Genomic DNA, 93,242 nt, shown 5'->3' on the forward strand with positions numbered 1-93,242 from the left:
AGGGTTTCGTCTGGCCCAACATGCTGGGCGTCGTGTTCTCGACCCAGGTCGTGCTCTACGTTTTGTTCGGCGGCTCCGGCACCTTGATCGGCGCCGTGATCGGCACTGTGATCATTGAGGGCGTCAGCTTCTGGCTGTCGGACAATTACCGCGACGTCTGGCCGATCATCCTTGGCGTGCTGCTGCTGCTCGTCATCATGTTCCGCCCGCTCGGGCTGATCTCCTTCGTGCTCGGCGAGCGCGAGCGGGTCGGCAGTTTCGGCAAAGCCCCGAAGGAGACCGGCAATGCCGCTCCTTGAGGCGCAAGGCATCAGCAAGGTGTTCGGCAAGCTAACTGCGCTCGACGGTGCGGCGCTGACCGTCGGCGAGAACGAGTTCCACGGCCTGATCGGTCCCAACGGCTCGGGGAAGAGCACGCTGATGAAATGCGTCGCCGGCGCCGAGGTGCCGACCACGGGCAAGGTCTCCTTCGTCAACACCGACATCACGGCGTTCACGCCGACCGAGCGCGCCCGCGCCGGCATGAGCCTGAAGTTCCAGATCACCTCGGTGCTGCCGACGCTGACGCTGTACGACAACATCCTGCTGGCGCTGCAGGCGCACTGCTCGCTGTTCGACCTGGTGTTCTCGCGTACCCGCAAGAGCCTGCACGATCAGGTGATGACGATGCTGACCCAGTTCCGGCTCGCCGATCGCGCGCATGATGCCGCCGCGGCGCTGTCGCACGGCCAGCAGCAATGGCTCGAGATCGCGATGGCGCTCGCCGGCAAGCCGCGGCTGTTGCTGCTGGACGAGCCGACCGGCGGCATGAGCCTCGAGGAGCGCCGCGTCACCGGCGAGCTGTTGCAGCCGATCAAGCAGCATTGCTCGCTCGTCATCGTCGAACACGACCTCGATTTCATCCGCGACATCTGCGACCGCCTCACCGTGCTCGACCAGGGCAAGGTGCTGGCCTCGGGAACAGTCGCGGAAATCCAGGCCAACAAAAGCGTCCAGGAGATCTATCTTCGCCGTGCCTGAGCAAACCTTCCTCGATATCCGGCATCTCGATGCCGGTTATGGCCGCAGCCAGGTTCTGTTCGATGTCAACATCGGCATTCCCTGGCGCGGCGGCGTCGCCGTGCTCGGCCGCAACGGCGCCGGCAAGACCACGCTGATGAAGACCATCGTCGGCGAGCTGGCAAGCTCGCAAGGCGAGTTGTTCTTCGACGGCCGCGACATCACGCGGCGCCGCACCGAGGAGCGGGTGCGCTCCGGCATCGGCTATGTGCCGCAGGAGCATTCGGTGTTCGCCCGCCTGTCGGTGCGCGACAACCTCGCGGTTGGCTCGCTGTTCAATCCGGATGCCAGCGCGGTCGATCGCGTGCTGGCGATCTTCCCGAAACTCGGCCAGCGGCTCGACCAGCCGGCCGGCACGCTGTCCGGCGGCGAGCGCAAGATGCTGGCGATCGGCCGCGCCATGCTCGGCAATCCAAAACTGCTGCTGCTGGACGAGCCGACCGAAGGCGTCTGGATCGGCGTGATCGAGGAGATCACCGAGCGGCTGATCGAGCTCGCGAAGAGCATCTCGGTCGTGATCGTCGAGCAGCATCTCGACCTCGCGCTGCGCGTTGCCGACTATGCCTATGTGCTGGACCGCGGCCGCGTCGCGCTGCAGGGCGGCGCGAGCGAGGTGCGGAGCGATCCGGAACTGCTGCGCTATCTGGCGCCGTAGCAGGCTTCAATGCGGCAGGCGGTCGGCCTTCCGCCCGCTCACCCCGTCTCCCGGCGTCCGCGTCTGCCGTGCCGATCGCATCTCGCGACGCACATACCAGGCCGCGACCGAGCAGATCAGCCAGGCCAGCGATGCGGCGATGAAGGCGGCCGCGACGCTGCGATCCACCGTCAGCGAGAAGACGACGGCAAATGCCAGCATGCCGACCGCGCCCAGCGCTGCGCCCGCTGCATCGAGCGCCGCGGCCTGCTGCCCGCGCCATGTGCCATCGAGGCCGGCGTTCCGCTTGCGGCGGATTTCATGCTTCTCGATCAAGGTCGCGCTGGCGCAGAAGATGGCAGGGAGCGCCAGAAAGGCGCCGCCGACATAAGCGCCGCAAGTGCTGCTGATCAGGCCGGTCGCGACGGTGACACCGCCACCGAGCACGAAGCGGATCGGATATTCAGTCCAGCGGCTTTCCCTGAGCGAGGACAGTGAGATGCGGACCGGTGTCATGCCTGCCCTCCGGCAATCCCCAGCAAGCCGAACACGATCGCGAGCCAGACGATCAGCGCCAGCAATGTGGCGGGGGCGGCGCGGAGTCTCACGCGAATCAGCAGTTGGCAGACCACGAAGCTGTAGATGGCCAGCGCAACGGCGCCGGCCATCATCGCGCGGCTCTGCAGGCCGGCGTAGTCGGCGCCGTGCTGGTACACGGCAATGCCGAGGGTGGCGAGCGCAACCGACGGCGCCGCGCCGAACAGGCCGGCAAAGCTCTTCGGACGCAGAATGTCGCCCAGCATCGCGAAGGCCGACACCACGGCTCCGCCCACGAGAAAGCGGATGACATATTCGCTCATCGCGCCTTGCTCCGCGGCGGATCGTCGCCGGGATAGCCGGTCCATAATCGCAGCAGCCGCTCGAGAACCGCGCCGAGCCCAAATCCCGCGACCACGTCGCTCGTCCAGTGTGCGAGGACCACAATGCGCGTCAGCGAGAGGCCGACCGCAACCGCCTGGATCGCGCGGCGCGCGCCGGCGGGCAATGTCGCGGCCGCCGACGCCAGCGCGCCCATATGCAGCGCGTGGCCGGATGGAAAGGCGTCGTCGCGCTTGCCCGAGATCGGGATGCCGTTGGCGTGGCCGACCACGGTCAAGCGATCCGGGCGGGTCTGATTGAACAGCAATTTCAGGCCATGCGGCAGCAGCGATGCTGCGACCGTCACCAGCAGCGCGTGATTGCCGGCGCGCTCGAGCGAGGCGCCGCGCCCGCGAGAGGCGAGCCAGCCGGCGGCGGCGAGTGCAAGCAGGACCTTTTCGTCAGCGCCCCAAGTCAGTCCGCGGGCGATCTCTTCCGGCGCAGGCGCGGTGTTGCGGGCGATCGCACGCGCAATCATGGCGTCCGCCGCGGTCGGGCGAATGGTGATGGGGAAGGGGGCGCCGCGCTGGCGGCGAACTCGGGCTGTCGTAAGCATGGTCAGGTTCCCATCCAACGCACCAGCCGCGGCATGGGTCCTAACGGGCGTGCAGGGCGTCGCCCGGAGGAACCAAATGCAGATCGGTGGTCTTGAACTTCTGCCCGTCTCGACCTGATCCCAAGGTTTCATCCCGAGGCTTCGCGCGCCAACCGGGATGCAGGGCGGGCGATGGACTGTAGTCAGGGAGAGGTGTCGATGACGGAGCCGGACGTTCGCAAGGGGATGCCGCCGGTCAAGCTCTCCCGCGATGAATTCGAACGGCGCTACCGGAAGCGGTTTGCCGATCCGGTCTTTCAATCCATGCAGACGGAGCTTGCGACGATCATCGCCGGCGCCTGGGACGCCTACCGTCATTCGCGCAAGGCGCCGGTCACCCGCAAGGCCGGCCCCGGCTTTGCCGATCCCGACTATGATCTCGCGGTCGATTGGCTTTCCGCGCGCGATGCCATCGATGAAGCGCAGCGCAGGCACGACGATCCAAACGAAGCGCCGCATATCCTGCTGATCAACGGCTCCTCGCGCAGCGAACATACTTGTCCCGGCGAGATGTCGAAAAGCTGGCGCATGGTCGAGATCGCCGAGTCCGCCTTCCGCGAGACGGGCCTCGCGGTCGATGTGCTCGATCTGTCGCGGCTGACGTCAGAGTTCGGCAGGGAGATTCATCCCTGCAAGTCCTGCGTCTCCACCTCGATGGCGCTCTGCCACTGGCCGTGCAGCTGCTATCCGAACTACTCGCTCGGGCAAACCGACGACTGGATGAACGAGATCTATCCGCTGTGGGTGCGCGCGCACGGCATCATGATCATCTCGCCGGTCAACTGGTACCAGACGCCGACCGGGCTTAAGGCGATGATCGATCGCTTGGTCTGCGCCGATGGCGGCAATCCCGATCCGACCTCAACCCATGGCAAGATCGCGAGCAAGGCCAAGGCGCTCGAACTCAAGGGCTGGCCATACCCCAAGCATTTGCGCGGCCGGCATTTCGGCATCGTGGTCCACGGCGACAGCGTCGGCGCGGAGACGTGCCGCCGCTTTCTTGCTGACTGGCTCACCGGCATGGAGTTGATCTCGGCCGGCGGCAGGGCCGAGATCGATGGCTATGTCGGCTACATGAAGTCCTATGCGACGTCGCATCGCGAACTCGACGAAGACAAGGCCTTTCAGGAACAGGTGCGTAATGTCGCGCTGGCGCTCGGCGCCGCCGTCGACCTCGCACGCACCGGACATCTGGAAGATCCCGGCAAGGGGCTCGAGGACCCGCAGCCGAAGTAGGCTGGAATCCGGGTTCCCAAAGGAACGAAGCGCCCCGGCTGTCCGTTAGGCCGCGGGAGGAAGTCACAATGCGCAATGTTTCGATTGCAGCTCTTCTTGCCGCTGCCGTCATGAGCAGCGGCGTCGCGCTGGCGCAGCATTCCGGTACGCCAGCGGAACAGAGCGCGTGTACGCGCGATGCACAGCGCTTCTGCCGGAAGGACCTCGGCAATGACGGTGCCGTGCAGAACTGTCTTCAGATGAAGCGGGCCAGCCTGAGCCGGAGCTGCAAGAAGGTTTTCGAAAGCCACGGAATGTAACGGTCGTCTGCCAGCGCGCATGTGACGCGACGGCGTGGCGGCGACGAGGCGTCTGCGGGCGGTGGACGGCGAAATCGTGCCGGCTTGACGCCTTGGGTACGATCGGCATCCGCCTTTCCCTGCGCCCTCTGCCAACCGAGAGGGCGGAGTGAAGAGCAAAGCTCGGGCACATCATGTCACGAGAATGCGGATGTGTAACTCACAGGTCGCGCAATGCCGTCAATGTCGTCCTGGCGGAAAGGCAGGACCCATTACCCCAAATCTCAATTGTTGCGCGACGCTGGGGCTCCGATCCCGTTCACGATCAAGTTCGGTGGTTATCGGCCCTGGCTTTCCGCCAGGACGACGACAGCCGGGAGAAGCGGCGGCCTCTCGGCTCAGGCACTGGCGTCTCTGGAATACTGATCACCCGCATGCGCGGGTGATGACACCGCGCGTTTGTCACCATGAATCGAGGACCATCCACCGCCGTCTTCCTGGCGAAGGCCAGGACGACAGGGGAGAGCGCTGCGCCTACTTGACCGCCGAGAAGCGGGTGTCGAACGAGTTGGTCTGCACCACCGGCGCGGAGCCGGCGAGTTGGGTCGACGATGTCGGGGCCGGTGCGGCGGCTGCGGCGGTGGTCACTGCCGGCTTCGGTGCGGGCTTGGCGGCCTGCTTCGGCTCAGCCTTGGGGGCGATGCGAACCACCGATTGCGGCTTGGCCTCGGCGACCTTCGGCTTGGCCGGTGCGGCAGCGACCGGAGCCGGTGGCGCGGTCGTCTTGCTGGCGTCGGCGGTGCCGCCGATGCCGACCTTGCGGGCAAAGCTGGAGAAGAAGCCTTCGGATTTGTCAGAGGTGGATTTGTCAGAGGCGGATTTGTCGGACGCGTTCGCCGAGGCAACGCGGGTGCCGGCCGACGATGCGGCCGACGACGTCGCGGCCGGGGTCGACGACGTCGTCGCCACGATCGGCTCTTCCTGCTGGACCGCGAGATTGGGCTTCGGCGGATTGACCGTACCGGGGATCGTGCCCGGCGCGCGCGCCAGCGACATCGACGCCAGCGCCTGGCTGTCGCCGCCTTCGGAGAGGCCGGTGCTTCCTTCCGGAATCTTCGAGGCGAAGATCGCATTCATGCCGCCGTCGATGCCGGTGTTGAGGCGCGCAACGGGCGTGCCCTTGGACACCAGCTTGGCGGTCTCGGCGGCGTCCTTCTGCTCTTTCTCGTGCACGGCGCTTGCGATCTCCTCGGGGATCACATAGGCCGGGCACTTCGCGGAGGCGTCGAACACCGGATCGCGTGTCGCGCCCGGCGCCTTCACCGCGTCGAACACATACTTCTTCTCGCAGAAATCGACCTTCGGCTCCTGCTTCGTCACCTCGAAATGATCATAGCCTTCCTTGATCATTTTCCAGAACGGCATGTTCGGATTGTTGCGGTGCTTGGCCATGTTCACCGGCGTCATCCGGAACGGATAGGCCTGCAGCTGGAACGCCTTCTGACCGCCGAAGAAGGACTCGCGGCCAAGCGAATAGATTTCCGCGATCTGCTCGTCGGTCATCGCGTAGCAGCCGCGCGAGGAGCAGTCGCCATGCACCATCAGCTGCGAGCCGGTGCGGCCGAGCGCCTTGTCGAAGGCGTTGGGATAGCCGGTGTTGAACGACAGGTAATAGGCCGATTGCGGGTTCATCTGGCTCGGGTTGATCGAGTAGAACCCCTCGGGCGCCTGGCGGTCACCCTCGCGGACTTTCGGACCGAGATCGCCCGACCAGCGGCAGATCGGATAGGTCTTGAGCAGCGCGAACTGGCCGGAGCGGTTCTGCTTCCAGACCTCGAGCTCGGCCTCCTGCTTGAACAGCCGCACCAGGATCGGCGACTGCATGTCCATGTCCTTTTCGGTCATGGCAGCGACGAGCTTTGGCGGGACCGGCTGGTTGGCCTTGGCGTTTTGCGCGAGCGAGATCTGGTCGCTGTCACAACCGGCGAGCATGACGCCTGCGGCGAGGACCGCCGAGGTCAGAAGCGCGCGTACGAGCGTGCGATGAGTCAAGTCCGAGCTCCACACCCACCGGGCGATTTTCGCGACCCCAACACGGCGAATATGCCCTGAAGCCATTGTGTAAAATATTAGCCTTCGACGACCCCTGCTCGCAACCTGAACCGGGGCGGACAGCCCTCACGGTAGCAGGCATGGTTCAAGGAATGTTAAAGACCCGGCTCGGGGCCCAATTAGGGCAAAATTGGTCGATTTGGGCGAAAAATCGGGCGGTTTGGGCGCCTCAGCCGAGCTTGCGGCCGATATCGAGAAACTTCTGGCGCCGCTGTTTGCGAATCGCGTCCGGATCAAGATTTCGTAGATCGTTGAGCGCCTGGGCGATGGCGTCGCCGGTGGTCGCGATCATCGCGGCGGGGTCGCGATGAGCGCCGCCCGAGGGCTCCTTCAGGATCTGGTCGATCACGCCGAAGCGCAGCATGTCCTGGGCGGTGATCTTCATGCTGTTGGCGGCTTCCTGCGCCTTGGTGCCGTCGCGCCACAGGATCGAGGATGCCGCCTCCGGCGAGATCACGCTGTAGATCGCGTGCTCCATCATCAGGACGCGGTTCGCCGTGGTGATGGCGATGGCGCCGCCCGACATGCCTTCGCCGGTGACGATCGCGACATTGGGCACGCCGAGCGACAGGCAGGCGTCGGTCGAGCGGGCGATCGCCTCGGCCTGGCCGCGCTCTTCGGCGCCGATGCCGGGATAGGCGCCGGCGGAATCGACGATCGACAGCACCGGGATGCCGAACCGGTCGGCCATTTCCATCAGGCGCACCGCCTTGCGGTAGCCTTCGGGGCGCGCCATGCCGAAATTGTGCTTGATGCGGCTCTCGGTGGTGGCGCCCTTCTCCTGGCCGACCACGCAGATGCTTTCGCCGCGGAAGCGGCCGAAGCCGCCGACCAGGGCCTCGTCGTCGGCGAATTTGCGGTCGCCGGCCATCGGCGTGAATTCGGTGATCAGGCCGCCGATGAAATCGGTGAAGTGCGGCCGCTGCGGATGCCGCGCCACCAGCGTCTTCTGCCACGGCGTCAGATTGGAATAGAGCTCGGTGAGTGCCTGCGCCGCCTTGTCCTCGATCCGCGCGACCTCGTCGCCGATGTCGCTGCCGCTCGCGGCAAGCGCACGCAACTCGTCGATCTTGGATTCAAGCTCGGCGACGGGTTTTTCGAAGTCGAGATAGCTGCGCATTGGGTCGGGCATCAACTCAATATAGGGAGGAACGGTGCGAGGGGCGAAGCGGTTTCGGCGTCGGAAAGAGAAGCTTTGTAACTTCAAATGGTTAACGCGCATCCGGGTGGAATGCACGCTTCGGGATCGCAAGCAGGTGACGCTCTTTCTGCGGAGACGAAGCGGAAGTCAAGGCGGATTGCTCGTAGCCCGGATGGAGCGAAGCGCAATCCGGCAAGCTATATCGGCGGAAATACCAATCCCGGATTTCGCTGCGCTTCATCCAGGTTACGGATCCTAGGACTTCTCCGCCAACGGGTGCAGGTCGCGGACCAGGCTCTTCAGCCGCTCCTCGACCACATGGGTGTAGATCTGGGTGGTCGAGATGTCGGTGTGGCCGAGCAGGGTCTGCACGATGCGCAGGTCCGCGCCATTGTGCAGCAGATGGCTGGCAAACGCATGACGCAGCACGTGCGGGGAGACCAGCCGCGGCGCAAGGCCGGAGGCGCCCGCGAGCTCCTTCAGGTCGCGGGCGAAATGCTGCCGGGTCAGATGACCGCTCTCGCCGGAGGAGGGAAACAGCCATTTCGACGGCGCGGCCTTCTTCGCCTTCGGCTGCATCACCTCCAGCGCGGCGAGATAGTCCGCCATCGCTTGGCGCGAGGCGTCGTTCAGCGGCACCAGCCGTTCCTTGTTGCCCTTGCCGCGCACCACGATCATCCGCGCATCGCGCCGCGCCGCGGAGACCGGCAGCGACACCAGCTCGGAGACGCGCAGGCCGGTGGCGTAGAGCACCTCGAGCAGGCAGTAGAGCCGCAGCGCGCGCAGCCGCTGCGCCGGAGAGACGTCGGTCTGGGTCAGCTCCTTGGCCCGGGTCAGCATGCGGTCGACGTCGGCGATCGACAGCACCTTGGGCAGGCCGCGGCCGCGCTTCGGGCCGGACAGGATCGCGGCCGGATCGTCGCTGCGGATCCGCTCGTTGAGCAGGAAACGGTAGAGATGTCGCATCGCCGACAGCCGCCGCGCCACGCTGGTCGACTTGAAGCCGCGGGTATCGAGGTCGGCGAGGTAGCCGCGCAGCGTCTCGGTGTCGGCGCTGCTGAAATCGGCGCCGGCACGAGCGAGGTAGTCGGAGAAATCGGTGAGGTCGCGCCGGTAGGCGTCGAGCGTGTTGGCGCCTGCGCCCTGTTCCGCGGCGAGCATGTCGAGGAACAACGCGGTCAGCTTGGCGTCGGAGGACTTGGCGAGGGTCCTGGTTTCGGTCTTGGCGGGATGTTTGGCAGCAGCGGGCATGCCAGAATCATAGCGCTTATTTCTTGAGGAACTTATCCGGTGGGATGGTCACCGTCATTTCCCGCGGTTTCGGGTGCACGAAATTCGCCAGCGCGAAGACGATGCCGTAGCCGATCCCGAAAATCACGGCGACGACCGTCAGGAAGCGGAACAGGCTGGGCATGGAGGCGACTCGGGCGGCGAATTAACCAATGAAATCATCCAACATGTTCCCCGCGCGGTTGCAAGAGTCGCTGGTAAGGGTGTCGCCGGGGGTAGTATAGGTGGCTCGAATTCTGAACAATTCGTCCCAATATCCGAGCTTTTTGATGTCCGACGCAGCCGTACCGGCGCCCACCCACCCGACCCTGGAGGCCGACATCGCGGCCGTGCTGGGGACGCGGTCGATCGTGCTGGTCGGCATGATGGGGGCCGGCAAGTCGACCATCGGCCGGCGGGTGGCGGCGCGGCTCAAGCTGCCGTTCGCCGATGCCGACACCGAGATCGAGGCAGCGGCTCGGATGACGATCCCGGAGATCTTCGAGACCCATGGCGAGCCGTATTTCCGCGACGGCGAGGCGCGGGTGATCGCCCGCATCCTCGATAACGGCCCGATCGTGCTGGCGACCGGCGGCGGCGCCTTCATGCGCGAGGAGACCCGCAACCGGATCCGCGACCGCGCGATCTCGATCTGGCTCAAGGCCGACAGTGATATCATCATGCGCCGGGTGCGCCGCCGCGCCGACCGTCCGCTGTTGCACACCCCCGACCCCGAAGCGACCGTCAACCGCCTGCTCAGCGAGCGCGAGCCGGTCTACCGGAATGCCGATCTGACGATTGCCTCGCGCGACGTGCCGCACGACCGCATCGTCGACGAATGCCTCGAGGCCCTGCATGCGCATCTGTGCGGTGCGCGTCCGGCCGACGAGCCACCAGCTGATGGATTGAACGCGACCTGATGACTGCGCCCTTGAAACATTCTGCCTCCGTTACCGTCGACGTCGCGCTCGGCGACCGCGCCTACGACATCGTCATCGGCCGCGACGTGCTGCAGTCACTCGGCGAGCGTGTCGCGGCGCTGCGGCCCGGCGTGCGTACCGCCATCGTCACCGACCGTACCGTCGCGAAGCACTGGCTGGAGCCGACCGAGGCGTCGCTCGCCGCGGCAGGCGTGCCGACGTCGCGAATCGTGGTCGAGGAGGGCGAGGGCTCGAAGAGCTACGCCACGCTGACCGAGGTCAGCGAAGCCCTGATCGCAGCGAAGATCGAGCGCAACGACCTCGTCATCGCGCTCGGCGGCGGCGTGGTCGGCGATCTCGCCGGCTTCGCGGCCGCGATCCTGCGCCGCGGCGTCGATTTCGTGCAGGTGCCGACCTCGCTGCTCGCACAGGTCGATTCCTCCGTCGGCGGCAAGACCGGCATCAACTCGCCGCAGGGCAAGAACCTGATCGGCGCGTTCCACCAGCCTGTGCTGGTCGTCGCCGACACCTCGGTGCTCGACACGCTGTCGCCGCGCCAGTTCCGCGCCGGCTACGCCGAGGTCGCGAAATACGGCATCCTCGGTGACGAGGCCTTCTTCGCCTGGCTCGAGAAGAACCATGCCGACATCTTCGCTGGCGGCGCGGGGCGCGAGCACGCGATCGCGACTTCGTGCCGTGCCAAGGCCGGCGTTGTGTCCCGTGACGAGCGCGAGACCGGCGAGCGGGCGCTGCTCAATCTCGGCCACACCTTCGGCCATGCGCTGGAAGCCGCGACCGGCTTTTCGGACCGACTGTTCCACGGCGAGGGCGTCGCGGTCGGCATGGTGCTCGCGGCGGAATTCTCGGCGCAGCTCGGCATGATCTCGTCCGACGATGCGGGGCGCATCGCGCGTCATCTGTCCGCGGTCGGATTGCCGACGCGCCTGCAGGATATCGCAGGTTTCGCGCAGGAAGGTCTTGCCGACGCCGACGCGCTCCTGGCGCTGATGGCGCAGGACAAGAAGGTCAAGCGCGGCAAGCTCACCTTCATCCTGCTGGAGGCCGTCGGCCGCGCCGTGATCGCCAACAATGTCGAGCCGCAGCCGGTGCGCGACTTCCTGCAAGCCAAGCTGAAGGCCTAGAACGGGATGAACTCTTCTTCGGATCGTCATCCCACTCTATTCTTTTTGATTTGAGCATGATCTTTTCGGAAAACCGCTGCACACGTTTCCGGATCATGCTCTAACCACGGATCAATTCAGTGGGATGGTTCACCTTCTCGATCGTGCTGCTCTGTCTGTTCATCTCGGCGTTTTTCGCGGCGAGTGAGACGGCGCTGACCGGCGCCTCGCGCGCCAGCATGCTGCGGCTGTCGAAGCAGGGCAACACCGATGCCAGTGTGGTGTCGAAGCTGTTCAACATGCGCGAGCGCATGATCGGCGCGCTGCTGCTCGGTAACAACATCGCCAATATCGGCGCCTCGGCGCTGGCGACCGGCGTGTTCACCGCCTGGTTCGGCGATGTCGGCGTGCTCTACGCCACCGCGGTCATGACCGTGATGGTCGTGGTGTTCGCCGAGGTGCTGCCCAAGACCATCGCAATCAACGCGCCCGACCGAATCTCGCTTCTGGTCGCGCGGCCGATGCGGCTGACGATCTTCGTGCTGGGGCCGCTGCTCACCATCATCGAGGTAATCGTGCTGGCGCTGATGAAGCTGCTCGGCATCAAGGTCGGGGCCCATCAGGCGGTGCTGTCGCCGACCGAGCGTCTGCGCGGCGCGGTCGATCTCTTGCATCACGAAGGCAAGGTCGAGAAGCAGGATCGCGACATGCTCGGCGGGTTGCTGGATCTCAGCGAGCTGCAGGTCTCCGACGTCATGGTCCATCGCACCGAGATGACCATGGTCAACGCCGACCTGCCGCCCGAGGAACTGGTGCGCGAGGTGCTGGCGAGCGAATACACCCGCATTCCGTTGTGGCGCGAGAAGCCGGAGAACATCGTCGGCGTGCTCCACGCCAAGGATCTGCTGCGCGCGATGCGTGCCAACGAGGGCGACATGTCCGCGATCGATGCCACCGCGATCGCGCTGCCGCCCTGGTTCGTGCCGGAGATGCGTCCGGTCTCCGAACAGCTGAAGGCGTTCCGCCGCCGCAAGACCCACTTCGCCCTCGTGGTCGACGAGTATGGCGAGGTCGAAGGCATGGTGACGCTGGAGGACATCCTGGAGGAGATCGTCGGCGACATCTCCGACGAGCACGACGTCGTCGTTGCCGGCGTGCGTGCGCAGCCGGATGGCTCGGTCGTGGTGGACGGCTCGGTGCCGATCCGCGATCTCAACCGCGCGATGGACTGGCGCCTGCCTGACGAGGAGGCGACCACGGTCGCCGGCCTCGTGATCCACGAGGCGCGCTCGATCCCGGAGCGCGGCCAGAGCTTCACGTTCTACGGCTTCCGCTTCCGCGTGCTCCGCCGCGAGCGCAACCGCATCACCGCGCTGCGCATCGTCGCCGTCCCGCGCGAGACAGAACTGGACGAGAAGAAGCCGAAGCGGGCGGGGACGGCGTTCTAGGGCTGGGCGGCAAGCGCAAATCCGCCACCGTCACCCTGAGGTGCGAGCGGAGCGAGCCTCGAAGGGTCGACGGCCACCAGCCGGGCCGTGCATCCTTCGAGACGGCCGCGCTGCGGCCTCCTCAACGATAAAGGCGAAGCCTTTGCGCGGGGATGACGGATCTGGCAGATGTTCCGAATGCTACTCGATATCGATCGAGATACCCGACAGCTTCCACGCGCCGTCGGAGGGGATGAAGCCGAGCTGAAACTTCACCTGCTTGGGCGTGGTGTCGAAATGGCCTTTCAGCCGCAGTACGCCCTTGTCGTCGACCTTGGCGTCCTCATCGAGCACGATGGGCTTGGCCACCACGGCGTCGAACACCGCATGCTTGTCGACCAGATCCTTGAAGATGGTCTTGAGCTTGTCGGGCGGAAACTGGTCGCGGAACGGCTTTGAGATCTTGGCATGGAACACGGTGAAATTGTTGGCGGCCACCGCATCATTGAGCGACACCAGGATGCTCTTGATCAGCACCTCCTGGACGAACGGGCTCGGCATGTCCAGCGCCGAGGCCGGGCGCATCGCGCTGATCAGGAGCAGGCCGGCGGCGGTGACGATCGACCGGAAACGTGGCCAGCAAGGGATCATCAATGGCCCCATATCATGCGTCGCGGTGCAATCCGTGGTTTCACCTGCTCGCCTATGGAGCAGGTCCATCCTGTTCTCATAAAGGAAAACCACCGCTTCGTCTTGAGGCAAGCGCGAACTAGCGCGGCTTTTCCCCGGGGCCGTGGGCGTGGATCGCCAGCGCATGCACCGAGCCGGCGAGTTCCTGCGCCAGCGTCGCATTTATCATGCGATGGCATTCGATCCGGCTCTTCCCTTCGAAGGCCGGAGACACAATATACACCCGGAAATGCGTCTCCCCGCCTGGCCTGTGGCCGGCGTGGCCCTCATGCAGATGTGACTCATCGACCACGTCGAGGCTTTCCGGCAAGAAAGCTTCACGCAACTTGTTTATGATAGCGTCTTTGGTGCTCATGGCGGCGGAGTTAGGTTGGCGACAGCTTTTCGTCAATGGTGCAAGCGGGAAACGAGGTCTGCGCAATGTCAAGACTTGAAGATTTGTGCATTGCGTAGTCAAAGAGAACATGCCGATCGATTCATCAAAATTCTTCGACTCCATTCGCATCAAGCCGACCAAGGTGAGTGCGAAGCGCCAGGCGCAGGCCGGCGAGCAGGCTGTGACCTGCGAGTGGGCGGGTTGCCAGAACAAGGGCGCGCATCGCGCCCCGAAAGGCCGCGAGAATTCGCGCGAGTATTGGCACTTCTGTCTCGATCACGTCCGCGAATACAACCAGTCCTACAATTTCTTCCAGGGCATGAATCCTGACGATGTCGCGCGCTACCAGAAGGACGCGCTGACCGGCCACCGTCCAACCTGGAAGATGGGTGCCAACAACGGCAAGAAGGGCGACAGCGGTCTCGATGCCGCCTCCGATCCGTTCCACGTGTTCTCCGAGCTTAACGGCCGTGGCCGCTGGCGCCCCGGACCGGGCGGCGCGGAGCCCAAGCCCGAGACCCGCAAGGTCATGAACGCTGAGCGCAAGGCGCTGCAGGTGATGGGGTTAGGGGCCGAGGCGACGCTCGAAGACGTCAAGTCGAAATACAAGGCGCTGGTCAAGCAGCACCATCCCGACGCCAATGGCGGCGACCGTTCCACCGAGGATCGCCTGATCGAGATCATCAAGGCGTACAATTATCTGAAGACCGTGGTGCGCGAGGCCTGAGCTCTCTCGTCCCGGTCACCGCTGCGAGAGCAGGGGTCCATAACCATCGGCGGTCATTGTTCACGCGAGATGTTTGCCAGCTGCCCCATTGTTGGCCGCAGCGTATGGGTCCCTGCTCCCGCGCGCAATTGCGCACCAGGCATGGACGACGGCGGAGTTTTGTGGCTCCGCCGCCGTTCAACGGTGCAGTTTTGTAGCTCGGATGAAGCGCAGCGCAATCCGGGGCTCTTCCATCCGCGGCTACACCGTTTCCCGGATTTCGCGGAGCCCGTCATCGGGCGCGCGTTCGCGCGACCCGTTGGCTCCATCCGGGCTTCTGTCACGGGCCTGGGTTAGTCAATCCCTTTTTGCGTCATCCGCTTGCCGGGCACTTGCTTCTGTACGGGATCGGCGCGCGATGGCCGTCGCCTGATGGGGTGCATGAGAGGAGCCGGCCGGCCAATCTACGGAAGCGTGGTTGTGAGCCAACTTCCCGGATGGCGGCCTGACCGGATCCGTCGTCCCGGCAAGGGACTTCGCTCAGGGAAGGCCTGGTGTTGTGGCCCGCCCGGATTCGGCTGATGCTTCTTGCTTAGATGACGGCACCCTTGGCCATCGGATTGAACGGTTTTGCGTCGGTGAGCATGCGATGCAGGATCACGGCAAGCTTGCGCGCCAGGGCCACCTTGGCCTTGCTCATGCCTGCGCGCCTGGCGATCCGCATCGCCCAGCTCTTCAGAGCCGAGCAGCCCTTGAGCGGTTTGGTCAGCATGACATGAGCGGCCTGGTATAGCGCTTCGCGGACCGAAGCATCGCCGATCTTGCTGATGCGACCGCTGTAGTCAGTTTGTCCTGATTGGTACTTCTTCGGGGTCAGCCCAAAATGCGCGCCGGTTGCCTTCGATGAGCGGAACCTGGTCGGATCATCGATCGCCGCGGCATAGGTGAGAGCCACGATCGGGCCGACTGCCGGCGTGGTCATGAGAAGTCGGGCTGGAGGATGCGATCTGGCGAGCTTCTGGGTGTGTTTATCCAGACCATTGAACTCGCGCAGCACCACGGCATGGGCCTCGAGCAGCGCCTTCGCCACCAGTTCAAGCCCGGGATGGCCGGCGACGAGCTCCCTGATGCGGCCGGCGAAGCTGCGCTCGGTGGTCTTGCCTACCTTCAGGCCAAAGCCTCGCAGCACGCCGCGCACGCTGTTCTCGACATCGCGCAGTTTCGACTGCAGCAGCTTGCGCGCCGTCAGGATCGCGCGGGTCTCCTGTGCTTCGATCGACTTGCAGTGCACCGGCCGGAACCAGCCCAGCCGCATCAGCTGGGCGATGCCGCGGGCATCATTGCGGTCCGACTTCACCGGCATCGCCTTGAAGGCGTCGCGGACATGCCGCGTCTCCAACAATTCCACCGCAAGGCCCGCATCACGCAGCGCCCCATAGAGCCATTGCGACAGCGGTCCTGCTTCCAGCCCGATCCGCTCGAGGCTCACGCCCAGCGATCGGAACCAGGCGATCAGGGCCGCCGGCTCGCTGGCAACCTTCGCCTCCCGCAAAATCTTGCCCGCGCCATCAACAACGCAAATCGTAGAGCATTCCAAAGACACGTCGATTCCTGCATAGTGATACATGGTCGTCCCTTAATGATGCTTGGAGCGGGTCTTGCCCGACTCCGTTGACACCATCAGTTTGAGGGACGACCGCCTCTCGGCCAAGCCGGTCGCAAGCGCGCTGTCCAATTGCGCCGTAGCGGCGACCGGCTCCATCCGTCGGCCCGTGACCCCATCTACGGTCGCGGTTGGCTCTCACCCCTTCGGCATCGCCCCGACATAGGACGAGCTCGGCCGGATCAGCCGCCCGGTGCGCCGCTGCTCGAGCGCGTGCGCGGTCCAGCCGGCGGCGCGGGCCACCGCGAAGATTGGCGTGAACGCCTGCCGCGGGATTTCCAGCCCATCGAGCAGGATCGCGGTGAAGAACTCGACATTGGTCTCGAGCGGCCGCTCCGGATTCTTCTTCCGCAGCGCCTCGCGGATATAGGCCTCGACCTCGGCGGCAAATGGCAGGTCGGCTCCACCGGCCTCGAGGCGCTCGATCGCGACCTTCAGCACGTCGGCGCGCGGGTCGCGCACGCGATAGACGCGGTGACCAAACCCCATCAGCCGTTCGCCGTGCGCCAGCGCGCCGTCGACCCAGGGCTTGATGCGCTCGCGTGTGCCGATCGCGTCCAGCATCTCGAGCACCGGCTCAGGTGCGCCGCCATGCAGCGGGCCGGTCAGCGCGCAGTAGCCGCCGGTGATCGCCGCGAACAGATCGGCCTGCGTCGAGGCGATCACCCGCGTGGTGAAGGTCGACGCATTCATGCCGTGGTCGCATACGGTGACGAGATAGGCGTCGAGCGCGGCGACCTCGCGCGGCTCGGGCTTGCGGTTCAGCAGCATGCGCAACGTGTCGGCGGCGTGGCCGGCATTCGGCTCCGGAGCGATCGGGTCATGTCCCCTGGCGTGCTGGACCAGGGCTCCCGCGATCACCGGGAAGGCGCCGACGATGGTCGCCTCGTGCTCCAGCCCGTTCTCGCCGCGGAGGCCCGCGATCGCCGCGCGGAAGCCATCGACGATGGACATGCCGCGCGTCGCCGGCAGCAGGTCCGGCAGCCGGGCGAAGGCGCGTTCGCGGGCGGCGCCAAGGCTGGCGCGGACATTGGCTTCGCTCAGCGCCTTGCCGGTGGCGCCGTTCCACAGCCGCGCCGTGGCGCCCTCGAAGCTCGACTTGCCCGCGAGGTCGGCGACGTGCTCGCCGGCGATGATCAACTTGCCGCGCTCGCCGTCGACATGGCTCAACACGGTCTCGGCGGCGGGAACGCCGTCCAGACCGATCTGGCTCTTGGTGAGATGCATATTCATGGCCTGATCTCCTTGCTTCACCCCTTCAAGGTCAGGCATCTCGACGAGTTGATCAATCTTGATTATATAAATCAATATGAAAAAATCCGCCGAGCTTTACCTCTCCGCCCGCGAAGCCGCGGCCGAACTCGCGATCTCGCCGGCGACCCTCTACGCCTATGTCAGCCGCGGGCTGATCCGCTCCGAGCCGTCGCCGGATTCGCGCAGCCACCGCTACCGCGCCGAGGACATCAGGGGGTTGAAGGAGCGCCGCGTGCCGTCGCCGGAGCCGCGCGGCTTCCGCAATTTCGATGCCGACCTGCCGGTGATGGATTCGGCGATCGCAACCATCACCGAGCAGGGTCCGATCTATCGCGGCGTCAACTGCGTCGAGCTCGCCGAGCGCGACACCTTGGAGCACACCGCGACGCTGCTGTGGGACGTCACCGGCGTCGATCCGTTCGCGCCGGACAATTGTCCGCAGGTCTCGGACGAAATGCGCGCCATCGCTGAGGCCGCGCGCCGCGCCCAGCCGATCGACCGGACGGTGGCGGTGCTGGCGCTGGCGGCAAGTGCCGATCCCGGCGCCTTCACGCGCGCGCCGGACGGCCGCGCGATGGTCGGCGGCCGCATCTTGCGGCTGCTGGTCGCGACCATGCTGAACGCTGCGCCATCGAACGAGCCGCTGCACGAGCAGGTGGCGCGGCTCTGGACGCCTGACAACAAGCACGCGCCCGACCTGATCCGCCGCGCGCTGGTGCTGCTCGCCGATCACGAATTGAACGCCTCGACCTTCACCGCGCGCTGCGCGGCATCGACCGGACTCAATCTGTACGACGCCGTGATCGCGGGTCTCGTCGCGTTGAAGGGACCGATGCATGGCGGTGCCGGCGTGCTCGCCTCGCGCCTCGTCAAGACGATGCTCGACAATGACGTTACGCCGGTGGTTCGCGAGCGCGTTGCGCTTGGCGAGCGTTTCGCCGGCTTCGGGCATGGCGTCTACAAGAAGGGCGATCCGCGTGCGATCTCGCTGCTCGAGGCGCTGACGCGGGCCGGCGCGCCGCGCAAATTCACCAGGGAAGTCCCGGAGCGGATCGCGGAGGCGACCGGCGAATTCGTCAACATCGATTACGCGCTGGCGGTGCTGGTGCATGCACTGCGGATGCCCGCGGGCAGCGAGCTGGCGCTGTTTGCGATGGCCCGCAGCGTCGGCTGGATCGCGCATGCCAGCGAGCAGCTTCAGCTCGGCAAGCTGATTCGGCCGCGTGCCCGCTATGTCGGCCCGGCACCCGGGCGGGCGGGAACGACCAACAGCATCTAGCTATTTCGCCAGCTGGCTGGTTCGATCAGGCTGCCGCCATGGCGGCGGCGGATGGTCCAGACGGCCAGCGCCAGGATCACGGCGCCGCCCGCGACCGCAAACATCCAGAGATGCTTGCCGACATGGCCATGGTGCGGCAGGCCGGCATAGTCGTGCAGCGCGGTGACGGCGAGCACACCGGGCAGCACATGCGCCGGCGCCCAGAGTAGGATCGCGGGAATGTTGACCGCGTAGAAGCGCGCCGGCGGCATGTCGAGCGCGCCGGCCGTGATCGGCACGAAGGCGCGGATCGGCGGCACGAAGCGGGCGAAGAACACCGCGAGCACGCCCCAGCGGTTGAAGAACGCCTCGCTCTGCGCCACCACGCGCGGATAGTTGGAGAGCGGCCAGGTCGACAGGATCTCGCGCTGGCTGCGGTAGCCGATGAGATAGGCGGTGCCGTCGCCGAGCATCGCGCCGGCGGCCGCCGCGGCGAGCACCGGGAGCAGCTTCAGTTCCCCACCCGGCACCAGCGCGCTCAACGCCAGGATGATGGTCGAACCCGGCACCAGGGAGCCGATCACCGGAACCGCTTCCAGCAGCGCGGCCAGAAACAGCGTCAGATAGGCAAGCCAGGCATGGGTCGAAACGAACGCGATGAACGGGTCAAGGAATGAAGTCACAAAATTCCCATGCAGCGGTGATATCGATTTAGAGCTAACAACTCTCTGCCGGGGTGAAAAGTGCCCTGGAAAGGCAGGGCGCCCACGCGCTGCGGCGAAAGTACGGCGTGATTCGCAGGGCAGCCTTTCAAAAACCGGCGTCCGGACCTATCTTCATGATAGGACAACGGAACTTTGATTGGCCCGCGGGCTTCTGCCGGCCGTTGCTCTCTGCTAGGCTTGTGCTTAGCACCCCATCCGCAGCCAAACGATCAATCTGGTTTCGGGAATGCCCGGGACCTCGGAGGATGAATGACGACCGCCGTCCAGACCAAAGCACAAGAACCCGTCGTCGGCCTGCCCGACATGAAGGTGTCGGTCCGGCAGGTCTTCGGGATCGATAGCGATCTGGAAGTTCCCGCCTATTCGGAAGTCGATCCGCATGTGCCGGAAACCGATCCGGACTATCGCTTCGATCGCGCGACCACGCTCGCGATCCTCGCCGGCTTTGCCAAGAATCGCCGCGTGATGGTCACCGGCTATCACGGCACCGGCAAGTCGACTCACATCGAGCAGGTTGCGGCCCGGCTCAACTGGCCCTGCGTGCGCGTCAACCTCGACAGCCACATCAGCCGTATCGATCTCGTCGGCAAGGACGCCATCGTGGTCAAGGACGGCAAGCAGGTCACCGAATTCCGCGACGGCATCCTGCCCTGGGCGCTGCAGCACAATATCGCGCTGGTGTTCGACGAATACGACGCCGGCCGCCCGGACGTGATGTTCGTGATTCAGCGCGTGCTGGAAGTCTCCGGCCGCCTGACGCTGCTCGACCAGAACAAGGTGATCAAGCCGCATCCGGCGTTCCGCCTGTTCTCGACCGCCAACACGGTCGGCCTCGGCGATACCTCGGGCCTCTATCACGGCACCCAGCAGATCAACCAGGGCCAGATGGACCGCTGGTCGATCGTCACCACGCTGAACTACCTCGCCCATGACGAGGAAGTGGAGATCGTGCTGGCCAAGGCGCGCCACTACCGTACACAGGAAGGCCGCGACATCGTCAACAAGATGGTGCGGCTTGCGGACCTCACCCGCAACGCCTTCGCCAACGGCGACCTGTCGACGGTGATGAGCCCGCGCACGGTGATCACCTGGGCCGAGAACTCGGACATCTTCAACGACATCGGCTTTGCGTTCCGCGTCACCTTCCTCAACAAGTGTGACGAATTGGAGCGGCCGCTGGTCGCCGAGTTCTACCAGCGCTGCTTCAACGTCGAGCTGCCTGAATCGTCGGTCAACGTGGCGCTCAGCTAGTCCATGCCGAAAATCTCCGTCGAGCGCACAGTCACACAGACGAAGAAAGCGGTGCTCGGCGGATTGCTCCGCTACAACAACGAGAAGATGGGGAAGCAGAAGTACAAGCGCTTCGCCATCTCGCTGCGGCAAGATGACAAGATTGTCGGCGGCATCGTCGGCGAGGTCTGGACCGCGGTGTTGTTCATCCAGTTGTTCTGGATGGAGCGGAAGTTTCGCAACAAGGGCTTTGGCGCGAAGCTGATCAAGGCGATCGAGGACGAGGCGCGGCGCTTCGGAGCGACGCGATCCTATCTGGATACGATGAGCTTCCAGGCGCCGGGCTTCTACCGCGCCAACGGATATAAAGAGTTCGGTTCGATTGAGGGGTATCCCGGCGGCGTCACGCGCCATTGGTTTACGAAATCGCTATGACAACCTCCAACATCAAATTCCGTCCCGGATCCAAGGAAGCGCCGACCGAGCCGTTCAAGCGCTCGGTGTCGGCGTGCCTGAAGGCGATCGCCAAGAAGCCGGAGCTCGAGGTCTCCTTCGCCGCCGAGCGCCCCGGGCTCGCGCCCGGCAAGGCGCGGCTACCGGAGCCGGCGCGCAAGATGACCAAGCGCGATGCGGCGATCGTGCGCGGCCACGCCGATTCGATCGCGCTCAAGATCGCCTGTCACGATCCCAAGGTGCATCGCAAGCTGATGCCGGGCAATCCGCAGGCGCGCGGCGTGTTCGAGGCGGTCGAGCAGGCGCGCGTCGAGGCGATTGGCTCGCGGCGGATGGCGGGTGTCGCGAAGAACCTCACTGCGATGCTCGACGATCATTTCCACCGCGGCAAGTATGACGAGATCACCGATCGCGCCGACGCGCCGCTGTCGGATGCGCTGGCGATGCTGGTGCGCGAACGTCTCACCGGCATGGCGCCGCCCGCGGCCGCCAAGAAGATGGTCGATCTCTGGCGCCCGACGCTGGAGGACAAGATCGGCTCGCGGCTCGACAAGCTCAGCCGTTTCACCGAGGACCAGGCGAGGTTCGGCGACCTCGTTCATGATCTGCTGTCGGCGCTCGATCTCGGCGACGACCGCAACATGGATTCCGACGATGACGACGACCAGGACGAGAACCAGGACGGCGAAAGCGATCAGTCCGGCGCCGAGGGCTCGCCCGACTCCGATGCCGCGCAGGAGATGAGCGCCGACCAGGCGCAGACGTCAGCGGAAGAGATGAGCGAAAGCGCGATGGAGAGCGCGCAGGCTTCCACGTCGGACACCTTCGACGACGGCGAGCTCGGCGACGACGAGACGCCGGGCGAGGCGACGCGGCCGAATGCGCGCGGCCAGAACGAGCCGCGCGGTCCGGAATATCATGCCTTCGCGCCGAAGTTCGACGAGGTGATCGCCGCCGAGGACCTCTGCGATCACGACGAGCTCGAGCGGTTGCGCTCCTATCTCGACAAGCAGCTCGCGCATCTGCAGGGCATCGTGGCGCGGCTCGCGAACCGCCTGCAGCGCCGGCTGATGGCGCAGCAGAACCGCGCCTGGGAGTTCGATCTCGAGGAGGGCATCCTCGATCCGGCGCGGCTGTCGCGCGTCGTCACCGATCCCTATCATCCGCTGTCCTTCATGCATGAGAAGGAGGCGACCTTCCGCGACACCGTGGTGACGCTGCTGCTTGATAACTCCGGCTCGATGCGCGGCCGCCCGATCACGGTCGCCGCCACCTGCGCCGACATCCTGGCGCGCACGCTGGAGCGATGCGGCGTCAAGGTCGAGATCCTCGGCTTCACCACGCGCGCCTGGAAGGGCGGGCAGTCGCGCGAAGCGTGGCTCGCCGCCGGCAAGCCGGCCAATCCGGGCCGCCTCAACGATCTCAGGCACATCATCTACAAGTCGGCCGACGCACCCTGGCGTCGTGCGCGAAAAAATCTCGGGCTGATGATGCGCGAGGGCCTGCTCAAGGAGAACATCGACGGCGAGGCGCTCGACTGGGCGCACAAGCGCCTGCTCGCGCGTCCCGAGCAGCGCCGCATCCTGATGATGATCTCCGACGGTGCGCCGGTCGACGACTCCACGCTGTCTGTCAATCCCGGCAATTATCTCGAGCGGCATCTGCGTCACATCATCGACGAGATCGAAACCCGCTCGCCGGTCGAGCTGATCGCGATCGGCATCGGTCACGACGTGACGCGCTACTATCGCCGCGCCGTGACCATCGTGGACGCCGAAGAGCTCGGCGGCGCCATCACCGAAAAGCTCGCCGAGCTGTTCAGCGAGACTCACGGCTCGGCGCCCGCGCCGGGCGTCCGGCGCCGCCTCCACTCGTGAGACATGCGCTCACCCCCTAGCCGCCGCCGTTTCCTCCAGGGTATGGCGGCGGGGCTGTCGGCCGCCGCATTGCCGCGTCTTGCGCGGGCGCAGAGCGCGACCCAGCCGCCGGCAACGCCGAAGCCGGCTGCGAAGCCGAGCCCCTATCGGGTCAACGAACCGGTTTCGATCGACGTCAATGCACGGCCGCTGCCGTCGTTCGACATCCGCGATCGCGCGCGCACGCGGTTCGGCGCGCTGGAATATCGCGGCGGCCTGATCCTGACCTCGTCGTTCTCCGGCTTCGGCGGCCTCTCCGCGCTACGGCTCGATCCCAAGGGCGAACGCTTCATCGCGGTCAGCGACCAGGGCAGCTGGTTCACCGGCCGCATCGTTTATCGTGGCCGGGAGATGGTCGGGCTCGACGACGTCGAGGCGGCACCGCTGCTCGGCGCCGACGGCAGACCGATCACCGTGACCCGCGGCTGGTACGATTCGGAATCGCTCGCGCTCGACGGCTCGTTCGCCTATGTCGGGCTCGAGCGGGTCAACCAGGTGCTGCGCTTCGATTTCGCCAAGGGCTTTACCCGCGCGCGCGGCGAGGTGGTGCCGCTGCCGGCGGCGGCCCGCAAACTTCCGAACAACAAGGGGCTGGAGGGTCTCGTCTTCGTGCCCAAGGCCACGGGCCAGCCGCTTGCCGGCACGCTGATCGCGTTCTCGGAACGCGGGCTCGATGCGAACGGCCATTTGGTCGCCTTCCTGGTCGGCGGCAAGACGCCGGGCCAGTTCAGCGTCCGCCGCAGCGAGAATTTCGACATCAGCGACGCGGTCCTGCTGCCGTCGGGCGGCCTGTTGATCCTGGAGCGGAAATTCTCCTGGTTCGGCGGCGTCGGCATCCGCATCCGCCGTCTGGCGCTGTCCGAGATCGCGCCCGGTGCCGTGGTCGATGGCCCCGCGATCTTCAATGCCGATCTCGGCAACGAGATCGACAACATGGAAGGCATCGACGCCCATGTCACGGAGGAGGGCGAGACCGTGCTGACCATGGTCTCCGACGACAATTTCTCCCTGATCCAGCGCAATCTGCTGCTGCAGTTCACGCTGGTGGGCTGAGGCGCCGGCCCGGAGGGACCCTGTCAGGACATTGCTGATCTGCGCCCCGGCCTGCGCGGCCTTCCGGACGGTTGGTGATCGGCCGTGGTACCTCTATCTTAACCGGGCCCTCTCCCCGATCCCGGATATCCGCCGCATGAGCACCCTGTTTTCCCCGATCGAACTGCGCGACCTGAAACTCTCCAATCGCATCATGGTCTCGCCGATGTGCCAGTATTCGGCCATCGACGGCTCCGCCAACGACTGGCACTTCACCCACATCAACATGCTGGCCCTGTCCGGCGCGGCGATGTTCTGCATCGAGGCTACCCATGTCGAGGATATCGGGCGGATTACGCCGGGCTGCCTCGGCCTCTACAGCGACGCCAACGAGGCGGCGCTGAAGCCGATCCTGGCCTCGGTGCGCAAGCATTCGAAAGCGGCGGTCGCGATGCAACTCGCCCATGCCGGCCGCAAGGCGTCGAGCCAGCGCCCCTGGGAGGGCGGGCAGTTGATCCCGATTGCCGAAGGCGGTTGGCAGACGGTCGGACCATCCGATGTCCCGCACAAGGAAGGCGAGGCTGCGCCGATGGCGCTCGACGACGCCGGCCTGACGCGCATCCGCGAGGCCTTCGTCGCGGCGGCGAAGCGCGCCGACCGGCTCGGCATCGATGCGCTCGAGCTGCACGGCGCGCACGGCTATCTGCTGCACCAGTTCCTGTCGCCGATCGCCAACAAGCGGACCGACCGCTATGGCGGCTCGCTCGAAAACCGCATGCGCTTCCCGCTGGAAGTGTTCGACGCCGTGCGCGCCGTATTCCCGGATCACAAGCCGATCGGCATGCGGGTGTCGGCGACCGACTGGGTCGAGGGCGCCTGGGATCTTGCGCAGACCATCGAGTTTGCCAGGGAGCTGAAGAAGCGCGGCGTCGACTGGATGGATGTCTCCTCCGGCGGCGTCTCGCCGTTGCAGAAGATCCCGCTCGGGCCGGGCTACCAGGTGCCGGCGGCGCAGGCGGTCAAGGAGGCGACCGGCGTCACCACAATGGCGGTCGGCCTGATCACGGAGGCGAAGCAGGCGGAGGAGATCGTCTCGTCCGGCAAGGCCGACATGGTCGCGCTCGCCCGCGGCATGCTCTACGACCCGCGCTGGGGCTGGCACGCTGCCGCCGAGCTCGGCGGCGAGGTCAGCGCGCCGCCGCAATACTGGCGCTCGCAGCCCTCGACGCAGAAGGCGCTGTTCGGCAAGACCACGTTCGGGACGCGCTGACAGCGCACCTCGCTTGCGAGGTCACTGCATGGCGGGCCCGAACCAGCGCGTCAGCGCCGCGTCAAGGCCCGTCGTGTCGGCGTCGTCGGCCGCCCAGGCGATGCAGACATCCGGACGGATCAGCAGCGAAGGGCCGCTGCGTCGCGGCACGCATCGCACAAAGATGTCCCAGCGCGCCGCGATCGCTGACGCCGCGCCATCAGTCGCATCGACCAGCACCGCCCTGCCGTCCTCCATCTGATCGAACAGCGTCGTTTGCGCGCCGTCGTCGCCGAGTGCGAAATTGCCGGAGAGCCGACCGACCAAGGGATGGTCGTTGCCGAGATCGTAACGGATCCTGATGCCGCTGATCATTTCGCCGAAGTAGCGGGTGCCCTCGTCGAGGCTCATCAGGTCAGCGACGATCTCGCGCAAGGCGTCCGTCATGACATCAGGCCGCATCAAGGCGACCTGGGCGCGGGTGTTGGCCAGCACCCTTGCCGCGATCGGATGCCGCTCTTCCGTGTAGCTGTCGAGCAGGCTTTCGGGCATGCGATCGCACACGACCGCCGCAAGCTTCCAACCGAGATTGACCGCATCGAGCAGGCCGAGATTGAGGCCTTGTCCGCCGAACGGCGAGTGCACATGCGCCGCATCGCCCGCCAAGAGGACGCGCCCCCTGCGATAGCTGTCGGCCTGCCGCGCATTGTCGGTGAAGCGCGTCGCGGTCTTGACGGCGGTGACCCGAACGTCGGCCCCGCTGATCCGGCGCAGGGTGGTCTCGATCTCCTCGCGCGTGACCGGCGCGCTGCGATCGGCCGGCGGTCCATCGAATTCGGCCAGGAACACCCGGCCGGGAATCGGTCCATAGGCCATCATGCCGACCGGCGTTCGCCGCCAGCCGACCGGCAGAAGTCGGTCCGGATGATCGAGGTCGACGATGGCCTGGTGTCCGGTGAGGGTCGGTTCAGTGCCGGGGAACGCGAAGCCCGCGCGCTTGCGAACGGCGCTGCGTCCGCCGTCGCAGCCGACCAGATAGGCAGCGTGCAGCTCGCCATCGCCGGACGCGTCCCTGGTCCGCGCCACGATGCTATCGCCACGATCCTCGAAATCGATCAGCTCGCAGCCGCGCCTGATTGTGATGCCGAGCGCGCGGGCCCGCTCGCCGAGCATGGTTTCCAGGGCTTGCTGATTCACCCCGCGCAATCGCCGGTCCGGCTCGCGCTGACGCGTCTGATCGATCAGGAAAATGCCCGAGAAGTGACCGCCGAATTTCTTGAATGGCAGTTCGCTCCCGCCGCCCGCGCCCTTCATGAGCCTGGACATGCTGTCCGCCATGCTGCCTTCGACCGCGTTCATCGCGTCGCCGAGGCCGCGGCGCTCCAGTGCCTCGCCTGCCAGCGCGCCGATCGCGCCGGCCTTGATGGTCTGGTCGGGCTCGGTCAGCCGCTCGATCACGATCACGTCGGCGCCGCCCAGGGTCAACTCGATCGCCAGCAGCAGTCCGGTCGGCCCGGCACCGACCACAACCACGTCGGTTCGTTCATGCGTCACGCCGTCACCAAAAAATTATACTCAGTATAATATTTAGTATGGTACAAATTCCCGCATGTCAAATCAGGGCGGATTGCGCGAGCGCAAAAAGGAGGCGACGCGCCAAGCGATCTCGGACGTCGCCACCGAGCTGTTCCTGGAACGCGGCTTCGACAACGTTTCGGTGGCCGAAGTTGCCGAGGCCGCCGAGGTCTCCCGGATGACGGTGTTCAACTACTTTCCACGCAAAGAAGACTTGTTCTTCGACCGTGAAGAGGAAAGCCGGCAGATGTTGCAGACCGCCTTTGCCGAGCGTCCGGCCGGCGAGGCGCCGATCGCGACCCTCCGCAAGCTGGTGCACAGCTTGGCGGATCGCGTGCATCCGTTTGCGAAATTCACCGACGCGACGGCGAAATTCTGGCGCACTGTCGCCGAGAGCCCGGCGCTTTCGGCGCGGGCGCGCGAGATGCGTGACGAACTGGTCGATGATCTCGCGAGCGTGCTCGCGGCAGCCATCAAGCGCCCGCTCGCCGATGCCGATGCCCGGCTCGCCGCGTCGATGGTGGTCACGGCGCTGACGGTCGCCTATGCGGAAGGGCTTCGCGAACACAAGGCCCGCAGGTCGGCTGCATCGTCACGCGAGACCTTCCTGCGGATCATGGAGCGAAGCTTTTCCGGTATCGCGATCATGCTGAAGGATACGCCCTACGCATAAATTCGGGCCGAGCTGATGCGACAAGGCCATTGTTCTGCCGCAGCCCGGGCAGGTACTCTCGAAGCGCGTGCGGAAGACACGCATCGAACAAAGAGAGGAAACCATGGAACTCGGATACTTCGCGATGCCGTCGCATCCGCCGGAGTGCGGATTGAAGGAGGGCCACGACTGGGACCTTCAGGTGCTGCGCTGGCTCGACGAGCTCGGCTATCAGGAAGCCTGGATCGGCGAGCACCACACCGCGCCCTGGGAGCCGCATCCGTCGCCCGATCTCCTGATCGCGCAGGCGCTGCTGCAGACCAGGAACATCCGCATCGGGCCCGGCGGCTTCCTGCTGCCGTATCATCATCCCGCCGAACTCGCGAACCGCGTCGCGATGCTCGATCACCTCTCGAACGGGCGGCTCAACTTCGGCGTCGCGGCCTCCGGCCTGCCGAGCGACTGGGCGATGTTCAACGTCGACGGCATGTCGGGCCAGAACCGCGACATGACCCGCGAGGCGCTCGAGATCATCCTGAAGATGTGGACCGAGCCGGCTCCCTGGACCCACAAGGGCAAGTTCTGGACCGTGACCAAGCCGGACACGATGTTCGATTTCCTCAAACCGCACATCAAGCCTCAGCAAGCACCGCATCCGCCGATCGGCGTCGCAGGGCTCTCCAAGAATTCGGACACGCTGAAGCTCGCCGGCGAGCGCGGCTTCATTCCGATGAGCCTCAACCTCAACCCCGCCTATGTCGGCAGCCACTGGGACTCGGTGGAGGCGGGCGCGGCCAAGACCGGCCGCACGCCGAGCCGCAAAGATTGGCGAATGGTGCGCGAGGTATTCGTCGCGGACACCGACGAGGAGGCGTGGAAGCTGTCGACCGGCGACATGATGGGCCGGATGATGGGCGAATACTTCCTGCCGCTGCTCGGCCACTTTGGTTTCAAGGATTACCTGAAGGCCTCGCCCGATGTGCCGGACGGCGACGTCACGGTCGAATATTGCGCGCGCAACAACTGGATCGTCGGCTCGCCCGCGACGGTCACCGAGAAGATCGAGAAGATCTACCAGGAGGTCGGCGGCTTCGGCGTGCTGCTGGTGTTCGGCTTCGACTACAAGCACAAGCCGGAAGCCTGGCACAATTCGCTGCGGCTGCTGAAGCAGGAGGTGCTGCCGCGGCTGAAGCATCTCGACGCCTCGGTCGGCCGCGCGGCGTAGGACTCGGGACGATGAAGAGAACGCGGGGCAGCGGCAACGCTGCCCCGTAGTCATGACGGATCGCCGGCGTTAGGTGGTGCCGAGCCAGAACCGCGTTTCGGTCTCCGCCCAGCCCTTGCCGATGCGGTTGCTCAGCCAGGCGTCGCTGCGCTTCAGACCCTTGTCCTTCTGGCCCTCGGGCGTGTTGCGCCAGGCCTGCCAGCGATACTGCCCGTAGATGCTGACGATGCGCGCCGCATAGGTCAGCGCGAGCTGCGAATCGCCCCTGATGATGACGAGGTTGTCGTCGTTCTTGGTGCTGGCGCGGTCGGAGAAATTGTGCGAGCCGGTCATGACCACCGGGTTCTTGCCGGCCGGATCCAGCACGATCACCTTGCTGTGCACGGCGATCATGAATTTGCCAGTGTTCTTGATTTCGTGCTCCCACCAGTCCGCGGTCTTGTCGATGCCGGCAGGCCGGATCACGTCGGCGATCTGCTTGCCCTTGAAGACCTGCTGCTGTCCGTCGCCGGCCAAGAGCTGCAGCTGATCCTTCGGACTGTCCTTGCCCTGCGCCGGGAAATTGTTGAGCACCCCGCGCACATAGAGCTTCTTGTCCTGCGCCTTCTCCAGAATCGGGCCGAGCAGGCCCTTGTTGCCGGGATTGAGCATCAGGCACACCGCGCCATGCTCGGTGTCCTCGATCATCTTGGTGGCTTCCTTGAGGTCGCCGCTCCTGGTGGTGGGCGTGAACCAGACGCTGGCCTTCGACTCGCCGATGGTGAACGGCCATTCGTGATCGCCGGCCACAGCCAGCGCCTTCGGCGATTTGCTGCCGTCTGTGTAGATCGCTTTCCAATGGTCGTGATAGGCCGCCGCGACCTTGTCGTCGGTGATCTCGAGCCCGTTGTTGTTCTGGGTGCACAGTCCGGTCCGGGTCCAGTTGGTGCTGCCGGTCCAGACCACCTTTGGCTTCTGCGCGCCGTCGCAGAACACCGCGAACTTGTTGTGGGCGTAGCGGCTCGGTGCAATCTTGCGGCGGACGATGTCGACGCCGGCCTTCTTCAGCACGCCGGCATTCTTCTCGGTGTCCTTGGCGGTGGCATCGGACTTGCCGGTGCTGTTCCCAAGCACGACGTGGGCCTTGCCCTTCATCGCGGTCAGCGCGGCGATCAGCTCGGGGTCGTTGAGCTCGTAGAGCGCGAGATAGACGTCGCGCTTGCCCTTCCTGGCATCGGCCAACAGCGCCAGCAGGCGGGCGCCGAGCTGGCCCTTGAGGAAGTCGCGGATCTTGTTGCCCTTGGTCGAGATCGCCTTCTCCAGGGTTTGCGCCGGCTTCTTGTCCTTGCCGATCGCGCGCGACAGCCATTGCGCCGAGATCGTGCCGCGGTTGAACCACGGCTTCAGCGAGCCCGACGGCATGGCGGAGACGTATTCGGTCCATTGCGCCGGCGCGCTGTAGGCGGGCTTCACCTTGGTGGCGCTGTCCTTGAGAACCGGAACGACGCCATAGCGGACCGGCGCGTCGATTGGCGCCAGGAAATCGGTCCAGTTCGTCTTTTGCACCGGCCATTCGGTGCTCGGCCGATGTTCGCCCGCCTTGTGGCCTTGCGCCTGGTCCTCGAACCCGACCCAGGTGTCGACCACGGTTGCACTTTTGCCCTGCTGCTGACGATACAGCGCAAAGCCGAGACAGTCCGGGATCATTGCCGCGACCTCCCAGACCACGAAGATGCCGTCGGTGGTCGGGAACGCCTGAATCCTGGAAATCATGGTGATGCCTCCAAATCGCTGGTGAGAAATATCCGGTCGATATGAACCTGGCGCGTCGGCGCCGCAGGAGATCGGAGATGTCGCCTCGGATCGTTCGGGCGTCGGGCGGCTGATCTAGCAAGGAGAGTATGACAGGCAATCTACAACCGGGTCTGTCGACTGGATCACAGATCGATCACGCCGTACGGACCGGTTGGGCCGCGATGCAGTGAGCCCGGTCGGGGCGTTCTACAGCAACCGCACCGTGACCTTCGCCTTGCCCTTATGATCGCCGTAGAACCATCGGTAGACCCAGGGGAGGCCGATGACGGCCTCGTTGACATAGAGGAAGATCTCGCCGCTGCGATCGGCGGTGAACCTCGCCTTGTAGACCTGCGGGTCGGTGTTCGACACCGGCAGGGGGTCGAGGAAATACTCGTCGACGCCGGTCTCTCCGACCCGGGCGATCAGCCTGAACCATGGCCGGAACAGGATCCGCCGCAGAAAGATCGTGGCGTATCCACGCCAGCGCTTTGTGCTCTCGATGGTCGAGGTCCGATATCCGATCGGTGTCACCGCGCGGCCGGCGTCTTCCCATGGCTCCGACATCGTGATCGCGATCTCGTACTTGAACCCCGTGCGCACCTTGAGGCCGGTCGGCGCGCAGATCGCGCTGGTGTCGAAGTCGGCCGCATCCTGCGGGATGCCCTTGTCGACGGCGACCAGCTTGTCGGCGGCGGTCCCCGTGCAGAAGGCGCCCATGGAATCGAAGGCATTGAACAGGAAATGGCTGAGCAGCGTTGCGCCGAACCAGACCAGCAAGGCTGTCAGTGCAAACGGAACGACATGTCGCTTTCCGGCATTGAGGACCCACTGATAGATCACACTCGTGCGGAATCGATAGATCGCATTGTGCATGAACCCGGACAGCGGTGCCGGGCTCGCGCGATTGCGCCAGATGATCCGCATCCGGTCGCTGATCGTTGCGCTGAGCGAACTGCCCACCGCCATCAGCGCGACAACGGCGATGATGCCGCCGGTGAACCATTCCGGATTGCCGGCGTACCAATCGGTCCACCAATGAAAGGAATCGGGCAGGAACGATTGAACGAAGCGCACCAGCTCCGAAATCATCCGGACATAGGAGCTGAATTCGTGCTCCTTGTGCTGGTTGTGGAACAGCCAGAACGCCGCCAGGTGAAGCGACGCCGCCAGCGTGGCGAAGTAGGCGATCCGGCGCATCCAGACGTAATTCCACAGCTTCTCCTGCGCGGCATAGCGCCCCGGTGCGCCCGCGGGCGTCTCAAACGTATTGGCGCCGAGCGGGATGACCTCGCCGCTGCGCGAGACGACCACGTAGTTCGGCGGAAGTCCGATCGGGGCATAGGCATTGGCGCCGCTGTCGATCCGCTCGAACACGCTCTCGTGGATCTTCGGCATCGGCACGCTGACGCCGGCATAGGGATCGTTGCAGAGGTCGGCGACCTTGCGCGGACCGTACCGGTAATACGCGCCGAGGCCCGCCCGCGAATCGTAGAGGCGGCCATCCTTGTCCTCGGAGGACTTGATTGATTTGATCGCGTCGGGGTCGGCGACCGGTGCGCTCTTGAATGCGAGGCCGCGCTTGACGGCTTCGTCGACCAGCCAGGCCAGCGGCACGAACGCGACGGCGTCGTCCGGATACCCGCCGCCGACATTGGCATGCATTCCGACGAACCAGACCTGGACGAGGCGCTCGCCATCGATGCTGGCCGGCACCGCCGGCGCGGGCTGTCCCGGCTCTTGCTCGGTCCAGAGCACCGGATGAAAGGTCGTGCGCTCGTCGTCGAGCGCCAGCGCGTGTCGCGCGCACTTGACCTTCGGGCTGAGAATCCGGTTCGGCAGTTCAAGCGGCCACACCCAGTTGGAGATGCCGCGCGTCATCTCGTCGATCGGCAGGCCATAGGCCGCGACGGTATCCCAGATGCCGATGAATTCGATCGCAGGCACCGGTTTGCGGGCGATCCTTGCATACGGCCTGTTGCCTCGAAGGCGATCCCACGGCGGCACAAGAACATAATCGCGCAATGCGCGGAACAGCACCTCGATGCGCCAGATCGAGTGGTAGCCCTCGGCCCGGTATGCGCGATAGGCCTTCACCGCGCCGTCGTGCAACTCGGATTCGGTGTCCGCGACGATCAGGCCCTGATCGAGGATGAGTGCGGCGAGCGTGCGCACGGTGAATGCGCCGCGGCTGAATCCGAACAGGTAGATCTTCGAATCATTCTCGTGATCGTAGTTCCGGCAGATGAACTTGTAGGCATCGAGGATGTTGCGCTTGAGGCCGTAGCCGAAGGCGCCGCCGAGGATGGCCAGCGGAATGAATTTCGACGTGCCGACGCCGTCGTCATACTTGGCGGCCTGCGTATTGCCCTGCAAATCGAGCGACTGGAATATCCGCCAGACATTGGTGCGCCAGACGCTGGAAGCGGCGTTGCCGGTGCCGTCGGACAGAATAATGATCTTCGGACTCGGCATTGAAAGACGCTCGCTGAAACGAATGAAGCGGATGGCGCAGCGTAGCAGGGACCGGATCGATTGCTACCTTTGATCGCTCTTTAATCATTCCATGCCGCGATAGGTGTGAACTGGCACACAAAGCGTCACGTGGTCGCGGCCATGTGAGAGGTGACGGCTTTCGCGTTGCTGCAAAAAGGCCTAGCCTGATAGCGGCGCAATTCATTGATGAGGCACAGCAATGCGCAGCCGCGTCAGAAAATTTGCCCACGTCCTGGAGCGCTTCGGTCTTGCCATGGCAGGTGCTGCAAGCGGTCTGTTCGTCGCCATCCATGTCGGCTCGAGCGTGTCGGCGCTGACCTCGCAGGCATTCCTGCTGATCATGATGCTGGGCGGCGCGATCGGTTTCTATCTCGGCATCGATACGCCGCCAAAGCTCTTCCATCCGAAGGACGCCACCTCGACGCGCAAGATCGACGCGGCGGAGCTGCTGAGCGCGATCGGCACCTTCCTCGCGACCATGGTCGCGTTCTTCTCGGTCGGCGTCGTCGTGCTGCGCAGTGAGCCTGACATCGCCTGGACCGCCACCATCATGGTGGGCTGGGTGCTCGGTGTCGCCATGCAGATTGTCGCCGGCACAATCGCGCGGGCACGTGTATGAGGATCAGCGCCGCAGTACACCCAATCCCGCCAGATGCGTGTCGACGAACTGCGCGAGCCGCTCGCGCAGCATCTCGGGCGGCACCGCGACCATGCGCTCCTCGAGGCCGAGCGAGATGATGCCGTGGACCGCGGAGAACATCATCCGCGACAGTAGCGCGATGTCGTCGGGATCGCGATCGGGCAGCAGCCGCACCAGCGGCGAATGCATCAGCGCGAACGCGTCCATCACCATCGTGAGGATATCTTCCGGAAACGGCCGGTCGTCCTCCATCCGGTGCTCGAACAGCGAACGCAGCAGATTGGCGTGCTCGGTGGCGAAGCCGAGATAGGCGTCGGCAAGCCCGTGCAGCTGGCGCAGCGGATCGTCGGCCGGGACCGCCTTGAGTCGCGTGGTCAGGGCGTGAACGGTCTCCCGGTTCACGGTCAGGATCAGGCCGTCGAAGTCGCCGAACTCATTATAGACACTGCCGATGGAGCAGCCGGCGGCCTCGGCGACATCACGAACCTTGAGTGATTTCAATCCCTTAGTTGCGATTGACCGGCGCGCGATCTCGATCAGCAGGGCCCGCCGCTGAAGTTTTTTTCGATCCCGTCGCGATTCTTCTTGAACAATGTTCATTTTCATATTACTAATTTGAGCGTTGCTCAAGTTGGCATAGGAGGCCACTCAGATGCAGACCCTAGCACTTCAATTGACCGGCACCCTTGTCGATGACGCGATCGAGCTCGTGAAGGGCTTTGGCCGCGCCGTCCTCAATCTGGCGACCGCGCCGATCGAGCGGATCGCCCATGCCTGCGACGTCGCCGGCATCCTGGAGCAGCGGCGCGCGGATCGGCGCGCGCCGCGCCCGGCGGCTGCGAGCGGAGGCCGCTGCAAGTCGCGCAACTGCCGATGGTCGCCGTTCCGCGGCTTGAGTGAACTGACCTGAAGCGGGCCCCCGGCAATTGTCGGCGAAACCTCAACAAAGTGCTCACCATGCCCTCTGCGAGCCCGGTCCGGCATCGATCAACCCCTGGTCTGGATAAGGTCTCGTACATCTCTGGCGGGCAATGTCGCGATGTCCCGGTGCGACCGATTTTGCGCCGGTTCGAACCGATACGTTGCGCAAAAGACTAAAGGCTGCGGCATCTCCGTCATTTTCTCCACGCTCACCATTCTCTGCCACCCGAATTCGCAGACCTGCCAGCGCCGTGCGCGCAACCCAAGGAACCGGTCATGATCAAGGAATTGATGACGTCCCGCCGCTTCGCGCCGCTGTTCTGGTCGCAGTTCTGCTCGGCGTTGAACGACAACGTACTGAAGAACGCGCTCGTCATCATGCTGCTGTATGGTGTCGCCAACGAGCAGGGGCCGGCGCTGGTCCAGCTCGCGGGGGCGGTGTTCATCGCTCCGTTCTTCGTGTTGTCGGCGCTCGGCGGCGAGCTCGCCGACCGCTACATCAAGTCCGTCGTCGCCCGCCGGCTGAAGTTCTTCGAGATATTCGCCGCGGCCTTCGCCGCCGCCGGCTTCTTCACCCATTCGATCCCGCTGCTGTTCATCGCGCTGGCGCTGTTCGGCATCGTCGCCGCGCTGTTCGGTCCGGTGAAATATGCCGTTCTGCCCGACCAGCTGTCGGTGTCCGAACTCGCGACCGGCAACGCGCTGGTCGAGGGCGCAACCTTCATGGCGATCCTGATCGGCACCATAGCGGGTGGCATGTTCGTCGCCGGCGCCAGCCACATGGGCTGGATCTGTGCCGTCGTGGCCGGCCTGTCGGTGCTGTCCTGGGGCTTTGCGTCGCGGATCCCGGTGACGCAGCCGTCCGCGCCCGATCTGCCGATCACCAAAAATCCCTGGACCTCGACCGTGCGCCTGTTGAAGTCGCTCTATGCCGAGCCGCGGCTGTGGGACGGCATGGTGATCGTGTCGTGGTTCTGGATGGTCGGCGCGATCGTGCTGTCGCTGCTGCCCGCGCTGATCAAGGAAGGCGTCGGCGGTACCGAGGGCGTGGTCACGCTGTGCCTCGCCGTGTTCGCGATCGGCATTGCCGCCGGCTCGCTGTTCGCGGCGCAGCTGAGCCACGTTCGCCCGAACCTCGCGCTGGTGCCGATCGGCGCCATCGTGATGGGCGTGGTCGGCCTCGACCTCGCCTGGGCGATCGCCACCACCTCGCTCGGCAAGGACATCACCGCGGCCGCGTTTGCGACCTCGTTTGGTGGCTTCCGCATGCTGGTCGACTTCTTCCTGTTCGCGTTTGGCGGCGGCCTGTTCGTGGTGCCGTCGTTTGCCGCCGTGCAGGCCTGGACCGCGCCGTCCGAGCGCGCCCGCATCATCGCCGCCGGCAATATCCTGCAGGCCGGCTTCATGGTCGCCGGCGCGGTGTTCGTCGGCGCGCTGCAATATATCGGCCTGCCGATCGCCTGGATCTTCTTCGGCCTTGCGATCGCGAGCTTTGGCACCGTCTGGTTCGTGCTGACCAAGTGGGGCAAGGAGGGCGTGCGCGATTTCGGCGCGCTGCTGTTCCGGGCGCTGTTCCGGCTCGAGGTGCGCGGCATGGAGAACCTGCCGCCCGCGGGCACGCGGATGCTGATCGCGCCCAACCATGTCAGCCTGGTCGACGGCCCGCTGCTGCACGCCATGCTGCCGATCGACGCGAGCTTCGCGGTCGACACCGGCATCGCCAGGGCGTGGTGGGCCAAGCCGTTCCTGAGGATGATCAAGCACTACACGATGGATCCGTCCAAGCCGCTGGCGGCGCGCGACCTGATCAAGCTGGTCGCCGCCGGCGAGCCGGTGGTGATCTTCCCGGAAGGGCGCATCACGGTCTCGGGTTCGTTGATGAAGGTCTATGACGGCACCGCGATGATCGCCGACAAGGCCGATGCGGTCGTCGTCCCGGTCCGCATCGAGGGCGCGCAGCGTTCGCATCTCAGCTATCTCAAGAATGGCGAGATCAAGCGCTCCTGGTTGCCCAAGGTGACGATCTCGATCCTGCCGCCGGTGAAGCTGCCGGTCGATCAGTCGCTGAGGGGCAAGGCGCGCCGCAATGCCGCCGGCGCCGCGCTGCAGGACGTGATGATCAACGCCATGGTCCAGAACGCGATGCTCGATCATACGCTGTTCGAGGGCCTCGGCCACGCCTATCGCGACCGCGACACCGGCAAGCCTATCATTGAGGATGCGCTCGGCACCAAGCTGACCTATCGCAAGCTGATTCTCGGCGCCCAGGTGTTGAGCCGCAAGCTCGAGCAGGGCACGTCGGTCGGCGAGAATGTCGGCGTGCTGCTGCCGAACTCGGCCGGCGTCGCCGTCGTGTTCATGGCGCTGCAGACCATCGGCCGCGTCCCGGCGATGCTCAACTTCTCGGCCGGTCCGGTCAACGTGCTGGCGGCGATGAAGGCGGCGCAGGTGAAGACCGTGCTGACCTCGCAGGGCTTCATCGAGAAGGGCAAGCTCGACAAGCTGATCGCGGCGCTCGCCGGCCAGGCGCGCGTCGTCTATCTCGAGGATGTCAGGGCCGGCATCGGCCTCGCCGACAAGGTCGCGGGCTTCCGCGCCGGCATCGCGCCGCGCGTCGCCCGCAAGGCCAACGATCCCGCGGTCATCCTGTTCACCTCGGGGTCGGAAGGCACGCCGAAGGGCGTCGTGTTGTCCCATCGCAACATCCTCGCCAACGCGGCGCAGGCGCTGGCGCGGGTCGATGCCAATGCCAACGACAAGGTGTTCAACGTGCTGCCGGTGTTCCACTCGTTTGGTTTGACCGGCGGCATGATGATGCCGATCCTCGGCGGCATCCCGATCTTCATGTATCCGTCGCCGCTGCATTACCGGATCGTGCCCGAGCTGATCTACCAGACCGGCGCGACCATCCTGTTCGGCACCGACACCTTCCTCACCGGCTACGCCCGCTCGGCGCATGCCTATGACTTCCGCACCCTGCGGCTCGTCATCGCCGGTGCGGAAGCGGTGAAGGAGCGCACCCGGCAGATCTACATGGAGCGCTACGGCATCCGCATCCTCGAGGGCTATGGCGTCACCGAGACCGCGCCGGTGCTGGCGATGAACACGCCGATGGCCAACCGCCAGGGCACCGTCGGCCGGATATCGCCGCTGATGCAGTACCGTCTCGATCCGGTCCCCGGCATCGAGGAAGGCGGCCGACTGTCGGTGAAGGGCCCGAACGTGATGCTCGGCTATCTCCGTGCCGAGAATCCCGGCGTGCTGGAGCCGCTGCCTGAAGGCTGGCACGACACCGGCGATATCGTCACGGTCGACGCGCAGGGCTTCATCGCGATCAAGGGCCGTGCCAAGCGCTTCGCCAAGATCGCCGGCGAGATGGTTTCGCTGTCGGCGGTGGAGGCGATCGCGGCTGCGATCTGGCCGCAGGCGATGTCGGTTGCGGTCACGCTGCCCGACCAGCGCAAGGGCGAACGCATCGTGCTGCTCACCACGCAGAAGGATGCCGACCGCGCCGCGATGCAGCGCCAGGCCAAGAGCGTCGGCGCCTCCGAGCTCGCGGTGCCGGCCGATATCCGCGTCGTCGACAAGGTGCCGCTGCTCGGCACCGGCAAGAGCGACTATGTCGGCGCTACTGCGCTGGCCAAGGAACTCGCTGCAGCCACGCCGGCGCCTGCGCCGCAGGCCGAGCCCGCCGGCGATGAGGGCGAGGCCGAGCCGGCGCAGCTCGCGCAACACGTTGCATGAGTCCTGGCATGATGGTTGTGCTTTTCGGGAGCATGTTGTCAGATAGACGGCAACTGCTCCCGAGAAAGCACGATCATGCTGGACAAACTGAACCCGGCTACCGAGGACACGCCTGAACTTGCCGCCGAGCAATGGATCGGCGCGCTCGATGCGGCGTTCGCGAGCCGCTCCACGGAGGCTCTCGCCGCACTGTTTGCGCCCGAGAGCCACTGGCGCAATATCTTCGGCATTTCCTGGCGGTTTGCGACCTTCAGCGGGCGGCAGCGCGTCGTCGCCGAACTGCTGGCGCGTGCTGCCGTGGTCAACGCGAGCGGCTTTCGTCTCGATGACCGTGCCTTGATACCGCGGCGCGCCGTGGTGGCCGGGCGCGAGGCGATCGAGGCTGTCTTCACCTTCGACACGTCGAACGGTCCCGGCACCGGCGCGGTCCGCCTGCTGCATGACAGGAGCGGAAATTCCGCGGCGTGGACGTTCTCCACGATGCTCGACTTCAACCGCATCTGCGAGGCGCGCACCGATCGCGCTACCGAGCAATCTCACGCGCGCGATTTCGCCGCACCCGACTGGCTGGAGCAGCGGCAGGCCTCGCGCGCCTATGCCGACCGCGAGCCTGACGTGCTGATCGTCGGCGGCGGCCATGCCGGCATCGCGGCCGCGGTCGAGTGCAAGCGGATCGGGCTCGATGCCCTGATCGTCGATCGTGAGCGGCGCATCGGCGACAATTGGCGGCTGCGCTATCGCGGGCTGAAGCTGCACAACAAGACGCCGGTCAATCTGTTTCGCTACTTGCAATTCCCGCCGAGCTTTCCGGACTACATCCCGAAGGACAAGATCGCGAACTGGCTGGAGAGCTATGTCGACATCATGGAGCTCGACTTCTGGACCGAGACGTCGTTCGAAGGCGCGCGCTATGACGATGCGACGCAGCGCTGGACGGTGACGTTGCAGCGAACCGGCGGCCTGCGTACGCTGTATCCAAAACACATCGTGCTCGCGACCAGCGTCAGCGGCACGCCGAACATTCCCCGGATCGACGGCATCGAGAATTTCGAGGGGAAGGTGCTGCACTCCAGCGCGTTCGCGGCCGGGCGCGAATGGGCAGGGCGCTCGGTCGTCGTGTTCGGCAGCGGCACCAGCGCGCATGACATCTGCCAGGAGCTGCACGCCGCAGGCGCCGACGTCACCATGGTGCAGCGCAGCCCGACCATGGTGGTCAATGTCGAGCCGGCGCAGCTCTATGACAAGACCTATCTCGGCGACGGCCCGCCGATCGAGGTGCGCGATATCCTCAATTCCGGCGTGCCGCTTCCCGTCATGAAGATCGCGCACCGGATCATCACCGACGAGGTGAAGCGGCTCGATGCGCCCTTGCTGTCGCGGCTGGAGCGCGCCGGCTTCCGGCTCGAATTCGGCGAGGACGGCACCGGCTGGCCGCTGAAATTCCGCTCCCGCGGCGGCGGCTACTACTTCAACGTCGGCTGCTCCGAGCTGATCGCCGACGGCAAGATCCGCCTGATCCAGGCCGCCGACATCGCTGATATCACCGCCACCGGCGTTGCGCTGAAGGACGGCACCTCGCTTAGCGCCGAGCTGTTCGTGCTCGCGACCGGCTACAAGGGCCCGGACCATCTGGTCGGCCGATTGTTCGGCGAGGACGTCGCCGCGCGCGTCGGCCGGGTCTGGGGCTTTGACGATGCGGCCCAGGAGCTGCGCAACATGTGGACGCGCACGCCGCAGCCCGGCCTCTGGTTCGCCGGCGGCGCGTTCTCGCAGGCCCGCATCTACAGCCGCTTCATCGCGCTGCAGATATCCGCGATCGAGGCCGGCACGCTTTCCAAGCAGGTAGAGTTTTGACGAGATCATCCCACCTGCTGTTTTCTTTTCCCTCTCCCCGCTCTTGCGGGGAGAGGGTTGGGGTGAGGGGCTCCGTCCGCGCATTCGACTCGTGGAGATTCCCCCTCACCCGGCGCTGCGCGCCGACCTCTCCCCGCAAGCGGGGCGAGGTGAAGCAAGTTGCCCCATCGTTGCTCACTTGAACCAAAGGACTCCCATGCCGCTTCCGCTCGACCCCGTCATTGAGACAATCATCCCGCTGCTGCCGCTGCGCGATCCCGAAACCATGACGCCGCAGAGCTGCCGCGACTCGCTGCGCGCGCTGGCCGAGGCGCGCAAGGCGGTGCCGCCGCCGCCGGTCGACGTGGCGCGCGATATCGAGGTGCAGGGCGCCGCCGGCAAGCTTGCCGCGCGGCTCTATCGCGACGGCCGCGGCACGGCGCCGACCGTGATCTTCTTCCACGGCGGCGGCTGGGTCGCCGGCGATCTCGAGACCCATGATCGCCAGGCCCGCAACCTCGTGATCGACACTGGCGCGGTGGTGATCTCGGTCGATTACCGCCAGCCGCCGGAGACGCGCTTTCCCGGCGCCTTCGAGGATGCCTTCGCCGCGATCCGCGACGTGGTCGCGCGGATCGGTGAATTCGGCGGCGATCTCGCCCGCATCGGCGTTGCCGGCGATTCCGCGGGCGGCAATCTCGCCGCCACGTCAGCGCTTGCCTGCCGCGACGCCGGCATCAGGCTCGCCGGGCAGCTGCTGGTCTATCCCGTCACCGACGTGGTCGGCAATTTTTCCGATCCAGCCGAGAACGCCAGGTTTCCGTCACGCGCCGAGAACGCGGACGGCTACTTCCTGACGCGTGCGACGATGCAGTGGTTCTGCGGCCACTATCTCGCCGACAAGGCTGAGGGCTCCGACTGGCGCGTCTCGCCGCTGCGTGCGAAGAGCCTTGCCGGCGTGGCGCCGGCCGTCGTCACCACAGCCTGGTTCGACCCGCTGCGCGACGAGGGCCATGCCTATGCGCGGGCGTTGCAGGCGGCCGGCGTGCAGGTGGCCTATCATTCCGGCGAGGGGCTCATTCACGGCTACTTTGGTCTTGGCGATGCCTCGGACGCGGCACGCGCCGAGGCGCAGCGTGCGCGGGCGGATTTCAAGGTGTTGCTGGAGCGGGGGGTCTAACCCCGTCGTCCCGGCCTGCGCCTGGCCTGCGCCGGGACGACGATGTGAATGGATTTGCGTTTAACCCCCTCAATCATTCCCGATCGTGTCGCCGAACAGCTGCCAGGTCTCGCCATTGAACTTCTGCAGCCGCATCGCTTCGACCGGGAAGTAGTCGGTCGGCGAGGTCTTCACCTTGATGCCGGGCAGGAACATCGGCAGCGCGATGTCGAGGTTCGCCGCCTGCTTCATGATGTTCTCATGGGTCAGGTCGTCGCCGCACTGCTTCAACACCTGCACCGTCGCCTCGGCCACCACATAGCCGTAGACGATCAGCTGGTCCTGCAGATTGCCGTCCGGAAAATACTTCCTCATGAAGTCCTGCCAGGCGATCACGTCCTTATCGTCCTTCCATTGCGGATCGTTCGGATCCTTCAGCGAGTAGGACGAGATGATGTCCTTGGAGTATTCGAAGCCGGCGGGCTTCAGCACCGAGGACACCGAGGTCGAGGTCGCCGCGAGGAAGAACAAATCCGGCTTCCAGCCGATCTCGCCGATCTTCTTGATCGCCTGCGCCGCCTGCTTGGGGATCGCGTGCATGAACAGCACGTTGGCGCCGGAGGATTTCAGCTTCACGATCTGGCTGTCGACCGTCGGGTCGGTCGATTCATAGGTCGTCTCCGCCACCACCATCCTGGCGGTGTTCTCCGGCCCCAGCCCCTTCTTGAAGCCGTTGCCGTAATCCTTGCCGGCGTCGTCGTTCTGGTAGAACAGCGCGATCTTCGCGTCCGGCTTGTTGGTCAGCACATACTTTGCGTAGACCGCGGTCTCGGCCTGGTAGGACGGCTGGAAGCCGATTGTCCACGGATAATGCTGATAGTCGCCCCACAGCGTGGCGCCGGCGCCGACGAACAGCTGCGGCACCTTCTTGTCGTTGAGATATTTGCGCACGGCCAAGCCCGTCGGCGTGCCCAGTGGATTGAGGATCGCGGCGACCTCCTCCTGCTCCACCAGCTTGCGCGTCTGCTCCACCGTCTTCGGCGGCGAGTAGCCGTCGTCGAGCGTGATCAGGTTGATCTTGCGCCCGTTCACGCCGCCCTGGTCGTTGATCATCCTGAAATAGGCTCCTTGCGTCTTCGCGATCACGCTGTAGGCCGACGCCGCGCCCGAGAACGGCGAGGTCTGCCCGAGCTTGATCTCGGTGTCGCTGGCGCCCGTGCCATATTTCTTCTCGGCGGCGTGTACCTGCGTCGTGAGCGCAAGCGCTGCGGCTGCCGTGATGGCCTTCCAGATCATCGTGTGCCTCCCTGTGCGTTTTTTGTTGTTCGCGAGGGAGAGCTTACGTGAGGTCGAGGGAGCCAGGCTTGCGACGAGACGCCAGGGCAGGGATGCGAAAATGCGGCGGGTGCGATGGCGGCGCGGTGTAACCACCAGCGTCGTCCCGGCCTTGAGCCGGGACCCATAACCACTAATGTTTGCCGTTACGCGGAATGTTGCCCCAGCATCGCGTCACATAAACAGCTGGGGTAATGAGTCCCGGCCCCCGTGCCCAATTGCGAACTCGGCCGGGACGACGATGACGAGAGAGCGACGCCCTCAGCGCACGCGCACGCTGCCCGTCGTGACCGGATCGGTCGGCAGCACGGTGGCGCCGGCGCGGCTCGCGGCGGCGGCGGTGATCATGCCGGGCTCGGCTGCGGCCTGCACATTGCGGGGCGGGTTGAATTCGAGGATGACGAGGGCGACTGTCGCGAGCACCGCCACGGCGGCGGTTGCAATCGCAGGCACCAGTCTTCCGCGCGTATCGGCTGCGCGAACTTGCATTGACCAATTCCTTTACTGGGGTCGTTCTTTGGAGGTGACATAGGAACGGCCAGGCTTCTTCCCAAGAGTGCGGCGCACCTGCCTCACAATCAGTTGTACCGGCCGTGACGTCCGTCACGGTGTTCGAGACGATGCGGCGTCGGTCACATCGAATCGCATTCGTGTCGGACGGCTTGTTTGCACACCATGAGTTGGAAGAGATCGTGGCGTTTTGCATGCGCCTCATGCGCTCGTGATGATGCGCAGTGATGTTGTGATTAATGGCCGCGTGAGAAGCTCGCTTTGCCTTTATTTATAGTGTTTCTTTGTCGGTCGGGGCGCGTGCGTTAAGCGTTTCTTCACGCGCTCTCAATGCATCAAGCAGAAGATTCGTGTGATGTGCGCGTGGTGGAAGAGATGACACCGCTGTCATTGGCAGCAGCTGTCAGCGGACTGTCGTAGTCATTAGCGGCGCCGTCATTGCGAGGAGCGAAGCGACGACGCAATCCGTCTCTCCTCGCGGTGTTCGATGGATGGTTTTGCTCCGTGCGTGATCACGCAGAGAAGAACCCACTCGCTACTCACCCGCGCTGCGCACGTCGGTCGGATCGATTCACCTGTCAGACAGCGGGAGAGGGCATGCGCGCGTAGTCTCGCGGCGCGATCGGCCCGAGCTTTGCGGCAGCTTGACCCTCGCTTGTCCGCAGCGGGCGCTGGGAACGCCGGGCGCCAGCACGCACCCATGGGTCCCGAGCTCAGGGTGAACTCAGACGCGATTGCTGCGACGTATCGGGCTCCCTGCGATTGCCTCGACAACCTCTCCAAGCACCGCACCATCGCAAATTGAAATGTTCGTGCTCTCGGATGATTCCACGAGGGATACGCCTGAGAGGTGAACGAGACGATCTTCACAAAACAAAAACGGCCGGGTCATCCGACCCGGCCGTTCAAATCTCTCTTCCCGCGAATTCCGCTCTCGCGTCTCGCTCAGCTCGCCTTCTTCACCGGCGCCGGCTTGCCGACCTTCTTCTCGATCGCGCGCTTCAGTTCGAGGGCGCGGGGCGAGAGTACGTCGGCCTTGGCCTTGAGCAAATAGGCATCGAGGCCGCCATTGTGGTCGACGCTCTTGAGCGCGTTGGTCGAGACGCGCAGGCGCACGTTGCGGCCGAGCGCTTCGGAGATGAAGGTGATATTGGCCAGGTTCGGCAGGAAGCGCCGCTTGGTCTTGATGTTCGAGTGGCTCACCTTGTGGCCCGTCTGGGGGCCCTTGGCCGTCAGTTCGCAGCGCCGGGACATCTTACAAAATCCTTATTGCATCCCCGCCGCTCGAAGGGCGTGCAATCACACGGCCCGCGCGGGGGTTTTGAATTCGCGTCCATTTTCCAGGAACCGCGGGTGTATAGGGGGAGAATACCCGAGCGTCAAGATTATATCGCCGCATGCGGGGCACCGGAATTGCCGGTTCATAAGCTGTTCCAGCCACTTAACTGCGGATATGGCAACCATATAAAGGGCGTATTCGGCTGCAAGTCTAGGTTCCATACAAGATGCGCGTTGTTGTCCGGCCGATGTGATTGCCGAAATGGACAACGGATCGAGCGCCGATAGCAGGACCGTCAGGTAGGTTAAGTGACCACCGCCATTGCCATTTTGCCCCCGCTCGGCCGGCTCATCGGCCTGTGCGCGGGCGCATTGCTGCTGTTTTGCGCCGAGCGCGCCAGCGCGCAGGGCCGGCTCGACGCCCAGTATGAGGCGACCCTGGCCGGTATCCCGGTCGGCAAGGGCAGCTGGACCATCGAAATCGGCGACGACAGCTTCTCGGCCTCGGCCCAGGGCGGCACCGCGGGCCTGCTGAAGGCGTTTTCCGGCGGCTCCGGCGCGGGCGCCTCGCAGGGCCGTGTCGTCAACGGATCGCTGGCCGCCTCCTCCTACACCGCGACCACCACCACCTCGAAGAAGTCGGAGACGATCCGGATGGTGCTGGCGAATGGCGGCATCAAGGAATCCTTGATCGAGCCGGAGCCGCCGGTCGATGCCGACCGCCTGCCGGTGACCGACGCGCAGAAGAAGAACGTGTTCGATCCGATGACCGGCTCGTTCCTGCGCGCGCCCGGCAATGCCGAATTGATGAGCCCGGATATCTGCCGCAGCGGCGCCGGCATCTTCGACGGCCGCATGCGCTACGACCTCAAGCTCGATTTCAAGCGGGTCGAGATCGTCAAGGCCGAGCGCGGCTATCACGGGCCGGCGCTGGTCTGCGCGCTCTATTTCGTGCCGATCTCGGGCTACATCCCGGATCGCCCGGTGATCAAATACCTCGCCGCCCAGCGCAACATCGAGATCGCCTTCGTGCCGATCGCCGGCACCCGCCTGCTGGTGCCGTTCCGCATGACGATCCCGACCCCGCTCGGCCAGGCCATGCTGGAAGCCACCTCCTTCGTCACCACCGCCGCGCCGCCGCGCGTGGCGAAGACGCAGTAGCCTTCTCCCTCGCCCCGCTCTTGCGGGGAGAGGGTTGGGGTGAGGGGCTCTCACCGCGAGCTGTGACAGTGGAGAGACCTGTACCCCCTCACCCGGATCGCAAGGGCGATCCGACCTCTCCCCGCAAGCGGGGCGAGGTGAACCGAGTTCGCCATGCAACAAACGTCACCGGAATCCAATTGACTCTTGTCCGCTTCTGATTCGACTCGGTCACCCCTGGAACTTAAGGAATTCAGTCCGCATATCCTGTGCTTGTGGAGCCCTCTCAAACTTGATCTAGTGCCGCCGCCGTCAGCTTACCCGAGATGTTGCGGTGAACGTTTCGAGCCCGGAATGGAGTCAGCGATTCGGCCGCGATTCGTTCTAGACTCGTTCCAGAGCTTAAGCCGGGCGCGGAAGGCGTCGCATTGTGAGACAGATTTTGTGAAAGGACGCGTGAAGGAGTGAAGACCAGAGCGTCAATCCCTCACCGTCACCCTGAGGAGGCCGCGCAGCGGCCGTCTCGAAGGGCGACGGTCCTGCTGCCTCATCAAGATCGCCGCAAACGGATCGATCTCGGCCGTGCATCCTTCGAGACGCGCTGACGCGCCCCTCGCAGGTACAACGGCGAATTCGCCGTTGTACCGGGGATGACGGGATCGAGTATCCAGCCAACAAATTCAAGAAACACCTGCAAAATATGGCTTTCTCAACTTCGTTCGGAAATGACCGCGTGCCCGGTGCAGGCGTCACCGCGGTGCTCGGGCCGACCAACACCGGCAAGACGCATCTCGCCATCGAGCGCATGCTGGCGCATTCGTCGGGCTTGATCGGGCTGCCGCTGCGGCTGCTCGCGCGCGAGGTCTACAACAAGATCGCGGACCGCGCCGGCGTCGACAATGTCGCGCTGGTCACGGGCGAGGAGAAGATCAAGCCGAAGGCGCCGCGCTTCTGGGTCTCGACCGTGGAAGCGATGCCGCGCGATCTCGATGTGTCCTTCCTCGCGGTCGACGAGATCCAGATCGCGGCCGATCTCGAGCGCGGCCACGTGTTCACCGATCGCATCCTCAATCGCCGCGGCCGCGACGAGACGCTGCTGCTGGGCGCTGCGACGATGCGGCCGATGATCGAGCGGCTGCTGCCTGGTGCTTCGATCATCACGCGGCCAAGGCTGTCGCAGCTCGAATTCGCCGGCGACCGCAAGATCACGCGGCAGCCGCGACGCACCGCCATCGTCGCGTTCTCGGCCGACGAGGTCTACGCGATCGCCGAATTGATCCGCCGCCAGCATGGCGGCGCGGCCGTGGTGCTGGGCTCGCTCTCGCCGCGCACGCGCAATGCGCAGGTCGCGATGTTCCAGAACGGCGACGTCGATTACCTCGTCGCCACCGACGCGGTCGGCATGGGGCTCAATCTCGACGTCGATCACGTCGCCTTCGCCTCCGACCGCAAATATGACGGCTATCAGTTCCGCCGCCTGACGCCGGCCGAATTCGCGCAGATCGCGGGCCGCGCCGGCCGCGCGACGCGCAACGGCACCTTCGGCACCACCGGGCGCTGCGCGCCGTTTGAGCCGGAGCTCGTCAACGCGCTGCAGAACCACACCTTCGACGCCGTCAAGGTGCTGCAATGGCGCAACGCGAAGTTGGACTTCGCCTCGCTCGGCGCGTTGCAGGTGTCGCTGGCGCTGTCGCCCAATCATGAGGCACTGACGCGGGCCCCGGTGGCCGAGGATCTGCGCGTGCTCGAGCATGTCGCGCGCGACGCCGAGGTGCGCGAATTGGCGCATGGTGCTAAAGCGGTCGAGCGGCTGTGGGAGGCCTGCCAGGTTCCGGACTATCGAAAGCTGTCGCCGGCCGCCCATGCCGAACTCGTGACCACGCTGTATGGCTTCCTGATGCAAAAGGGGCGTATCCCCGACGCATGGTTTGCCGCCCAGGTCGACCAGGCCAACCGGACCGACGGCGATATCGACACGCTATCGGGCCGGATCGCGCAGATCAGGACCTGGACCTTTGTTGCCAACCGGCCGGACTGGCTTTACGACCCGGACCACTGGCAGGGGATCACGCGCGAGCTCGAAAATAAATTATCCGATGCGCTGCATGAACGGCTCACGGAGCGTTTCGTTGACAGGCGGACCAGTGTATTGATGCGCCGCCTGCGGGAGAACTCAGTTTTGAATACGGAAATTGGCAAGACCGGTGAAGTGATCGTGGAAGGCCACGTGATCGGCCGGCTCGATGGTTTCACCTTCGCACCTGATGCGGCCGAGGCCGGCAGCGACGCCAAGGCGCTGCAAGCCGCCGCCCAGCAGGTGCTGGCGCGCGAGATCGATGCGCGCGCCGAGAAACTGGGCGCCGCCCCCGACGAGCAGTTCGTGCTGACCTCCGACGGCACCATCCGCTGGACCGGCGATGCGGTAGCCAAGCTGGTCGCCGCCGAGGACGCGCTGCATCCGCGGCTGCGCATCATCTCCGACGAGCGGCTGACCGGCGCCTCACGCGAAGCGGTGCAGGCCCGGCTCGATCTCTGGCTCAAGACGCATATCGAAAAACTGCTCGGGCCGCTGTTTGAACTGTCCAAGGCCGAGGACCTGCAGGGCATCGCCCGGGGCATCGCCTTCCAGCTGGTCGAGGCGCTCGGCGTGCTCGAGCGCAGCAAGATCGCGGCCGAGATGAAGGATCTCGACCAGCCCTCGCGCGCCGCGCTGCGCAAATACGGCGTGCGGTTCGGCGCCTATCACATCTATTTCCCGCAGCTGTTGAAGCCCGCGGCGCGCTCGCTGGCCTCGCTGCTGTGGGCCGAGAAGCAGAGCAATGTCGACATGGCGGCGTTGTCGAATGTGCAGCATCTGGCGAGTAGCGGCCGCACCTCGTTCCCGGTCGACAAGCAGCTCGCCCGCGATGCGTATCGCGTGCTCGGCTATCGCCAGTGCGGCGAGCGCGCGGTGCGCGTCGACATCCTGGAGCGGCTCGCCGATCTGATCCGCCCCGCTTTGGCTTGGCGCGAGACCTCGCCGGGCGAGAAGCCCGCCGGTGCGTTCGATGGCCGCGGCTTTGTCGTGACGCAGGCGATGACCTCGCTGACAGGCTCCGCCGGCGAGGATTTTGCCTCGATCCTGCGCGCGCTCGGCTACCGCATGGACCGCCGTCCGCCGCTGCCGCCGAAGCCCGTTGAGGCCACACCGGCAGAGGCCAGCGAGGCCGTCGCCGAGACCACCGAGACCACCGAGACCGTGGCCGAGACCACCGAGACGGTCGCCGCCGAGACGCAGCCGGTCGAGGCGACATCTGACGCCGTCGTGGATGCGCCGGTCGGTGCCGCCGCCGAGGTTGTGGCCGATGTGCCGGAGGCTGCCACCGATCAGCTGGTGTCGGGCGATCCCGCGCCGTCGGCCGCGCTGCTGCCCGATGTCGGCTTTGCCGAGGTGGTGTCCAGCGAAGCGACGCCGGTCGTGATCGAGACCAAGCCCGAGCCGATGGCAGAAGTTGCCGCGGCGCCCGCCGCTGTCGCCGAAGAGCCCGCTGCCGAGGCGCCGGTTTCGGAAGCGGCATCCGAGCCCGCGCCTGCCGCGGAAGCCACTGCCGAGACGCCGTCCGAGACCGCTACTGAGGCGGCCGCGGAGTCCGCGAATGCCGAGGCAGCACCGGCTGAAGCCGCTCCCGCCGCCGCGGAGACGCCGGCCGAGCCGCAGCTGGTCGAAGTCTGGCGTCCCGGTGGCCGTTCCGACGAGCGCCGTCCGCATCATCGCGGCCATGACCGCAACCGCGGCCGTCATCAGGGCAAGCCCGCCGAGGGCGCGCAGGCTGCTGAAAGTGGCGGTGAGGGCGACAACAAGCGCGAGCATCATCGCCGTCCGCGCCGTCACCAGGATTTCCGCGCGCCGCGCCCGGGTGCGCCGGCGGATCCGGCCGCGGCGCCCGCAGAGGGCGCGCAGGCGCGCGACAACAGGGACGACAAGGGCCAGCGCCGCGAGCGCTTCGAAGGCAAAGGTCGCGATCGCGACAATGAGCGTCGCCGCGACAACAAGTTCGGCGGCGATCGCAAGGGCGAGCGCGGCGATCGTGACCGCGGCGGCCGCGATTTCGGCAAGGGCGGCCGCGACAAGCGCGAGGGCGGCCCGTCGCATCGGCCCTACGCCTCGAGCGCGCCGCGCGAGCGCGACCGTCCGATCGATCCGAATTCGCCATTCGCCAAGCTCGCTGCCCTGAAAGAGCAGCTCGCCGGCCGGAAGGAATAGTCCACCCTTGGTTTAACGCTTGGTCTAGTTTGGATCGACAGCGCCTCGACAAATGGCTGTGGCACGCGCGGGTCGTGAAGGCCCGCACCAGCGCCGCTGAACTCGTCGCGTCAGGTCATGTCCGGATCAACGGCACGCGCGAGAAATCGCCGGGCCATGCCGTGAAGGCGGGTGATGTCGTCACCGTCGCGCTCGACAACAGCGTCCGCGTACTGAAGGTGACAGGCTTTGCCGAGCGGCGCGGCGATGCCAGTTCGGCGCGCATACTGTACGAGGATTTGCAGGCCGGCAATTTGCAGGCCGGTAAGGAGTAGTTATCTAGCGCTTGCTATCTCGATTGAGCATGATCCGGAAAAGTGGGGTCCGGTTTTCCGATCAGGATCATGCTCCCAATAAAATCGGTGGCAGGAGCGTGAGAATACTGGCGTTTTTCGAGGGCCGCTTCCCTTGCGGCCCCGGTATTCCTGCGCTACGCAACCCCAGAAAAATCGATCGTTCCGGAGTTTTGGATGACCTACGTCGTCACTGAAGCCTGCATCAAGTGCAAATATACCGACTGCGTCGAGGTCTGCCCCGTCGATTGCTTCTACGAGGGCGAGAACATGCTGGTCATCCATCCCGACGAATGCATCGATTGCGGCGTGTGTGAGCCGGAATGCCCGGCGGACGCCATTAAGCCGGACACCGAGCCAGGGCTGGAGAAGTGGCTCGAGGTCAACCGCGACTACGCCAAGAGCTGGCCGAACATCACACAGAAAAAGGACTCGCCCGAGGACGCCAAGGAGTGGGAAGGCAAGGAAGGCAAGTTCGAGAAATATTTTTCTCCGAATCCGGGCAGCGGCGACTGATTCGCCTGGGATTATCACGGTAAGGGTGGACCTCAGCCCGCCGCGGCCTTCCGTTTGGCCGCCGATTTAACCCTAATGACGGACATATGACCTGAGCGGCCCCTGTTATGCCCGGAATCGGGCGTAAACCATTGATTTTTGCGGAAAATGTGCTATATCTGACACATTACAGGCCAAGAACCCCCTGCCATGCGTACCTTGTGGCTTCGAGGTTCCCGCAAACTCGAACAGGGGCGTGGCAGTTTCCGCGCGCAGGCTGTGTCACAGAAAACGCGTAAAAAGAGTGCTTCAAAGACGACGAAAAAAGCCGCTGTCGTTGCTCGCAGCGCAACCAAGGGCCGTGCCAAGGCGTCCGTGAAGGGGGCCAAGAAGGCGGCGGCTGCAAAGTCCTCAAAGAACAAAAGAAGCGTGATGCCAGAAAAGACTGCCAAGACTGCCGCGAAAGCGGCAGCTGCGAAGCCCGCTGCTCCCAAGGTCGCCCCCAAGCCTGCCGCGACCAAGACGGCTGCTGCGCCGAAGCCGGCCGCCCCGAAGACTGCCGTCCCCGCCGCTGCTCCGAAGGCCGCCGCCAAGCCGGCCGCCGCGCCGCGCCCGGAAGAGAAGAAGGTCGTGACCCAGCGCCAGGGCTTCAAGGCCAACGAATTCGTGGTGTATCCCGCTCACGGCGTCGGCCAGATCCTGGCGATCGAGGAGCAGGAGATCGCGGGCGCCAAGCTCGAGCTGTTCGTGATCAATTTCATGAAGGACAAGATGACGCTGCGCGTCCCGACGGCGAAGGTCGCCAATGTCGGCATGCGCAAGCTGTCGGAGCCGGCGCTGGTCAAGAAGGCGCTGGAGACGCTGAAGGGCCGTGCCCGCGTCAAGCGCACCATGTGGTCGCGCCGCGCCCAGGAATATGAAGCGAAGATCAACTCGGGCGACATCGTCGCGATCGCCGAGGTGGTCCGCGATCTCTATCGTTCGGAATCGCAGCCCGAGCAGTCCTACAGCGAACGCCAGCTCTATGAAGCGGCGCTCGACCGTCTGTCGCGCGAGATCGCGGTCGTGCAGCACTCGACCGAGACCGAGGCGATCAAGGAGATCGAAGGCCAGCTCGCCAAGAGCCCGCGCCGCGGCGCCAAGGCCGAGTCCGCTGAAGGCGACGCCGAGGGCGATGCCGACGGTGAGGATCTCGACAACGATGGCGACGACACCGCCGTCGAGGACGAAGCGGCCTGAAAGGGTTCGACGGATTGAAAACAAAAGCCCGGTCGCCAGACCGGGCTTTTTGTTTTGGCGCCGAGCGGGCGGCTTTTGCCGGCGACGCGATGCAGCGGATCGCCACCACGATCATGGTCGCGTCGTCGGCATCATAATCCGCGCTGGGCTGAAACAGGTTGTCGGCACTGCTGATGCCGTAGCTATACATCTGCGGCGAAGCGAACGGCAACGGCGCGCCGGATCCGTAGCCCGTAGCCCGGATGGAGCGCAGCGAAATCCGGGGCCGCTGCTACCGCGGATGAAGCCGTCCCGGATTGCGCTGCGCGCCATCCGGGCTACAGGTGCAGCGAGGCTTGCGTTACTTCACCCTCTGCTTCTCGAGCTTGCGCGCCAGCGTACGGCGGTGCATGCCGAGCCGGCGGGCGGCCTCGGAGATGTTGAAGTCGGTCTCGATCAGGGTCTGGTGGATGCGCTCCCATTCCAGCGTCTTGATCGAGGTCGGCCGCGCGCCGAGCTCGATGGCGGCGTTGCCGGCGGCCTTCTGGAACGCAGCCTCGATGTCGTCGGTGTTCGACGGCTTGGCCAGATAGTGGCAGGCGCCGAGCTTGATCGCCTCGACCGCGGTCGCGATGCTGGCAAATCCGGTCAGCACGACGATCAGCATCTCGGGATCGTGCGCGTGCAGCGCTTCGACGCAGGCAAGGCCCGATGCACCGCCGGCGAGCTTCAGGTCGACCACCGCATAGCCGGGCGACTGCTGCTCGAGCAGCTGGCGGACCTCGTCGAGCGAGGCCGACACCGCCACATCATAGCCGCGGCGCTCGAACGAGCGCTTCAGCGTGCGGGCGAAACCCGTATCGTCCTCGACGATCAGAAGCTGGCGTTCATCCGTCAAGATGGTCTCCGATCGCGAGCGTCGAGAGCGGCAGCTCGAGCCTGACCGCGGCGCCGATGTCCGGCCGGTTGCGCGCCGTCACCACGCCGCCCAGCTTGCGCACGACGTTGACCACCAGGAACAGTCCAAGGCCGCTGCCGGGGCTGCCCTTGGTCGATTGATACGGCTTGCCGATGTGCGCCAGCATCTCGCGCGAGAAGCCCGGGCCGCGATCGGTCACCGACAGCACCAGCCGGTCGGCGTTGCGCTCGGCGGTCAGCTCGATCCAGTCGCGCGAGACCTCGGCGGCGTTGTCGAGCACGTTGAAGATCGCCTGCTTGAGCGCGATGTCGGATACGATCGCGAGATCAGCGCCGAAGGCGTTGCGGAAATACAGCGTGGCCGACGGCCGCGTCGTCCGCCATTCTTCCACCAATGCCGTCAGGAATGCCGCGACCGTGGTCTGCGAGGAGCCTTCGCCGCGGGCTTCGCCCGCCGACAGCAGGATGCCCGTGACGATCGACTTGCAGCGCTGCACCGAGATCTCCATCTCGCCGAGGTCTTGCGACAATTCGGGATCGGAGGCGAGCGCGGGCATCCGGCGCCAGTCGCCCACGATGACCGAGAGCGAGGCGAGCGGCGTGCCGAGCTCATGCGCGGCGCCGGAGGCCAGGAGGCCGATCCGGACGATGTGATCCTGCTCGGCGGCGTGCTGGCGCAGCGCCGCGAGGCGCAGGTCACGATCGCGCAGATTGCGGTTGATCCGGGTCATGAACACCACGAGCAGCACGGCGTCGAGCACGAGGCCGATGAAGGTGCCGGCGATATAGAGATTGAAGGCATCGGCGAAGCCTTGCTGCGGCAGCTCGAGCGGCCGGTAATAGCTGGTCAGCCAGGCGAAGTTCATGCACACCAGCGCCACCAGCGACCAGGTCGAGGGCGCATCGAGCAGCACCGCGCCGAGTGTCACCTGCAGCAGATAGAGCGAAGTGAAGGGGTTGGTAGCGCCGCCGCTGAGATAGAGCAGAGCGGTCAGCGCCGCCACGTCGAGCGCCAGCGCGACCAGCAGCTCGCGGTTGTTGATGTCGGCGCGGTAGCGCAGCCACAGCAGGCTGACGACATTGAGTGCCACCAGCCCGGAGATCACGGCGGCCAAGGGCAGCAGCGGCAGCGCGACGCCCATCCAGAACTGCACGAAGCCGATGGTGGCGATCTGGCCGATCACGGCGATCCAGCGCAGCTGGACCAAGAGGGCCATGTTCTTGCGATTGGTCGCGATGTCGGCGGGCGCTGCGAGATCGAGCGGCATGCCGGCGGCCGCGCTCGCGGCGGACGGCATCATGGCCGTGCCGGTTGCGGCCTTGTCGTCATGCAGATCCGATGTGCGCTCGAGCATCTGGGCCTGTGTCGCGAGACAGATTGCGGGCTGCGCCGATCAGGCGGCGCACGGCGGCGCGTCGTGAGCCCCACCTTGGATCGGAGGCGCCGGCGCGGCTCCTTCCGCTGATGACGCGCAGCAGCGCGCCTGCCAGCATAAAGGCCAGCGCGAACCATGTCAGCGCGTAAATCAGGTGGTTGTTCGGAAACCGCACGATCGTGAGCCCGCCGACCGGATAGCCGTTCGGATTTGGCGTCGCATCGGCGTCGATGAAGTAGGGGGCCACATGCGACAATCCGTGCACGGCGGCGATCGCGGCGACGTCGCGGGAGTACCAGCGGCCGGCCGCAGCGTCGTTGCTGCGCAGGAAGCCGCCCTTCGGCTCCGACATCCGCAGCAGTCCGGTGACGCTGACGGCGCCCTGCGGCTCGCCATCGCGCCGTGTCGCGGGATCGCGCCTGTCAGGAGAAACGAAGCCGCGGTTGACCAGCACGGTGGTTCCGTCGTCCGCTTGCAGCGGGGTCAGTACCCAGAAGCCGGGGCCCTCGGCCGTGACGGCCTGCACCGGCGTTTCATCGGCGTTGAGGAACGTGCCGCGTACGGTGACGCGGCGGTATTCATCGCTTGCGGCCGTGACCGCCGGCCATGACGATGGGGGCGGCGGCGCGACCGGCGCCGCATGCATGCGCTGCTCGACCCGTTCGATCAGCGCCAGCTTCCAGCTCCTGCGTTCGACCTGCCAGACGCCGAGCGCGCTCAGCAGCACCACGCCCAGCATGCCGAGCGCGAGCAGCAACAGCGAGGGTCTGGCAGACCGCATCGTCACGGCATCTGGCTCATGTCGTGCATCGGCATCATGTTGATGTTGAGGTGATGCATGACCCACAGCGAGCCGGTCAGCGCGATCACCACCATGACCACGGTGAAGATCATCGCCATCATGGTCCAGCCGTTCTCGGACCGCGTGTTCATGTGCAGGAAGTACACCATGTGCACGACGATCTGCACCGCGGCGAGCACCAGCACGATCAGCGCGGTGACCTGCTTGTCGGCGATGGCACCGGTCATCACCAGCCAGAACGGCACCGCGGTGAGGACGACGGAGAGACCGAAGCCGATCAGATAACTCTGCAGCGAGCCATGGGATGCCCCGCCGTGAGCGTCGTGGCCATGCCCGCCGGCGTTGGCTTCGAGAGCGTGAGCTTCTTTTGTCATCGCAGCATTCCCAGGAGATAGACGAAGGTGAAGACGCCGATCCAGACCACGTCGAGGAAGTGCCAGAACATCGAGAGGCACATCAGACGGCGCCGGTTGGCTTCGGTAAGGCCGAAGCGCGCGGTCTGCACCATCAGCGTCACCAGCCAGACGAGGCCGAAGGTGACGTGCAGGCCGTGGGTGCCGACCAGCGTGAAAAACGACGACAGGAAGGCGCTGCGCTGGGGTGTCGCGCCCTCGTGGATCATATGCGCGAACTCGGTGAGCTCGATGCCGAGGAAGGCGAGGCCGAACAGCCCGGTGATGGCGAGCCAGAGCTGGGTCGCCCTGATCCTCGATTTCTCCATCGTCAGCATGGCAAAGCCATAGGTGATCGAGGAGAGCAGCAGCATCGTGGTGTTGAGCGCAACCAGCTTGAGGTCGAACAGATCCTTCGGCGATGGGCCAGCGGCATAGTTGCCGCCGAGCACGCCATAGGTCGCAAACAGCATCGCGAAGATGAGGCAATCGCTCATCAGGTAGATCCAGAAGCCCAGCATGGTGCTGGCGCCTTCCGGATGATCATGCTCGTCGATGACGTGGAAGACCGGCTCGGAGTCCTGTGTGGTTATGATTGCAACGCTCATGTCCGGGCTCCCGCGGCAAGCACGCGTGTCCGCGCGTCTTCAGTCCGCACCACCTCATCCGCCGGGATGTGGAAGTCGCGGTGATAGTTGAAGGTGTGGCCGATCGCGACCGCGAGCAGCGCAATGAAGCTGACGGCGGCGAGCCACCAGATGTACCAGATCAGGCCGAACCCCATCACCGTCGCAAGTCCGGCGAGGATGACGCCGGTGCCGGTGTTGGACGGCATGTGGATCGGCTTGAAGCCGGTGAGCGGGCGCCGGTAGCCGCGGCGCTTCATGTCCCACCAGGCGTCGTTGTCGTAGACCACGGGCGTGAACGCGAAGTTGTAGTCCGGCGGCGGCGAGGAGGTCGCCCATTCGAGCGTCCGCGCGTTCCAGGGATCGCCGGTGGTGTCCTTCAGCTGCTCGCGGCGCAGAATGCTGACCGCGAACTGCACCAGCATCGCGACGATGCCGAGCAGGATCAGGAACGCGCCGAAGCCCGCGATGATGAACCAGATCTGCAAGGAGGGATCGTCGAACACGCGGAGCCTTCGGGTCACGCCCATCAGGCCGAGTACGTAGAGCGGCATGAAGGCGAAGTAGAAGCCCGAGACCCAGAACCAGAACGACAGCTTGCCCCAGAACGGATCGAGCCTGAAGCCGAACGCCTTCGGGAACCAGTAGTTGATGCCGGCGAACAGGCCGAACAGCACGCCGCCGATGATCACGTTGTGGAAATGCGCGATCAGGAACAGGCTGTTATGCAGCACGAAGTCGGCCGGCGGCACCGCCAGCAGCACGCCGGTCATGCCGCCGATCACGAAGGTCAGCATGAATGCCACCGTCCACATCATCGGCAGCTCGAAGCGGATGCGGCCGCGATACATCGTGAACAGCCAGTTGAACATCTTCGCGCCCGTCGGGATCGAGATGATCATGGTGGTGATGCCGAAGAACGAGTTCACGCTGGCGCCGGAGCCCATCGTGAAGAAGTGATGCAGCCAGACCAGGTAGGACAGGATGGTGATGACGACGGTGGCGTAGACCATCGAGGTGTAGCCGAACAATCGCTTGCCGGAGAACGTCGCGGTCACCTCGGAGAAGATGCCGAACGCCGGCAGCACCAGGATGTAGACCTCGGGGTGGCCCCAGATCCAGATCAGGTTCACGTACATCATCGGGTTGCCGCCGAAGTCGTTCGTGAAGAAGTTGGTGCCGACGTAACGGTCGAGCGACAGCAGCGCCAGCACCGCCGTCAGCACCGGGAAGGAGGCGACGATCAGGACGTTGGTGCAGAGCGAGGTCCAGGTGAACACCGGCATCTTCATCATCGTCATGCCCGGCGCGCGCAGCTTGACGATGGTGCAGATCAGGTTGATGCCCGATAGCGTCGTGCCGACACCGGCGACCTGCAGTCCCCATATGTAATAGTCGACGCCGACATCAGGACTGTAGCCGATGTTCGACAGGGGCGGGTAGGCGAGCCAGCCGGTGCGGGCGAATTCGCCGACGAACAGCGACATCATCACCAGCACGGCGCCGCCAACCGTCATCCAGAAGCTGAAATTGTTGAGGAACGGGAAGGAGACGTCGCGGGCGCCGATCTGCAGCGGCACCACATAGTTCATCAGGCCGGTCACCAGCGGCATCGCCACGAAGAAGATCATGATCACGCCGTGGGCGGTGAAAATCTGGTCGTAGTGATGGGCCGGCAGATAGCCGTCGGAGCCGCCAAACGCGATCGCCTGCTGCAGCCGCATCATCAGCGCGTCCGCGAAGCCGCGCAGCAGCATCACGATGCCGAGGATCATGTACATGATACCGATGCGCTTGTGGTCCACGGTGGTGAACCACTCGCGCCACAGATAGGTCCAGAGCCGGAAGTAGGTGACGATCGCGAACAGCGCGAGGCCGCCGGTCGCCACCACCGCGAATGTGCCGACCAGGATCGGCTCATGGATCGGCAACGCCTCCAGATTGAGGCGGCCGAAGATCATCTTGACGAGATCGGGATTCATGCGGTCCTCCTCAGGACTCTGATTTCGGACGCTGACCGAGCAGCAGGGATGTCGACGACGGATGCGCGGGCGAGAACGGCGGGCGCTTCAGCCCGAAGCCGCGCAGCGGCGTCAGGTCGAGCGGAGCGGTGACCTCGTGCGACGGTGCGTCCTTGATCTCGTCCATCGAGCAGATGCCGGCGACGAAGGTCGGCTCAGAGCCGAGCGGCGCGCCGCGGCGGGCGTATTTGTCGTAGGTCAGCGGCAGCGTATTGTTGAAGCCTTCGCGGCCGAGGCCGCCCTTGGCGTCGATCGCCATCATCTCGCTCATGCACATCTTGCCGGGCTCGACGCACATGTTGAGGATCGCCTTGTAGAGATCGCGGTCGACCGAGCGGTAGAGCCGCACCGGATCGTTCTGGCTCGGACGCTCGAGCTGCAGATAGTCGGTGCGGCCGAGCATGTTGGCGCTGGTCTTGGCGGTGGCGATCCACTTGTCGAAATCGGCGCCTGACAGGCTCTTGAAGTCGAAGTGCATGCCGGAGAAGCCGGCGCCGCTGTAATTGGCGGAGAAGCCGCGATAGGTGCCTTCCTTGTTGGCGACCGCGTGCAGCTTGGTCTCCATGCCGGGCATCGCGTAGATCTGGCCGGCGAGCGCGGGGATGTAGAACGAGTTCATCACGGAGGACGCCGTGATGCGGAAGCGGATCGGGCGGTCGATCGGAGCCGCGAGCTCGTTGACGGCGGCGACGCCATAGTCCGGGTAGATGAACAGCCACTTCCAGTCGAGTGCGACCACCTCGACATTGAGCGGGGTGTCCTTGCTCTCGATCGGCTTGTCGGCGGCGATGCGGCCGAGCGAGCGGTAGGGATCGAGCAGATGCGTGCCCATCCAGGTCAGCGCGCCGAGGCAGATGATGATCAGCAGCGGCGCCGACCAGATCACGAGCTCGAGCTGGGTGGAGTGATCCCACTCCGGCTCATAGGGGGCCGCGGTGTTGGACTGGCGGTAGCGCCAGGCGAAGAAGACGGTCAGCGCCATCACCGGAAGCACGATGATGAGCATCAGCACGGTCGAGATGACGACGAGGTCGCGCTGCTGCGCGGCGATGTCGCCGGCGGGGGCCAGGACGACGAAATCGCACCCGCCAAGGAGCGCCGCGAACGGCAATAAGGCCAATAATTTCAAGGCGCGCACGGCTCACCCCACTGGAATTTTATGAGTTCCGCCAAGGGGTAGCTGCGATGCAGCAAAGTTGACATTGGACAATTTGTCCAATGTTGCACTGCGGGATAGAGGATCAGAAGGTGAGGTGGACCGCGTGGCAATCTGCCCGTGGCCTCACTTCTTGTTTGAGCACGGTCCTATTCGGAAAACCGGTCGGATCATGCTCCAAAGGACGGTTCTCCGGCGATGGCACAGGCCCCAGCAATGGCTCACGGCACCCCGACCGTATCAGGTCACGGGCAGGCGAAACCCGGCGAAATCGCCATCGGCGTCATCATCGGGCGCACATCGGAATTCTTCGACTTCTTCGTCTACGCGATCGCCTCGGTGATCGTGTTTCCGAAGCTGGTGTTCCCGTTTGTCAATGAATTGACCGGCACGCTCTATTCATTCGGCATCTTCGCGCTGGCCTTTGCTGCCCGGCCGCTCGGCACCGTGATCTTCATGGCGGTCGACCGCCGCCACGGCAAGGGCGCCAAGCTCGTCATCGCGCTGTTCCTGCTCGGCACCGCCACGGTCGCGCTCGCCTTCCTGCCCGGCTACGACACGATCGGCGTCGCGGCGATCTGGCTGCTGGCCGCCGCGCGCGTGCTGCAGGGCATCGCCTGGGGCGGCGCCTGGGACGGCCTTGCCTCGCTGCTCGCGATGAATTCGCCGGCGCATCGCCGCGGCTGGTACGCGATGGTGCCGCAGCTCGGCGCGCCGCTCGGGCTGATCGTGGCCAGCGCGCTGTTCGCCTTCTTCGCCGGCAACCTCTCGGCGGATGATTTCTTCGACTGGGGCTGGCGCTATCCGTTCTTCGTCGCCTTCGCCATCAACGTGGTGGCGCTGTTCGCGCGGCTGCGCATGGTGGCAACGGATGAATATTCCGAGCTGTTCGAAAGCCGCGATCTCGAGCCGGCGCGGGTCGGCGAGACCGTCGCGCAGGAGGGCCGCAACATCCTGCTCGGCGCCTTCGCGCCGCTGGCGAGCTTTGCGCTGTTCCACATGGTCACGGTGTTTCCGTTGTCCTGGGTGTTCCTGTTCACCAAGGAAAGCCCGGTGCGCTTCCTGATCATCGAGATGATCGGCGCCATGGTCGGCGTCGTCGCGATCGTCGCCTCCGGCATGATCGCCGACCGCGTCGGGCGCAAGCCGCTGCTGCTGGGCTCTGCGGTCGCGATCGCGGTCTACAGCGGCTTTGCCCCGCAGCTGCTCGATGCCGGGGCGTTCGGCGAGACCGTCTATATGGTGCTCGGCTTCGTGCTGCTCGGCCTGTCGTTCGGTCAGTCGTCGGGCGCGATCGCCTCGAGCTTCGCGCGGAGCTATCGCTACACGGCCTCGGCACTGACCTCGGATTTCGCCTGGCTGTTCGGCGCCGGCTTTGCGCCGCTCGCGGCGCTGCTGCTGGCGACGCATTTCGGCCTGATCTCGGCGGGCGCCTACCTGTTGTCGGGTGCGGTGTGGACGCTGCTGGCGCTGTGGCTGAGCGGCCTGCGCGAAGCGGAGGCTTGATCCTGTAGCCCGGATGCAGCGAAGCGAAATCCGGGACGACTCTTACCGCGGATAGTGGAGTGCCCCCCAAAAGTGAGACACGGGAAATTAGGGACAGTTCTCTAACGGAGAACGAATGCCCAACAAATCACCCCGTGTTTTCAGCCGAGAGTTCAAGCTTGAGGCGGTTCGCCGCATTCTGGCGGGCGAGCGGATAAGGGCGCTTTCAGACGAGCTGAAGGTGCTGCGCAAGGATCTCTACGCTTGGCGCGATCTGTTTCGTGCAGGCGGGGCGGCAGCGCTGCGGCCGCTGGGTCGCCCCCGCAAGGGCGAAGCGGTTGTTCCAGCAGCAGTGAGGAAGCGTGCGCGCGATATTGCGGCGGCCGACCCGGGCGCGCCGGAGCGGATTGCCGAACTCGAGCGCAAGATCGGCCAGCAGCAGATTGAACTGGATTTTTTTCGGCAAGCCTTGCGGCGGGTCAAGGAAGCACGCCGGCCGAGCAGCGGGCCTGGCGTGACGGGGTCTACGAGGTCATCCAGGCGATGACGATCCCCCCGCGGCAAGGCGAACTGACGATCGAACGGATGTGCGCCCTGGCTGGCGTCAGCCGGGCCGGTTACTACCGACATTGGGCGGCTTGCGCCCCACGTGCCGAGGAAACCGGCGTGCGGGACGCAATCCAGCGGCTGGCGCTTGCCTATAGGCATTACGGCTATCGCCGGATCGCCGCGCAGCTGCGCCGCGAAGGCTTTGTGGTCAACCGCAAGCGCGTGCTTCGCCTGATGAGAGAGGATAATCTGCTGTGCCTGCGGCAGCAGCCGTTCGTGCCTGTTACGACCGACTCGCGCCACCCGTGGCGGGTGGTACCGAACCTGGCCCGCGGTATGGTGCCGAGTGGCCTCGATCAGCTCTGGGTGGCGGACATCACCTACATCCGCCTGCAGGAGGAGTTCGCCTATCTCGCCATCGTGCTCGATGCCTTCAGCCGGCGTGTCGTCGGCTGGGCCTTGGAGACGCACCTAGAGGCGCGCCTGGCGATCGCGGCACTCTCCATGGCGCTGGCGGCGCGCCAACCGAGGCCCGGCAGCCTGATCCATCACTCCGACCGGGGTATCCAATACGCCTGTAGCGACTACACCGAATTGCTCCAGCAGCACGACGTCGCCCCGAGCATGAGCCGGGTCGGCAATCCCTACGACAACGCCAGAGCGGAGAGCTTCATGAAGACCCTCAAGCAAGAGGAGGTCAACGGCCAGACCTATCGCGATGCGCAGCAGGCGAGAAATGCGATCGGCGCCTTCATCGAACAGGTATACAATCGTCAGCGGCTGCACTCGGCTTTGGCTTACCGGCCGCCAGCCGAGTTCGAAACAAATCTACCGCATGGCGGGGCTGCTGCGCAGCAGCCCCGCCATGCGGCCCTAACCCATCAACCCGCCCCGCCGCCTCAGGCGCTCGGCACCTGTCCCTGATTATCGTGTCTCACATCAGGGGTGCAGTTCAATAGCTCTGCCCCGGATTGCGCTGCGCTACATCCGGGCTACGAATCTTGCGCTAGCGAAACAATCCGTCGACGCGGAACGAATAGCCCAGGCCGACGATGTAGTTCGGCGAGTTGCGGTTGAGCTCGAACGCGATGTGGAAATCGACCTGCTGGGTCGGCGTGATCTGGTACAGGCCGCCGGAGTTGATGAGCTGGGTCGGCCGTGCGCCGTCGGGATAGTCGCCGACATATTCGGTGAACACGCTGATCCGCTCGGTCAGCTTCTTCTCGATCACGAAGGTCGCTTCCGACATGTGCCGGCCGGTCGGTTCGGCAGGGCGGAAGAATTCCGTGAACATGCCGCTGACGCCCCAGCCGTCATGCAGCTCCCATGACCACGGCAATTGGAGATAGGGCTGAGCGCCGCGCCCGGCGATTTCGGCCGCGCCCGTCGGCAGCGCGACGCCGGCCGTGATCGAGAGGTCGAGCTTCCCCGGCCGCGGGCTGATCTGCCATTTGATCCCGGGCGCGACGTCGGAAAAGCCCGAGGCGCCGGGCGACTTCACGGTGCCAACATAGCTCGGCAAGTCGATCAGTACTTCGAAGCAGGGCGCGACGCCGAGCCGCCAGCGGCTGTTGCTGCCGTCGACGCTGCGACCACTGCTCCGGCCGGTCAGGTTGATGCCGTTCTCGTTCTGCAGGCTCCCGACCGGCACGACGACACTCGAATTGGTGACGTCGGGCCGGTCGGTCGCGATTTCGTCGCTCGGCTTGGGACAACCGTCCGCGCGCGCGGCGGTGGCTGCTGCGAGTGTGAGCGCAGCAAGCACGCACCCGAGTTCGGCAAGTCGAGCGACGGCGCCGAACCGATTCTGAAACACTGGGGATGCTCCAATAGCCCGGCGCCGCTGCGGAGGTGGCAGCTTCGATAGAGATCGGCGGCGCGCGGGGATATTCCCGGTTGGCTCAAAAATCTTCGTCAGGCGCCGGCCGCGCGAAGCGCACCGCATTTCAGGGAATAGAATGGCAGCATGGCTGCTCCTGTTGTGGTGGCAAACAGGAGGCCCCCGGGAATGACCATTCATTCGATCGCAGGCGTGCTGGCGCCGCGGCAAGCCAGAATTGCCGCGATGGCGGCCATCGCGATTCTGCTCGCCCTAAACAGCGCCCGTGCCGCGGGAGATGCGGCGCGCGGCGCGACGCTGTACCAGGGCTGCGGCGATTGCCATTCGATCGAGAAGAACGACGTCGGCCCGATGCACAGGGGCGTGGTGGGCCGGCTTGCCGGCTCGGTCGCGGGCTACAACTACTCGCCGGCGCTGAAGAATTCGAAGATCGTGTGGACCGAGGAGAATCTCGACAAATGGCTCACCGGTCCGGACGCCATGGTTCCAGGCACCAAGATGTTCTACGAGGTTCAGGATCCGAAGGATCGCGCCGACATCATTGCCTTCCTCAAGGAGAAGGCGAAGTAGATCAATCGATAACGGTGGTTATGGGTCGCGGCGTTCGCCGGGACCAGGGTGCGTGCACGGCCTCAATCCACCACGATCTTAACGCGGTCGCGCGGCTTCACCTGGGCATGGGCGTCGAGGCCGTTGAGCACGCGGAAGCGCTCGGCCGGGTGATCGACGCCGGACATCCGGTGCGACAGCGATTCCACGGTGTCGCCGGGCTGCACGTTGATGACCTTGATGCGCAGCGGCCGCGCGGCCTGGATCTCGTCGAGCGTGAGGCGGCGGAACGAATTGACGGTCTCGCGCGCGTTGCGCTCGCTCTCGGTGGACTTCTGCTTGGCGGCGAAGATGAAGCGGTAGACGTCGCTGCCGAAGCGCAGCGCGTAGACCTTGAACTGCCACTGGTCGCCATGCGCGGTGGCCGACGCCGCCGGAAAGCCGTTGATGTTGAGGTCCTCGGTCGAGGACTTCTCGACACCTTCCATCCAGCCCGAGTTCAGGTAGTCGCCGAGCGACTGCTCGGCCGGCACCCGCACCACGTCGAAGCGCATCGCCTGGCTGCCGCCCTCGCGCACGCCGATCACCGCCTGCGCGGTGTTGTCGAGCGTGAAATTGTCGGGTGCGGTGAAGGTGAAGCCGAGCTTGGGATGCAGGAAGCGGCGGCCGCGCACGAAGCCTTCGCTGGGATCCTCGCCATAGACGATGTTGTCGATCGCGGCGAGATAGGTCTCGCGGTCGCGCTCGTTGCTCTCGGGCGACGAGTATTGCCGTGCGGTGGTCTGCGCGTTGTTGATGCGCTCGGGCGTCGCCGGATGCGACGAGGTGAAGTCCTGCGCGCGCGGATCGAGCGCGGTCTTGCCGATCTTGAGCGCCGCATTGCGCTCCATCGCGGTCAGGAAGCGCGCCGCGCCGTAGGGATCGAAATGCGCGCGGGCGGCGATCCCGACGCCGATGCCGTCGGCCTCGAACTCCTGCTGGCGCGAGAAGCTCGCCATCGTCAGCTTGGTCTTGGCGAGCGCCAGCGCGGTGAGATCGGGATCGGTGCTCATGTCGGTGACGACGCGCGTCACCACCGCCGCCTGGCGGGCCTGGTCCTCGCGCATCGCCGCGTGCTTGGCCAGCACATGCGCCATCTCGTGGCTCAGCACCGACGAGAGCTCGGAGGTGTCGCTGGCGAGCGCAATCAGGCCGCGCGTGACATAGAGCTGGCCGGTCGGCAGCGCGAAGGCGTTGACCGCGCCGGAATTGAGGATCGTGACCTTGTAGGCCTGGTCGGGCCGTTCGGAGGCGGCGACCAGCCGCTCGACGGTCTTGCTGATCAGGGCCTCGAGCTTCGGGTCGTCATAGGCGCCGCCATAGGACGACAGGATGCGCTCATGCTCGCGCTCGCTCGTGGGCGTCTGCTGCACCACGCGGTTCGGCTTTACCGGCGCCGCCGCTGCCGTCGGCGTGGGCTGCTCGAACCGGCCGACATTGCCGCAGGCCGACAGCGTCAGGGCAGCGCAAACGAGCGCCGGCGCAGCCGAAAGGCGGCGGCCAGTCCCATCTTCACGCCGTCCTGCGCGCTCAATCACGTCAAAAACTCACAAATTGTCCCGCAAAAAGACCGGGGCAGGGGCCCCCGGGTTTCTTGAGTCCCCTGGGCCCTAGTTCCCGCCGAGCACTTCAAGCTGCCCCACCCGGAGCAGTTCGATTCGCGGCCCACGTCGTGCTTCCACCCAGCCTCGTACACGAATCTTACGATTTTCCAGAGACTTGGGCGCAAGCCCGGCCGCCTCGAACGCAGGGACTATGCGCCTTGAAATAGTCGCAGCAAAGTCCTGAGTCCAGTTTCGACCGAAATTCAGGTAGGTCGTCGCGCCCGCCTGGCGCACGGACAAAACCCTGCCCTCGACCACTGTAAAACGCCCGATCCCAGCCAAAATATCGGCGGAACTTTCGGCGTTTTTTATGACCGTGGCCTCGGCCCAGGTTCCCGATCGGGCGGCCCTTGCCTCGGCCTCGGCCGCCATCAGCGCCGTGACGCAGTCCTTGTCGGCGGTCTCGGACGACACCAGCGCGAGGCCCTGGCGCAGCAACTCGCTTTGCACGGGGATCTCGTGACCTGCGAGGAATGCGTAGGCCGGCTGCCGGCCGTAGCGGTCCGGCGTGTCGTCCTGTCCGCGCAGCGTCACCTCGCGGCCGACCAAAAGCGCCGTCAGCGCTGCCGTGGCTTTCGTCTTGTCGGCCACCTCAATACCGGCGAGCTTGACCTCGCGGCCGTCGTCGAGCCGAAGGCTGCGCGCATCGACGACAGCTGCGACGCGACCCTCGCCCTGAATCTCGAAATTGCAGCCAGCCGCTTCGGCGCGTCCGATGCACGTGCCGATCGCGAGGGCGCATGCTGTCATTATCACCGCCCGCGGACGGCGACGCCATGCTCTATCGCGTGGAGGCGTCATGCGGCACTCGTCACTCCGGCGCGCTCCGTTCGGAGCGTGGTCGCCAACAAGGACAGTCTGACGGAAAGATCGCTTCGGAGCCACCACAAGCGAAGCGAGATCGCATCGAGGGGCGCCATCATTGATTCGGTGGACAATTTTTCTGCGGCGCTTCTCATCGCGTGCACAGGCGAAATTCGTTTTTCACATCAATGCGTGCCTGTCGCGAGACGAACTCGTCTTCACCGCCCCCTTGTCGTGACGAAAATTGCCGTCCGATCGCGCGTCGAGCGGCTCTCACACGCGTCAAGCTTACACATTCAGCATCTCAACTCCGTGCGCGGAATGAGAATTCGTTATTGTTGCCAATGACTTGCGGCACAAGGTAACTATTCGGCAATTGTTTGAAACGGCGACCGATTGCGGTCGCTCACGCATATTGCCGAGGTCCTTGTGTCGAATCCCGTTGTTCTGACGCTGACGACCAGCGATCCGCTCCACGATTATCTCCAGCTCTACAACGCGATCTCGGCGATCAGCGTCGGTGGCGGGCTAGCGTCGGCCAACACCGATTACGTCATCAACTTCTCGCTCTCGTCCGGCGCGCGCACGCTGCAATTGCTGGACGATTTGCCGGCCATCAATCTGATGAACGGCTCGACGCTGACCTTCGACGGCAACTCCGACTACAACAATCAGCTCGGCGGTCAGGACTACAGCGACGTCATCGACGCGCGCGGCTATCAAGGCTTTGTCGTCACCTCAGGCACGGTGACGTTCAAGAACCTCACCATCATCAATGCGGTCGCAAGCGGCGGCAATGGCGGGGTCGGCGGTGGCGGCGGCGGTGCAGGCCTCGGCGGCGGCCTGTTCGTCGGACAGAACGCCGACGTCACGCTCAACAATGTCAATTTCGGCAACAACACCGCCAAGGGCGGCAATGGCGGCGCGGTCGATCCGGCCGGCGGCGGCGGTGGTGGCGGCGGCATCGGCGCCGACGGCGGCAGCGGCAATGGTGGCGGCGGTGGTGGCGGCGGCTTCGGCGGCCAGGACTACTACGGCTATCACGGCAATGGCGCGAACGGTTACAGCGAGGCCGGCTCCGACAGCCAGCACCCCTCGACCGGCGCGAACAACGCGGGAGGCACGCCCGCGACGATCGAAGGTGCGGCCGGCGGTGGACAGGGCGCCGACAATTACGGCGGCATCGGCTACGGCGCGCATGCAAGTGGCGGTGCGAGCGGCGGCGGTGGCGGTGGCGGTGTCGGTGGTGGCGGCGGCGGCATCGGTGGCGCCAATTCGGTCGGCGGCGGCCCTTCGGGCAACGTCATCGGCTATGGCGGCGCCGGCGGCATGGGCGGCGGTGGCGGTGGCGGCATTTTCGGCGGCGGCAATGGCGGTTTCGCCGGCGGTGGTGGCGGCTCCGGCAACGGAAGCGGATACGCGCACACCGGCGGCAATGGCGGCTTCGGCGGTGGCGGCGGCGGTTCGAACGGCACGCCGGGCAGCGGCGGATTCGGCGCCGGCAGCGGTTCGCTCGCGGGCGGCGGTGGCGGCGGCCTCGGCGCCGGCGGCGACATCTTCGTTCAGCAGGGCGGCAAGCTCACTGTCATTGGTGGCACCCTGTCGGGCGCGACCGAGATCGGCGGCACCGGCGCCAACGGCGCAGGCAACGGGTCCGCCTATGGCGATATCTTCATCCAGGGGACGATGGTCGTCACCCCGACGCACACCGTTTCCACGGTCTTCCAGGGCCTGCAGACCGTCACCACGCTCACGATCGCCGACACCATCGTGGATGAAAAGGGCATCAGCGGCACCGGCACGAGCGGAAAGCTGCAAGTCTCCGGCGGTGGCACGCTGACGTTGACCGGCGCCAACAGCTATGACGGCGGCACCCAGATCGACGGCGGCAACATCGTCTCGATCACGGCCGACAACAATATCGGCGGCTCGGCCGGCGCGCTGATCCTCAACGGCGGCGCGCTGACCACGACCGGCGGCTACACCTTCACGCACGACATTCAGGTCACCGCCAATGGCGGCACTTTCGATATTTCGTCCGGTACCATCATCGACACCGGCGCGATCAGCGGCTCCGGCACCTTCACGCTGTCCGGCGCCGGCACGTTGCAGCTCGGACTTGGCCAGCTCGCAGGCCTGACCGGGACGCTCAACCTGAGTGGCGCGCACCTCGGGTTGACGACCGGCGGAATTTTCGACGACGCGATCGTGGTCGGCGGCAATTCCGTTGTTGCGGTCGGGACCGGCGCGACCGTCACCGACACGGCCCTGATCAGTGGCGGCGGCAATCTCGGTATCGACGGCGGCGGCGCCTTCGTGCTCAGTCATGCCAATAGCTATGGCAGCACGACGATCTATTCCGGCACCGCCTGGCTCACGACCTATGGCGCCGCCGGTACCGGCAATATCTCCTTCACAACAGGGCTTGGCGGCACGCTGAAGATCGACAACGCCGCGTTGACTGGCAACGCGTTCACCAACAGCATCTCGAACTTCAATCCCGGCCAGAAGATCGATCTCACCGGGTTGACGTACAACACCCAGAATCCGTCGCTCAACACCGTCAGCCTGTCCGGCAACACGCTCTCGATCTCGAACGGCACCACGACCGACACACTGACCGTGACCGGGCTCGATGGCGGCACCCGCTTCCAGCTGACGCAGGATTCGAATGGCGGCACGATCGTGCAGATCGTCTCGACGCGCGTGTTCAACGTCTCCAGCGTCGCCGAGCTCAATGCTGCTATCCAGCAGATGGATTCCGGCGGGCAGAACGCCGCGCAGAACGCCAACTACACGATCAACATCACCGCCAACTTCAGCCTGACCTCGGAGCTGTACGCGTTCAATCTGCTGAGCGGGTCGAGCGTCACGATCAACGGCAGCGACGGTCACGGCGGCACCCATACGATCGACGGTCTCAACGCACAGCGCGGGTTCTTCGTCTATGCCGGCAACGTCAACCTCGAGAACCTGACCGTCCAGAACACGGTGGCGGTGGGTGGCGGCGTCAGCCGTGGTGGCGGTGGCGGCGGCGCCGGGCTTGGCGGCGCCCTGTTCATCTCCGCGAACGGCAGCGCGACGATCGACAACGTCGTGTTCCACAACAGTGCGGCAATCGGCGGCAATGGCGGTCCTGGCGGGAGTGGAAATCCTGCCTACACCTACGGCCTCGGCGGTGGCGGCGGGATGGGTGGCCGCGGTGGAAGCAGCGGCGGCGGCGGCATCGGCCTTGGAGCGACGGCTCCGGACAATGACGCATATTCCAACGGTGCTGGCGGCATTGTCCTCGGCGCCGCCTCGGCCGGCCGAGGCAGCTACGGTTACGACTTCCCGTACATGAACGGGTACATTCATAACTACGACGCGGGCGGCATCGGCGGCGCCAATGGCGGTGGCGGCGCAGCCGGAGGGTACGTCGGCCTCGGCACTCGTGCGAACGGAGCTGGCGGCGGTATCGGCGGCGGAAACTCGCTGGACGGCGGCAACGGCGGTTACGGCGGTGGCGGCGGCGCGGGCGGCAATGGTGGCTTCGGCGGCGGCGGTGGCTACGGCGGCAATGGTGGTTTCGGCGGCGGCGGTGGCATCGGCGCGATGGGCGGCTTCGGTGGCGGCAATGGCGGCACCAATGGCAACGGCGCGCCGGGCGGCGGTGGCGGTCTCGGTGCAGGCGGTACCGTCTTCGTTCAACAAGGCGGCTCGCTGACCATCAAGGGCGGCTCGCTCTCCAACGATTCCGGCTTCAATGCCGTCGCTGGCGGCACCAATGGCATCGGCCAGGCCAGCGGCTCGGGCATCGGCTCCGGCATCTTCATTCAGGGCAACAACACTCTCAGCTTTGCACCTGGCAGCGGCCAGACGCTGGCTGTCGCCAACGACCTCGCCGACCAGAGCGGCAGTGGCGGCACCGGCGCCAATGCGGGCATCGGCGGCCTCGTGATCAGCGGCGGCACCGTCATCCTCGGCGGCAACAATAGCTACACCGGCAACACCACCGTCAGCGGCGCCGGGACGAGGGTGTCGATCTCTGCCAACGTCAATCTCGGCGCGCTGACCAGCATCCTGAAGCTCGGCGACGGAACCGGCATCAGCTTTACCGACGGTTTCACGCAGACCCACAAGATCACCGTCGCGGGCGATCCGGTCTTCAATGTCGCGGCCGGCGAGACCGTGACCCAGAGCGGCGTCATTTCCGACGGCGCGACGCCGGGCGACGTCGAGGTGACCGGCGGCGGACGGCTGGTGCTGTCGGCACAGAACACCTATTCGGGCGGTACCGTCATCAAGGGCTCGATTCTCGAGCTCGCGGCGAATGGTGCGGCGGGAACCGGCGCGATTGCGTTCACCGACGGCAGCACCGAGAAGCTCGTGCTCGATGCCGCGGCATTCTCCGGCACCTCGTTCAGCACCTCGATCGCCGGCTTTGCCGGCGGCGATACCATCGACTTTGGCAACATCGGCTATGACGCCACGGCGACGCTGTCCTATGCGAACGGCGTCTTGCTGGTGAAGAACGGCAGCGGCACGACGCTCGCCTCGCTGAACCTGAGTTTTGGCGCCGGCGCCTCGGCCGGCTCGCTGCTTCTTGGTTCCGATGGCTCGGCGACGCCGCATCTGGAAATCCGGTCGCAGGCAAGCGTCGCCTCGGTCACGGCTGACACCACTGATCACCTCACGACGCTGAACGCCGGCAAGGTCGTCACCATCACTGTCAATTTCAGCAACACGGTGAGCGTGACCGGCGCGCCCGAGTTGCTGCTCAACGACGGCAAGGCCGCGACCTATCTCAGCGGCAGCGGCTCGCAGGCGCTGGTGTTCAGCTACACGGTGCAGGACGGCGACAGCACGCCCGATCTGCAGGTGCAGAGCCTCTCGCTCAACGGCGGCACGATCAGGGATCCCGGCGGCCAGGACGCTGACGTGACCCATGCGGCGACCGACCTGCATCTCGTGATCGACGCGATCGCGTCGACCGTGTCGGTTGCGGCGAGCTCGACCGCGCTGCTGGCCGGGCAGACCTCGACCGTCACCTTCACCTTTTCCGAGGCGGTCACCGGCTTCGCGCTGACGGACACGACGGTGAGCGGCGGCGCGCTGAGCGACCTCGTGCATGTCGGCGTCAACGCCGCGCACCAGGACGTCTACACGGCGACCTTCACGCCCGATGTGACCAATTCCGAGGCGGGCTCGGTGCAGGTCAACGCGTCAGGCTATACCGACAGCGCTGGAAACGCCGGCGCGGCCAGCAACACGATCGCCTTCACCGGCGATACCAAGGCGCCGACGGTGGCGGTCTCCGCCGATCACACCACGCTGGTTGCCGGCGATAGCGCGGTTGTCACGTTCACCTTCTCCGAGGCCGTCAGCGGCTTTGGATTGGGTGATGTCACCGTCCAGGGCGGGACGCTCGGTAACCTTCTCCATGTCGGCGTCGATGGCGCCGGCCATGACGTCTACACCGCGACCTTCACGCCCGACGTGACCAACACCGAGGCAGGTTCGGTGCAGGTCAACGCGTCAAGCTATAGCGACGTCGCCGGCAATTCTGGCACGTCGAGCAACACGATCAGCTTCAGCGGCGACACCAAGGCGCCGACCGTGTCGGTTTCCGCTGACCACGGCACACTGCTCGCCGGTCAGACCGCGGTCGTGACCTTCACCTTCTCCGAGGCCGTCGCGGGCTTCGCGCTCGGCGACGTCAGCGTCAGCGGCGGCGTGCTGGGCAGCCTTGTCCATGTCGGCGTCAACGGCGCCGGCCAGGACATCTACACCGCGACGTTCACGCCCGACGTCACCAATGCCGAGGCTGGCTCGGTGCAGGTCAATGCATCGAGCTATAGCGATACGGCCGGCAACGCCGGTGCCGCCGGCAACGTCATCAACTTCACCGGTGACACGCTGGCGCCGACAGTCTCCGTCACGCTCAATCCGGACACGGTGCTGGCCGGCGATCTCTCGGTCGCGACCTTCACCTTCTCGGAAGCCGTCGCGGGCTTCACGCTGGCCAGCGCCACCGTCCATGGCGGCGCGCTGAGCAATCTCCTGCATGTCGGGCTCAGCGGCGCCGGCCAGGACGTCTACACCGCGACCTTCACGCCCGATGTCAGCGACACCGAGGCCGGCTCGGTGAAGGTGAATGCGTCCGGTTACGGCGATGTGGCCGGCAATGCCGGCGCGGCTAGCAACACCGCGACGATCGGCGGCGATACGCTGGCGCCGACGGTGTTGATCGCGGCTGACCGTAACGCGCTGCTGGCGGGCCAGACCGCGCTGGTGACGTTCACTTTCTCCGAACGAATCGCGAGCTTCGCGCTCGGTGACTTCACTGTGCATGGCGGGGCGTTGGGCAACCTGGTCCATGTCGGAGTCAACGCATCGGGCCAGGACGTCTACACGGCAGTTTTCACGCCGGATGAAAGCAACACTGAAGTCGGCTCGGTGCAGGTCACCGCCTCGAGCTATACCGATATTGCCGGCAATACCGGCGCGGCGAGCGGCACCATCAGTTTCACTGGCGATACCAGGGCGCCGACGGTGTCGGTTGCCGCGAGCCCGAGCACGGTGCTTTCGGGCCAGACTTCGGTTGTCACCTTCACCTTCTCCGAAGCGGTCGCGGCCTTTGCGCTCAGCGATACCGTCGTCGCCGGCGGCACGGTGACCAACCTGGTCCATGTCGGGCTCAATGGTTCGGGCCAGGACGTCTACACCGCGACCTTCACGCCCGATATCAACGACGTCGTGGCGGGCTCGATCCGGGTCACCGCTGCAAGCTATGCCGACGTATCAGGCAACACCGGCGCGGCGAGCAATACCGCGACGATCGGTGGCGACACGCATCCGCCGACGGTATCGGTGGTGGCCGATCACACCCTGCTGCACGCCGGCGACGCCGCGCTGATGACGTTCACCTTTTCCGAGGCGGTCGCCGGTTTCGGACTCGGCGACGTCACTGTCCATGTCGGCGTCAATGGCGCGGGCCACGATATCTACACCGCGACCTTTACGGCCGATGTCACCGACCATCTGTCGGCTAACCTTTCGGTTGCGGGGGCGAGCTACACCGACATCGCCGGCAATGCCGGCGGAGCAAGCAACGCGGTCAGCTTCACCGGCGACACCAAGGCGCCATCGGCGCCGACGCTAATGCTGCACCGGGACACCGGCGTCTCCAGCGCCGACCACATCACCAGCAATCCGCTGATCGATTACACCAAGTTCGATGCGGCCGACACGCTGCGCTACAAGGCCGACGGCGCGTCGAGCTTCTCGACGACCGCGCCGGTCTTTACGACCGACGGCGTGCATTCCGTCACGGTGCAGGAGGTCGACGCTGCCGGCAATGTCAGCGCGTCGTCAAGCCTGACCTTCACCCTCGACACCACGGCGCCTCATCTTACCGGGATCACGGCGACGCCCTCCGGCGGCGTCGCGGCGCCGGGTTCGCTGGTGCAACTGACGGTCGGCTTCAACGAGGCGGTGTACGTCAATGGCGGTACGTCGAGCCTGATGCTGAACGATGGCGGCACCGCAATCTACGACGCCGCGGCAACGGCGCTGCTCGGCGATTCCTCGAAGCTGGTGTTCGATCACATCGTGTCGTCGACCGATCGCGCCGACTCGCTGGCGGTGACCGGCTTCGCCGCCAACGGCGCCGATGTCGTCGACCTGGCCGGCAATGCGGCCTCGCTTTCGGCGGTGTCCGCCGTCTTCGACGCCCTGCACATCAACGAGACCATCGTGCCGGCCTACACGCTCGGCGCCGTTACCCGGCCGGAATTGCATCTGGATCTGGGCGGCCGCATCATCATGGATGCAACGGCGTCGGCATTCGCCGGACATTATGGCATGCAGTACCTGTTCCTCGGCCTGCCGGCGGGAACGCCTCATCAGACCGTTCCCGACTTTCATCTCTGATCGCAGCGCGGCCGGAAGCTCCGGCGCGGCGCTTCATTCCGCTTAGCGGAAAACAGATTGCTGCCGCTGCGGCTTGCTGCAGTGCAGGCCATGCGGCATGATCCGGCCCTCGAAACGGACCTGATGGAACGAGGTCCGCGCTGCAAGGGAGGATTGGAATGAGACGAGTTTTGGCCGGCGTGTTGGCCTGTGCGTTTGCGATCTCGGCGAATGCGTCGCTGGCGCAGGACAAGCCTCCGCTGAAGCTCGGCGGCATCCTCGATATGTCGAGCCTCTATGCCGACATCACCGGCTCGGGCAGCGAAACCGCAGCCAAGATGGCGGTGGAGGATTTCGGCGGCGAGGTGCTCGGCCGCAAGGTCGAGATCGTGGTCGGCGACCATCTCAACAAGGCAGACCTCTCCGCCAACATCGCCCGCGACATGATCGACAACCAGGGCGTCGAGATGATCTTCGACGTCGCGGCATCCGCGACCGCGCTCGCCGCTGCCGAGATCGCCAAGGCGCGCAACAAGATCATCATGTTCAACGGTCCGGGCTCGATCCGCCTGTCCAACGAGGCCTGCGGCCCCTATACCGTGCACTATGTGTTCGACACCTTCGCGCAGGCCAACGTGACCGGCCTCGCCGCGGTGAAATCCGGTCTCGATACCTGGTTCTTCCTCACCGCGGACTACGCGTTCGGCCAGGACCTGGAAAAGGATACCAGCAATGTCGTGGTGAAGTCGGGCGGCAAGGTGCTCGGCAGCGTGCGGCATCCGATCAACACCTCTGACTTCTCGTCCTTCCTGCTGCAGGCGCAGGCCTCGAAGGCCAAGGTGATCGGCCTTGCCAATGCCGGCGGCGATACCATCAACGCGATCAAGCAGGCGGCGGAATTCGGCCTCACCAAGAGCGGTCAGAAGCTGTCGCCGCTATTGGCCTTCGTCACCGACATCGACAGCGTCGGGCTCGATACCGCGCAGGGCCTGTTGCTGGCGGAAGCCTTCTACTGGGATCTCAACGACGACAGCCGCGCCTTCACGAAGCGCTTCATGGAACGTACCAAGCGGGTGCCGACTTCGGCACAGGCCGGCGTCTATTCCTCGGTGACGCACTATCTCAAGGCGGTGAAGGCCGCCGGCACTACCGATGCGGCCGCCGTCATGAAGGTGATGAAGGAGACCCCGATCAACGACATGTTCACCAAGAACGGCAAGATCCGCGAGGACGGCCGTATGGTGCACGACATGTATTTGTTCGAGGTCAAGAAGCCGTCGGAATCGAAAGGCCGCTGGGACGACTACAAGCTGGTGGCGACCGTGCCGGGCGACCAGGCCTTCCAGCCGCTGTCGGAGTCGCGCTGCCCGCTGGTGAAGAAGTGACGCGAAGCGTCATTCCGGGATGGTCCGAAGGACCAGACCACGGATGCGCAGTGTGCATGTGCATCGGGGAATCCCGAGATTCCGGGTTCGATGCGTTGCATCGCTCCGGAATGACGAATTCAAAACAACAACGAAAGGCAAAACGCCATGAGCGATAATCAGATGGTCCTCCAATCCCTCGACAAGGGCCTGCTCACCATCACCATGAACCGCCCCGATCGGCGCAATGCGCTCAATCCCGACATGACGCGCGGCCTCGTCGAGGCGGCGCGGCGCGCGCAGGACGATACCGAGGTGCGTGCCGTGCTGCTCCGGGGCGCCGGCGGCACTTTCTGCGTCGGCGGCGACGTCAAGTCGATGGCGGAAGGGCGCGCACCGCTGCCGTTCGAGGCCAAGATGGCCAATCTGCGCCGCGGCATGGAGGTTTCGCGCATCCTGCACCAGATGCCGAAGCCGGTGGTGGCGCAGCTTGACGGCGCGGCGGCCGGCGCCGGGCTCTCGATCGCGCTGTCCTGCGACCTGCGCGTTGCCAGCGCCTCCTGCAAGATCACAACCGCCTTCGCCAAGGTCGGCTTCTCCGGCGATTACGGCGGCACCTATTTCCTGACCAAGATGCTCGGCAGCGCGAAGGCGCGCGAGCTCTACATGATGTCGCCGGTGCTGTCGGCGCAGGAGGCCTACAACCTCGGCATGATCTCCAAGGTGGTGCCCGATGCCGATGTCGAGGCCGAGACGCTGGAACTGGCGCGCTCGCTGGCGCAGGGCCCGTCGGTGGCGCTCGGCTACATCAAGCGCAACATCAACAATGCCGAGACCATGACGCTGGAGGCCTGCTTCGACGGCGAGGCGATCCACCACACGCGTGCCGGCGAGACCACCGACCACAAGGAAGCGGCCAAGGCCTTCGTCGAGAAGCGCAAGCCCACCTTCCAGGGGCAGTAGACCATGGCCGAGTACATGCGGTTGCGGCAGATCTGCCTGGTGGCGCCGCAGCTTGCGTCTGTGATCGCGGACATCTCCGCGATCATGGGCCTCGACGTCTGCTATCGCGACGGCAATGTCGCGAAATACGGCCTCGAGAATGCGCTGCTGCCGGTCGATACCATCCTGCTCGAAGTCGTCGCTCCGTTCCAGCCGGGGCCGGGCACCGCGGCCGGCCGCTTCATCGAGAAGACCGGCGGCCGCGGCGGTTATATGGCGATCTTCGTCTGCGAGGATCCCGACGCGCGCGGTGCCAAGGCGAATGCGATGGGCGTGCGCACCGCCAACGTGATCACGCACGCGCCGTATCACGGCGTGCAACTGCACCCGCGCGACTGCCGCGCTGCCTTCATCGAGTTCAACCACACCGACGGCAGCGACGACATCCTGGGGCCGTATCCGCCGGCCGGCCCGGACTGGCAGAAGTCGATCCGCAAGGACACGACCTTGGCGCTGACCGAGGTCGAGATGCAGAGCCCCGAGCCCGAGGCGTTGGCGGCGCATTGGGGCAGGATTGTCGGCATTCCCGCTGATGGTGCCGTGGTGAAGCTGCCGAACAGCACCTTCCGCTTCGTCAAGGGCGACAGCGAGATCATGAGCGGCTTGACGTTCAAGGTCGTCGACAAGGCGAAGGTGCTGGAAGCCGCGAAAGCCAGAGGCTGTGCGGTGAAGGGCGACGAGTTCCTGCTCTGCGGCGTGACGTTCAAGCCAGTGGTGTGACGTGTAGCCCGGATGCAGCGAAGCGAGATCCGGGACCCACGCTCTTCGCGGACAGACCGCCCCGGATTGCGCTTCGCTGCATCCGGGCTACGCGGCTCCTCAGGATGACGGGGAGGATTGAGCGAGCAAAGACAACTTAATATCATCGGCGCAACAAGAACAATTGGAATGCCCCTATGCCGCATCCGCTCGATACCTTCTTCGCTCCAGAAAGCATCGCTCTCATCGGCGCCTCGCGCGATCACGAGAAGATTCCCGGGCGGTTGCTCGCGATGCTGCGCAAGAACGGCTATCCGGGCCAGCTTTATCCGATCAATCCGAACTATGACGAGATCGACGGCTTGAAGTGCTTCAAATCGGTCGCCGAGATCGGCGCGCCGATCGATCTCGCCGTTATCGTCATTCCCGCCCGTGCGGTGCTGCCGGCGCTGGAGCAGTGCGCGGCCGCCGGCGTGAAGAACGCGGTCATCATCTCGTCCGGCTTTGCCGAGGAGGGCGGCGACAGCGCTGATATGCAGGACGCGATCGTGGCGCTGGCGAAGCGGACCGGGATGCGAATCTCAGGTCCCAATGCCGAAGGGTTTTACAGTCAGGCGCAGAAGGTCGCCGCGACCTTCAGCCCGACCGTCGACGTCAAGCCGGATGCGCCTGATCTGGTCGCCGGCAAGCGGCGGATCGGCATTGTCGCGCAGAGCGGCGGCATCGGCTTTGCGATCTATCATCGCGCCAAGGCGCTCGGGGTCGCGCTCAGCTATGTCGTCAGCGCCGGCAATGAGAGCGATCTCGGCGCCGGCGAGTTCCTCGACTACATGGTGCAGGATGCCTCGACCGACGTGATCCTGCTGTTCATCGAGGGTATCCGCGACGTGGACAAGTTCCTGGCGGCGGCAAAGCGCGCGGCAGCGCTCAGGAAGCCCGTCATCGTAACCAAAGTGGGCCGCTCCGGCGCCGGCGAGCGCGCGGCGGCCTCGCACACCGCGAGCATGGCGGGCTGGTCGGCGGCCTATGACGCGGTGTTCGCGAAATACGGCTTCATCGTCTCCAACGATCTCGACGAGGCCGTAACGATTGCTGCCGTGTTGACCACCAACCCGCTGCCGAAGGGCGATCGCGTCGCGGTGCTGACGGTGTCCGGCGGCGCCGGCATCTGGGGCGCCGATACCGTCTCGATGCAAGGGCTGCGGGTGCCGGAGCTATCGGCCGCGATCCAGAACCAGATCAAGCAATGGATGCCGTCCTATGGCGCGGCGGGCAATCCGGTCGACGTGACCGCGCAGGGCGTCTCCTCCGGCGGGTTGCAGAAGAGCATCGAGCTGTTCGACACATCTGACGAAGTGGACGCAACGCTGGTCGTGCTGTCGCTGTCGAGCGAGACGCGGATGCCGTTCAAGGAAGCCGAGCTGAAGCCGGTGATCGCGGCGCAGCACAAACCGGTGGTGTTCTATTCCTACACGCTGCCGTCGCAGTTTGCGCGGCAGGAGCTGGCCAAGTCGGGCGTGGTGGTGCTCTCGGGGCTGACCCATGTCGGCGTCGCGATGCGGCGGCTGGCGGACTATGCCGCCTTCAAGCCCGCGCCGGAGATCGCGGCATCAGCGTCGCCGACGCACGATCTCTCCATGCATCTCAAATCGAAGACGTTGTCGGAATATGACAGCAAGGCACTATTGCGCGCGGCCGGCATCGCGTTGCCCGACGAGGTGCTGGTGACCGACCGCGACGGGCTTGATGCTGCGATCGAGCGCGCCGGATTTCCACTGGTCATGAAGATCCAGTCGCCCGCGATCGCACACAAGAGCGAGGTCGGCGGTGTCCGCGTCAACATCGCCGCCAAGGGCGCGGCGTTCACGGCCTACCGCGACATGCTGGAGTCAGTGCAGAAGCAGCGGCCGGGCGCTGAAATCCAGGGCGTGCTGGTCGGGCCGATGGCCAGGAAGGGTGTCGAGATCATCGTCGGCACCATGACGGATGCGACCTTCGGGCCGATGGTGATGGTGGGGCTCGGCGGCATCACCACCGAACTGTTCAAGGACGTGGTCTATCGCCCCGCGCCGGTGAGCGCGGCTGAAGCGGCCATGATGCTGGAGACGCTGAAGGCCGCGCCGCTGCTGCACGGCTTCCGCGGCGCGCCGAAGGCCGATGTCGCGGCACTGGCGCGGTTGATCTCGCAGATTTCGGTGCTGGCGGCGCAGCACGCAAGCGAGATCGCCGAGATCGAGGTTAATCCCGTGCTGGTGCATCCCGAGGGACAGGGCGTCACGGTCGTCGACGCGCTGGTGGTGCCAAAATAACTCGGTGTCGTCCCGGCCTAGTGCGCAATTGCGCACGGGGGCCGGGACCCATAACCACCGAAGTCAGTTGTGAGAGAAGCCGACGCCGCTTGTGCCCTTTCCGTGGGCCGCGGCGTATGGGTTCCGGCTTTTCGCCGGGACGACGCGTTGAGAGATCAGTGCTCGCGGCTACCGCCCCTTGAAGTTGGCGACGCGGCGCTCGGCGGTGGCCTTGACGCCTTCCTTGAAGTCTTCGGTCGCGCGCAGCTTGGTCTGCTCGGCGAGCTCGTGGTTGGTGGCGGCGAGCACGCGGTCGGCGAGGCCGGCGCGCATAGTGGCGCGGGTCGAGACCAGGCCGAGCGGCGAGCATTCGGCGATCTCCTGCGCGAGCTTCATGGCTTCCGCCCGCACCTGGTCCTGCGGCACCAGCACATTGGCGAGGCCCCAGCGATAGGCTTCTTCGCCGGTGACACGGCGGCTGGTGTAGAACATCAGCTCGGCATTGTTCTTGCCGATCAGCTCCGGCAGCGTCGTGGTCAGGCCGAAGCCGGGGTGGAAGCCGAGCTTGGTGAAATTGGCCGAGAAGCGCGCTTCGGGGCAGGCGACGCGGAAGTCGGCGGAGACGGCAAGGCCGAGGCCGCCGCCGATCGCGGCGCCATGGATCGCCGCGACGATCGCCTTCTTGTTGCGGAAGATGCGCACCGCCTGAACGTAGAGATGGTTGATCGGCAGGTTGGAAGCCGGATCGCTCTTGGCGCGCTCCTCCTGCTCCTGGCGGGCCGGATCGCCGAAATTGGCGCCGGCGCAGAACGCCTTGCCTTGCGCCGCCAGCACCGAGGCGCGGATCTCGATATTGTTGTCGAACTCCTCCAGCGCGTCGGCGATCTGGTTGATCAGCGCGACGTCGAAGAAGTTCAGCGGCGGTTTTCGGATTTCGATCAGGCCGACATGGCCGTGGGTTTCGACGCCGATATCAGTGTACTTGGTCATGATCTGTCCTCGTTGAATTAGCGAAGGCGAGCCCGCGCGGCTAGCGCAGACCAAGTCCGCGGGCGATGATGCCGCGCAGCACTTCGGTCGTGCCGCCCTGGATCGTCAGCTTGGGCGCGGTCTTGATGGCGAAATCGAGCTGCTTTTCCAGCGTCTCGCGGTTGGTCGCGGTCTCCTCGACGAAGGCGGCGAGATCGCGCACGCGATGCGGCAGCTGCTGCTCCCACACCGTGCCGATGTCCTTGACGATCGAGGCTTCGACCACCGGCTCCTTGCCGGCCTGCAGCATGCCCGCGACCGACACCGACATGCGGCGCATGGTGTGGACCTGTGCCACCAGGCGTCCGATGCCCTCGGCGCTGCGGGTGTCCGGGTTCTTGCCGACCGCGCGCACGAGCTCGGTGAGCACGTAGTAAGTCTCGAGAAAGCGCTCGGGGCCGGACCGCTCATAGGCGAGCTCCGACGTCGCCTGCTTCCAGGCGCCGTCGACCTCGCCCAGCACGTGATCGTCGGGCACGAAGTAGTCGGTGAACACGACCTCGTTGAACTCGAACTGGCCGGTGATCTGGCCGATCGGATTCACCTGGATGCCGGGCTGCTTCATCTTGACCAGGAACTGGGTCAGGCCGTGGCGGCGGTTTTCCTTGGTCGGCGGCGAGGTGCGGAAGATCGCGATCATGTAGTCTGCGATGTGCGCCGACGAGGTCCAGATCTTGGTGCCGTTGATCAGATAGCCGCCATCGGTCTTGGTCGCGCGGGTCTTCGCCGCGAACAGGTCGGAGCCGGAGTTCGGCTCGCTCATGCCGATCGCGAAGCAGACCTCGCCGCGGCAGATCCGCGGCAGGATGTCCATCTTGATGTGCTCGGGCGCGTATTTCAAAAGCACCGGCCCGCTCTGGCGGTCGGCGACGAAGAAGCGCCGGGTCGGCGCGTTCGCCACCCGCATCTCCTCGGTCACCACATAGCGCTCGAGGAACGAACGTTCCTGGCCGCCATATTTCTTCGGCCAGGTCATGCCGAGCCAGCCCTTGGCGCCGACGCGGCGGGAGAATTCCGGCGCGTCATTGTCCTCGCGGTTCGGCGCGTGGGGATCGAAAGTGCCGGCGGCGATTTCCTCGGCAAGGAAGGCGCGCACCTCCTTGCGGAGCTGCTCGCACTTTTCCGGCAGGCGGATCGGATCGAAACGAAGGGCTGCAGTCATGATGTCCAGTCCTGATCTTTCTGCCTGATCTCAGCGCGAAGCCACCAGCGGCCACAATTCATCGGCGCCACGATTGGCGACGAGCTTGCCGAGCTCGACCGCCCAGTAGCTCTCCGAGCCAAAATCGTCGCGCCAGGCCAGGGCCCGCAGCGAATAGCGGTGCAGGATGTGCTCGATGGTGAAGCCGATCGCGCCATGCACCTGGTGCGCGATGCCGCTGCCTTTCTCGGCCGCTTCCGAGCAACGGATTTTTGCCGAGGCCGCTTCGAGGAACACCGCGTCGGTATCGAGCGACTTGGCGTTGACGATGGTGTCGGCTGCCGAGGTCGCGGCGGCCAGCGCGGCGGCGTTTTCGCCGGCGAGGCGGGCGAGGTTGTGCTGCACCGCCTGGAATTTCGAGATCTTCTTCTCGAAGGCGACGCGCTCGTTGGAGTAGCGCACGGAGATGTCGAGCATCGCTTCCAGCGCGCCGGCGATCTGCAGGCTGCGCACCACGCCGCCCATCAGCATCAGCGTGGTCTGATCAAAACCCTTCGGCGCCGGCCTGGTCGTGACCGCCTGCACCTTGTCGAGCGTGACGGTGTCGTTGTGATCGCCGCCGAGCCCGATGCCGGATTCGATCCGGCCCTTCGCGGCATCGACCAGCGCAATCGACACCCCGCCATCGCCAACAGCCAGCACCGCGAAATGTTTTGCGTCCTTGGCAAACGGCACGCCGCGGGCACGGCCGGAGAGGCTGCCGTCGGCGTTGAGCGTGACGCGGTCCTTCGGGCTTGCCGGCAGCACGGTCATCTCGCCTTCGGGGGAGGCGATCTTGCCTTGCGTCAGCAGCCAGCCGGCCAGCATTGTTTCGGCCAGCGGAACAGCGATCGCATGCCGCCCGGCGACGTTGAGGACGCTAAACCCTTCCGCGAGACTGGCACCGGAACCGCCGAGATCGTCGGGCACCCAGGACAGCGGCAGGCCGGCTTCGGTCAGCGCCTGCCACAGCGGCGCCTTCCACGCGCCCTGCTTGTCGTGATTGATGGTTTGGGCATCCGCGAGATCGGCGAAAATCTTTTCCGCGGTCTCGGCGACGATGTTCTCACTCTCCGCCACAGCGTTCCTCGTGTTGATTGGCTCGGGCTGACCGTTCGGCCATGCCCTGCTTGCGATGTTGTCTTGCGCTCAATGATGGGGAAAAGCCATAGCCGTGACAAGCGCTGCCCGCAGGGCCACTTGCGCGGATGGCATGAAGCCGGACATGGCGCACGAATTCCGCATTGTGAACTTTCGATGGTCCCTGTTTGCATGCCCCGCGCGGGAGCGGATCGGCCAGCGACATCTGTTCAGTCCGCCAGATGAAACTCGATCGCGTTCCGCATCAGGTCGGCGAACTCGGTCTCCTGGGTGACCAGCGCGTCGTTCAATCCGGCGACGCACAGCACCAGCGGTTCGTTCGATTCCGCTGATGGCGGCAGGTTCATGGCGACGGCGCCCGCGCCCGGCGTGACCAGGCCGAGCGAGAAGGCGTGCCCCTTGGCGCGGACCTTCTTCAGCTCCAGCAGCAGCGCCTTGATGTCGACCTGCCGGTCGGGCCGGGTCTCGTTGGCGTTGATCAGGCGCACCAGGCGGCGCACCTCCTTGTCCGGATAGGCCGATAGCAGCGCGTAACCCGATGCCGATCGCGCCAGCGGCCGCAGCGTTCCGGCCTTGACATACAGCCGCATCGGCAGCTTGGCCTGAATGATATGGACATACTGCGCGCTGAGCCCGTTGCGCACCGCGAGCATGATGGTCTCGCCGGTCCTCTCGGAGAGCTCGTTCATCAGATTGACCAGGCGCCCTTTCGTGAACAGCGCCGGGCTCAGCCAGTGCCCCAGCATCGAGATCCGCGGCGTCGGGATATAGGTGCGGCGGCTGGTGTCATAGTGGAGATAGCCGAACGCCGTCATCGTTCGCATCAACGCCGAGGTGCTGGACTGCGGGAACTTGAGGGCGGCCGCGACCTCGATCGCGGAAGCGGCGCGCTGGTGCTCCTCGAAGAATTCGAGCACATCGAACACGCGCCGCGCCGATTTGACCGCATTGTCCATCTTCGGCAGGTCGCGCGAGGTATCGCCGGGGAAATCGGGGCGGTCGAAAGTCCGCGGGCCGGCGGCCGCGCCGGCCTTCGCTGCATCCTTCTTCGCCACCGGCATCGCTATCGTCCCTGCTGCGCCACCCGCCGCTTCAGCCACCAGCCATATTGCTCGGGCCAGCTCGTCCACTCGGGATCGCATCCGAGCGCAAGTGCCGTCTGCGCGGGCCAGTTCGGATTCCACAGCAGTTCGCGGCCGAGCGCAATAAGCGTCGCCTTGCCGTCCCGCAAAATGGCTTCGGCGTAGTCCGGTTCGCGGATCAGCCCGACCGCCACCGTCGGCATGCCGACTTCCTTCTGGACGCGCGCGGCGAACGGCACCTGGAAGCCCGGGGTGCGCGACACCAGCGAATTGCCGCGCGGCAGCTTCATGCCGCCCGACGAGCAGTCCACCATGTCGATCCCGATCGCCTTCAGCTCGGTCGCAAACGCGATCGAGTCCTCGATCGACCAGCCGATGTCGACGCCGTCGACCGACGAGATGCGGACGAAGGCCGGCAGATGGTCCGGCCATTCCTCGCGCATGATCGCAGCGATCCGCAGCGGCAGGCGCATGCGGTTCTCGCGCGACCCGCCATAGTCGTCGTTGCGGTTGTTCGCCAGAGGCGACAGGAACGAGTGCATCAGATAGCCGTGCGCGCAGTGCAGCTCGATGACGTCGTAACCGGCCGCCCTGGCACGGCGAAACGCCTGGCGATAGTCGTCTACCAGGGCATCGATCTGTTCTGACGTCAGCATCTGCGGCGCGGGCCAGCCGTCGTCGAAGGGAATGCCGCTCGAGGCCGCGATCTGCCACGGGCCTTCGCCGCGCGCCTTGATGTCGGCCTCGCCGAGCGGATTGCCGCCTTCCCACGGTCGCTGCGAGGAGCCCTTGCGGCCGCCATGGGCGATCTGGATCGCGGCCTTGGCGTTGAAGCTATGGATCAGCACGGCGAGGGCGGCGTGGTCCGCGATGTGCGTATCATCCCAGATGCCGAGGCAGCCATGGGTGATGCGCCCCTGGGTGTTCACCGAGCTCTGCTCGACGAACACGAGGCCGGCGCCGCCGGCGGCGAGCTTGCCGATATGCGCGGTGTGCCAATCGGTGGCGCGCCCCTCCTGCGCCGAATAGGTCGCCATCGGCGAGACCATGATCCGGTTCTTCAGTTCGAGGTCGCGCAGTTGCAGCGGGGTAAAGAGCAGCGGCAGTTCGGTCATGCGATCTCCAGCCTTGCTTGTGGTTTCTTGCCTGCGATGTGTGGATTCGTGCGCGCAATCACTTCTTCAGCAGCGGACAGGCGCTCTCCTCGGGCGTCGCGAACGCCTCCTTGCCGGGGATTACCTGAACCAGCTTCTCGTAATCCCACGCGCCCTTGGATTCCGCCGGTGATTTCACCTGCACGAGATACATGTCGTGGATCAGCTGGCCATCCGCACGCAGGAATGCGTTGCGGGCGAAGAAATCGTCGATCGGCATGTCCTTCATCTGCGCGATCACCTTGGGGCCGTCGTCGGTGCCGGACTTCTCGACCGCCTTGAGATAATTTATGACCGCGGAGTAGAGACCGGCCTGCACCATAGTCGGCCGCTTCTTGGTCCTGGCCATGAAGCGCGCGGCAAAGTCGCGGGTCTTGTCGTCGAGATCCCAATAGAAGGCGGTCGCGAGCTGCAGCCCCTGGGCGGCCTGCAAGCCGATCGCGTGGATGTCGCTGGTCTGCATCAGGAAGGCTGCGAGCTTTTGCGTGTGCGCCATCCCGAATTCCTGCGCCTGCCGGATCGAGTTGGCGAGGTCGCCGCCGGTGTTGGCAAAGGCGATCACATCGGCCTTCGAGCTCTGGGCCTGCAGCAGATAGGACGAGAAATCCATGCTGTTGAGCGGATGGCGCACCTCGCCGGCGATGCTGCCGCCGACCTTCTCCACGGTCCTGGCTGCGTCGTTGCGCAGCGCATGGCCGAAGGCGTAGTCGACCGTGACGAAGTACCAGCTCTTGGCCCCCGATTTGGCCAGCGCCCGAACCGTGCTGTTGGCGAGCGCATAGGTGTTGTAGGTCCACTGCACCGAATTCGCCGAGCAGCCCTTGCCGGTCAGGTCGGAGGAGCCGGCCGACGACACCAGCATCGCCTTGTTCTTCTGCTTGGTGAGTTCGAGCACGGCGAAGGCGACGGCGGAATTGGCGAAGTCGACGATGACGTCGACATTCTCCTGCTCATACCAGCGCCGCGCGATGCCGGCGCCGACATCCGCCTTGTTCTGATGGTCGGCATCGACCATCGCGATCGGCTTGCCCGAAACCTTGCCGCCGAAATCCGCGATCGCCATCCGGACCGCTTCGACCGCGCCGGGGCCGGCGGCGTCGGCGTAAAGGCCGGCCTGATCGGTCAGCACGCCGATCTTCACCGCGTCGTCGGAAATCTGCGCGTGGGATGGCGCGGCGAAGGCGACTGAGAGCATTGCGGCGCTCGCGGCGATCCATCCGTATCTCGATGTCATTGTCCCTGGTTTCCTCTAGTTCGATTGCCTTATGGCGTTGGTCTTGTCTTGCCGCAGGTCGATCATGCCCGGATGCGACTGCGGATCCCTGTCCGCGCCGAGCAGCACGTGTTTCTGGATCTTGTTGGTCGAGGTCAGCGGCAGCTCGGCCACGAAGGCGATCCACGCCGGCAGCTTGAACGCCGCCAGGCGTTCGCGGCAGAAGCGGAAGATGTCTTGCGCGAGCTCGCGTGAAGCATCGGTGTCGTCGTTGCTCACGATGAAGGCCGCAACTTCCTCGTCGCGGATCGGATCGCGCGCGGCGACGACGGCGGCCTGCTTGACCAGAGGCGACGTCGTCAGCACGGCCTCGACCTCCGCCGCCGAGATGTTTTCGCCGGCGCGCCGGACCAGGTGCTTCAGCCGATCGACGAACACGAAGGCGCCGTCCTCGTGCTGCCAGGCGCTGTCGCCGGTGTGAAACCAGCCGCCGCGCCAAGCCTGCTCGGTGGCCTCCGGGTCCTTCAGATAGCCGGAGAAGAAGCCGCGCCGCGGCGTCGCCTCCGAGTGGCGCACGCACAGTTCGCCGACTGCGCCGGCCGGCAGCGCATTGCCGTCGGCATCCAGAATGATCATTTCGAGGCCGGGCGCGCTGCGGCCGACCGTGTTGGTCTCGAGATGGAGCGGCTCGACCGTGTTGAACGGACTGCGCCCGGTCTCCGTCATGCCCCAGCCTTCGACGAACGGGATGCCGAAGCGGTCGCGGGCCCGCGCGCGCTGCTCGGGATTGGCGCCGACGCCCATCGAGAAGTGCAGCGCATGGGCTTTCTCGTCCGGCGTCTCCGGCTGCGCCAGCAGGGCCGCGACGATCACGCCGAGATAATGCAGCACGGTTGCCCGGCACGCGACGATGTCGCGCCAGGCATGTTTCGCGTTGAAGCGTTCCGGCAGGATCAGGCAGCCGCCGGTCAGCATCATCGCGATCGGAGTCAGGGTCAGGCCGGCCATGTGGAACAGCGGCAGCGGGCTGTAGAGGCGCTCCGTTCCGGCATGATACGTCGCCTCGCCGCCGTGGCTTATGTACCAGCGGCCGGTCGAGACCACGTATTCATTGGTCAGGATGCATCCCTTCGGGCGCGCCGTCGTGCCTGATGTGTAGAGCAGCGCAGCCTCGGTCTCGCTTCCCGGCTCGCCGGCGCGTGGTGGTGGCCGCTGGGCGTGCGGGACTTTCTCGACGCTGGCGCCGAGATCGTCACCGGAGACGGTGAGCAGCGGAACGGCGCCGGTCAGCGCCTTCTGCAATTCCTTCTGATCGGCCAGCGTGACGATCAGGTCGGGTTCGGCATGCGCGATCAGGTACGCGATTTCCGCCGCGCGATAGGCCGGGTTGATCGGAACGATCGAAACGCCGATGCCGTTGAGCGCCAGCCAATGCACGATGAAATCGGGCCGGTTCTCCAGCAGCAGGCAGGCGCGGTGTCCGTGACCGAAGCCTGCTGCGCGGTACAGATCACGCAATGCGCAGACCTGCCGCGCGATGGCGCCATAGGACAGTTCGACGCCATCGGCAAAGTATGCGCGGTCGGGACGCGCGGGAATGCAGAGAAAGGGTTTGAACGCTGCCGCATCGGATGTCGCGGCGAACGTGCTGAACACGGTGTACATCGTGGCGAAACTTCCCTTTGACGGCCGCTGATCGATGTCAACGGTGCAGATCCGAAGGAGCCCGGGTGCTTCGTTGAGCGCATTTGTCGTGCGATCGCGACGTTGCGCGGAAGCTATAAGGACGAATAATATGCTGTCAAATCCATTATGAGTTTCCATAAAACTCATATGTAGTTTGAACCCAAAGGCGGAGGTAACGAGATGAAGATGCACATGTTGTCGGGCGGCCGTCTCCAGATGTCGAAGCGGACCTATCTGCCCGATGCGGCACGCGGCGACATGATCGAGCTTCCGGTGTCCTGCGTGCTGTTGCGGCACACGCAAGGCAATGTGCTGTTCGATACCGGATGCCATCCCGATGTCGCGACCGATCCTGAAGGACGGCTCGGCACGCTGGCCAAATACATGCGCCCGATCATGCCGGCGGATGATCATGTGCTGACGAGTCTGAAGGCCGTCGGCCTCGGCGCTGACGACATCGACGTGGTGATCTGCTCCCACCTGCACACCGACCATTGCGGCTGCAACGCCTTCTTCAAGAAGGCGACGATCTTCGTTCACGCGCTCGAGATCGAGGCCGCGAATGCCGATAACGCGTTCGATCGCGGATACATCAAGGCGGATTGGGATCATCCGCTGAAGATGGAGATCTTCGATAGGCAGATGGATGTGTTCGGCGACGGCAAGCTCACGCTGGTCCCGCTGCCCGGCCACTCGAAGGGAACGACCGGCGCGCTGGTCAAGCTCGACAACAGCGGCGAATTCCTGCTCGCCTCCGACGCGCTCAGTGTGCGCGCCAATCTCGATCAGCGGACTTCACCGAGGAACAGCCTCGATGTCGACCAGTTCCTGAAGTCGCTCGACGAGATTGCCAGGCTCGAGGCATCCGGCGTCAAGATCATCTGCGGCCATGACGAGGCGCAGTGGGCCAGCCTGCAAAAGGGTCCGAACGCGTATTCGTGAGGATTTGGCGCGGTTTGCAGATGTCGTCCCACGCGATATGGTGTGCCGCCGCCGGAGTTCATCTGGCTCACAACAACAAGGAAAATGCAGATGTCCAAGGATGGTTTGTGCGCGATCGTGACGGGATCGGCATCGGGACTCGGCGCCGCCACCGCGCAAATCCTCGCCACGCAGGGTGCGCGCCTCATCATCAATTATTCCAACAGCAAGGCGGAGGCCGAGGCGACCGCGGAGGCCTGCCGCAAGCAAGGCGCCGAGGTGCAGGTGGTGCAGGGCGACGTCTCGCGCGACGAGGACTGCAAGAAGATCGCGGCCGCCGCGCAGGGCTGGGGCCGCCTCGACGTGCTCGTCAACAATGCGGGCACCACCAAGCACGTGCCGCATCACGATCTCGACGGCCTGACCGCGGAGGATTTCCAGCGCATCTATGCCGTCAACACCATCGGCCCGTTCCAGATGGTTCGTGCCGCGCGCGCGCTGCTCGAAGCCGGCGCGAAGGCATCCAGCCGTCCCTCGGCGGTGGTCAACGTCTCCTCGGTCGCCGGCATTTCCGGCGGTGGTTCGTCGGTCGCCTATGCCGCGAGCAAGGGCGCGCTCAACACCATGACGCAGTCGCTGGCGCGCGCGCTGGCGCCGTTGATCCGCGTCAATACGGTGTGTCCGGGCTATATCGATACGCCCTGGTTCACCAAGGGCCGCGGCGAGGCGGGCGCCAAGCAGGTACGCGATGCCGTGGTCGCGCGGGTGCCGCTGAAGGTCGCCTCAACGGCCGAGGACATCGCCAATCTGGTCTGCTTCCTGGCAAGCCCGGCATCGAGCAACATGACCGGCGAGTTCGTCCGCATGGATGCCGGCATGCATCTGATTCAGTGACGGAGCGCCGTTGCACAAATGAAAAATGCCCGGGCCTGGCCCGGGCATTTTGATTTTGAATCAGTGTTCGGCTACGGCGTCACTTGTTGCCGATATCCGGGATCACGCGCGCCGCGACCAGCCGGTTCCAGATGAACAGCACCACCAGCGCGCCGATTGTGGCGGTGATGAAGCCGGCGCCTTGTTCGGGACCGTAATGGCCGATCGCCTGGCCGATGAAGGTCGCGAGGAACGCGCCGGCGATGCCGAGCACGGTGGTGAGAATGAAGCCGCTCGGATTGTTCGGCCCCGGTGACAGGAACCGCGCGATGATCCCCGCGACAAAGCCGACGATGATGACCCAAATGATGCCGCCCATGACTGTCGTCCTCCTCAGATGGAATCAACGTTGCCGTCAGAGCCTGCGGTGCAGCTCGTCGCCGCTCGGCAGCCGTCCGTCCGGCGTCAGATGATTGATCGCGTCGGGCAAGTACTGGCTCAAGCCCTGCAGCAGCTCGTCGCGCGACATGCCGCTCTGCGATGCCAGCGAGTTGATCTGGTCGGCGCCTAGCGCGCTGGCGAGATCGCCGGGCGCGATCTGCTTGTTGGGACCATTGCTGACCCAGGAATTGGCCGCATCGCCCTGACCCTTGTCCTGTAACTGCTTGAGCAGGTCGCTGAGACCGCCGCTGAGCACGGTGCCGGCTGCGCCGCCGGCGAGCAGGCCACCAAGGCCGCCCTTCAGCAGATCGCCGAGCCCGCCGCCACCGGCGCCGCCGGGCAGGCCTGCGGTGACGTTGCCGGGAGGAAGCGGCGGCGCCTGCGCCGGCTTCGGCTCTGGGGCGCTCGTGTCCGCCTGGCCGCCGGAGAAATGCTTGACCGCCTTCCATGCGAGCAGCGCGAGGATCGCCATCGTCATCGGCGACATTCCGCCGCCGCTCGAACTGTCCGATGATGTGCTTGGCCCGCTCGGACCGCGGGGGCCGTTCTGCATGCCGTTGAGTACGTCGAGTAAACCCATGATCGTCTCCTGCCGCAACCGTGCCCCGAGCGGGAAACATAGCTTCCGCCCATGACGGTTACAAGGCGGGCCACCCGGCCTGCGGTGCGTCGAAATAGGCAGGCAACCCAAGGTCTGCTATCGAGCCAATGATGAATGGACGTTCCAGATGAACAAGGACCGGCCGATCGGCATTGCGGGCGCCGGAAGCATCGGCTGCTTCGTCGGCGGCATGCTCGCGGCCGCGGGGCGCCGCGTCGCGCTGCTGGCGCGGCCGCGGCTGATCCAGGAGATCGCAGGCAACGGCTTGCGGATCAGCAGCTTTGACGGCTCCGAGCGGACGGTATCCGCGGACCGGCTGATTGTGTCCGACGATCCGTCGATCTTGTCCGACGTTGAAACCGTGCTGGTGACGGTGAAGAGTGCCGACACCGCCGCGATGGCCGATGTGATCGCGCGCCACGCGCCTGGCGATGCCGCGGTGATCAGCCTGCAGAACGGCGTCGGCAATGTGCCGCTGCTGCGCGACCGTCTGCCGGGCCGCAAGGTGCTCGGCGGCATGGTGCCGTTCAACGTGGTCGCGCTCGGCGACGGCCGCTTCCATCGCTCGACCTCCGGCGACATCGTGATCGCGCAGCATGACGCGGGCACCGCGGCGCGGCTGTCGGTGCCCGGCCTTGCGATCAAGGCGACCTCCAATATCGACGGCGTGCAGTGGGGCAAGCTGATCGTCAATCTCAACAATGCGCTCAATGCGCTGTCCAATATTCCGCTGCGGCAACAGCTCGCGCAGCGCGGCTGGCGACGACTGCTTGCCGATCAGATGGCCGAGGGTCTGGCCGCGGTGCGCGCCGAAGGCATCGCGCCGGTGTCGCCGACGCCGCTGCCGTCGAGCTGGATGCCGCCTTTGCTGCGGCTGCCCGATGCGCTGTTCGACATGCTGCTCGGCCGCACCATGAAGATCGATCCCGAGGCGCGCTCCTCGATGTGGGAGGATCTGCAGCGCGGCCGCCGCACCGAGATCGACTATCTGCAGGGCATGATCAGCGCGATCGCGGATCGCCGCGGGCTCGCGGCGCCATTGTCGCGCCGCGTTATCGCGCTGATCCGGAAGGCGGAGGCGGACGGCAAGGGATCGCCGGGGCTGACACCCGAACAGATCCGCGATGGCAGCGACCATGAACGCCGATGATCGTCCGCCACGTCGATCGAACAACAGAGGAGGTGACATCATGAAACGGTCCAGCATCATGCTGCTCACGCTTGTTGCGCTCGCGGCCGGCCCGGCCCGTGCGGCGCCGCCGACCGTGACACCGTCGCCGGGCTATGATGCGCGGTTGCAGGAGCAACGCGCGGCGGCTGCGGCAGCGAGCCGAGCGGCTACGCCTGTGCACCGATCGGTCGCACCCCGGCACCACACGCGCGCCCGCGCGCGCTGATTACAGAGACGACCTCAGATGAAGCTGCTGTTCCTAGCGCTCACCTTCGTGTTTGGCTTCACCACGGCCGCAGGCGCCGCCGACTATGCCGGCTCGATCAGTGCCTACCGGCGCGCCAACCGCATGCCCGCGGTGAAGCTCGATGCGAAGCTGAACGCGATGGCCCTGAAGCAGGCGCAGGCGATGTCGGCGACCGAATCGGTCAGCCACTCCGCGGGCGGCAGCTTCTTCACGCGCATCGCGCCGCTCAAGAAACAGCGCGCCGCCGAAAATATCGGCGCCGGCTTCATCGCTTTCGCCGAAATGCTGAAGCAGTGGGAGAATTCGCCGGGCCATCGCGAGAACCTGTTGATGCCAGGCGCCAAGCGCGTCGGCGTCGCCTTCGTCGACAATCCGAAGTCGCCGTACCGCAGGTTCTGGGCGATGGTGATTACCGATTGAGCCTGCGCTGTCATTCCGGGGCCCGCGCAGCGAGAACCCGGAATCCCTCTGCCATTTCCGTCGAGATTCCGGGTTCGTCGCTTCGCTCCGCCCCGGAATGACTAAGCGAGCCGTCAGTTTCGCTTCGCAACCTTGGTCGGTGGCGGCGGTGCCGGCGTGAACAGTTTCTTCAGGCCGTCCAATCCCTCGGAAAGCCGCGGCCATTCGCAGGAGAACGTGCCCTTCACGCAGTTGCTTGCCCGCGGACGCGGCTCGGGAAGAGGGACGGCAGTGACCCGCGGCTTGACCGGCCTTGCGGCGGGGACGGGGACTTTCGCAGTCTCACTGCGCACCGGCTCATTGTGCAATGACGCCTGCTGAATCTGCGGCGGCCGCACCGGCTGTGTCTCCTGTCGCTCGAGTTGCTTCGCATTGAACGCCGCGACGATACGCGAGCGGCGCTGCTGCTCGAGGTAGCCGGTGTATTCCTGGTCGATCTTCTTCTGCTCGTCCGGCGTCGGATTGGGACCCGCGATGTCGAAGCTGCGGTCCTGCATGAAGTCGTAATAAGTGTAGCCGCCGCCGGGCTTGCGGCGGCCGGCGAACTTGGCGTTGCAATCGGCGAGTTGCGCGGTCTTGTTTTCCTTGGTCTTCGCCTTCTCGGCGAGGTCGGCGCAGTCCTCGAAGTCCTTCGGCCCGCCGCGCCACCATTGCGCGTGCGCGCTCATCGGCGCCAACACGCAAGCGACGGCGTAAACGGCAACAGCCAACGTCGATGATCGTGACGGCATCACGGACATTGAGACCAAACCCGAACAACACAGAGTGAGCAGATTGTCGCCATTTTAGTGACACTTGTCACCCGGGAACCGACGATTTTCCTGACCTGTGGACTGTTGCCTCACC

At 65.4% G+C, this 93,242-nt stretch carries 80 protein-coding genes (1 of these 80 only partly in view); 41 read left to right on the forward strand and 39 right to left on the reverse strand.

Features of this window, described 5'->3' with window-relative positions; all coding sequences use genetic code 11:
- The 3 genes in view from E2I15_RS33265 to E2I15_RS33275 are tightly spaced (each overlapping or abutting the next) and all read left to right on the forward strand, a layout consistent with a single transcriptional unit that may run on beyond the window.
- Positions 1 to 299: the 3' portion of a branched-chain amino acid ABC transporter permease gene (locus E2I15_RS33265; protein ID WP_246729468.1), read on the forward strand. 796 nt of this gene lie to the left of the window's left edge; 299 of the gene's 1,095 nt are visible here — the last part of the coding sequence; its start codon lies off the left edge, out of view; the stop codon is at positions 297 to 299.
- A complete protein-coding gene (locus E2I15_RS33270; RefSeq protein WP_137482809.1) occupies positions 286 to 1,020 on the forward strand; it encodes an ABC transporter ATP-binding protein in 735 nt (244 codons plus the stop codon). The genes E2I15_RS33265 and E2I15_RS33270 overlap by 14 nt, the downstream gene beginning before the upstream one ends.
- Entirely contained in the window at positions 1,013 to 1,714 is a 702-nt protein-coding gene (locus E2I15_RS33275; RefSeq protein WP_038387036.1) for a branched-chain amino acid ABC transporter ATP-binding protein, read from the forward strand. Before E2I15_RS33270 ends, E2I15_RS33275 begins: the two co-directional genes overlap by 8 nt.
- Before the next feature lie 6 nt (positions 1,715 to 1,720).
- On the opposite strand, the gene E2I15_RS33280 is transcribed toward E2I15_RS33275, so the two are convergent.
- The 3 genes from E2I15_RS33280 to E2I15_RS33290 are packed head-to-tail and all read right to left on the reverse strand — an operon-like array spanning position 1,721 to position 3,167.
- On the reverse strand, positions 1,721 to 2,209 hold the full coding sequence (locus E2I15_RS33280) for a hypothetical protein (RefSeq protein WP_137482808.1): 489 nt from the start codon (positions 2,207 to 2,209) through the stop codon (positions 1,721 to 1,723).
- Complete coding sequence (locus tag E2I15_RS33285; RefSeq protein ID WP_137482807.1) at positions 2,206 to 2,553, reverse strand: DUF3147 family protein; 348 nt, start codon at positions 2,551 to 2,553, stop codon at positions 2,206 to 2,208. Before E2I15_RS33285 ends, E2I15_RS33280 begins: the two co-directional genes overlap by 4 nt.
- A complete protein-coding gene (locus tag E2I15_RS33290; protein ID WP_137482806.1) occupies positions 2,550 to 3,167 on the reverse strand; it encodes a phosphatase PAP2 family protein in 618 nt (205 codons plus the stop codon). Before E2I15_RS33290 ends, E2I15_RS33285 begins: the two co-directional genes overlap by 4 nt.
- A gap of 198 nt (positions 3,168 to 3,365) precedes the next feature.
- On the opposite strand from E2I15_RS33290, the gene E2I15_RS33295 reads away from it, so the two are divergent.
- Both E2I15_RS33295 and E2I15_RS33300 read left to right on the forward strand, forming a co-directional pair.
- Entirely contained in the window at positions 3,366 to 4,442 is a 1,077-nt protein-coding gene (locus E2I15_RS33295) for a flavodoxin family protein (RefSeq protein ID WP_137482805.1), read from the forward strand.
- 68 nt (positions 4,443 to 4,510) lie between these two features.
- The gene (locus E2I15_RS33300) at positions 4,511 to 4,741 is read left to right on the forward strand and encodes a hypothetical protein (protein WP_137482804.1); all 231 of its coding nucleotides are present in this window, start codon (positions 4,511 to 4,513) and stop codon (positions 4,739 to 4,741) included.
- A 513-nt stretch (positions 4,742 to 5,254) separates the two neighbouring features.
- On the opposite strand, the gene E2I15_RS33305 is transcribed toward E2I15_RS33300, so the two are convergent.
- The 4 genes from E2I15_RS33305 to E2I15_RS33320 all read right to left on the reverse strand — a co-directional run bounded on the left by E2I15_RS33305 (position 5,255) and on the right by E2I15_RS33320 (position 9,387).
- Positions 5,255 to 6,772: a L,D-transpeptidase family protein gene (locus E2I15_RS33305; RefSeq protein WP_137482803.1), complete on the reverse strand. Its 1,518-nt coding sequence runs from the start codon at positions 6,770 to 6,772 to the stop codon at positions 5,255 to 5,257.
- A gap of 229 nt (positions 6,773 to 7,001) precedes the next feature.
- Complete coding sequence (locus E2I15_RS33310; RefSeq protein WP_018269178.1) at positions 7,002 to 7,964, reverse strand: acetyl-CoA carboxylase carboxyltransferase subunit alpha; 963 nt, start codon at positions 7,962 to 7,964, stop codon at positions 7,002 to 7,004.
- A 264-nt stretch (positions 7,965 to 8,228) separates the two neighbouring features.
- On the reverse strand, positions 8,229 to 9,224 hold the full coding sequence (xerD, locus tag E2I15_RS33315) for a site-specific tyrosine recombinase XerD (protein ID WP_137482802.1): 996 nt from the start codon (positions 9,222 to 9,224) through the stop codon (positions 8,229 to 8,231).
- A 16-nt stretch (positions 9,225 to 9,240) separates the two neighbouring features.
- Positions 9,241 to 9,387 (reverse strand): hypothetical protein, encoded by a 147-nt coding sequence (locus E2I15_RS33320; protein ID WP_016843561.1) that lies wholly within the window; start codon positions 9,385 to 9,387, stop codon positions 9,241 to 9,243.
- 145 nt (positions 9,388 to 9,532) lie between these two features.
- On the opposite strand from E2I15_RS33320, the gene E2I15_RS33325 reads away from it, so the two are divergent.
- The 3 genes from E2I15_RS33325 (at position 9,533) to E2I15_RS33335 (ending at position 12,731) form a co-directional block, all read left to right on the forward strand.
- Positions 9,533 to 10,162: a shikimate kinase gene (locus tag E2I15_RS33325; protein WP_137482801.1), complete on the forward strand. Its 630-nt coding sequence runs from the start codon at positions 9,533 to 9,535 to the stop codon at positions 10,160 to 10,162.
- Entirely contained in the window at positions 10,162 to 11,304 is a 1,143-nt protein-coding gene (aroB, locus tag E2I15_RS33330) for a 3-dehydroquinate synthase (protein WP_137482800.1), read from the forward strand. The genes E2I15_RS33325 and aroB overlap by 1 nt, the downstream gene beginning before the upstream one ends.
- 119 nt (positions 11,305 to 11,423) lie before the next feature.
- On the forward strand, positions 11,424 to 12,731 hold the full coding sequence (locus E2I15_RS33335; RefSeq protein WP_137482799.1) for an HlyC/CorC family transporter: 1,308 nt from the start codon (positions 11,424 to 11,426) through the stop codon (positions 12,729 to 12,731).
- Between the two features lie 180 nt (positions 12,732 to 12,911).
- Here E2I15_RS33335 and E2I15_RS33340 read toward each other — a convergent pair whose 3' ends face one another.
- Together E2I15_RS33340 and E2I15_RS33345 are read right to left on the reverse strand one after the other, a co-directional pair.
- Positions 12,912 to 13,361 carry a hypothetical protein gene (locus tag E2I15_RS33340; protein ID WP_137482798.1) on the reverse strand — a complete coding sequence of 150 codons (450 nt, stop codon included), beginning with the start codon at positions 13,359 to 13,361 and terminating at the stop codon, positions 12,912 to 12,914.
- 118 nt (positions 13,362 to 13,479) lie between these two features.
- A complete protein-coding gene (locus tag E2I15_RS33345) occupies positions 13,480 to 13,755 on the reverse strand; it encodes a BolA family protein (protein WP_137482797.1) in 276 nt (91 codons plus the stop codon).
- A gap of 109 nt (positions 13,756 to 13,864) precedes the next feature.
- On the opposite strand from E2I15_RS33345, the gene E2I15_RS33350 reads away from it, so the two are divergent.
- A complete protein-coding gene (locus E2I15_RS33350; RefSeq protein ID WP_016843555.1) occupies positions 13,865 to 14,503 on the forward strand; it encodes a J domain-containing protein in 639 nt (212 codons plus the stop codon).
- Between the two features lie 571 nt (positions 14,504 to 15,074).
- On the opposite strand, the gene E2I15_RS33355 is transcribed toward E2I15_RS33350, so the two are convergent.
- Together E2I15_RS33355 and E2I15_RS33360 are read right to left on the reverse strand one after the other, a co-directional pair.
- Positions 15,075 to 16,109, reverse strand: coding sequence for an IS110 family RNA-guided transposase (locus E2I15_RS33355; RefSeq protein ID WP_155262156.1), 1,035 nt, complete (start codon positions 16,107 to 16,109; stop codon positions 15,075 to 15,077).
- A gap of 174 nt (positions 16,110 to 16,283) precedes the next feature.
- Positions 16,284 to 17,378: a citrate synthase/methylcitrate synthase gene (locus tag E2I15_RS33360; protein ID WP_155262700.1), complete on the reverse strand. Its 1,095-nt coding sequence runs from the start codon at positions 17,376 to 17,378 to the stop codon at positions 16,284 to 16,286.
- A gap of 76 nt (positions 17,379 to 17,454) precedes the next feature.
- Here E2I15_RS33360 and E2I15_RS33365 point away from each other — a divergent pair, with 76 nt between their 5' ends.
- Positions 17,455 to 18,678, forward strand: a complete 1,224-nt coding sequence (locus E2I15_RS33365; protein ID WP_137483766.1) for a citrate/2-methylcitrate synthase — start codon at positions 17,455 to 17,457, stop codon at positions 18,676 to 18,678.
- On the opposite strand, the gene E2I15_RS33370 is transcribed toward E2I15_RS33365, so the two are convergent.
- Entirely contained in the window at positions 18,675 to 19,340 is a 666-nt protein-coding gene (locus E2I15_RS33370; protein ID WP_137483767.1) for a DedA family protein, read from the reverse strand. The two genes, E2I15_RS33365 and E2I15_RS33370, sit on opposite strands and share 4 nt — an antisense overlap.
- 291 nt (positions 19,341 to 19,631) lie before the next feature.
- On the opposite strand from E2I15_RS33370, the gene cobS reads away from it, so the two are divergent.
- From cobS to E2I15_RS33395, 5 genes are all read left to right on the forward strand, one after another.
- Positions 19,632 to 20,633, forward strand: a complete 1,002-nt coding sequence (cobS, locus tag E2I15_RS33375; RefSeq protein WP_018269176.1) for a cobaltochelatase subunit CobS — start codon at positions 19,632 to 19,634, stop codon at positions 20,631 to 20,633.
- A 3-nt stretch (positions 20,634 to 20,636) separates the two neighbouring features.
- Positions 20,637 to 21,047, forward strand: a complete 411-nt coding sequence (locus E2I15_RS33380) for a GNAT family N-acetyltransferase (protein ID WP_137483768.1) — start codon at positions 20,637 to 20,639, stop codon at positions 21,045 to 21,047.
- Positions 21,044 to 22,942 (forward strand): cobaltochelatase subunit CobT, encoded by a 1,899-nt coding sequence (gene cobT / locus E2I15_RS33385; RefSeq protein WP_018269175.1) that lies wholly within the window; start codon positions 21,044 to 21,046, stop codon positions 22,940 to 22,942. Before E2I15_RS33380 ends, cobT begins: the two co-directional genes overlap by 4 nt.
- Before the next feature lie 3 nt (positions 22,943 to 22,945).
- Positions 22,946 to 24,034 carry an esterase-like activity of phytase family protein gene (locus E2I15_RS33390; RefSeq protein ID WP_170991827.1) on the forward strand — a complete coding sequence of 363 codons (1,089 nt, stop codon included), beginning with the start codon at positions 22,946 to 22,948 and terminating at the stop codon, positions 24,032 to 24,034.
- 136 nt (positions 24,035 to 24,170) lie between these two features.
- Positions 24,171 to 25,283: an NADH:flavin oxidoreductase/NADH oxidase gene (locus E2I15_RS33395; protein ID WP_137483769.1), complete on the forward strand. Its 1,113-nt coding sequence runs from the start codon at positions 24,171 to 24,173 to the stop codon at positions 25,281 to 25,283.
- Positions 25,284 to 25,304: 21 nt separating this feature from the next.
- Here E2I15_RS33395 and E2I15_RS33400 read toward each other — a convergent pair whose 3' ends face one another.
- Complete coding sequence (locus E2I15_RS33400) at positions 25,305 to 26,816, reverse strand: FAD-dependent monooxygenase (protein ID WP_137483770.1); 1,512 nt, start codon at positions 26,814 to 26,816, stop codon at positions 25,305 to 25,307.
- Positions 26,817 to 26,871: 55 nt separating this feature from the next.
- Here E2I15_RS33400 and E2I15_RS33405 point away from each other — a divergent pair, with 55 nt between their 5' ends.
- Both E2I15_RS33405 and E2I15_RS33410 read left to right on the forward strand, forming a co-directional pair.
- Positions 26,872 to 27,510 (forward strand): TetR/AcrR family transcriptional regulator, encoded by a 639-nt coding sequence (locus E2I15_RS33405; RefSeq protein ID WP_137483771.1) that lies wholly within the window; start codon positions 26,872 to 26,874, stop codon positions 27,508 to 27,510.
- A 103-nt stretch (positions 27,511 to 27,613) separates the two neighbouring features.
- Positions 27,614 to 28,714 carry an LLM class flavin-dependent oxidoreductase gene (locus E2I15_RS33410; protein WP_137483772.1) on the forward strand — a complete coding sequence of 367 codons (1,101 nt, stop codon included), beginning with the start codon at positions 27,614 to 27,616 and terminating at the stop codon, positions 28,712 to 28,714.
- A 69-nt stretch (positions 28,715 to 28,783) separates the two neighbouring features.
- Here the strand turns inward: E2I15_RS33410 and E2I15_RS33415 are convergent, their stop codons facing one another.
- Both E2I15_RS33415 and E2I15_RS33420 read right to left on the reverse strand, forming a co-directional pair.
- A complete protein-coding gene (locus E2I15_RS33415) occupies positions 28,784 to 30,466 on the reverse strand; it encodes a phospholipase D-like domain-containing protein (protein WP_137483773.1) in 1,683 nt (560 codons plus the stop codon).
- 228 nt (positions 30,467 to 30,694) lie between these two features.
- On the reverse strand, positions 30,695 to 32,962 hold the full coding sequence (locus E2I15_RS33420) for a T6SS phospholipase effector Tle1-like catalytic domain-containing protein (RefSeq protein WP_137483774.1): 2,268 nt from the start codon (positions 32,960 to 32,962) through the stop codon (positions 30,695 to 30,697).
- 220 nt (positions 32,963 to 33,182) lie between these two features.
- Between E2I15_RS33420 and E2I15_RS33425 the strand changes: the two genes are divergently transcribed.
- Positions 33,183 to 33,602 carry a hypothetical protein gene (locus E2I15_RS33425; RefSeq protein ID WP_137483775.1) on the forward strand — a complete coding sequence of 140 codons (420 nt, stop codon included), beginning with the start codon at positions 33,183 to 33,185 and terminating at the stop codon, positions 33,600 to 33,602.
- 3 nt (positions 33,603 to 33,605) lie between these two features.
- Here the strand turns inward: E2I15_RS33425 and E2I15_RS33430 are convergent, their stop codons facing one another.
- A complete protein-coding gene (locus E2I15_RS33430) occupies positions 33,606 to 34,223 on the reverse strand; it encodes a TetR/AcrR family transcriptional regulator (protein WP_170991828.1) in 618 nt (205 codons plus the stop codon).
- Between the two features lie 52 nt (positions 34,224 to 34,275).
- On the opposite strand from E2I15_RS33430, the gene E2I15_RS33435 reads away from it, so the two are divergent.
- The 4 genes from E2I15_RS33435 (at position 34,276) to E2I15_RS33450 (ending at position 41,301) form a co-directional block, all read left to right on the forward strand.
- Positions 34,276 to 34,533: a hypothetical protein gene (locus tag E2I15_RS33435; protein ID WP_137483776.1), complete on the forward strand. Its 258-nt coding sequence runs from the start codon at positions 34,276 to 34,278 to the stop codon at positions 34,531 to 34,533.
- A 287-nt stretch (positions 34,534 to 34,820) separates the two neighbouring features.
- Positions 34,821 to 38,288, forward strand: a complete 3,468-nt coding sequence (locus E2I15_RS33440) for an acyl-[ACP]--phospholipid O-acyltransferase (RefSeq protein ID WP_137483777.1) — start codon at positions 34,821 to 34,823, stop codon at positions 38,286 to 38,288.
- Between the two features lie 75 nt (positions 38,289 to 38,363).
- Positions 38,364 to 40,142: an NAD(P)-binding domain-containing protein gene (locus E2I15_RS33445; RefSeq protein ID WP_137483778.1), complete on the forward strand. Its 1,779-nt coding sequence runs from the start codon at positions 38,364 to 38,366 to the stop codon at positions 40,140 to 40,142.
- 196 nt (positions 40,143 to 40,338) lie between these two features.
- Positions 40,339 to 41,301, forward strand: a complete 963-nt coding sequence (locus E2I15_RS33450; RefSeq protein WP_137483779.1) for an alpha/beta hydrolase — start codon at positions 40,339 to 40,341, stop codon at positions 41,299 to 41,301.
- A gap of 69 nt (positions 41,302 to 41,370) precedes the next feature.
- On the opposite strand, the gene E2I15_RS33455 is transcribed toward E2I15_RS33450, so the two are convergent.
- The 3 genes from E2I15_RS33455 to rpmB form a co-directional block, all read right to left on the reverse strand.
- On the reverse strand, positions 41,371 to 42,576 hold the full coding sequence (locus E2I15_RS33455) for an ABC transporter substrate-binding protein (protein ID WP_137483780.1): 1,206 nt from the start codon (positions 42,574 to 42,576) through the stop codon (positions 41,371 to 41,373).
- Positions 42,577 to 42,876: 300 nt separating this feature from the next.
- Complete coding sequence (locus tag E2I15_RS33460; protein WP_137483781.1) at positions 42,877 to 43,104, reverse strand: hypothetical protein; 228 nt, start codon at positions 43,102 to 43,104, stop codon at positions 42,877 to 42,879.
- Between the two features lie 966 nt (positions 43,105 to 44,070).
- The gene (gene rpmB, locus E2I15_RS33465; RefSeq protein ID WP_016843498.1) at positions 44,071 to 44,379 is read right to left on the reverse strand and encodes a 50S ribosomal protein L28; all 309 of its coding nucleotides are present in this window, start codon (positions 44,377 to 44,379) and stop codon (positions 44,071 to 44,073) included.
- A 354-nt stretch (positions 44,380 to 44,733) separates the two neighbouring features.
- On the opposite strand from rpmB, the gene E2I15_RS33470 reads away from it, so the two are divergent.
- The 5 genes from E2I15_RS33470 (at position 44,734) to E2I15_RS33490 (ending at position 51,852) form a co-directional block, all read left to right on the forward strand.
- Entirely contained in the window at positions 44,734 to 45,564 is an 831-nt protein-coding gene (locus E2I15_RS33470; protein ID WP_137483791.1) for a DUF3108 domain-containing protein, read from the forward strand.
- A 679-nt stretch (positions 45,565 to 46,243) separates the two neighbouring features.
- Positions 46,244 to 49,786 carry a helicase-related protein gene (locus tag E2I15_RS33475; RefSeq protein WP_137483782.1) on the forward strand — a complete coding sequence of 1,181 codons (3,543 nt, stop codon included), beginning with the start codon at positions 46,244 to 46,246 and terminating at the stop codon, positions 49,784 to 49,786.
- Positions 49,787 to 49,815: 29 nt separating this feature from the next.
- Positions 49,816 to 50,100, forward strand: a complete 285-nt coding sequence (locus E2I15_RS33480) for an RNA-binding S4 domain-containing protein (RefSeq protein WP_137483783.1) — start codon at positions 49,816 to 49,818, stop codon at positions 50,098 to 50,100.
- A gap of 195 nt (positions 50,101 to 50,295) precedes the next feature.
- Complete coding sequence (gene fdxA, locus E2I15_RS33485) at positions 50,296 to 50,634, forward strand: ferredoxin FdxA (RefSeq protein WP_016844914.1); 339 nt, start codon at positions 50,296 to 50,298, stop codon at positions 50,632 to 50,634.
- 411 nt (positions 50,635 to 51,045) lie between these two features.
- Positions 51,046 to 51,852 (forward strand): CarD family transcriptional regulator, encoded by an 807-nt coding sequence (locus tag E2I15_RS33490; RefSeq protein WP_018269166.1) that lies wholly within the window; start codon positions 51,046 to 51,048, stop codon positions 51,850 to 51,852.
- 340 nt (positions 51,853 to 52,192) lie between these two features.
- Here E2I15_RS33490 and E2I15_RS33495 read toward each other — a convergent pair whose 3' ends face one another.
- The 7 genes from E2I15_RS33495 to cyoA are packed head-to-tail and all read right to left on the reverse strand — an operon-like array spanning position 52,193 to position 59,104.
- On the reverse strand, positions 52,193 to 52,729 hold the full coding sequence (locus E2I15_RS33495) for a response regulator transcription factor (RefSeq protein ID WP_018269164.1): 537 nt from the start codon (positions 52,727 to 52,729) through the stop codon (positions 52,193 to 52,195).
- Positions 52,719 to 54,104, reverse strand: a complete 1,386-nt coding sequence (locus tag E2I15_RS33500) for an ATP-binding protein (RefSeq protein ID WP_155262702.1) — start codon at positions 54,102 to 54,104, stop codon at positions 52,719 to 52,721. The genes E2I15_RS33495 and E2I15_RS33500 overlap by 11 nt, the downstream gene beginning before the upstream one ends.
- A complete protein-coding gene (locus E2I15_RS33505) occupies positions 54,076 to 54,906 on the reverse strand; it encodes an SURF1 family protein (RefSeq protein ID WP_246668455.1) in 831 nt (276 codons plus the stop codon). The genes E2I15_RS33500 and E2I15_RS33505 overlap by 29 nt, the downstream gene beginning before the upstream one ends.
- 2 nt (positions 54,907 to 54,908) lie before the next feature.
- Positions 54,909 to 55,301, reverse strand: coding sequence for a cytochrome o ubiquinol oxidase subunit IV (cyoD, locus tag E2I15_RS33510; RefSeq protein WP_137483785.1), 393 nt, complete (start codon positions 55,299 to 55,301; stop codon positions 54,909 to 54,911).
- Positions 55,298 to 55,927 carry a cytochrome o ubiquinol oxidase subunit III gene (gene cyoC / locus E2I15_RS33515; protein WP_016842054.1) on the reverse strand — a complete coding sequence of 210 codons (630 nt, stop codon included), beginning with the start codon at positions 55,925 to 55,927 and terminating at the stop codon, positions 55,298 to 55,300. The genes cyoD and cyoC overlap by 4 nt, the downstream gene beginning before the upstream one ends.
- Positions 55,924 to 57,927, reverse strand: coding sequence for a cytochrome o ubiquinol oxidase subunit I (cyoB, locus tag E2I15_RS33520; RefSeq protein WP_137483786.1), 2,004 nt, complete (start codon positions 57,925 to 57,927; stop codon positions 55,924 to 55,926). Before cyoB ends, cyoC begins: the two co-directional genes overlap by 4 nt.
- A gap of 10 nt (positions 57,928 to 57,937) precedes the next feature.
- Positions 57,938 to 59,104, reverse strand: coding sequence for a ubiquinol oxidase subunit II (gene cyoA / locus E2I15_RS33525; protein WP_170991829.1), 1,167 nt, complete (start codon positions 59,102 to 59,104; stop codon positions 57,938 to 57,940).
- Positions 59,105 to 59,338: 234 nt separating this feature from the next.
- On the opposite strand from cyoA, the gene E2I15_RS33530 reads away from it, so the two are divergent.
- The 3 genes from E2I15_RS33530 (at position 59,339) to E2I15_RS33540 (ending at position 62,080) form a co-directional block, all read left to right on the forward strand.
- Positions 59,339 to 60,628, forward strand: a complete 1,290-nt coding sequence (locus tag E2I15_RS33530) for an MFS transporter (RefSeq protein ID WP_137483787.1) — start codon at positions 59,339 to 59,341, stop codon at positions 60,626 to 60,628.
- Positions 60,629 to 60,743: 115 nt separating this feature from the next.
- On the forward strand, positions 60,744 to 61,154 hold the full coding sequence (locus E2I15_RS33535) for a helix-turn-helix domain-containing protein (RefSeq protein ID WP_137484197.1): 411 nt from the start codon (positions 60,744 to 60,746) through the stop codon (positions 61,152 to 61,154).
- Positions 61,151 to 62,080, forward strand: a complete 930-nt coding sequence (locus tag E2I15_RS33540) for an IS3 family transposase (RefSeq protein ID WP_137484199.1) — start codon at positions 61,151 to 61,153, stop codon at positions 62,078 to 62,080. The genes E2I15_RS33535 and E2I15_RS33540 overlap by 4 nt, the downstream gene beginning before the upstream one ends.
- Positions 62,081 to 62,162: 82 nt before the next feature.
- On the opposite strand, the gene E2I15_RS33545 is transcribed toward E2I15_RS33540, so the two are convergent.
- Positions 62,163 to 62,972 (reverse strand): transporter, encoded by an 810-nt coding sequence (locus E2I15_RS33545; RefSeq protein ID WP_137483202.1) that lies wholly within the window; start codon positions 62,970 to 62,972, stop codon positions 62,163 to 62,165.
- A gap of 192 nt (positions 62,973 to 63,164) precedes the next feature.
- On the opposite strand from E2I15_RS33545, the gene E2I15_RS33550 reads away from it, so the two are divergent.
- Positions 63,165 to 63,566, forward strand: a complete 402-nt coding sequence (locus E2I15_RS33550; protein ID WP_137483203.1) for a c-type cytochrome — start codon at positions 63,165 to 63,167, stop codon at positions 63,564 to 63,566.
- Positions 63,567 to 63,628: 62 nt separating this feature from the next.
- Here E2I15_RS33550 and E2I15_RS33555 read toward each other — a convergent pair whose 3' ends face one another.
- A complete protein-coding gene (locus E2I15_RS33555; RefSeq protein WP_137483204.1) occupies positions 63,629 to 65,122 on the reverse strand; it encodes a M48 family metalloprotease in 1,494 nt (497 codons plus the stop codon).
- A 72-nt stretch (positions 65,123 to 65,194) separates the two neighbouring features.
- The gene (locus tag E2I15_RS33560) at positions 65,195 to 65,938 is read right to left on the reverse strand and encodes a thermonuclease family protein (protein WP_246668403.1); all 744 of its coding nucleotides are present in this window, start codon (positions 65,936 to 65,938) and stop codon (positions 65,195 to 65,197) included.
- 483 nt (positions 65,939 to 66,421) lie between these two features.
- On the opposite strand from E2I15_RS33560, the gene E2I15_RS39745 reads away from it, so the two are divergent.
- From E2I15_RS39745 to E2I15_RS33590, 5 genes are all read left to right on the forward strand, one after another.
- Positions 66,422 to 73,906 carry an Ig-like domain-containing protein gene (locus E2I15_RS39745; protein ID WP_170991782.1) on the forward strand — a complete coding sequence of 2,495 codons (7,485 nt, stop codon included), beginning with the start codon at positions 66,422 to 66,424 and terminating at the stop codon, positions 73,904 to 73,906.
- A 158-nt stretch (positions 73,907 to 74,064) separates the two neighbouring features.
- Positions 74,065 to 75,270: an ABC transporter substrate-binding protein gene (locus E2I15_RS33575; protein ID WP_092083161.1), complete on the forward strand. Its 1,206-nt coding sequence runs from the start codon at positions 74,065 to 74,067 to the stop codon at positions 75,268 to 75,270.
- Between the two features lie 147 nt (positions 75,271 to 75,417).
- Positions 75,418 to 76,212, forward strand: a complete 795-nt coding sequence (locus E2I15_RS33580) for an enoyl-CoA hydratase (protein WP_137483205.1) — start codon at positions 75,418 to 75,420, stop codon at positions 76,210 to 76,212.
- A gap of 3 nt (positions 76,213 to 76,215) precedes the next feature.
- Positions 76,216 to 76,971: a VOC family protein gene (locus E2I15_RS33585; RefSeq protein ID WP_137483206.1), complete on the forward strand. Its 756-nt coding sequence runs from the start codon at positions 76,216 to 76,218 to the stop codon at positions 76,969 to 76,971.
- A gap of 176 nt (positions 76,972 to 77,147) precedes the next feature.
- Positions 77,148 to 79,259 carry an acetate--CoA ligase family protein gene (locus E2I15_RS33590; protein WP_137483207.1) on the forward strand — a complete coding sequence of 704 codons (2,112 nt, stop codon included), beginning with the start codon at positions 77,148 to 77,150 and terminating at the stop codon, positions 79,257 to 79,259.
- A gap of 168 nt (positions 79,260 to 79,427) precedes the next feature.
- Here E2I15_RS33590 and E2I15_RS33595 read toward each other — a convergent pair whose 3' ends face one another.
- The 7 genes from E2I15_RS33595 to E2I15_RS33625 all read right to left on the reverse strand — a co-directional run bounded on the left by E2I15_RS33595 (position 79,428) and on the right by E2I15_RS33625 (position 87,830).
- Entirely contained in the window at positions 79,428 to 80,228 is an 801-nt protein-coding gene (locus E2I15_RS33595) for an enoyl-CoA hydratase/isomerase family protein (RefSeq protein ID WP_137483208.1), read from the reverse strand.
- Positions 80,229 to 80,268: 40 nt separating this feature from the next.
- Entirely contained in the window at positions 80,269 to 81,429 is a 1,161-nt protein-coding gene (locus tag E2I15_RS33600; RefSeq protein ID WP_018269158.1) for an acyl-CoA dehydrogenase family protein, read from the reverse strand.
- Between the two features lie 30 nt (positions 81,430 to 81,459).
- The gene (locus E2I15_RS33605) at positions 81,460 to 82,527 is read right to left on the reverse strand and encodes an acyl-CoA dehydrogenase family protein (protein ID WP_137483209.1); all 1,068 of its coding nucleotides are present in this window, start codon (positions 82,525 to 82,527) and stop codon (positions 81,460 to 81,462) included.
- Between the two features lie 230 nt (positions 82,528 to 82,757).
- Positions 82,758 to 83,678 carry an IclR family transcriptional regulator gene (locus E2I15_RS33610; protein ID WP_349629430.1) on the reverse strand — a complete coding sequence of 307 codons (921 nt, stop codon included), beginning with the start codon at positions 83,676 to 83,678 and terminating at the stop codon, positions 82,758 to 82,760.
- Positions 83,612 to 84,745: an NADH:flavin oxidoreductase/NADH oxidase gene (locus tag E2I15_RS33615; RefSeq protein ID WP_137483211.1), complete on the reverse strand. Its 1,134-nt coding sequence runs from the start codon at positions 84,743 to 84,745 to the stop codon at positions 83,612 to 83,614. The genes E2I15_RS33610 and E2I15_RS33615 overlap by 67 nt, the downstream gene beginning before the upstream one ends.
- A gap of 58 nt (positions 84,746 to 84,803) precedes the next feature.
- Positions 84,804 to 85,979 (reverse strand): ABC transporter substrate-binding protein, encoded by a 1,176-nt coding sequence (locus tag E2I15_RS33620; protein ID WP_246668404.1) that lies wholly within the window; start codon positions 85,977 to 85,979, stop codon positions 84,804 to 84,806.
- A 54-nt stretch (positions 85,980 to 86,033) separates the two neighbouring features.
- Positions 86,034 to 87,830, reverse strand: a complete 1,797-nt coding sequence (locus tag E2I15_RS33625) for an AMP-binding protein (protein WP_246729470.1) — start codon at positions 87,828 to 87,830, stop codon at positions 86,034 to 86,036.
- 33 nt (positions 87,831 to 87,863) lie between these two features.
- Between E2I15_RS33625 and E2I15_RS33630 the strand changes: the two genes are divergently transcribed.
- Together E2I15_RS33630 and E2I15_RS33635 are read left to right on the forward strand one after the other, a co-directional pair.
- Positions 87,864 to 88,625 carry an N-acyl homoserine lactonase family protein gene (locus E2I15_RS33630; protein WP_170991783.1) on the forward strand — a complete coding sequence of 254 codons (762 nt, stop codon included), beginning with the start codon at positions 87,864 to 87,866 and terminating at the stop codon, positions 88,623 to 88,625.
- A 90-nt stretch (positions 88,626 to 88,715) separates the two neighbouring features.
- A complete protein-coding gene (locus E2I15_RS33635; RefSeq protein ID WP_137483213.1) occupies positions 88,716 to 89,498 on the forward strand; it encodes an SDR family NAD(P)-dependent oxidoreductase in 783 nt (260 codons plus the stop codon).
- Between the two features lie 79 nt (positions 89,499 to 89,577).
- On the opposite strand, the gene E2I15_RS33640 is transcribed toward E2I15_RS33635, so the two are convergent.
- Positions 89,578 to 89,856 carry a GlsB/YeaQ/YmgE family stress response membrane protein gene (locus E2I15_RS33640; RefSeq protein ID WP_021080200.1) on the reverse strand — a complete coding sequence of 93 codons (279 nt, stop codon included), beginning with the start codon at positions 89,854 to 89,856 and terminating at the stop codon, positions 89,578 to 89,580.
- Positions 89,857 to 89,892: 36 nt separating this feature from the next.
- Positions 89,893 to 90,498, reverse strand: a complete 606-nt coding sequence (locus E2I15_RS33645) for a YidB family protein (RefSeq protein WP_137483214.1) — start codon at positions 90,496 to 90,498, stop codon at positions 89,893 to 89,895.
- A 148-nt stretch (positions 90,499 to 90,646) separates the two neighbouring features.
- Between E2I15_RS33645 and E2I15_RS33650 the strand changes: the two genes are divergently transcribed.
- Genes E2I15_RS33650 through E2I15_RS33660 form a run of 3 tightly spaced genes read left to right on the forward strand, consistent with a single transcriptional unit; the run spans position 90,647 to position 92,357 of the window.
- Entirely contained in the window at positions 90,647 to 91,669 is a 1,023-nt protein-coding gene (locus tag E2I15_RS33650) for a 2-dehydropantoate 2-reductase (protein WP_137483215.1), read from the forward strand.
- Between the two features lie 40 nt (positions 91,670 to 91,709).
- Positions 91,710 to 91,916, forward strand: coding sequence for a hypothetical protein (locus E2I15_RS33655; RefSeq protein WP_137483216.1), 207 nt, complete (start codon positions 91,710 to 91,712; stop codon positions 91,914 to 91,916).
- 18 nt (positions 91,917 to 91,934) lie between these two features.
- Positions 91,935 to 92,357: a CAP domain-containing protein gene (locus tag E2I15_RS33660; RefSeq protein ID WP_137483217.1), complete on the forward strand. Its 423-nt coding sequence runs from the start codon at positions 91,935 to 91,937 to the stop codon at positions 92,355 to 92,357.
- 113 nt (positions 92,358 to 92,470) lie between these two features.
- Here the strand turns inward: E2I15_RS33660 and E2I15_RS33665 are convergent, their stop codons facing one another.
- On the reverse strand, positions 92,471 to 93,136 hold the full coding sequence (locus tag E2I15_RS33665) for a hypothetical protein (protein ID WP_137483218.1): 666 nt from the start codon (positions 93,134 to 93,136) through the stop codon (positions 92,471 to 92,473).
- Positions 93,137 to 93,242 lie beyond the last annotated feature (106 nt).

The organism is Bradyrhizobium sp. BR2003 (assembly GCF_009720285.1).
In the GTDB taxonomy this organism is placed as follows: Bacteria; Pseudomonadota; Alphaproteobacteria; order Rhizobiales; family Xanthobacteraceae; genus Bradyrhizobium; species Bradyrhizobium elkanii.

Coding starts and splice junctions, on each gene's coding strand:
- E2I15_RS33535 (WP_137484197.1), top strand. CDS start 60,744: ATGCCCAACAAATCACCCCGTGTTTTCAGCCGAGAGTTCAAGCTTGAG.
- E2I15_RS33490 (WP_018269166.1), top strand. CDS start 51,046: ATGCCAGAAAAGACTGCCAAGACTGCCGCGAAAGCGGCAGCTGCGAAG.
- E2I15_RS33395 (WP_137483769.1), top strand. CDS start 24,171: ATGAGCACCCTGTTTTCCCCGATCGAACTGCGCGACCTGAAACTCTCC.
- cyoB (WP_137483786.1), bottom strand. CDS start 57,927: ATGAATCCCGATCTCGTCAAGATGATCTTCGGCCGCCTCAATCTGGAG.
- E2I15_RS33270 (WP_137482809.1), top strand. CDS start 286: ATGCCGCTCCTTGAGGCGCAAGGCATCAGCAAGGTGTTCGGCAAGCTA.
- E2I15_RS33445 (WP_137483778.1), top strand. CDS start 38,364: ATGCTGGACAAACTGAACCCGGCTACCGAGGACACGCCTGAACTTGCC.
- E2I15_RS33585 (WP_137483206.1), top strand. CDS start 76,216: ATGGCCGAGTACATGCGGTTGCGGCAGATCTGCCTGGTGGCGCCGCAG.
- E2I15_RS33350 (WP_016843555.1), top strand. CDS start 13,865: ATGCCGATCGATTCATCAAAATTCTTCGACTCCATTCGCATCAAGCCG.
- E2I15_RS33325 (WP_137482801.1), top strand. CDS start 9,533: ATGTCCGACGCAGCCGTACCGGCGCCCACCCACCCGACCCTGGAGGCC.
- E2I15_RS33500 (WP_155262702.1), bottom strand. CDS start 54,104: ATGCTCGAGCGCACATCGGATCTGCATGACGACAAGGCCGCAACCGGC.
- E2I15_RS33665 (WP_137483218.1), bottom strand. CDS start 93,136: ATGTCCGTGATGCCGTCACGATCATCGACGTTGGCTGTTGCCGTTTAC.
- rpmB (WP_016843498.1), bottom strand. CDS start 44,379: ATGTCCCGGCGCTGCGAACTGACGGCCAAGGGCCCCCAGACGGGCCAC.
- E2I15_RS33390 (WP_170991827.1), top strand. CDS start 22,946: ATGCGCTCACCCCCTAGCCGCCGCCGTTTCCTCCAGGGTATGGCGGCG.
- E2I15_RS33550 (WP_137483203.1), top strand. CDS start 63,165: ATGACCATTCATTCGATCGCAGGCGTGCTGGCGCCGCGGCAAGCCAGA.
- fdxA (WP_016844914.1), top strand. CDS start 50,296: ATGACCTACGTCGTCACTGAAGCCTGCATCAAGTGCAAATATACCGAC.
- E2I15_RS33575 (WP_092083161.1), top strand. CDS start 74,065: ATGAGACGAGTTTTGGCCGGCGTGTTGGCCTGTGCGTTTGCGATCTCG.
- E2I15_RS33650 (WP_137483215.1), top strand. CDS start 90,647: ATGAACAAGGACCGGCCGATCGGCATTGCGGGCGCCGGAAGCATCGGC.
- E2I15_RS33655 (WP_137483216.1), top strand. CDS start 91,710: ATGAAACGGTCCAGCATCATGCTGCTCACGCTTGTTGCGCTCGCGGCC.
- E2I15_RS33290 (WP_137482806.1), bottom strand. CDS start 3,167: ATGCTTACGACAGCCCGAGTTCGCCGCCAGCGCGGCGCCCCCTTCCCC.
- E2I15_RS33530 (WP_137483787.1), top strand. CDS start 59,339: ATGGCTCACGGCACCCCGACCGTATCAGGTCACGGGCAGGCGAAACCC.
- E2I15_RS33430 (WP_170991828.1), bottom strand. CDS start 34,223: ATGAACATTGTTCAAGAAGAATCGCGACGGGATCGAAAAAAACTTCAG.
- E2I15_RS33595 (WP_137483208.1), bottom strand. CDS start 80,228: ATGACCAAGTACACTGATATCGGCGTCGAAACCCACGGCCATGTCGGC.
- E2I15_RS33615 (WP_137483211.1), bottom strand. CDS start 84,745: ATGACCGAACTGCCGCTGCTCTTTACCCCGCTGCAACTGCGCGACCTC.
- E2I15_RS33300 (WP_137482804.1), top strand. CDS start 4,511: ATGCGCAATGTTTCGATTGCAGCTCTTCTTGCCGCTGCCGTCATGAGC.
- E2I15_RS33280 (WP_137482808.1), bottom strand. CDS start 2,209: ATGACACCGGTCCGCATCTCACTGTCCTCGCTCAGGGAAAGCCGCTGG.
- E2I15_RS33360 (WP_155262700.1), bottom strand. CDS start 17,378: ATGAATATGCATCTCACCAAGAGCCAGATCGGTCTGGACGGCGTTCCC.
- E2I15_RS33365 (WP_137483766.1), top strand. CDS start 17,455: ATGAAAAAATCCGCCGAGCTTTACCTCTCCGCCCGCGAAGCCGCGGCC.
- E2I15_RS33415 (WP_137483773.1), bottom strand. CDS start 30,466: ATGATTTCCAGGATTCAGGCGTTCCCGACCACCGACGGCATCTTCGTG.
- E2I15_RS33475 (WP_137483782.1), top strand. CDS start 46,244: ATGGCTTTCTCAACTTCGTTCGGAAATGACCGCGTGCCCGGTGCAGGC.
- E2I15_RS33320 (WP_016843561.1), bottom strand. CDS start 9,387: ATGCCCAGCCTGTTCCGCTTCCTGACGGTCGTCGCCGTGATTTTCGGG.
- E2I15_RS33560 (WP_246668403.1), bottom strand. CDS start 65,938: ATGACAGCATGCGCCCTCGCGATCGGCACGTGCATCGGACGCGCCGAA.
- E2I15_RS33295 (WP_137482805.1), top strand. CDS start 3,366: ATGACGGAGCCGGACGTTCGCAAGGGGATGCCGCCGGTCAAGCTCTCC.
- E2I15_RS33285 (WP_137482807.1), bottom strand. CDS start 2,553: ATGAGCGAATATGTCATCCGCTTTCTCGTGGGCGGAGCCGTGGTGTCG.
- E2I15_RS33435 (WP_137483776.1), top strand. CDS start 34,276: ATGCAGACCCTAGCACTTCAATTGACCGGCACCCTTGTCGATGACGCG.
- cyoC (WP_016842054.1), bottom strand. CDS start 55,927: ATGAGCGTTGCAATCATAACCACACAGGACTCCGAGCCGGTCTTCCAC.
- E2I15_RS33620 (WP_246668404.1), bottom strand. CDS start 85,979: ATGCTCTCAGTCGCCTTCGCCGCGCCATCCCACGCGCAGATTTCCGAC.
- E2I15_RS33355 (WP_155262156.1), bottom strand. CDS start 16,109: ATGTATCACTATGCAGGAATCGACGTGTCTTTGGAATGCTCTACGATT.
- E2I15_RS33590 (WP_137483207.1), top strand. CDS start 77,148: ATGCCGCATCCGCTCGATACCTTCTTCGCTCCAGAAAGCATCGCTCTC.
- E2I15_RS33625 (WP_246729470.1), bottom strand. CDS start 87,830: ATGAGTTTTATGGAAACTCATAATGGATTTGACAGCATATTATTCGTC.
- E2I15_RS33310 (WP_018269178.1), bottom strand. CDS start 7,964: ATGCCCGACCCAATGCGCAGCTATCTCGACTTCGAAAAACCCGTCGCC.
- aroB (WP_137482800.1), top strand. CDS start 10,162: ATGACTGCGCCCTTGAAACATTCTGCCTCCGTTACCGTCGACGTCGCG.
- E2I15_RS33410 (WP_137483772.1), top strand. CDS start 27,614: ATGGAACTCGGATACTTCGCGATGCCGTCGCATCCGCCGGAGTGCGGA.
- E2I15_RS33580 (WP_137483205.1), top strand. CDS start 75,418: ATGAGCGATAATCAGATGGTCCTCCAATCCCTCGACAAGGGCCTGCTC.
- E2I15_RS33630 (WP_170991783.1), top strand. CDS start 87,864: ATGAAGATGCACATGTTGTCGGGCGGCCGTCTCCAGATGTCGAAGCGG.
- E2I15_RS33505 (WP_246668455.1), bottom strand. CDS start 54,906: ATGCGGTCTGCCAGACCCTCGCTGTTGCTGCTCGCGCTCGGCATGCTG.
- xerD (WP_137482802.1), bottom strand. CDS start 9,224: ATGCCCGCTGCTGCCAAACATCCCGCCAAGACCGAAACCAGGACCCTC.
- E2I15_RS33380 (WP_137483768.1), top strand. CDS start 20,637: ATGCCGAAAATCTCCGTCGAGCGCACAGTCACACAGACGAAGAAAGCG.
- E2I15_RS33540 (WP_137484199.1), top strand. CDS start 61,151: ATGACGATCCCCCCGCGGCAAGGCGAACTGACGATCGAACGGATGTGC.
- cobT (WP_018269175.1), top strand. CDS start 21,044: ATGACAACCTCCAACATCAAATTCCGTCCCGGATCCAAGGAAGCGCCG.
- E2I15_RS33450 (WP_137483779.1), top strand. CDS start 40,339: ATGCCGCTTCCGCTCGACCCCGTCATTGAGACAATCATCCCGCTGCTG.
- E2I15_RS33405 (WP_137483771.1), top strand. CDS start 26,872: ATGTCAAATCAGGGCGGATTGCGCGAGCGCAAAAAGGAGGCGACGCGC.
- E2I15_RS33455 (WP_137483780.1), bottom strand. CDS start 42,576: ATGATCTGGAAGGCCATCACGGCAGCCGCAGCGCTTGCGCTCACGACG.
- E2I15_RS33640 (WP_021080200.1), bottom strand. CDS start 89,856: ATGGGCGGCATCATTTGGGTCATCATCGTCGGCTTTGTCGCGGGGATC.
- cyoD (WP_137483785.1), bottom strand. CDS start 55,301: ATGACAAAAGAAGCTCACGCTCTCGAAGCCAACGCCGGCGGGCATGGC.
- E2I15_RS33420 (WP_137483774.1), bottom strand. CDS start 32,962: ATGCCGAGTCCGAAGATCATTATTCTGTCCGACGGCACCGGCAACGCC.
- E2I15_RS33600 (WP_018269158.1), bottom strand. CDS start 81,429: ATGACTGCAGCCCTTCGTTTCGATCCGATCCGCCTGCCGGAAAAGTGC.
- E2I15_RS33635 (WP_137483213.1), top strand. CDS start 88,716: ATGTCCAAGGATGGTTTGTGCGCGATCGTGACGGGATCGGCATCGGGA.
- E2I15_RS33460 (WP_137483781.1), bottom strand. CDS start 43,104: ATGCAAGTTCGCGCAGCCGATACGCGCGGAAGACTGGTGCCTGCGATT.
- E2I15_RS33425 (WP_137483775.1), top strand. CDS start 33,183: ATGCGCAGCCGCGTCAGAAAATTTGCCCACGTCCTGGAGCGCTTCGGT.
- cobS (WP_018269176.1), top strand. CDS start 19,632: ATGACGACCGCCGTCCAGACCAAAGCACAAGAACCCGTCGTCGGCCTG.
- E2I15_RS33660 (WP_137483217.1), top strand. CDS start 91,935: ATGAAGCTGCTGTTCCTAGCGCTCACCTTCGTGTTTGGCTTCACCACG.
- E2I15_RS33340 (WP_137482798.1), bottom strand. CDS start 13,361: ATGATCCCTTGCTGGCCACGTTTCCGGTCGATCGTCACCGCCGCCGGC.
- E2I15_RS33345 (WP_137482797.1), bottom strand. CDS start 13,755: ATGAGCACCAAAGACGCTATCATAAACAAGTTGCGTGAAGCTTTCTTG.
- E2I15_RS33645 (WP_137483214.1), bottom strand. CDS start 90,498: ATGGGTTTACTCGACGTACTCAACGGCATGCAGAACGGCCCCCGCGGT.
- E2I15_RS33440 (WP_137483777.1), top strand. CDS start 34,821: ATGATCAAGGAATTGATGACGTCCCGCCGCTTCGCGCCGCTGTTCTGG.